Source organism: Serratia sp. szju (assembly GCF_044594185.1).
In the GTDB taxonomy this organism is placed as follows: domain Bacteria; phylum Pseudomonadota; class Gammaproteobacteria; order Enterobacterales; family Enterobacteriaceae; genus Serratia; species Serratia bockelmannii.
In genome coordinates this window covers 4,341,714-4,454,011 of record NZ_CP172576.1, presented here as the reverse complement: position 1 = coordinate 4,454,011, position 112,298 = coordinate 4,341,714, and the positions used below count along the sequence as shown (strand labels likewise).

Annotated in this window: 108 protein-coding genes and 1 pseudogene (2 of these 109 cut by a window edge); 52 read left to right on the top strand and 57 right to left on the bottom strand. The window is 59.8% G+C overall.

The genetic code is table 11. The features are described 5' to 3' along the window. On the bottom strand, positions 1-414 hold the 5' portion of the coding sequence (gene metQ, locus RE418_RS21025; protein ID WP_089180783.1) for a methionine ABC transporter substrate-binding lipoprotein MetQ. The gene continues 402 nt to the left of window position 1, outside the view; only the first 414 of its 816 coding nucleotides appear in the window; it begins with the start codon at positions 412-414; the stop codon falls past the left edge of the window. Positions 415-650: 236 nt separating this feature from the next. Here metQ and RE418_RS21020 point away from each other — a divergent pair, with 236 nt between their 5' ends. Beyond that, on the top strand, positions 651-1,169 hold the full coding sequence (locus RE418_RS21020) for a hypothetical protein (protein ID WP_089180784.1): 519 nt from the start codon (positions 651-653) through the stop codon (positions 1,167-1,169). Positions 1,170-1,315: 146 nt separating this feature from the next. Next, on the top strand, positions 1,316-1,741 hold the full coding sequence (locus RE418_RS21015) for a universal stress protein (protein WP_049209213.1): 426 nt from the start codon (positions 1,316-1,318) through the stop codon (positions 1,739-1,741). Positions 1,742-1,784: 43 nt separating this feature from the next. Here RE418_RS21015 and ygjK read toward each other — a convergent pair whose 3' ends face one another. Together ygjK and ygjJ are read right to left on the bottom strand one after the other, a co-directional pair. Then, positions 1,785-4,148 (bottom strand): alpha-glucosidase, encoded by a 2,364-nt coding sequence (gene ygjK, locus RE418_RS21010; RefSeq protein ID WP_089180785.1) that lies wholly within the window; start codon positions 4,146-4,148, stop codon positions 1,785-1,787. Positions 4,149-4,165: 17 nt separating this feature from the next. Further along, positions 4,166-5,236: a protein YgjJ gene (ygjJ, locus tag RE418_RS21005; protein ID WP_164067605.1), complete on the bottom strand. Its 1,071-nt coding sequence runs from the start codon at positions 5,234-5,236 to the stop codon at positions 4,166-4,168. Positions 5,237-5,573: 337 nt separating this feature from the next. Here ygjJ and ebgR point away from each other — a divergent pair, with 337 nt between their 5' ends. The 8 genes from ebgR (at position 5,574) to RE418_RS20965 (ending at position 15,094) form a co-directional block, all read left to right on the top strand. Then, positions 5,574-6,554 (top strand): transcriptional regulator EbgR, encoded by a 981-nt coding sequence (gene ebgR / locus RE418_RS21000; protein WP_089180787.1) that lies wholly within the window; start codon positions 5,574-5,576, stop codon positions 6,552-6,554. A gap of 167 nt (positions 6,555-6,721) precedes the next feature. Then, a complete protein-coding gene (gene ebgA, locus RE418_RS20995; protein WP_089180788.1) occupies positions 6,722-9,811 on the top strand; it encodes a beta-galactosidase subunit alpha in 3,090 nt (1,029 codons plus the stop codon). Further along, positions 9,808-10,260, top strand: a complete 453-nt coding sequence (locus RE418_RS20990; protein WP_089180789.1) for a beta-galactosidase subunit beta — start codon at positions 9,808-9,810, stop codon at positions 10,258-10,260. Before ebgA ends, RE418_RS20990 begins: the two co-directional genes overlap by 4 nt. Positions 10,261-10,318: 58 nt before the next feature. Next, on the top strand, positions 10,319-11,821 hold the full coding sequence (locus RE418_RS20985; RefSeq protein ID WP_089180790.1) for an amino acid permease: 1,503 nt from the start codon (positions 10,319-10,321) through the stop codon (positions 11,819-11,821). A gap of 104 nt (positions 11,822-11,925) precedes the next feature. Continuing rightward, a complete protein-coding gene (locus RE418_RS20980; protein WP_049295409.1) occupies positions 11,926-12,240 on the top strand; it encodes a helix-turn-helix transcriptional regulator in 315 nt (104 codons plus the stop codon). Continuing rightward, positions 12,237-12,566, top strand: coding sequence for an SRPBCC domain-containing protein (locus RE418_RS20975; RefSeq protein WP_025302474.1), 330 nt, complete (start codon positions 12,237-12,239; stop codon positions 12,564-12,566). The genes RE418_RS20980 and RE418_RS20975 overlap by 4 nt, the downstream gene beginning before the upstream one ends. Positions 12,567-12,611: 45 nt before the next feature. Then, entirely contained in the window at positions 12,612-13,205 is a 594-nt protein-coding gene (locus tag RE418_RS20970) for an ATP-dependent Clp protease proteolytic subunit (protein ID WP_089180791.1), read from the top strand. A 623-nt stretch (positions 13,206-13,828) separates the two neighbouring features. Next, positions 13,829-15,094: an MFS transporter gene (locus tag RE418_RS20965; protein WP_089180792.1), complete on the top strand. Its 1,266-nt coding sequence runs from the start codon at positions 13,829-13,831 to the stop codon at positions 15,092-15,094. A gap of 24 nt (positions 15,095-15,118) precedes the next feature. Here the strand turns inward: RE418_RS20965 and RE418_RS20960 are convergent, their stop codons facing one another. From RE418_RS20960 to RE418_RS20935, 6 genes are read right to left on the bottom strand one after another with little or no spacing between them, the layout of a single operon-like run. Next, a complete protein-coding gene (locus tag RE418_RS20960; RefSeq protein ID WP_089180793.1) occupies positions 15,119-15,985 on the bottom strand; it encodes a hypothetical protein in 867 nt (288 codons plus the stop codon). A gap of 45 nt (positions 15,986-16,030) precedes the next feature. Then, entirely contained in the window at positions 16,031-16,783 is a 753-nt protein-coding gene (locus tag RE418_RS20955; protein ID WP_233494389.1) for a molecular chaperone, read from the bottom strand. Continuing rightward, positions 16,780-18,120 carry a fimbrial protein gene (locus RE418_RS20950; RefSeq protein ID WP_089180794.1) on the bottom strand — a complete coding sequence of 447 codons (1,341 nt, stop codon included), beginning with the start codon at positions 18,118-18,120 and terminating at the stop codon, positions 16,780-16,782. Before RE418_RS20950 ends, RE418_RS20955 begins: the two co-directional genes overlap by 4 nt. A gap of 28 nt (positions 18,121-18,148) precedes the next feature. Beyond that, positions 18,149-20,680 (bottom strand): fimbria/pilus outer membrane usher protein, encoded by a 2,532-nt coding sequence (locus RE418_RS20945; protein ID WP_089180795.1) that lies wholly within the window; start codon positions 20,678-20,680, stop codon positions 18,149-18,151. Positions 20,681-20,700: 20 nt separating this feature from the next. Further along, on the bottom strand, positions 20,701-21,453 hold the full coding sequence (locus RE418_RS20940) for a molecular chaperone (protein WP_225735568.1): 753 nt from the start codon (positions 21,451-21,453) through the stop codon (positions 20,701-20,703). 59 nt (positions 21,454-21,512) lie between these two features. Continuing rightward, positions 21,513-22,046, bottom strand: a complete 534-nt coding sequence (locus RE418_RS20935; RefSeq protein WP_043141548.1) for a fimbrial protein — start codon at positions 22,044-22,046, stop codon at positions 21,513-21,515. A gap of 375 nt (positions 22,047-22,421) precedes the next feature. On the opposite strand from RE418_RS20935, the gene RE418_RS20930 reads away from it, so the two are divergent. Further along, positions 22,422-23,105: a LuxR C-terminal-related transcriptional regulator gene (locus tag RE418_RS20930; protein ID WP_230203365.1), complete on the top strand. Its 684-nt coding sequence runs from the start codon at positions 22,422-22,424 to the stop codon at positions 23,103-23,105. Between the two features lies 1 nt (position 23,106). Here RE418_RS20930 and RE418_RS20925 read toward each other — a convergent pair whose 3' ends face one another. Further along, the gene (locus RE418_RS20925) at positions 23,107-23,607 is read right to left on the bottom strand and encodes a helix-turn-helix domain-containing protein (RefSeq protein ID WP_043141544.1); all 501 of its coding nucleotides are present in this window, start codon (positions 23,605-23,607) and stop codon (positions 23,107-23,109) included. A gap of 155 nt (positions 23,608-23,762) precedes the next feature. On the opposite strand from RE418_RS20925, the gene RE418_RS20920 reads away from it, so the two are divergent. Beyond that, positions 23,763-24,191, top strand: a complete 429-nt coding sequence (locus RE418_RS20920) for a tautomerase family protein (RefSeq protein ID WP_089180796.1) — start codon at positions 23,763-23,765, stop codon at positions 24,189-24,191. Between the two features lie 54 nt (positions 24,192-24,245). Here RE418_RS20920 and RE418_RS20915 read toward each other — a convergent pair whose 3' ends face one another. The 4 genes from RE418_RS20915 to ychF form a co-directional block, all read right to left on the bottom strand. Beyond that, positions 24,246-27,572 (bottom strand): efflux RND transporter permease subunit, encoded by a 3,327-nt coding sequence (locus tag RE418_RS20915; protein ID WP_089180797.1) that lies wholly within the window; start codon positions 27,570-27,572, stop codon positions 24,246-24,248. 10 nt (positions 27,573-27,582) lie between these two features. Continuing rightward, positions 27,583-28,749 (bottom strand): efflux RND transporter periplasmic adaptor subunit, encoded by a 1,167-nt coding sequence (locus RE418_RS20910; RefSeq protein ID WP_233494390.1) that lies wholly within the window; start codon positions 28,747-28,749, stop codon positions 27,583-27,585. A 917-nt stretch (positions 28,750-29,666) separates the two neighbouring features. Beyond that, entirely contained in the window at positions 29,667-30,251 is a 585-nt protein-coding gene (locus tag RE418_RS20905; RefSeq protein WP_025302488.1) for a TetR/AcrR family transcriptional regulator, read from the bottom strand. 297 nt (positions 30,252-30,548) lie between these two features. Then, entirely contained in the window at positions 30,549-31,640 is a 1,092-nt protein-coding gene (gene ychF / locus RE418_RS20900; RefSeq protein ID WP_025302489.1) for a redox-regulated ATPase YchF, read from the bottom strand. Between the two features lie 334 nt (positions 31,641-31,974). Here ychF and RE418_RS20895 point away from each other — a divergent pair, with 334 nt between their 5' ends. Continuing rightward, the gene (locus RE418_RS20895) at positions 31,975-33,504 is read left to right on the top strand and encodes a SulP family inorganic anion transporter (protein WP_060432898.1); all 1,530 of its coding nucleotides are present in this window, start codon (positions 31,975-31,977) and stop codon (positions 33,502-33,504) included. Between the two features lie 37 nt (positions 33,505-33,541). Here the strand turns inward: RE418_RS20895 and pth are convergent, their stop codons facing one another. Next, complete coding sequence (pth, locus tag RE418_RS20890; protein ID WP_004941053.1) at positions 33,542-34,132, bottom strand: aminoacyl-tRNA hydrolase; 591 nt, start codon at positions 34,130-34,132, stop codon at positions 33,542-33,544. A gap of 301 nt (positions 34,133-34,433) precedes the next feature. Here pth and ychH point away from each other — a divergent pair, with 301 nt between their 5' ends. Further along, complete coding sequence (ychH, locus tag RE418_RS20885; RefSeq protein WP_025160276.1) at positions 34,434-34,712, top strand: stress-induced protein YchH; 279 nt, start codon at positions 34,434-34,436, stop codon at positions 34,710-34,712. Positions 34,713-34,897: 185 nt separating this feature from the next. On the opposite strand, the gene prs is transcribed toward ychH, so the two are convergent. The 3 genes from prs to lolB form a co-directional block, all read right to left on the bottom strand. Continuing rightward, entirely contained in the window at positions 34,898-35,845 is a 948-nt protein-coding gene (gene prs / locus RE418_RS20880; RefSeq protein WP_004941061.1) for a ribose-phosphate diphosphokinase, read from the bottom strand. A 174-nt stretch (positions 35,846-36,019) separates the two neighbouring features. Beyond that, entirely contained in the window at positions 36,020-36,886 is an 867-nt protein-coding gene (gene ispE, locus RE418_RS20875; protein ID WP_089180798.1) for a 4-(cytidine 5'-diphospho)-2-C-methyl-D-erythritol kinase, read from the bottom strand. Beyond that, on the bottom strand, positions 36,883-37,506 hold the full coding sequence (gene lolB, locus RE418_RS20870) for a lipoprotein insertase outer membrane protein LolB (protein WP_043141534.1): 624 nt from the start codon (positions 37,504-37,506) through the stop codon (positions 36,883-36,885). Before lolB ends, ispE begins: the two co-directional genes overlap by 4 nt. A 696-nt stretch (positions 37,507-38,202) precedes the next feature. Here lolB and hemA point away from each other — a divergent pair. Genes hemA through kdsA form a run of 6 tightly spaced genes read left to right on the top strand, consistent with a single transcriptional unit; the run spans position 38,203 to position 43,577 of the window. Continuing rightward, positions 38,203-39,465, top strand: a complete 1,263-nt coding sequence (gene hemA / locus RE418_RS20865) for a glutamyl-tRNA reductase (RefSeq protein ID WP_033638164.1) — start codon at positions 38,203-38,205, stop codon at positions 39,463-39,465. Positions 39,466-39,496: 31 nt separating this feature from the next. Continuing rightward, positions 39,497-40,582, top strand: a complete 1,086-nt coding sequence (gene prfA / locus RE418_RS20860; protein ID WP_089180799.1) for a peptide chain release factor 1 — start codon at positions 39,497-39,499, stop codon at positions 40,580-40,582. Next, complete coding sequence (gene prmC / locus RE418_RS20855; protein WP_089180800.1) at positions 40,582-41,415, top strand: peptide chain release factor N(5)-glutamine methyltransferase; 834 nt, start codon at positions 40,582-40,584, stop codon at positions 41,413-41,415. The genes prfA and prmC overlap by 1 nt, the downstream gene beginning before the upstream one ends. A gap of 41 nt (positions 41,416-41,456) precedes the next feature. Next, a complete protein-coding gene (locus RE418_RS20850; RefSeq protein ID WP_171455054.1) occupies positions 41,457-41,858 on the top strand; it encodes a SirB2 family protein in 402 nt (133 codons plus the stop codon). After that, positions 41,855-42,664, top strand: a complete 810-nt coding sequence (gene sirB1, locus RE418_RS20845; RefSeq protein WP_016928096.1) for an invasion regulator SirB1 — start codon at positions 41,855-41,857, stop codon at positions 42,662-42,664. The genes RE418_RS20850 and sirB1 overlap by 4 nt, the downstream gene beginning before the upstream one ends. Before the next feature lie 58 nt (positions 42,665-42,722). Further along, complete coding sequence (kdsA, locus tag RE418_RS20840; RefSeq protein WP_038872048.1) at positions 42,723-43,577, top strand: 3-deoxy-8-phosphooctulonate synthase; 855 nt, start codon at positions 42,723-42,725, stop codon at positions 43,575-43,577. A gap of 47 nt (positions 43,578-43,624) precedes the next feature. Here kdsA and dauA read toward each other — a convergent pair whose 3' ends face one another. Beyond that, entirely contained in the window at positions 43,625-45,313 is a 1,689-nt protein-coding gene (gene dauA, locus RE418_RS20835; protein ID WP_089180801.1) for a C4-dicarboxylic acid transporter DauA, read from the bottom strand. A gap of 232 nt (positions 45,314-45,545) precedes the next feature. Further along, complete coding sequence (locus RE418_RS20830) at positions 45,546-46,031, bottom strand: heme-degrading domain-containing protein (protein WP_025302499.1); 486 nt, start codon at positions 46,029-46,031, stop codon at positions 45,546-45,548. Between the two features lie 198 nt (positions 46,032-46,229). On the opposite strand from RE418_RS20830, the gene RE418_RS20825 reads away from it, so the two are divergent. After that, on the top strand, positions 46,230-47,330 hold the full coding sequence (locus RE418_RS20825; RefSeq protein ID WP_043141520.1) for a GGDEF domain-containing protein: 1,101 nt from the start codon (positions 46,230-46,232) through the stop codon (positions 47,328-47,330). Positions 47,331-47,362: 32 nt separating this feature from the next. On the opposite strand, the gene mfd is transcribed toward RE418_RS20825, so the two are convergent. Then, positions 47,363-50,836, bottom strand: coding sequence for a transcription-repair coupling factor (mfd, locus tag RE418_RS20820; protein WP_089180802.1), 3,474 nt, complete (start codon positions 50,834-50,836; stop codon positions 47,363-47,365). A gap of 10 nt (positions 50,837-50,846) precedes the next feature. Beyond that, positions 50,847-51,107, bottom strand: a complete 261-nt coding sequence (locus RE418_RS20815; protein WP_016928090.1) for a hypothetical protein — start codon at positions 51,105-51,107, stop codon at positions 50,847-50,849. A gap of 38 nt (positions 51,108-51,145) precedes the next feature. Here RE418_RS20815 and lolC point away from each other — a divergent pair, with 38 nt between their 5' ends. The 5 genes from lolC (at position 51,146) to cobB (ending at position 56,191) form a co-directional block, all read left to right on the top strand. Beyond that, on the top strand, positions 51,146-52,348 hold the full coding sequence (lolC, locus tag RE418_RS20810) for a lipoprotein-releasing ABC transporter permease subunit LolC (protein ID WP_089180803.1): 1,203 nt from the start codon (positions 51,146-51,148) through the stop codon (positions 52,346-52,348). After that, a complete protein-coding gene (gene lolD / locus RE418_RS20805; RefSeq protein ID WP_004941120.1) occupies positions 52,341-53,045 on the top strand; it encodes a lipoprotein-releasing ABC transporter ATP-binding protein LolD in 705 nt (234 codons plus the stop codon). Before lolC ends, lolD begins: the two co-directional genes overlap by 8 nt. After that, positions 53,045-54,292 carry a lipoprotein-releasing ABC transporter permease subunit LolE gene (gene lolE / locus RE418_RS20800; RefSeq protein WP_025302503.1) on the top strand — a complete coding sequence of 416 codons (1,248 nt, stop codon included), beginning with the start codon at positions 53,045-53,047 and terminating at the stop codon, positions 54,290-54,292. The genes lolD and lolE overlap by 1 nt, the downstream gene beginning before the upstream one ends. A gap of 53 nt (positions 54,293-54,345) precedes the next feature. Further along, positions 54,346-55,263: an N-acetylglucosamine kinase gene (gene nagK, locus RE418_RS20795; RefSeq protein ID WP_089180804.1), complete on the top strand. Its 918-nt coding sequence runs from the start codon at positions 54,346-54,348 to the stop codon at positions 55,261-55,263. Between the two features lie 91 nt (positions 55,264-55,354). Then, positions 55,355-56,191, top strand: coding sequence for a Sir2 family NAD+-dependent deacetylase (gene cobB / locus RE418_RS20790; protein WP_016928086.1), 837 nt, complete (start codon positions 55,355-55,357; stop codon positions 56,189-56,191). Positions 56,192-56,239: 48 nt separating this feature from the next. Here cobB and potD read toward each other — a convergent pair whose 3' ends face one another. After that, the gene (gene potD / locus RE418_RS20785; RefSeq protein ID WP_049207158.1) at positions 56,240-57,283 is read right to left on the bottom strand and encodes a spermidine/putrescine ABC transporter substrate-binding protein PotD; all 1,044 of its coding nucleotides are present in this window, start codon (positions 57,281-57,283) and stop codon (positions 56,240-56,242) included. A 236-nt stretch (positions 57,284-57,519) separates the two neighbouring features. Between potD and RE418_RS20780 the strand changes: the two genes are divergently transcribed. Further along, the gene (locus RE418_RS20780; protein ID WP_025302506.1) at positions 57,520-58,230 is read left to right on the top strand and encodes a MurR/RpiR family transcriptional regulator; all 711 of its coding nucleotides are present in this window, start codon (positions 57,520-57,522) and stop codon (positions 58,228-58,230) included. 17 nt (positions 58,231-58,247) lie between these two features. On the opposite strand, the gene RE418_RS20775 is transcribed toward RE418_RS20780, so the two are convergent. From RE418_RS20775 to RE418_RS20750, 6 genes are all read right to left on the bottom strand, one after another. Beyond that, a complete protein-coding gene (locus RE418_RS20775) occupies positions 58,248-59,633 on the bottom strand; it encodes a glycoside hydrolase (protein ID WP_089180805.1) in 1,386 nt (461 codons plus the stop codon). A 24-nt stretch (positions 59,634-59,657) separates the two neighbouring features. Then, the gene (locus RE418_RS20770; RefSeq protein WP_025302508.1) at positions 59,658-61,217 is read right to left on the bottom strand and encodes a PTS transporter subunit EIIC; all 1,560 of its coding nucleotides are present in this window, start codon (positions 61,215-61,217) and stop codon (positions 59,658-59,660) included. A 217-nt stretch (positions 61,218-61,434) separates the two neighbouring features. Next, positions 61,435-62,217 carry a spermidine/putrescine ABC transporter permease PotC gene (gene potC / locus RE418_RS20765; protein WP_043141506.1) on the bottom strand — a complete coding sequence of 261 codons (783 nt, stop codon included), beginning with the start codon at positions 62,215-62,217 and terminating at the stop codon, positions 61,435-61,437. After that, positions 62,214-63,074: a spermidine/putrescine ABC transporter permease PotB gene (gene potB / locus RE418_RS20760; RefSeq protein ID WP_025302510.1), complete on the bottom strand. Its 861-nt coding sequence runs from the start codon at positions 63,072-63,074 to the stop codon at positions 62,214-62,216. Before potB ends, potC begins: the two co-directional genes overlap by 4 nt. Beyond that, entirely contained in the window at positions 63,058-64,173 is a 1,116-nt protein-coding gene (gene potA, locus RE418_RS20755) for a spermidine/putrescine ABC transporter ATP-binding protein PotA (RefSeq protein ID WP_089180806.1), read from the bottom strand. Before potA ends, potB begins: the two co-directional genes overlap by 17 nt. Before the next feature lie 25 nt (positions 64,174-64,198). Beyond that, the gene (locus tag RE418_RS20750; RefSeq protein WP_145956978.1) at positions 64,199-64,471 is read right to left on the bottom strand and encodes a hypothetical protein; all 273 of its coding nucleotides are present in this window, start codon (positions 64,469-64,471) and stop codon (positions 64,199-64,201) included. Between the two features lie 57 nt (positions 64,472-64,528). Between RE418_RS20750 and pepT the strand changes: the two genes are divergently transcribed. Both pepT and RE418_RS20740 read left to right on the top strand, forming a co-directional pair. Continuing rightward, the gene (gene pepT / locus RE418_RS20745; protein ID WP_004941154.1) at positions 64,529-65,758 is read left to right on the top strand and encodes a peptidase T; all 1,230 of its coding nucleotides are present in this window, start codon (positions 64,529-64,531) and stop codon (positions 65,756-65,758) included. A 90-nt stretch (positions 65,759-65,848) separates the two neighbouring features. Then, a complete protein-coding gene (locus RE418_RS20740) occupies positions 65,849-66,937 on the top strand; it encodes a malate/lactate/ureidoglycolate dehydrogenase (protein WP_043141499.1) in 1,089 nt (362 codons plus the stop codon). 41 nt (positions 66,938-66,978) lie between these two features. On the opposite strand, the gene RE418_RS20735 is transcribed toward RE418_RS20740, so the two are convergent. From RE418_RS20735 to phoP, 3 genes are all read right to left on the bottom strand, one after another. Further along, entirely contained in the window at positions 66,979-68,100 is a 1,122-nt protein-coding gene (locus RE418_RS20735; protein ID WP_033638200.1) for a cupin domain-containing protein, read from the bottom strand. Between the two features lie 84 nt (positions 68,101-68,184). Continuing rightward, complete coding sequence (gene phoQ, locus RE418_RS20730; protein ID WP_025160271.1) at positions 68,185-69,642, bottom strand: two-component system sensor histidine kinase PhoQ; 1,458 nt, start codon at positions 69,640-69,642, stop codon at positions 68,185-68,187. 5 nt (positions 69,643-69,647) lie between these two features. Further along, a complete protein-coding gene (gene phoP / locus RE418_RS20725) occupies positions 69,648-70,319 on the bottom strand; it encodes a two-component system response regulator PhoP (protein ID WP_025302513.1) in 672 nt (223 codons plus the stop codon). 378 nt (positions 70,320-70,697) lie between these two features. Between phoP and RE418_RS20720 the strand changes: the two genes are divergently transcribed. Then, positions 70,698-71,717 (top strand): ADP-ribosylglycohydrolase family protein, encoded by a 1,020-nt coding sequence (locus RE418_RS20720; protein WP_025302514.1) that lies wholly within the window; start codon positions 70,698-70,700, stop codon positions 71,715-71,717. Between the two features lie 4 nt (positions 71,718-71,721). On the opposite strand, the gene RE418_RS20715 is transcribed toward RE418_RS20720, so the two are convergent. From RE418_RS20715 to RE418_RS20700, 4 genes are all read right to left on the bottom strand, one after another. Next, a complete protein-coding gene (locus RE418_RS20715) occupies positions 71,722-72,486 on the bottom strand; it encodes a GntR family transcriptional regulator (RefSeq protein WP_025302515.1) in 765 nt (254 codons plus the stop codon). A gap of 115 nt (positions 72,487-72,601) precedes the next feature. After that, positions 72,602-73,876 carry a cytochrome c gene (locus tag RE418_RS20710; RefSeq protein WP_089180807.1) on the bottom strand — a complete coding sequence of 425 codons (1,275 nt, stop codon included), beginning with the start codon at positions 73,874-73,876 and terminating at the stop codon, positions 72,602-72,604. Positions 73,877-73,893: 17 nt separating this feature from the next. Then, positions 73,894-75,672, bottom strand: coding sequence for a GMC family oxidoreductase (locus RE418_RS20705; RefSeq protein WP_025302517.1), 1,779 nt, complete (start codon positions 75,670-75,672; stop codon positions 73,894-73,896). Between the two features lie 2 nt (positions 75,673-75,674). After that, positions 75,675-76,391, bottom strand: a complete 717-nt coding sequence (locus RE418_RS20700) for a gluconate 2-dehydrogenase subunit 3 family protein (RefSeq protein WP_025302518.1) — start codon at positions 76,389-76,391, stop codon at positions 75,675-75,677. A gap of 299 nt (positions 76,392-76,690) precedes the next feature. Between RE418_RS20700 and RE418_RS20695 the strand changes: the two genes are divergently transcribed. The 3 genes from RE418_RS20695 (at position 76,691) to RE418_RS20685 (ending at position 79,499) form a co-directional block, all read left to right on the top strand. Then, positions 76,691-78,211: a PLP-dependent aminotransferase family protein gene (locus RE418_RS20695; RefSeq protein WP_089180808.1), complete on the top strand. Its 1,521-nt coding sequence runs from the start codon at positions 76,691-76,693 to the stop codon at positions 78,209-78,211. Positions 78,212-78,326: 115 nt separating this feature from the next. Continuing rightward, positions 78,327-78,779, top strand: coding sequence for a GNAT family N-acetyltransferase (locus RE418_RS20690; RefSeq protein ID WP_089180809.1), 453 nt, complete (start codon positions 78,327-78,329; stop codon positions 78,777-78,779). Between the two features lie 15 nt (positions 78,780-78,794). After that, positions 78,795-79,499 carry a GNAT family N-acetyltransferase gene (locus RE418_RS20685; protein WP_025302521.1) on the top strand — a complete coding sequence of 235 codons (705 nt, stop codon included), beginning with the start codon at positions 78,795-78,797 and terminating at the stop codon, positions 79,497-79,499. Positions 79,500-79,547: 48 nt separating this feature from the next. Here RE418_RS20685 and purB read toward each other — a convergent pair whose 3' ends face one another. Further along, complete coding sequence (purB, locus tag RE418_RS20680; RefSeq protein WP_033652066.1) at positions 79,548-80,918, bottom strand: adenylosuccinate lyase; 1,371 nt, start codon at positions 80,916-80,918, stop codon at positions 79,548-79,550. Between the two features lie 22 nt (positions 80,919-80,940). After that, entirely contained in the window at positions 80,941-81,567 is a 627-nt protein-coding gene (gene hflD, locus RE418_RS20675) for a high frequency lysogenization protein HflD (protein WP_025302523.1), read from the bottom strand. Between the two features lie 331 nt (positions 81,568-81,898). On the opposite strand from hflD, the gene kup reads away from it, so the two are divergent. After that, the gene (gene kup / locus RE418_RS20670) at positions 81,899-83,767 is read left to right on the top strand and encodes a low affinity potassium transporter Kup (protein ID WP_016928067.1); all 1,869 of its coding nucleotides are present in this window, start codon (positions 81,899-81,901) and stop codon (positions 83,765-83,767) included. Positions 83,768-83,816: 49 nt separating this feature from the next. Here kup and mnmA read toward each other — a convergent pair whose 3' ends face one another. The 4 genes from mnmA to rluE all read right to left on the bottom strand — a co-directional run bounded on the left by mnmA (position 83,817) and on the right by rluE (position 86,467). After that, complete coding sequence (gene mnmA, locus RE418_RS20665) at positions 83,817-84,917, bottom strand: tRNA 2-thiouridine(34) synthase MnmA (protein WP_049204195.1); 1,101 nt, start codon at positions 84,915-84,917, stop codon at positions 83,817-83,819. A 106-nt stretch (positions 84,918-85,023) separates the two neighbouring features. Further along, positions 85,024-85,470, bottom strand: a complete 447-nt coding sequence (locus RE418_RS20660) for an NUDIX hydrolase (protein WP_025302526.1) — start codon at positions 85,468-85,470, stop codon at positions 85,024-85,026. Between the two features lie 9 nt (positions 85,471-85,479). After that, on the bottom strand, positions 85,480-85,818 hold the full coding sequence (locus tag RE418_RS20655) for a lysozyme inhibitor LprI family protein (RefSeq protein WP_025302527.1): 339 nt from the start codon (positions 85,816-85,818) through the stop codon (positions 85,480-85,482). 22 nt (positions 85,819-85,840) lie between these two features. Continuing rightward, the gene (rluE, locus tag RE418_RS20650) at positions 85,841-86,467 is read right to left on the bottom strand and encodes a 23S rRNA pseudouridine(2457) synthase RluE (RefSeq protein ID WP_060447273.1); all 627 of its coding nucleotides are present in this window, start codon (positions 86,465-86,467) and stop codon (positions 85,841-85,843) included. A gap of 131 nt (positions 86,468-86,598) precedes the next feature. Between rluE and icd the strand changes: the two genes are divergently transcribed. Next, positions 86,599-87,852 carry an NADP-dependent isocitrate dehydrogenase gene (gene icd, locus RE418_RS20645; protein ID WP_015377612.1) on the top strand — a complete coding sequence of 418 codons (1,254 nt, stop codon included), beginning with the start codon at positions 86,599-86,601 and terminating at the stop codon, positions 87,850-87,852. A gap of 210 nt (positions 87,853-88,062) precedes the next feature. Continuing rightward, positions 88,063-88,962 (top strand): HNH endonuclease, encoded by a 900-nt coding sequence (locus RE418_RS20640; protein WP_025302529.1) that lies wholly within the window; start codon positions 88,063-88,065, stop codon positions 88,960-88,962. Between the two features lie 345 nt (positions 88,963-89,307). Here the strand turns inward: RE418_RS20640 and uspF are convergent, their stop codons facing one another. From uspF to RE418_RS20625, 3 genes are all read right to left on the bottom strand, one after another. After that, positions 89,308-89,757: a universal stress protein UspF gene (uspF, locus tag RE418_RS20635; protein WP_025302530.1), complete on the bottom strand. Its 450-nt coding sequence runs from the start codon at positions 89,755-89,757 to the stop codon at positions 89,308-89,310. Positions 89,758-89,975: 218 nt separating this feature from the next. Beyond that, entirely contained in the window at positions 89,976-90,203 is a 228-nt protein-coding gene (locus RE418_RS20630; protein WP_025302531.1) for a YgdI/YgdR family lipoprotein, read from the bottom strand. 12 nt (positions 90,204-90,215) lie between these two features. Then, positions 90,216-90,449: a YgdI/YgdR family lipoprotein gene (locus RE418_RS20625; RefSeq protein ID WP_019454814.1), complete on the bottom strand. Its 234-nt coding sequence runs from the start codon at positions 90,447-90,449 to the stop codon at positions 90,216-90,218. Between the two features lie 346 nt (positions 90,450-90,795). Between RE418_RS20625 and tolA the strand changes: the two genes are divergently transcribed. Then, positions 90,796-91,236: a cell envelope integrity protein TolA gene (gene tolA, locus RE418_RS20620; RefSeq protein WP_089181673.1), complete on the top strand. Its 441-nt coding sequence runs from the start codon at positions 90,796-90,798 to the stop codon at positions 91,234-91,236. A 116-nt stretch (positions 91,237-91,352) separates the two neighbouring features. Here the strand turns inward: tolA and RE418_RS20615 are convergent, their stop codons facing one another. Together RE418_RS20615 and RE418_RS20610 are read right to left on the bottom strand one after the other, a co-directional pair. After that, positions 91,353-91,889, bottom strand: a complete 537-nt coding sequence (locus RE418_RS20615) for a GNAT family N-acetyltransferase (protein WP_025302533.1) — start codon at positions 91,887-91,889, stop codon at positions 91,353-91,355. Positions 91,890-92,057: 168 nt separating this feature from the next. Beyond that, the gene (locus RE418_RS20610) at positions 92,058-92,348 is read right to left on the bottom strand and encodes a hypothetical protein (protein WP_399675515.1); all 291 of its coding nucleotides are present in this window, start codon (positions 92,346-92,348) and stop codon (positions 92,058-92,060) included. A 145-nt stretch (positions 92,349-92,493) separates the two neighbouring features. Between RE418_RS20610 and RE418_RS20605 the strand changes: the two genes are divergently transcribed. Then, the gene (locus tag RE418_RS20605) at positions 92,494-92,913 is read left to right on the top strand and encodes a GNAT family N-acetyltransferase (protein WP_089180811.1); all 420 of its coding nucleotides are present in this window, start codon (positions 92,494-92,496) and stop codon (positions 92,911-92,913) included. On the opposite strand, the gene RE418_RS20600 is transcribed toward RE418_RS20605, so the two are convergent. Together RE418_RS20600 and RE418_RS20595 are read right to left on the bottom strand one after the other, a co-directional pair. After that, positions 92,910-93,122, bottom strand: coding sequence for a hypothetical protein (locus RE418_RS20600; protein ID WP_025302536.1), 213 nt, complete (start codon positions 93,120-93,122; stop codon positions 92,910-92,912). The genes RE418_RS20605 and RE418_RS20600 overlap by 4 nt on opposite strands. Positions 93,123-93,215: 93 nt before the next feature. Then, positions 93,216-94,334, bottom strand: a complete 1,119-nt coding sequence (locus RE418_RS20595) for an AI-2E family transporter (protein WP_025302537.1) — start codon at positions 94,332-94,334, stop codon at positions 93,216-93,218. Positions 94,335-94,628: 294 nt separating this feature from the next. On the opposite strand from RE418_RS20595, the gene RE418_RS20590 reads away from it, so the two are divergent. Beyond that, the gene (locus RE418_RS20590) at positions 94,629-94,766 is read left to right on the top strand and encodes a hypothetical protein (RefSeq protein ID WP_162837928.1); all 138 of its coding nucleotides are present in this window, start codon (positions 94,629-94,631) and stop codon (positions 94,764-94,766) included. Positions 94,767-94,830: 64 nt separating this feature from the next. Here the strand turns inward: RE418_RS20590 and RE418_RS20585 are convergent, their stop codons facing one another. Beyond that, positions 94,831-96,042 (bottom strand): CynX/NimT family MFS transporter, encoded by a 1,212-nt coding sequence (locus tag RE418_RS20585; protein WP_089180812.1) that lies wholly within the window; start codon positions 96,040-96,042, stop codon positions 94,831-94,833. 232 nt (positions 96,043-96,274) lie between these two features. On the opposite strand from RE418_RS20585, the gene RE418_RS20580 reads away from it, so the two are divergent. From RE418_RS20580 to RE418_RS20560, 5 genes are all read left to right on the top strand, one after another. Further along, on the top strand, positions 96,275-96,733 hold the full coding sequence (locus RE418_RS20580) for a hypothetical protein (RefSeq protein ID WP_043141449.1): 459 nt from the start codon (positions 96,275-96,277) through the stop codon (positions 96,731-96,733). 98 nt (positions 96,734-96,831) lie between these two features. Next, positions 96,832-97,248, top strand: coding sequence for a DUF2000 domain-containing protein (locus tag RE418_RS20575; RefSeq protein WP_004941246.1), 417 nt, complete (start codon positions 96,832-96,834; stop codon positions 97,246-97,248). A gap of 72 nt (positions 97,249-97,320) precedes the next feature. Then, on the top strand, positions 97,321-98,352 hold the full coding sequence (locus RE418_RS20570; protein WP_089180813.1) for a LacI family DNA-binding transcriptional regulator: 1,032 nt from the start codon (positions 97,321-97,323) through the stop codon (positions 98,350-98,352). A 186-nt stretch (positions 98,353-98,538) separates the two neighbouring features. Further along, positions 98,539-99,462 carry a TIM barrel protein gene (locus tag RE418_RS20565; protein WP_089180814.1) on the top strand — a complete coding sequence of 308 codons (924 nt, stop codon included), beginning with the start codon at positions 98,539-98,541 and terminating at the stop codon, positions 99,460-99,462. 14 nt (positions 99,463-99,476) lie between these two features. Then, on the top strand, positions 99,477-100,649 hold the full coding sequence (locus tag RE418_RS20560; protein WP_089180815.1) for a Gfo/Idh/MocA family protein: 1,173 nt from the start codon (positions 99,477-99,479) through the stop codon (positions 100,647-100,649). A 13-nt stretch (positions 100,650-100,662) separates the two neighbouring features. Here the strand turns inward: RE418_RS20560 and RE418_RS20555 are convergent, their stop codons facing one another. Continuing rightward, the gene (locus tag RE418_RS20555) at positions 100,663-101,013 is read right to left on the bottom strand and encodes a GFA family protein (protein ID WP_043141436.1); all 351 of its coding nucleotides are present in this window, start codon (positions 101,011-101,013) and stop codon (positions 100,663-100,665) included. A 141-nt stretch (positions 101,014-101,154) separates the two neighbouring features. Here RE418_RS20555 and RE418_RS20550 point away from each other — a divergent pair, with 141 nt between their 5' ends. The 3 genes from RE418_RS20550 (at position 101,155) to RE418_RS20540 (ending at position 103,310) form a co-directional block, all read left to right on the top strand. Then, entirely contained in the window at positions 101,155-101,364 is a 210-nt protein-coding gene (locus tag RE418_RS20550; protein WP_004941260.1) for a hypothetical protein, read from the top strand. 152 nt (positions 101,365-101,516) lie between these two features. After that, complete coding sequence (locus RE418_RS20545) at positions 101,517-102,590, top strand: SMP-30/gluconolactonase/LRE family protein (protein ID WP_089181674.1); 1,074 nt, start codon at positions 101,517-101,519, stop codon at positions 102,588-102,590. 75 nt (positions 102,591-102,665) lie between these two features. Then, positions 102,666-103,310 (top strand): Qnr family pentapeptide repeat protein, encoded by a 645-nt coding sequence (locus tag RE418_RS20540; protein WP_025302545.1) that lies wholly within the window; start codon positions 102,666-102,668, stop codon positions 103,308-103,310. Here the strand turns inward: RE418_RS20540 and RE418_RS20535 are convergent. Next, positions 103,300-103,917, bottom strand: a complete 618-nt coding sequence (locus tag RE418_RS20535) for a LysE family translocator (protein ID WP_060432916.1) — start codon at positions 103,915-103,917, stop codon at positions 103,300-103,302. The two genes, RE418_RS20540 and RE418_RS20535, sit on opposite strands and share 11 nt — an antisense overlap. A gap of 376 nt (positions 103,918-104,293) precedes the next feature. Here RE418_RS20535 and cspA point away from each other — a divergent pair, with 376 nt between their 5' ends. Together cspA and RE418_RS20525 are read left to right on the top strand one after the other, a co-directional pair. Continuing rightward, positions 104,294-104,506 (top strand): RNA chaperone/antiterminator CspA, encoded by a 213-nt coding sequence (cspA, locus tag RE418_RS20530; RefSeq protein ID WP_025302547.1) that lies wholly within the window; start codon positions 104,294-104,296, stop codon positions 104,504-104,506. A gap of 114 nt (positions 104,507-104,620) precedes the next feature. Beyond that, positions 104,621-104,698, top strand: a pseudogene (locus tag RE418_RS20525). Between the two features lie 213 nt (positions 104,699-104,911). Here RE418_RS20525 and RE418_RS20520 read toward each other — a convergent pair. Further along, complete coding sequence (locus RE418_RS20520; protein ID WP_016928046.1) at positions 104,912-105,589, bottom strand: isochorismatase family protein; 678 nt, start codon at positions 105,587-105,589, stop codon at positions 104,912-104,914. A 253-nt stretch (positions 105,590-105,842) separates the two neighbouring features. Between RE418_RS20520 and RE418_RS20515 the strand changes: the two genes are divergently transcribed. Then, the gene (locus RE418_RS20515; protein ID WP_025302548.1) at positions 105,843-106,271 is read left to right on the top strand and encodes a universal stress protein; all 429 of its coding nucleotides are present in this window, start codon (positions 105,843-105,845) and stop codon (positions 106,269-106,271) included. 321 nt (positions 106,272-106,592) lie between these two features. Continuing rightward, a complete protein-coding gene (locus RE418_RS20510) occupies positions 106,593-107,348 on the top strand; it encodes an SDR family NAD(P)-dependent oxidoreductase (protein ID WP_025302549.1) in 756 nt (251 codons plus the stop codon). A 44-nt stretch (positions 107,349-107,392) separates the two neighbouring features. On the opposite strand, the gene RE418_RS20505 is transcribed toward RE418_RS20510, so the two are convergent. The 4 genes from RE418_RS20505 to puuD are packed head-to-tail and all read right to left on the bottom strand — an operon-like array spanning position 107,393 to position 111,512. Next, positions 107,393-108,673 (bottom strand): FAD-binding oxidoreductase, encoded by a 1,281-nt coding sequence (locus RE418_RS20505; protein ID WP_025302550.1) that lies wholly within the window; start codon positions 108,671-108,673, stop codon positions 107,393-107,395. A gap of 11 nt (positions 108,674-108,684) precedes the next feature. Beyond that, a complete protein-coding gene (gene puuC / locus RE418_RS20500; RefSeq protein WP_025302551.1) occupies positions 108,685-110,181 on the bottom strand; it encodes an aldehyde dehydrogenase PuuC in 1,497 nt (498 codons plus the stop codon). A gap of 15 nt (positions 110,182-110,196) precedes the next feature. After that, a complete protein-coding gene (gene puuR, locus RE418_RS20495) occupies positions 110,197-110,754 on the bottom strand; it encodes an HTH-type transcriptional regulator PuuR (RefSeq protein WP_016928041.1) in 558 nt (185 codons plus the stop codon). After that, positions 110,751-111,512 (bottom strand): gamma-glutamyl-gamma-aminobutyrate hydrolase, encoded by a 762-nt coding sequence (gene puuD / locus RE418_RS20490; RefSeq protein WP_025302552.1) that lies wholly within the window; start codon positions 111,510-111,512, stop codon positions 110,751-110,753. The genes puuR and puuD overlap by 4 nt, the downstream gene beginning before the upstream one ends. Positions 111,513-111,731: 219 nt before the next feature. Here puuD and RE418_RS20485 point away from each other — a divergent pair, with 219 nt between their 5' ends. After that, positions 111,732-112,298 carry the 5' portion of a glutamine synthetase family protein gene (locus tag RE418_RS20485; RefSeq protein WP_025302553.1) on the top strand. The gene runs 852 nt beyond the window's last position, so 567 of the gene's 1,419 nt are visible here — the first part of the coding sequence; it begins with the start codon at positions 111,732-111,734; its stop codon lies beyond the right edge, outside the window.

Genomic DNA, 112,298 nt, shown 5'->3' with positions numbered 1-112,298 from the left:
ATCGTTCGGCACCGCCACCTGCGCGCCGTCCGGCAACTGGCTGAGTGCGGTGATCTTCTTCGAATAGCCGGCGATCGGGTAGACGAAGGTGTTGCCTACCGCCGCCAGCTTGTAGCCGCGCTCCTGCATCTGCTTGTCCAGATACGGCTTGTGCTGGAAGGCGTTGACGTCCAGATCGCCGTTGTTCAGCGCTTCGTTCGGCAGCACGTAATCGTTGAAGGTCACCACCTCCACGTCCAGATCGTATTTCTGCTTGGCCACTTTCTGCACCACCGCCCACAGCGACTGATCGATACCGGCGCTGATGCCGACCTTGATGTGGTGATCGTCCTGTGCGGTCGGGCCGCAGGCGGTTAGCAGCAGCGTGCCGGCGGCGGCCAGCGCCAGGGTGAGGTTTTTCAGCGTAAATGTCATTTTCCCAGGGTCCTTGTCAACATTGCCTGCTAATTTTGGCGGGCAGAATAGTGGCAGTGACTGTAGGTAATCGCTGGGCTAAAACAAAATACTGATTCACTATGACTCATAGCGATTAGCTATGAGCGGCCGCTGCCCGGCACGGTGCGGATTGTTTTGACGGCGAATCGGCGGGCTTATTATGATAGCCGTTGGCCCGCAAGGGCAGACTGGGTACTGAAACGAAGGAATAGACAATGCGATTGAACACTTGGAGCAAGGCGCTGTTGCCGCTGGTGGTGTTGGCCTGCGTCTCGGCGACTCAGGTTCGGGCGGCGGAGAGCGATACCGGGCCGATCCCCAAACAGCTGCTGGGCAACTGGCGCGTCAGTAAAATTGTGCCGACCCAGACCACCGGTTGCTGGGATCAACAGCAGGCGCAGAGCCTGATCGGCGGCAAAATCAGCTACAAAGCGGATGCATTCAGCTGGAACGGCACGGCGCTGAAAAGCGAAGGGGCCACCGTTAGCACCGTAGAAGCGCAGGAGTTTGTCGAAGACAATTCCGGCAGCAGCTCCTACATCGATTTCCCGATGCTGGGCATCAGCACGCCGTCGGTCGAACGCGTGGCCATTCAGCATGCGGATACCACCATCAAAGGCATCACCGATCAGGGCACCGATGGGGTGCCCGGCGATAACGTGCTGGTGAAAGACGCCAACACGCTGATCCTGTCGTTGTGCAACGTCTGGTTTGAGGCGCAGCGCGAGAAGTAATTTTTACCTTCAGCCCCGGCAACGGGGCTTTCCCACCGCATCGCCACCCGTCGTACGCGCCATTTCTGAACTAAAATTAACCATAACGATATGCCCTGACGTGATATCGGAGCCTCGGCTCTACCGAGTCCATGACAGGAGGCGCTATGTGTTACCACCATATTGTCATCGCCACCGATCTGAGCGATGACGGCAAACGGCTGGTCGAAAAGGGGGCGCGGCTGGCGGAGGCGCTGCAGGCCAAACTCTCGCTGATCTATGTGGACGTCCACTACGACACCTACCACGCGGCGATCGGCTTTTCGGAGCGCAGCTATGACGGCGTGCCGTTCGAAGAGAAGATCCGCAAAGAGCTGGAACCTACCACGCAAAACGTCAACTACCCGATCGCGGAAGTGATTATCGGGCGCGGCGGCTTCGTTGACGAACTGCGCACGGCAGTCGTGGACAAGAACATCGATCTGCTGGTGTTCGGCCATCACCACGATCTGTGGAGCAATCTGTTTTCTTCTACCCGCAACGCCATCAACCAGCTGAATATCGACGTGCTGGTGATCCCGATCCGCTCATAAACGCGGGCCACCGCCGGGCAACGATGGCGGTGGCCGCTGCGGCTTATTGCGTGAAGAAGTCGTTATATAGCATGTACAGGTGCGCCGCGCTCCAGGAAAAGTTCGGCGCGCCTTGCTGCTTGCCGGTGAGCGGGTTGTAGTTCTCGCGGATCGGCCCGTCGGCGATCAGACCGTCGGCGTGGCGGAAGAAGGCCTGCGCCATCGCCACCGCGTCATCGCGATAGCCGTAGCGTTCCATGCCCTTGAGACCGAAATACAGCTGATCGACCCACACGCGGCCGCGCCAGTAGATATCCGCGCCGAACGCCGGGTTGGTCAGCGCCGCGGTGCCGAGCGGCACGTAGGTATTGAACTCGCGCGGATCCTTCATCACCCTGACCACCGCATCGGCGTTCGTCTGGCTGGCGGCGCCGTTGAACAGCGGCGACCAGCCCTCCGGCCCTTTGCCGCGCTCGACGATCGGTTTGCCGGCGCAGCCATTGGCCAACGCCCGGCCTTCGATGCGGATGTCATAGAAGAAACCGCTTTGCTTGTCGAACATGCAGGTGTTGATGTAGGCCGCCAGCCGGTCGGCTTTGGCGCGGAAGGCGGCGGCTTCGGCGCCGCGGCCCAGAATATCGGCCATCTCCGCCAGGTAGCGGTTGTCGCTGTACATGTAGCTGGCCTGATCCACCGATTCCTGCAGCAGTGAGTAACCAAGCAGCGTGCCGTCCGGCGCGCGGTTTTCGGCGAATTTCACCTGCCAGTCTTCGCGTTTGCCGCCCTGCGCTACGTAGCGCGCCAATTGATCCGGATCGATAAAGCCGAATACCGCCGCGTCGTCGCGGCCCGATTCCCAGGAGGCGGCGGTCTGAGCCGGGATCTCGATGCTGTCGTACCGCCCCTCGCGCACGATGCGATCGTAATTGTCGAGGCCGGCCAACGTTTGCTCGCGCTGCCCACGCTTGACGGTGAACAACATGCGCCCGTCGGGGGTATTGTGCGCTTTGTCGCGAGTGGCGCCGTACTCCGGCACGCCGTTGCCGTTGTGGTCACGGTTGCGCAGCCACCAGTCATGGTAGGCCACCAGCTTCGGGTACATCTCCGCCAGCCAGCCCTTATCGCCGGTGACGCGATAGACCTCCATCACCGCCCAGGCCGCCAGGCTCGGCTTGGTGTTGCGCTCGTTCCAGTTGCCGCCGTCGCCGCCGCGCTCCGGGCTGGGGTTGTAGGCGATAAGGTCAGGCAGAAAACCGGCATCCCACGGGCGCAGGGCATCGCCCGGCCGGATCTGGTAGGCGAATACTGCGCGAATGTTGTCCTTGGCCACGTCCGGGTTGAAGTGCGCCATGGCGTAGGCCTGTTTCCAGGTGTCCCACGGCCAGGTCTGATTGCCGGAGAACCAGCGCCCGGTGACCGATGGCGTGACCGAGTCGAACTTCATCGCCCCAGCTGCGCCGCGCCAGTTGCCGTTCAGCGTTTCTATCGCTTTGACCGCTACGCGCGTTTGTTCCGCCGTGGCGTGCGGGTTGCTGAGCCCGTCGGCGAGATAGCGTTCCCAGCGCTGCGCCGACGCGGCCATATAGCGCTGCGGGTGAGCGAGGATGTCGGCGATAGTGCGTTGTTCACGCTGCGCCTCTTCGGCGGTGAGCAGGTGCGAGTAGGTGGTATAGAGCGTGGTGGAGCCGGCGATGCGCGCCGTGGCGCGGAAGCGGTGGCCATCGACCGTGGTGCGCTGCGGCAGCGATTTATGGATCTGATACTCGGACTGCCCGGAGGTCATCAGCTGCGACGGCGCACGCACCTTGCCGAAGGTGACGCGCAGGCCGTCCGCCGTCGGCACAATGCGGCGCATGTAGTTCGGGAACGCCTGCTCGACGGTGGCCGGCGGCTGCGGCTTTTGCTCTTTGGCGGCGTAGCGCTCCAGCAATTCGCCGTCCCACACCAGCTCCAGCGGCGCGTCGGTCAGGATCTGGGTTTCCAGCAACGAGGTGCGCGCGGCGGCGAAGCGCAGCGTCAGGTTGACGGTCACGCCCGGCGCGCTGAGCCGCTGCACCAGGGCGCCGGGCAGGCTGTAGGCCGTCATGGTGAAATGCACCGGTTTACCGTCTCGATAGACGCTGAGCCGATCGAAATTGTTGGCCATAAAGTTGATGTACTCTTCGGTCAGCAGCGCCGGGCCGGGGAAGCCACCCATGCCTTCAGGGCCGCTCGGCAACAGGTGGCCGTGCCAGGCGCCGAGATCGAAGAATGGGTTGAAGCGCTGGTGATCGTCGAAGTCGTAGTCGAGCATAGAATGCGGCGCACCGTGGCGATCGATCACGTTTGGGTAGCGCTCGGCCAGCGGGGCGTCGGGCATTTTCGGCGCGCAGCCCGTCAGCATCAGCACGAGGGCAGTGGCCAGCGGGGTCAGGGGAGTCATGTTCATCGTAGGAGCCTCAACGGTTACCAATAGAAATATTGCATCAGAAACACCGAGTTGCTGGCGCCGGTGCTGTCATTGCGCATAAAGAACTTGCTGTCCAGCGCGGTGGCCAGTTTGCCGCCGGCGTATTCGTACCAGACGCCGAACTGGGCGTATGAGGTGGCGGTATCCGCTGCGTTATCAAACCGGTGGCGGGCGTAGCTGTAGGCGGTGGAGAGATACAGCCCTTTGGCGGTTTCCGTCATCGCGCTGAGCATCAGGCCCGACTCGCTGCCGGGGTGGCCACCGCTGTCGCCTTTGCCGGTGTGGTGCCAGATGCGGCCGGCCAGGTGTTTGCCGCGCAGCCCCAGCAAAAACAGCTGCCCCAGGCCGTCCGTCACTTCCAGGCCGTTCAGCAACGTCAGACTGTCCTGCAGATCGTATTGGGTGTAGCCGTTGATCATCGCCCGGTAGGTGTACTTGTCGGAATAGCGATCGTATTTGCCGAAGTGCAACAGCGCCTTGCTCTCGTCGATACGACTTTCCGGCGCCGCCGTCACACTGTAGCGGAAGCGTCCGGTCAGATTTTGCAGCTTGGCGGCGTAGCTGAGATCGCGGGTGTTGGGGATCACGTAGCCGTACTCCGGCGTGAAGTCCCCCCACCATTGCAGATCGTCGAGCGACGAGTCGTTGCGTACGCTAAGCATCATCTCGGTGCCGTCGTCGGTGCGGTAACCGCCGTAAAAGCGGTTTAACCCACCCTCGAAGCCGCCCCAGCCGTGGCCCGGCGTCCAGGCATGGCCCTGGCTGTCCGCCTGCACGGTCCAGCCTTCGCCGTAAATCAGGCCGAACCAGTGGCCCTGTTTGATCTCCAGGCCGCCTTCGATATAGGTGCCGTCGCTGTATTGATGCTGATGTTCGCCGTTCAAATAGACGCTGCCGCCGATGCCTAGCTCGCCGTAAAAGCGCAGGGCGGTCGCGGCGGTTTCGGGCAACGGCGGCGGCGGCAGCTGATTGCGCTCCGCCGGGGTGACAGGTTCTTGCTCCGCCCAGACGGGCGCGCTAACGAGCAGCAACCAGGGCAACAGGGCGTGATGATTTAGTGATTTCATGGGGCATAGGCCTGGTGTTGGATGGAACGGAACGTCAGCCGAGCGGCGGCTCACGCGAGGTCGCTCCCGGATCCCTGGGAGAAGAGAAAAAGTCCGATCGTAGAGAGCGGTAAACGGCAGGTATATTAGTAAAATATTTAGTAAAAAATACGCTTTAATCAGTAAAGCGTTAACTTGATCACAGCGGACGAAATGGGTATCTTTCGCTGCAGGCGCCCGGCAACGGCTGGCATGAGCGTGCTCTGGCCCGATTTGGGAAGGAGAGGGCGCGGGCGGCGCTGTACGCCGCGGCGCTATCCGATTAAGCTACCGTTTTTCGTCTGTGCATTGGGACTCTATGGCCACACTGAAGGAAATTGCTGAAGCCGCTAATGTGTCCGTCGCCACCGTTTCGCGCGTGTTGAATGACGACCCCACCCTGAGCGTGAAGGCGCAAACCCGCCAGAAGATCCTGGAAGCGGCGGAGCGCCTCGAATACAAGATTGCGCCTTCCAAACGGCAGAGCGGGCAACGCCTGCAATTCGCCGCGCTGTTCACCTATACGCAGGGCGTGGAGATCAACGATCCCTATTACCTGGCGATGCGTTACGGCATCGAAACGCAGTGCGAAAAGCTGGGCGTGGCGCTGAGCGCCGGTTACGACTTCAACGGCGACAAGGCGCTGCCGTCGGCCGACGGCCTGCTGGTGATCGGCCGGCCGCAGCCCGCGCTGTATGAGCAGCTCAGGCAGCAGGAAACGCCGGTGGTATTCATCGACGGCGTGGTGGACGACGAGCGTTTCGACTGCGTCAATGTCGACCTGTACAAGATCAGCCGCAAGGTGATCGACTACTTCATCGGCCGCGGCTATCAGCGCATCGGCTTTATCGGCGGGCGCGACGCTCCGGCCGGCATCGACCAGCGCGAGCAGGCGTTCGTCGAGTATGGCCGGCAGCAAAATGTGGTACGGGCGCAGGATATCTACCACGGCGATTTCAGCAGCCAGTCGGGCTATCAGTGCGCGAAAGCGATGTTGCAGAGCAAGAATGGCTATCCGCCGGCGCTGCTGGTGGCGACCGATTCGATCGCGATCGGCGTGCTGCGCGCGCTGCACGAACACGGCATTCAGGTGCCGGGGCAGATCGCGCTCATCAGCGTCAACGACATTCCCACTGCCCGCTTTATTTTCCCCGCCTTGTCCACGGTGCGCATCCCTTCGGAAACCATGGGCGCACAGGCTGTCAACCTGCTGGCGGAGCGGCTGCGCGATGAGCGCGCCGTCCCGCTGTCGATCTTCGTTCCCAGCTCGTTGCAGCTGCGCGACACCACCCTCGCCTGACCGGTCCCCGCCTCGGCGGGGGGCGTTGGCGCCCAAAATTAACGTCATGATAAAAAAAGATATTTGAGATTTATTGTGATCCTGTCGTCATTTGGTAAATATCAACTGTAGTTTTTACTAAATATTTACTATCGTTTCCGCATTGCACAGGTGTCGGGAGACGTGACGTGAATAATTGGGAAAACATTGGAAAACAGTCGGAGCACCGGTTGCCGCCGCGCGCGAGCTTCTTCAGCTATGCGGATGCCGGGCAGGCGCTGAGCTTTGATCGCAACGCCAGTCGACGCTTCCAGCTGCTGAGCGGCCGCTGGCGCTTTCGCTTCTTCGAGCATCCGGCGCAGGTGCCGGCGGCGTTTTACCGCGAGCCGATGAGTGACTGGGGCGATATGGCGGTGCCGGGCATGTGGCAACTGGAAGGGCATGGCCACCTGCAGTACACCGACGAGGGCTTCCCGTTCCCGATCGACGTGCCTTACGTGCCGACCAATAACCCGACCGGCGCCTATCAGCGCCATTTTACGCTCGATGCCGGCTGGCAAGATCAGCAAGTGCTGATCAAATTCGACGGCGTGGAAACCTACTTCGAGGTGTACGTCAACGGCCATTATGTCGGCTTCAGCAAGGGCAGCCGGCTGTGCGCCGAGTTCGATATCAGCCCCTATGTACGGCAGGGCGAGAACTTGCTGTCGGTGCGGGTGATGCAGTGGGCCGATTCCACCTACATCGAAGATCAGGACATGTGGTGGATGGCCGGCATCTTCCGCGACGTCTATCTGATTGGCCAGAGCGCCACCCACATTCACGACCTGACGTTGGTCACCACCTTTGATGAGCGCTATTGCGACGCGCAGTTGGCGATCGATGCCGAACTGCATCATCTCGGATCGCAGGCCGCCGAGGGCTGCCGCCTGCAGGCACAGCTGTTCGACGGCGATCGCTGCGTGGCGGAGCAGTGGCGCGACGATTTGCGCATCGAGCAAGCGCTAAGCTGCCGTTTCGAACTGCCGGTCAGCCGCCCGCAGCAGTGGAATGCGGAAAATCCCTACCTGTATCAACTGCTGCTCAGCCTGTATGACGGCGCCGGCAACCTGTTGGGCGTGGTGCCTCAGCGGGTGGGCTTCCGCGAGATCGCGGTGCGCGATGGGCTGATGTACGTCAACGGGCGCTACTTCAAACTGCACGGCGTCAACCGCCACGATCACGATCACCTTAAAGGGCGCGCCGTCGATATGGCGCGGGTGGAGCGCGATATCGTGCTGATGAAGCAGCACAACATCAACTCGGTGCGCACCGCCCATTACCCCAACGATCCGCGCTTTTACGAGCTGTGCGATCTCTATGGCCTGTTCGTGATGGCGGAGACCGATCTGGAGAGCCACGGCTTCGCTAACGTCGGCGATCTCAGCCGCATCACTGACGATCCGCGCTGGGAGCATGCCTACGTCGAGCGCATCGAGCGCCACGTGGCGGCACAGAAAAACCACCCGTCGATCATCATCTGGTCGCTGGGCAACGAGTCGGGCTATGGCTGCAACATTCGCGCCATGGCCCGGCGCTGCAAGGCGCTCGATCCGACTCGCCTGATCCACTATGAAGAAGATCGCGACGCCGAAGTGACCGACGTGATCAGCACCATGTATTCCCGTGTAGCGATGATGAACGCCTTCGGCGAATACCCGCACCCCAAACCGCGCATCCTGTGCGAATACGCCCATGCCATGGGCAATGGCCCCGGCGGGCTGTTCGAATACCAGTCGGTGTTCAACCGCCACGCCAGTTTGCAGGGGCACTACATCTGGGAATGGTGCGATCATGGCCTGCTGAGCCACGACGAGCAGGGACGCGAGCGCTACCAGTACGGCGGCGATTACGGCGACTACCCGAACAACTACAACTTCTGCATGGACGGCTTGATCTACCCGGATCAGCGCCCCGGCCCCGGCCTGCGTGAATACCAGCAGGTGCTGTGCCCGGTGGAGGTGACGGCGGATGAGGGGGCAGGTGACGTGCTGCGGGTGAGAAACCGCTATTGGTTCAGCTCGCTGGCGGACATCACGCTGAAGGTCAGCGTCAAGACCGACGGCCGCCAGGTGGCAAGTTACGAATTCAAGCTGCCGAATCTGCAGCCGGGCGAGAGCGAAGACATGCACCTGCCGGTGTTGGCGCTGGGGCAAGGGGAAACGCTGATCGACGTGGCGGTGTATAAGGACAGCGCCACCCGTTACGGCGAGAGCGGCCAGCGGCTGGGGCATTATCAGCATCTGCGCCAGACGGCGACGCGGCTGCCGGCTCCACCGTTGGCCGATGCGCCGGCGCTGCAATGCCGCGAGGAGAATCATCAGCTGATCGTCAGCGGCTGCCGGTTCCAGCTGACGTTCTCGCTGCTGAGCGGCGAACTGCTTTCGTGGCGGGTAGACGGTGAAGAGGTGGTGGGGCGCGCGCCGCGCATCACCTTCTTCAAACCGGTGATCGATAACCATAAACAGGAATATGAGGGAATTTGGCTACCGCATCATTTCCCTATCATGCAGCAGCACTTCCGCCGCCTTAGCCGGCAATGGCAGGGCGAAGATCTGCTGCTCGAGGTGCACAGCCTGATTGCGCCGCCGGTATTCGACTTCGGCATGCGCTGCACCTACCGTTGGCGCATCTCCCCGCAGGGCTACGTCAGCCTGGATCTGGCCGGTGAGCCTTACGGCGATTTCCGGCAGATTATCCCGAAAATCGGTCTCGATTTCGGCATCAGCCGCCGCTTCGAGCAGGTGGAATACTACGGCCGTGGACCGGGCGAGAACTACCGCGACAGCTGCCGGACCAACCTTATCGGTCACTACCGGCAGCGCGCCGACGCGCTGTTCGAACACTATCCGTTCCCGCAGGACAACGGCAATCGGCAGGACGTGCGCTGGCTGAGCCTGCAGGATGCGGCGGGTAAGGGGATCTTCATCCAGCCGCGGCGGCCGATTAATTTCAGCCTGTGGCCTTACAGCGCCGAGAGGCTGCACCAGGCCCAACACATCAACGAGCTGGAACCGAGCGACTGCCTGACGCTGAACCTGGACGACCAGATCCTCGGCCTTGGCTCCAACTCCTGGGGCTCCGAAGTGCTGGATACCCACCGGGTTTATCTGGCGCCGTTCAGCTACGGTTTCACGCTGGTGCCGTTCGACGGTCGGCAAACGCAGGGCGCCACGCTCGCTGGTTATGACTTCACGCCCGCTCATCACCACCCGCAGTCTGCGGAGGAAAACGCATGATCATTCTCGAATCCCTGGTGGAATTTCAGCGCATTTATCACAGCGGCAAGAAGTGGCTGCGCTGCATGGAGGCGATCGCCAATGTCGATCGCATCAGTCCGAACGTATGCCATTCGATCGGCGACTCGCTGACGTATCGGCTGAGCGTCGGCGCCGGCCGGCAGCACGGCTGGCTGGAGGGCAACCGCCGTTACTTCGACGTGCACTATTACCTCGACGGGGAAGAGACCGTCGAGGTCGCCGACAAGCGGGAGCTGACGACGGTGGCGCCCTATCAGGACGAAACCGACCGCGAGTTTTTCAGCGGCGAAGGCGAGAGGCGCCGGGTCGGTAAAGGCAACGTGGTGATTTTCGAAAACCACCAGGCTCACCGCTTCACAGAAAGCGGCAAGATAAAAAAAGTCATTTTAAAAGTGACGGTGGAAGACAGCTATTTCGTCAATAAATAGCGCGCCCGCCGAACAATAACAACAAACCGAAGTCCCCTACACCATTCGGAGAATCTCTATGGCTGCGTCGAACAGAAACACCATCGGCAAGTTTGGCTTGCTGTCGATGACGTTTGCGGCAGTGTTCAGTTTCAACAACGTGATTAACAACAATATTCAGCTCGGGGTCGCCTCGTCGCCGGTGTTCCTGGTGGCGACGATCATTTACTTCATTCCCTTTTGCCTGATCATCGCCGAATTCGTCTCGCTCAACCGCAATTCCGAGGCCGGCGTCTATGCCTGGGTGAAAAGTGCGCTCGGCGGGCGCTGGGCGTTTATCACCGCCTACACCTATTGGTTCGTGAACCTGTTCTTTTTCACCGCGCTGCTGCCGCGCGTCATCGCCTACGCCTCTTACGCGTTTTTAGGCTATGACTACGTATTTACGCCGCTGACCACGGCGATCATCAGCATCTTCCTGTTCGCCTTCTCGACCTACATCTCTAACAGCGGCGCAAAACTGCTGGGGCCGATGACCTCGGTGACCTCGTCGCTGATGCTGCTGCTGACGTTTTCCTACATCATCTTGGCGGGCGCGGCGGTGTTGGGCGGCATCGAGCCGGCCGACCCGATCAACGTGCAGGCGATGACCCCGAACTTCAACTGGGCGTTCCTCGGCATTACCGCCTGGATCTTCCAGGCGGCGGGCGGGGCGGAATCCGTGGCGGTGTACGTGAACGATGTGAAAGGCGGCAGCCGCGCTTTTGTTAAGGTGATCATCGTTTCCGGGCTGTTCATCGGCGTGCTGTACTCGGTGTCTTCGCTGCTGATCAACGTGTTCGTGCACCGCACCGACCTGCACTTTACCGGCGGTACGGTACAGGTGTTCGAAGGCCTGTCGGCGCACTTCGGCCTGCCGACGGTGCTGATGAACCGCTTTGTCGGCATTGTTTCCTTCACCGCCATGTTCGGTTCGCTGTTGATGTGGACGGCGGCGCCGGTGAAGATTTTCTTCACCGAAATTCCGAAGGGCATTTTCGGCGAGAAAACCATTCGCCTGAACCGGCACGGCGTGCCGACGCGCGCGGCCTGGATCCAGTTCTTCATCGTTATCCCGCTGATGCTGATCCCGACGTTGGGTTCCAGCAGCGTGCAGGATTTGATGAACACGCTGATCAACATGACCGCTGCCGCCTCGATGTTGCCGCCGCTGTTCATCATGCTGGCCTACCTGAATCTGCGGCTGAAGTACGACCGGGTGGCACGCGATTTCAAAATGGGCTCGCGGCTGCAGGGCATCGCCATCGTCAGCGTGCTGATCGCCATCTTCACCGTCGGTTTCTTCGCCTCGACGTTCCCGACCGGCGCCAGCATCATGACCATCGTGTTCTATAACGTCGGCGGGTTGGTGGTGTTTCTGGGCTACGCCTGGTGGAAGTACAATCGCTACTCGAAGACCCTGAACGCCGAGGCGCGCTACCACGAAGACATGCCGCTGGCGCGCCTCGCGCTGGAAGCGCAGGAAGGGGCGCCGGCCGGGCAACCCACGTTGACCCCGCCCGCTTGCAATAAGCCGCTGTAATCTCTCCTCTATCGGCTCCGCGCTCCGGCGCGGAGTCTCGTTTCACGGAAAAAATTCCTGCCCCGGCGTTTGCATAATACATAAGTGAATACTAATGTGTTTGTATGAACGAAAATGACATCTTCAAGGCGTTGGCCGATCCGACCCGCCGCGGCATCTTCGACAAACTTGCCGCCGGCAGCATGAACGCCAGCGCGCTGCGCGAAGGGCTGACCATCAGCCAGTCGGCGATGTCGCAACACCTGGCGGTGCTGCGCAATGCCGGGCTGATACGTGAGGCGAAGCAGGGGCGCTGCGTTAATTACCAGGTCGACCCGGACGGGCTGGCGCAGATCGCCCAGTGGCTGGCGAAGTACCGCGCCTATTGGCCGGCGCGCATCGACGCGCTGCAAATCTTGCTGAAGGATATGGATCAATGAATAAACGGGTTGAGCCGCCGCCGCGCGATCGGCTGGTATTGGAGTATGCGCTCGAGGCGCCGCCGGAAAAAGTGTGGCGGGCGCTCAGTATTCCCGAACTGCGCGAGCAGTGGCTGCCGCCGGGGGATCTGGCGCAGGCCGAGCCGTTGGCCACCACGCCGGGCGAAGCAGTGAGCTATCGCCTGCGCGACGACCAGCCGCCGTTTCTCGAAAGCGTCGTCACCCTGCAGATCGTGCCGGATGCCGGCGGCGGCAGCCTGTTGCGGGTGATCCACCGGCTCGACGCCGTCAACGACGGCCCGACGATGATGATGCGCGCCGCCTGACGCGTTAAACACATTTCTCTTTGTTGCCAACCCAGGAGTTCACCGATGCGTGAGAAGATGATGCTCGTCCCGATGGTGGTGGAGCAGACCAGCCGGGGAGAACGTTCCTTTGATATTTATTCGCGCCTGCTGCGCGACCGGATCGTGTTCCTTAACGGTGAGGTCAATGACGACGTGGCCGAAATGCTGTGTGCCCAGTTGCTGTTTCTGGAGGCGGAAAACCCGGAAAAACCGATCTACCTGTACATTAACTCGCCGGGTGGGGCGATCACCAGCGGGCTGGCGATTTACGACACCATGCAGTATATCCGCGCGCCGGTGCATACGCTGTGCATGGGCACCGCGCGTTCGATGGGCTCATTCCTGCTGATGGCCGGCGAACCGGGGCACCGCATGGCTCTGCCCAACGCCAGCCTGCACGTGCACCAGCCGCTGGGCGGCTTTCAGGGGCAGGCGTCCGACATCTTGATCCACGCCGAAGAGATGAAGCGCACCAAAGAGCGGGTGATCCGGCTGTATGCCCAACATTGCGGCCTGAGTGATGAAGCGGTGGAGCGGGTGTTGGATCGCGATCGCTTTATGACCGCCGACGAAGCGGCGGCCTGGGGATTGATCGATCGGGTATTGCGGGAAAGGTAAACATTGGTGGCCGATTATTGATTCCTGTCGGCCTTTCCTCAGGATATCCGCAGTCGTGTTAATGAAATAAATAATAAAAATGATCATATCTTATTTGGCGTTATTTAATATTTAACTTGCTTGCTTGCTTGCTTGCTAACTAACTATCTATTTGATTAGTTACCCCTATGCCAAGCCACGCTATTCATCTTTATCGTGACTGATGAACAGCGTGGCAGGTTTCTTCTTTGTATATTTTTACCTATGTTTTTCTTTGTATTTATAACTTCGGTGTATGTATTTTTATTTTTCAGCATCAGTTCTGACCACAAATTTTGGAAAATAATCTTGCCATTGGCTTGTCTATACAACTATATCTATGGCTGAGAAATGACAAAGCTAGACTTTCCGCCATTATGTCATCGTTCTGATATCAGTGACGTCTGGCGGCGGTTATCAGCCGTTCAGACATTTTCAGGTCATTCTCATACGGTGTCGTTTTCGGAATAATGTAATTGGAAATGGCTTGAAACTAGTCTGGGTGCGGCATGTTATGACACACATTTTAAAGAAGGCTGTGCGGAGCCCGATTTTCTAAGCTCGAGCCTTGGCGAACAATGTGTTAATTGTGATGGGAATTCATAATGAAAAAGACAAGGCAGTTTCGCGGTTGGTACATGGTCGGTGCCGTTCATCTTTTGCTGGCGGTTATTTTTGGCGCTGCTTACTCATTTGGGGCATTTTTTACTGCATTACAGGCGAATTTTGGCGCGGGGAGTTTTTCTACCGCCTCAATATTCTCGTTGACGGCGTTAATTTACTACATCGTAGGCGTATTTTCCGGTGCCTGGAGCGATCGTACTTCGGTAAGGACGGTAACCGGCATCGGTATTTTACTGCTTTCTCTGGGCTTTTTGGGCAGTAGCCTGCTGGCGTCGACACTGACGGCGTTTTTGTTCACGTTTTGCCTGTTGGTTGGGGGCGGCGTCGGGTTGGTTTACGTGCCGGCTGTTTCAACCATTCAACGCTGGTTCGTCGTTCATCGAAGTTCGGCTTCCGGCTTAGCGCTGGCCGGCACCGGTTTGGGAACGCTGGTGGGGCCGATGGTGGCTGGTGGGTTGATGCAGCATTTGTCCTGGCAAAGTACCCTACAAGTTTACGCCGTCGCTATCGCTGTGCTGGGGTTATCTGCCGCCTTCGTCTTGCGAGGCAGGCCAGAGGACGTGGGAGAATATCCCGATGGGCTTGGTCCCGCTGAGGTGACATCAATACCGGGTTCCGCGTTTAACGGGAGCGTTACGTTGCGAGAAGCGGCGAGACAAGCCCAGTTTTGGTGGTTCTTTATCGCGATATTTTTCGGCTCTATCGGACTGTTCCTGGCGTTGGTTCATATTAATCCTTATGCACAACAACAGGGGCTAAATGCAACGCAGGCCAATCTGCTCATCGGTTTGATCGGCATGGGCAATATCGGCGGCCGCCTAGTTTTGGGGCGGATAGGCGACCGTATGGGCGCGCGGCGTTTTTTGGTTATCGTTACGTTGAGTTTGGCCCTGTTATGCGGCTTTTGGAGTGTGGCGCACAGCTTTACCGCGCTGGCGATTTTCGCGCTGTTATTCGGCGCGGCCAACGGCGGCTGTATTGCGCTGTATCCGGCAGTGGCCAGTACATGGTTCGGCACTGCTAATCTGGGCGCCATTCTGGGGGCGTTGTATCTCGCCGTGGGGATCGCCGCCGTTGGCGGGGGCAGCGCCGCCGGTTGGCTGTATGACCTGTATCAGAGTTACACGTTGTCTATTGCGTTGGCCGGCATTGCGGCAGTGTTATCCGCCGGGAGTGTCGCCTTGGCCGCCACCTACGGGACGCTTCATGACCGCCGACGAAGCGGCGGCCTGGGGCTTGATCGATAAGGTGCCACGAGCGCGGTGAACGGCTCAACTATGCTCGGTCGCTCGTTGCGTTTGCCAAACCCATTCAAGCCCGCATTCGACCATCGCGAAATAGAGGCTGAAGTAGCGCTCCGCCATGATAAAGAACGAGCTGTTGAGTTCGATCACCACGTTATTGGTGGTGGTCAGCAGGCCGGATTTTTCCGCCGCCTGCAGAATGCGATTCACGTGCGCGCGTGAGACGGAGCACGACTTGGCGATTTTCGCCGAGGAGAGCAGCAGAAAGGGGGAGTCCTGCCGGATGCTTTCGATATGCAGCATCAGCAGCACCATGTGGCCGGCGTCCTTGCTGATAAACAGTCCGGATTGCGGCACCAGATCGATCAGGTAGATCTCCTTGAGCATCAGCTGCCCGTAGGCGGCGAAAAAGGTGGGCAGAAAGTCGGGCGCCGCCAGCAGCGTCGCGATGGGCATCTGTGGCGCCAGCGCCTGATAGGGCAACGCCATTGAGGCGATCAGCGCCTGGGTTTCCGCCAGCGCGTGCGGCGTAGGTTTATAGCGCAGCTGGCGTTTGTCATGTTCGCAGGGTTTGACCTCCAGTCTACGGCCGACCCGCAAAAAAAACAGAAAGGAGTCCAGGGAGTTCTCGCTGATCAAATTTTTCCCTTTAAAAAAGGCTTTGATGTCTTTCAGCCCGGCGGCGGGCTGGTGGTAATAAATGGACAGGATAGTGGAGCAAATGATGAACCGGCTGTTCCTGAAGATGATTTTATAAAACAGCGGATGTTTCTTGTAGGTCTCTTTTAATAACTCCCCGTGTTTGACGATGGCGGCGTGAAACGCCGGTGTTTGCCTGATGATGTTGGCCTGTTTCTCCAGGTGAAACTGTAGCTGGAATCTGCTTAGACTCATTTTCCCTATTTCCTGTACTTAAAAAAAATGTGCTGCTTTTTATCGTTATGGATTTGCTGTGTATGACTTGACGATCTGTTGGCCTTGGTCGTTGATGAGGGTGGCCTGAACGGTGATCTGAGAGGGGAGCCCCGACGCCGCAACGCCGTCGAGGTGATAATCCCGCGTGCTGAATGGCGCGGTCATCATGTCGCTTTCTTGCCGCACCGGGGCATCGCGCCTGTCGGTTTGCACGGCGATGCGAGCGAAGGAGAGATAAAACGCCGACCGGTTGTGACAGCGCAGCAGATAGCCACGCGGTGATTTTTGCAGCGTGAACGAAACGGCCTCGGCCGCGTTGTCGGCGTTTCCCTTCAGCGCTCTGGGGCGGTAGAAGATTTTCATCTGCGTGTTCATCGCCATCGTCACGCGCGACGCCTGCGGCGGCGTGATCGGCCGGCTGGGCGGGATCTCATACAGGTTAAGCCAGAACACCGACTCCCTGTCGGTGGGCAGGCTCGCGCCGGCAAACAGGATCCGCAGCCCTTTCAGCGCGGAAGGCGGCAGGGCGAATACGCTGGGCAGGGTGACAAACGGCGCACGGGACAGTTCGGGGGCGGCGTTGACGTCGCCGTTATCGACCCAGGTTTGCGCTACGATCGGATAGCCGTTGGTGTTGAGCAGCATCAGGGTTTTTTCCGTCTCGCCCTCGTGAAAGATCACCCGCGTGGCGGAGGCGATGATACCCGCCTGCGCGCCCATGGTCGCCAGCGTCAGCAACAGGGCGCATCCCATCGTCAGATATTTCTTTCTCATCATTGCACCTTAACCCAGACGTAGGCCCTGGCGTCCACTTTGCCCGCGGTGACGGTCTGCCCGGGCAGCCGGGCGAGCGTGGCAGTGAGTTGGGTGGTGTAGTGGGTAAACCCCGCCGCGGTGCTGCCCCCGCCGCTGGCGCCGTTAAGCACTGGGTACCAGCCGGCGTCATTACCTTGCGGGCATTGCCCGGCGCTGCAGCGCGCCCAGCCGACGAAGTTCATCGGCGCGCCGTTGCCGGCGTTGGCGAGCGCGATACCCACGCCGGTGGCGACGCTGCTGTCGGTGCCGTAGCCGCTGGAGAGCAGGTAGCTCACGCCGCCGTTGGCGCTGACTAACCCGAGCCGCTGCGCCGCGACATAGCTTTCATACGGCACCTGCAGGCCGAGGGCGGTATTGTTGCTGCTGACGCCGGACACGGCGGCGTTGTCACATTCGATATTGAGGGTGAACTGCGCCTGTGAGGTTTGCCCGGCGGTCAGCTGGCTGACGGAGAGGGTCGGCAGGATCACCAGCGGCGTGACGTTGCGCGCCACGCAGGTGGCGGTATAGGTCAATGAGGAGATCGGTGCGGTGCCCATGCCCATCGCGTTCCAGCGCCCGGTGCCCCAGGTGGCGTAGTTGGTGGCGGAGTCGCTGCCGATAGGATCCGAGGCGATGCCGGGCCCCTGAAAGGTGACATAGCCGTTCGGCTGCGTGCAGGTATAGTTCGAATTGCCGGTGGTCGAGGCCATGCCCACTAGCGGGTTGCCGGCGCTGTAGCCACAGTAGTTGCTGGCGCCCGCACCCGGCAGCGAACTGATGCGGATCAGGTCGGCACGGATGGCGCTGAAGTCTTTCACCCGGATCTGAATTTTGCTGCCGACGGTGGCGTAGCGGGTAATCGGCGCCGACTGCCAGTAGCGGGTAAAAACCTTGCCGGAATCCAGGTGGGTCAGGCGGATGCCGACGTAGGGGAAATAGGTGGCGTAGTAGTTGGGGTTGCCGTCCTGGGTCCCCAGATCGTAATAGCCGCCGACGCGATCGTCGCCGTTGGTAGCGAAGACTTCATAGATCTGCCCCGCATCGCTAGCGTCGCATTCATACAACACCTTGTTGGGATCGGGATAGCGCGTGCCGGACGTAAGATCGAACACGCTGGTGCCGAGCGGCGTACCGACGGGCTGCAGGTAAGTGCTGGTCAGATTGACCCGGCCCAGCGCCGTGCCCACCCCGCAGGGATCGCAACCGGAATCGATCCAGGGGGCGACTCGGGTGCATTGGGCCAGCGCGGCGGGCGCGCCGAACAGCGACAGAGCAAGCAGCGCCAGGGCGGCGATCGGGTAAGCAATACGTTTCATCGTCTCTCCTGAGAATAAGTTTAATGGGCTAGCGACATGGGGCGCTGAGCCGCTGAATCGGGCCGTCTTCCCCGGCGGGCAAGCGGTAATGCAGCATGCACTGTTGGCTGGGCGCGTCGCCCCAGTTCAGCGTCAGCACACCGGCATTCCGGTCGCTGCGCAGATACACCTGATTGGCCTGGCCGACCATGCCCACGCTGTTGCCTGCCGCGTCAAGGACGTTGGCGCCCATCGGGATCGGTGCGTTATCGGGCCGCTGCGCGGTGATCAGCAGCGCCTGGCCGCGCACGGTGTTGAAGCGCAGGCGCACCGTGGCGCCGGCGTACGGGGCGACGCGGCGCTGGCCGTCTTCCAGTTCCGCTTTGTCGTTCATGCCCTCGGGGTTCAGCGCGACGGTGTTGTAGTGATAGGGCACTAGCGACGGCGCCAGGGCGTAGCCGAAGCGATCGACACGCGCCCCTTGGCCGTCCATCACCCGTGCGCCGCTGGCGCCGGGCGCATCGATCAGGGCGAAGGTATCGCCGACATACGGCCCTAATGTCACGCCGCCGCGGTGCGCTACCACGGCGCCCTGCAGTGACAGTGAGCCTTGTCGGTACTGGCGCGCGGTGGAGAACGAGCCGGTGACGTTGGCGTAAGGCAGGCGGGTTTGCAGGTTGCCGCCCCAGATGCTTTGTTGACGATCGTCGTCGGTGGTGAAGTTCAGGCCGTAGCTGACCGGCTGCTCGTCGCCGACGCTTCCCGACAGCGCAGCCTGATAGTTGCCGCCCTGACCCTGGCTGTGGTTGGCCAACAGCGAGACGCTGGGGGCGGATGACGAACGCCCGAGCGGGAAGCTCAGCGACAGGGCGGTGACGGTTTGCGTGTTCTGTGTCAGCGGCGCGCTGTAGACGTTATCCAGTGGCCCGTAGCCGCGGTAGTCGCCGCTGCTGTCGCCCAGGCTGCGGGTGCGCGTGACGGAGAGGTTAAGCGCCACGCCGTTGCCGAAGGTTTTTCCCCAGCCCAGTTGGAGCTGATTGTCGCGGCCGCGCTGATCGCGGTAGTCCTGGGTCGAGCCGGACATCGTCAGGCTGCCGAATGCCCCCATTCCCTGATTGACGGCCACCTCGAAACGCGAACGCTGGCGGTAGGAGTCGGACTGCCAGTTTTGGCCGGTAGTGGCGGCGCGCCGTACGCCGAGCACGTCGCTGAGATCGCGAAAGCCTTCAGTAGAGTAGCGGTAGCCGGCGATGGATAAGGTGGTGTCCGTCGGGCTGAAGGTTCGGCTGTAAGAGAGGTGCAGCATCCAGCCGGAGGCGCCGCCGTCCGGCAGGCTGGCGTGGGAATAGGTGGTATCCATGCCGAAGGCGCCCAGCCAGCTGCTGTACACGCCGCCCAGCATCATCGCCTGGTAGCCGTCCGCCAGCTGGTTGCCGAGGTTGAAGGTCAGGGCGTTGGTCAGGCCGTGCTGCCAGGTCACTTCGCTGAACAGATCGTTGTCGCCGACGTAGCGGGAACGGCCGACGATCGCGGAGTAGCGCGACTGGCCGGGGCGGATGGATTCCGGCACCGCGGCGAACGGCACGGTGAAGGTGCTGACGCTGCTGTCGGCTTCCGTCACCACCACGGTGAGATCGCCGGCGTAGTTGGTGGCGTACAGATCGTTGATGGCGAACGGCCCCGGCGCGACGGTGGTTTCATAGAGCGTGCTTTTGCCCTGCAGCACCGTCACTCGCGCATTACTTTTTGCCACGCCGCGCACCACCGGCGCATAGCCGCGCTGTGAATCCGGCAGCATGCGATCGTCCGAGCTGAGCTGAATGCCGCGAAAGCCCAGGCCGGAGAAGAAGTGCCCGTCGGTAAACCCTTCGCCCAGCAGCATTTCGCTGCGCCAGGGCAAAATTGCGCGCTGCACGTAGCGGCGGCTGGTGTCCAGATGGCCGCCGAACTCCCGATCGTAGCGGTAGCTGGACTGCTGGCGGTAGCGCCATAGCTCGAGGTTGAACCCGCCGTTCAGGTTGGCGTAGGTCGAGTCGAGATCGCGGGTTTGCCCCTGTCGGTAGCTGACGTGGTACTGGTTGAGGTTGTAATTGACGAAGGCCATCGATTCGCCGCTGTCCAGGCTGGCGGGATTGACGCTGCCGCGCGGCTGGCCGTTCAACAGCGCCTGCGGAATGCTCAGATCCAGCCGCAGCCGCGAGATATCGGCGTTCACCGTAATGTCCTTCAAATCCCGGCCGGGTAGCAGGCATGCTGTTTGGGGCATCGGCGGATTTTTCAGCCCGAAGCGCGTCAGCTGCGGCCGATCGAAACAGGGCAGTACCTGCTTGCCTTCACGCACGAAGCGAATTTGATCGCGCTCGAGAAACTGGCCGTTGAGGTACAGATCGATCTGATAGCTGCCGGGGGCGACGGCGTCCTGTTGGTTGAATTGACTCAGGGCGCTGTTGCTCAGCACGCTGCCGCGTAGCAGCGCGGGATCGAAGGTGTAGCCATCGGCGGCGGCGCAGCCCAGCGGCAGCGCCAGCAGCGCGCAATACCAGCGTGCGGGCAGCGGCGTCGCCTTGCGAGCATCGAACATGAAAACCTCCCTGTCTGGTTTCAGCGCGCGACGTTCAGGGTGCGTGTGATTTCCACCCCATAGTCATTGATGACGCGCAGTGCGACCTGGCGCACCTCCCCGTTCACCGGCCAGCTGGCCTGCGAAAACGGCGGGATCAGATCCGCCTGCGGGATCACGGTGCGTTTCGCGCCGCTGAGGATCGCGGCCTGGCTGACGTTGGCGTAGTAGCCGGTCGGGTTGTCGACGTGCAGCGCGTTGCCGGCCTGGCGCAGGCTGAGCCGATCGATAACGTGGTTGGCGTCACCGGCCAGCCCGGCGGGGCGATAGAACACCTTCAGCCGATTGGTGACCACCAGCAGCAGTTTGTTCTTGTCGCTGTCCGTCTGGCGCACCGCGGGCACCTGCAGGAAGTTGAGGTAGAACAGCGATTCGCGATCGCGCGGCAGCGGCTGGCCGACGAACGACAGCCGCACCATCTGCCCGCTGTGCGGATTCATGCGGAAGATTTGCGGCGAGGCGACAAAGGGCGCATCGGCGTTTTCCGGCGTGGATTTGGGGTTATTGATGTCGAGCCAGATTTGCATCAGCGCCGGGGTGCCGTCGTCGTTGGTGAACTGCAGCGTTTTTTCCCGTGCCTCGGCGGGGTAGATCACGCGGTTGCCGAGCAGCGTCACGCTGGCCGACGCGTGGGTAGCGGCAAAACTTATCAGGCAAAGCGACAGGGCGGCCCATCGGCGGGCGGAGCGGGTTATCTGCGGCATAAACGTGAACCGATAAAGGGAGCGAGTCATTCAGCGCCGCCCGGCTAAGGGCGGCGCTGGCATCAACAGGTATGGCGCCTGACGCCGGCTTATTTGTAGCTAATGGCGAACTGTGCGGTGGCGATCACCGAACCGGCCGCCACGCCGGTGTCTTCCGCGTAGTAGCGGGCCACCAGGTTCTGCGAGGTGGAGGTGGCGTCTTTCGCCAGCGTCATCGCAGAGGTAGTGACGGTCGAACCGCTGGCGAACGACAGCGGCGTGGTGGCGTCGCTGTCCAGCAGTTGAATGGACACTTTGGCCGCATCGCCCGCGTTGCCCAGGTTGCCGTTAACTGTCGGGTTGTTGCCCGCCAGCACGGTTTTGATCGCCGTATCGCTGGTTGCCGCCGCACAGCCCGTGACGTTAACGGTAAAGGTGGTGTCGCCGGCGGTGGCGCCTTTGGTGGCGAGCTGGCTGGCGGCGACGGTCGGCAGCAGAACAACCGGGTTGGATTGATTGCCGTTAATATTCACCGAGCAGGTTTGCGTGCTGACTTCGCCTTTAAATTGCACCGTATTGGACGAAGCGGCCGCACAGGCGCCGGAGAGAGCCAGCATGGATAATGCGACTAATTTAACATTCATGTGAAATGCCCTTTAATTTACTTTGGAGAAAAGCTTTCCTGGCAGTAATAAATTACTGTCGTACGGTTGTTGGTTAATCATGTTGCGCAATTGTTTTTTAAACGCGTCGGCAAACATGGATTTTCATCCTAGCAAACTAAGAATTTTCCCTATAGATGTTTTGAATAAGACAATAAGGCGAGGGTGTTGATTGTTACATTTTCTTTCATTTATGCTTATGTCCTGAGAAATAGAAAATAGATCTATATCATTACGTTGCGTTTTTATTGAGTTGTCAGTTTTTGTGAATGAAATAATTTGAAACATTCATGCCTTTTTTGCGTATTAATCAATGCACTGGCTGTTGCGTGATTATTTGAAAAACATGTTATCAAGATGTTTTATATCGGTGTGCTTTGCAGGCGAATTACCCCAAAAAAGAGCAGCGACAAGCCGCCTGAGGTGTGGAAGCATGTTTTCATGCTGATAAGGAGAATTAAAGTGAGAGTGATTTATATCGACGGTTCGTCGTTGTGCCGGTTAGGTATGAAAACTTTATTGGGCGGTGGGGTGATAACCTTATCCTCTCCCAATATTAATATTATTAAAAATATAAGCCCGGCGCCTGATTTAATTATCATGGATTTTCCCCATGAAATTTATCGGTTCGAAGCCTATTTGACGTTTATTCACCTTTGCCGCGCTGAATATAAAAATGTCCGGATATTGTTCTTCGTCGATAAGACTTCGCCGCTGATCCTGGCATTTATCGCGGCGGCGCAGCCGGATGCGATTTTGCACAAACGGGAAGCGTTGCAGGTGGTGCGGGAGACCTGCGCGGCGCTGAGCCGCCGGGAAAAGGCGGGCGAACGGCGCGCGCTGAACAGGCATCAGGCGGCGGCGATCACGCCCGGCGAGGCGGCGGTGCTGTGTGAAACCGCCCGTACGGAAGATATCCGCCTGACCGCGCGGCGACTGAATTTGCACCCGAAAACCGTTTATTCGCACCTCAACAATGCCGGCAAGAAGTTCGGCATCCGCAATCGGGTGGAATTGCTGAAAATGATTGCGCTGCTGTAGATCACAACGAAGGGGCTTGGCCGACGGCCAGCCGCCATTGCGTCATTTCGTCGGCGCCCGGCCCGGCCGCCAGCGCCAGGTTTTGCGCCGGCAGCGATTCGCCGGTCACGGCATCCACCGCGCGCAGGGTGGCGGGGTGGCCGGTTACGCGGTCAATCACGCGCAGCGGCGGCCCGGCCAGCTCGGACAGATTCCATTTGTCGCCAATCTGAATCATCGCCATCACCAGCAGCCCGAGATCTTTTCCCTTCTCCGTCGGCAGATACTCATAACGAGCGGGGCGCGTTTGGTATTGCCGCTTTTCGATAAGGCCGTGGCTTTCCAGGGCCTTGAGCCGGTCGGCCAGCGTATTGTTGGTGATGCCGGTCGAGTGGCGCAGATCGTCATAGCGCGAGAGCCCCAGCAGCAGATCGCGCATGAGAATAGCGCCCCAGCGATCGCCCAATGCCGACAGCACGTGCGCCACCGAGCACGTCATGCCTTCAAACCCTTTTGCTTTCACGTTGATTAACCTCCGCTTGCCGCCTGATTGCCGAGAATGTTATCGCCTCGGCTTGATAACTTCAATAATTGGAGTTATTACTCTTATTATTGGAGTTTATCATTAACAGCGGCTGATGGCCTGAACGCCGGCCGGAAACCCTAGGAGACAACGCGATGCCACTGTGGCAGATTTACCACCCGGAGCCGGCCTTCAGCGCCGCCGATAAACGCGCGATTGCGCAGAAGGTCACCGCCCTGTACCAGGACTTTTTGCCGCGCTTTTACGTCAACGTCTTCTTCCATGCGCTGCCGCCAGGTTCGGCCTATCTCGGCGGCGAACCGGCCGATGATTTCGTACGGGTGACCATCGATCATATCGCGCGCGCCATGGACAACGACGCAGAGCAGCAGCAATTCCTGGCGGCCTGCACCCGCATCCTGCAACCCTACATCGCCGCCCGCGGGTTGCGCTGGGAACTGCACGTGGACGAAACGCCGTTCTCGCTGTGGACGATTGACGGATTAAAACCGCCGGCGCCGGGGACGGCGGCAGGCGAGAAGTGGCGCAGCGAGAATCGGCCTTCGGCGTGGGAGGGAAGTTGATGGGGGAGCGGCGGCGGCAAAACGCTTTTCGCCACCGCGAACCGTTATCAGCGCTTAACCTTTTCGCTTAAAGACCTTCTGCCGTAACCAGTGTTTGATCTGGCCCCAATACTCTTTGCCCAGCAGGGCGATGGCAATGACAAACAAGGTTTCACCGACCACAACAAGCGTAGAGACAACGACAATCTTGTAGGGGATGTCGAGGAACGGAATGACAGGGAAGGCAAGCCAATACAGCAGAACCACGAAAAGCATGGAAAACCCGGCTTTTTTCCTACCACTCAGATTCTTGCTGCGTGCCAGCAGGCTAGGCAACTTGCGCAGCCAGTTTTCAAGATCGTCAATCAGGGTATAAACGACAGGGATAACCAGCAGGCTCAGCACGGTGGATGTAATCAATCCTCCGATGACGGCCACCGCCATCGGGCTGCGGAAGCTGGGGTCGGCACTGCCGAAACCCAGAGCCACAGGCAACATGCCTGCCCCCATCGCTAACGTGGTCATGATGACGGGGCGGGAACGTTTGTGGCAGGCATCAATCAGCGCTTCCGTTCGGCTCATGGGTTTATTGAGCACTTCGCCATTCGGACCGATGTGGCCGCGACGTGACTCGATCGCATAATCGACCAGCAGTATCGAGTTTTTGGTCGCAATCCCCATCAACATGATTAACCCGATCAGGGATGACATCGAGAAAGACTGCCCCGCCAACAGTAACCCAACGAATGCGCCGCCCAATGACAGTGGGAGCGCGGCCAGGATGGTGATCGGTTGGAAGAAGTCTTTGAACAGCAGAACCAGCACGATATAGATGGCCAGGATCCCGGCGACCATAGCCGTGCCGAAACCGGCAAACAGTTCCTTCATCATTTCGTCATCACCCTGCACAACCTGGTGCACGCCGACCGGCAGATTCTGGATTGACGGCAGCTTCGCCACCTGAGCGGCCAGATCCCCGAGTTGGGTGTCCGACAGTTCTACGTCAAGGGTCACGCTGCGCGTGCGATTGATGCGACTGATCTGCGCCGGTCCACTGCCTTGCTCAATGTTGACGATCTGATTGAGCAGCACCGGGCCTCTGGCACCGGGTACGGTCAAACGTTCAAGTAATCCCATATCCTCACGGATGTCTTTTGACAGCTTGACGACGATCGGGATCTGGCGCTGCTCCACGTTGAATTTTGACAGGAACTGATCGTAGTCGCCTACGGTCGCAATACGCAAAGTATCGGCAATCGCGACGCCCGATACCCCAAGATCGGCCGCTTTGGCGAAATTGGGTTGCAGGAGGATTTCGCTGCGCGCCAGCCCGGCACTGGAGGTAATGTTACCGAGGCCGGGGAGCTGCCGCAGGTCACTTAATACTGAATCGGCCGCCTTAGCCAGCAGCTGAGGGTCATCACCGGCCAGCACCAATTGGTATTTTTCACCTGAGCCGCCAAACCCCACTTTGCTGCGCACCCCCGGAAGTGCTGCCATTGCCGTGCGTATCTCGCCTTCGATGACCTGCTTCTTCGGACGCGCTTGACGCGCATCCAACAACACCGTCAGCGTTGCCATGCGAACATCGGTTTTTCCGTCGGAAGCCATGACATCGCCGCCCGTTGCGCCGCCACCGATGGTGGTATAGATGTTGCGGATATGCGGGATGGGCGCCAGGCGATGCCGAGCGAGTTCTGCCATGGCCTGGGTTTGTTCCAGCGTGCTCCCTGGCGGCAGCTCCAACGTCACCTGCGTCTGGGAGTTGTCATCTGCAGGGAAGAAGCCCTGGGGCAGCAGAGGGATAAGCATCAGAGAGCCAATAAAGAACCCGCCGGCCAGCGCCAGGGTGAGCCCGCGGTGCCGCAGCGTCCACCGGCAGGCGCGCAGGTAGAGCGCCATCCAGACAGGATCGCGCTGAGGGCGCACATGCGGTTTCATCAGGTAGGCAGCCATCATTGGCGTCAGCAAGCGCGCCACAACCAGCGAGGCAAACACCGCCAGCGCCGCCGTCCATCCAAACTGCGTGAAGAATCTTCCGGCAACGCCGGACATGAAGGCCGTCGGCAGGAAAACGGCGATCAAGGCAAATGTCGTGGCGACGACGGCCAGGCCGATTTCCGATGCGGCATCCATCGCGGCCTGGTACGGCGGTTTACCCATGCCGATGTGGCGTTCGATGTTCTCCACTTCGACGATGGCATCATCCACCAACAGGCCAATCACCAGCGACAGCGCCAGCAGCGTGACGATACTGAGCGAAAAGCCCATCATGTCCATACCGATGAAGGCCGGTAAAATCGACAGGGGCAACGCCGCCGCCGAGATCAGCGTCGCCCGGATATCGCGCAGAAACATGAAGACCACCAGGATAGCGAGAATGGCGCCTTCATAGATCATGTGCATGGAGGCGTCGAACTCCTCTTGCACAGGCCGTACAAAGTCGAAGACCTGCGTGATGTGCAAATCAGGCCGCTCCGTGCGCAATTGCGCCAGAACTTTCTCCACCTTGTTGCCGACCTCGACTTCACCGGCGCCTTTGGCGCGCGTGATCTCAAAGCCCACCACCTTCTTGCCGTTGAGTAGCGCAAGTGAACTGCGTTCCGCAATGGTGTCTTTCAGCGTCGCCACGTCGTCCAGGCGAAAACGTTGCCCGCCGGGCAACGACAGTTCCAACGCGGCTAGTTCATCCACGTTCTTGACGCGGGCGACCAAACGCAGCGGCTGTTTTCCCCGCCCCAGATCGACTCGCCCGCCCGTCGCGTCCATCTGTACATCGCGCAACTGGCGGGAAACCTCGGCAGCGGTGGCGCCAATCGCCTCCAGTTTGACCGGATCGAGTTCGACTTGGATCTCGCGGTTCACGCCGCCCACACGGGTGACCGACCCTACGCCGGCGACGCCTCTCAGACGCCGCGACAGGGTATTGTCCACGAACCAGGACAGCTCATTCTCATCCATCTTGCTGGCGCTGATGGAAAAGGCCAGGATAGGTTTGCCCGTGATGTTGAGCTTGCGAACGATAGGATCACGTAAATCCGTCGGCAACTCGGTGCGAATGCTTTGCACGGCTGACCGGACTTCATCCACCGCTTCCTGAACGGGTTTTTCCAGACGAAACTCCGCTGAGATATCGACCAGCCCGTCCTGGATCGTGGTACGCAAGTTCTTCAATCCCTGCACCGAAGAGACGGTGTCCTCCAGCTTGCGCGCCACCTCCGTTTCGAGCTGGGGCGGCGCAGCGCCCGGAAGAGAAGCGGACACGGTCACCGTAGGCACATCCATGTCCGGGAAGCTCTGGATCTTCATCAATTTGAAAGAATAAAAGCCGGCAACGCTCAAGATGACAAAGAGCAAGATAGACGGAATGGGGTTGCGAATGGACCAGGTAGAGATATTCATGATGGGCCTCTTAGCGCGGTTCCGATGAATGGGAAGCATCGGTGGTGTTGGCCAATTGGACTTTATCGCCCTCATTGAGGAATACGCCGCCGCTGGCGACGATGCGTTCCGCGCCTTGAAGACCGGACAGGATCTCCTGCTGGTCATTCACCAGACGGCCTACCGCGACTTTAAGCGGATGTGCACGCATCTCGTCATCTACGGTGAACACCAGGTGAAAACCGTCGCGCGCCACGACGGCGGATTGCGGCACGGTCAGCCCTTGCCGATCGCCGACCGTAATCAGACCGCTGGCATACGTGCCGGGCCGAATCGGCGAGGCGTTCTTCGCTGTCGATGGAAGGATGTCCACATAGGCAATCCCACGGCGCGAGGTTGAATTGACGGTGGGGGCGGCCAGGCGTACGACGCCTTCCCAGGTGTTACCGCCAGGTGAAGCGATCTGCGCTTTTTGCCCCGGTTGGATTTGTTCCAGCTGCTGCGCCGACAATTCCGCTCGCCATTCAAATTTTCCCTGGCGGATCAGGCGGAACATTTCAGTGCTTTGCATAGGAACTGAACCGATCGTGGCCGATCGCGCGGAGATGATGCCGTCGTCGGGGGCGCGCAATATCGTCTGGTCCAGTCGCAACTGCTGGGCCGCCATGCGTGCTTTCGCCGACTCCAGACGCGCCTGCGCCGTCTTTTCCTGGGTTAACAGTTTTTGGATATCCTGTTCACTCAGGCTGCCGACACCGCGCAGCAATCGCGCGCGTTTTCCATCCGCTTGCGCATTCAACGCGACTGCTTTCGCTTCGTTGAGATCGGCTTTCGCCAGCAGCCAGTCATTCATCACGGAGTCGCGTGTAAATTCCGCCAGCGGTTGGCCCTGGCGCACCACATCCCCTTCCTGCACCAACAGTTTTTGCACGCGCAGCCCATTGGCTTCCGGGCTGATGATCGCCTCTTGCCAGGCCGCAACAGAGCCATTGGCCGTGACGGTGCGGGAAAGGGACTGTCTTGCCGGCGTTGTCAGGGTCACTGTCAGCGTCGGTTTATCTGCCGGTGGGGCAACCTTGTCCGCCGGCGTATCGCAGGCCGATAAGGCGGCGGCAATCGGCATCGCCAGCACGGCTGCATGCAGGGTCCGCAAAGACCAAAAGCGGGGACGCGTGTTTTTAGCTATCAGTTGTGTCATCGGGAGAACCCATAAGGTGAATGATTTGTCGAACCTGTCGCCAGCGGCGCGGCGATGTATTGCTCTGTATTGAATTTCAAACGAATACGGCGCTGTCCTGCAGCGGTTCAGCCTGGCGTTGAAGCATTGCTCGCTCTGACGAAGTGAACAGACGCCGTATCCACTTCCGCACTGTCGATCGCACGCGGCTATGATGCTCATGCGGTTCAGCCTGCCAACCCGCCACACTTTCACCGGGATCGGTATCCACGCGCGATAGATCCAACGTCCAGGGAACCGAATGCTTGGTTGTGTGGCGGTTGATCCCGCTTCCATCGGCAGCGGTCTTGCCACGATCGGCGACTTCCTTCTGAGCAGATTGAGACGCCCGGCGAGGGGGCGTTTGTATCGCCCATTCGAAGGATTCAGGCAATGGCGCGCTTTGGGTAGAGAACGCGTGTTGTCGCCGGCAGGTACGCGAGGCGTAATAGAGGGCCGCAGCCTCTGTCGCAACCAGTTTGCGGGCGTCATTCCATAACGCTTGAACGCACTCCAAATTGGCGCGCGCAACTGGCGTTTTTGCTGCGCGCTCATTCTCTACGTGACTGGGCTTGCCGGCCGGAGCGCGCAAGCGCCGGGCGCCGGATTCATTTCGGGCGGGGGGCCATGCATTCCACACAGACACGTGCGCTGAGCCAGGCAGGGAGGCCCGCCATGTTGTTGGAACATGCTGGGTTCCTGACAAACGGTCTGATGCAGGTGCGGTTGCGCAAGCGCAGAGGATCAAAGACACGCTGAGAATAAGAGAAACGAATATGAGTCGGCGGAGCCTTGGATAGGCCCGTGTTCGCAGCATTTTTAGTTTTGAAACGGGTGGCATGATTGTCGTGTCTTTTTAATGCGTGAGTACGCACTCATTATATAATTAAAAAAAGAAGCTAGATGGCTGTATGAACGTCAGGAAGCTCAATGGCTCGCATCATGGCTTCATAACCTGCGCGTTTGTAAATATCCAGCAGGTGAGGTTTTTGAACGGCCATATCGATAACGCCATTGGCCATTACCGTGCAGATCATGCCCTGAAACTCGCTCGACTGCGGTAAATCCAGCCCCTGGACCAACGGAATACCCAGTTGGGAAATATCACCGAACCGTACGCTTCTTTCCCTCTGCGCGCTGGATAACTTACCGGAGACCATCAATTTGTTTCCTGTCGCATACGCGGCGGGATTGGCGAGCGCCCAGTCAATGTAGGCATCCCAGGCGGCCTGCATGTGATCTTTACCCGGCAAAACGCCCTGTAAGCTTTGCGTCAGCAGGCACTCCATTTCATCAAGCAGGTAGTCGCAGACTGCGCTCAGCAGTACGTCCTTATTTTCAAAGTAGCGGAACAGCGTACCCTCCGAGACGCCAGCCTTCCTGGCGATGGCCGATGTGGGCGCCGCTAATCCTTGTTCGGCAAAAATGTCGGTGGCGGCCTGCAAGAGCGCCTGCTGCTTTTCTTCACTGCGAGGACGGGCCACTTTGAGGTTCCTTTAATAAGTGAGTAAACACTCATTATAGGGGTGCAATGGAATATGACAAGCCTTTTCCTGTAGGACAAGGGATCAACACGAGAGCTTTTTTCGTGCAGCGATGCGGATAATGCCGTCATGAAGGGCGTAATAAAACGTACGGCGAAGATCGTTCAGTGGGAAAGAACCGGGAGGGTGTGACGGCGTCCAGGTTGCCAAAACGCAGGTCCTGGAGACAAAAAAATCCACGCCGAAGCGTGGATTTTTCCGTTTCCGGCAGCGGAGAAAAGCGCTGCGGAGAGAGGCCTAGACGTTGAACAAGAAGTTCATTACGTCGCCGTCTTTGACGATGTAGTCTTTACCTTCGGAGCGCATTTTGCCGGCTTCTTTGGCACCTTGCTCACCCTTGTAGGTGATGAAGTCGTCATAGGAGATGGTTTGGGCGCGGATAAAGCCTTTCTCGAAGTCGGTGTGGATCTTGCCGGCCGCCTGCGGGGCAGTGGCGCCTACCGGGATGGTCCAGGCGCGCACTTCTTTCACGCCGGCGGTGAAGTAGGTCTGCAGGTTCAGCAGTTCATAACCGGCGCGGATCACGCGGTTCAGACCCGGCTCTTCCAGGCCCAGTTCGGCCATGAACTCGTCGCGCTCTTCGTCTTCCAGCTCGGCGATGTCGGATTCCACGGCGGCGCACACGGCAACCACCACGGAGCCTTCGGCGTCGGCGATTTTACGCACGGTGTCCAGGTACGGGTTGTTCTCGAAGCCGTCTTCGTTGACGTTGGCGATGTACATGGTCGGCTTCAGGGTCAGGAAGCTCAGGTATTTGATCGCCGCCTTGTCTTCATCGGTCAAATCCAGCGCGCGCAGCATGCCGGCGTTTTCCAGGTGCGGCAGGCATTTCTCCAGCGCCGCCAGCTCGGCTTTGGCGTCTTTGTCGCCGCCTTTGGCTTTCTTCTGCACGCGGTGGATGGCGCGCTCGCAGGTGTCCAGGTCAGACAGCGCCAGTTCGGTGTTGATCACGTCGATGTCTTCGGCGGGATCGACCTTGTTGTTGACGTGAATGATGTTGTCGTTCTCGAAGCAGCGCACCACGTGGCCGATGGCTTCGGTTTCGCGGATGTTGGTCAGGAACTGGTTGCCCAGGCCTTCACCTTTGGACGCGCCTTTCACCAGGCCGGCGATGTCGACGAATTCCATGGTGGTCGGCAGAATGCGCTGCGGCTTGACGATCTCGGCCAGCTTATCCAGACGCGGATCGGGCATCGGCACCACACCGGTGTTCGGTTCAATGGTGCAGAACGGGAAGTTGGCTGCTTCAATGCCCGCTTTGGTCAACGCGTTGAACAGGGTGGATTTGCCTACGTTAGGCAGGCCGACGATACCGCATTTGAATCCCATGTTGTAATCACCTTAAATATCTTAACTATCAGTCAGTTATATTTAACCAACTGCATAAAGGGCAAAATAATGCCGCCATTATACACGTAATGGGCGTTTATCTCGATCAGACTTGCTTGGCTGGGGCGAGTGCAGCGCGGGCGACCGGTTTTTGATTGAGATTTGGATCACATTTACCCATACTGGCCGTTCCGATTAACCGACAGGAAACGCGCCGGATGTATTTCTTGCCTACGCCACCCTGAGCTGTGCCCGCCAGCAGTCTGCCGCCCCTTGCGGTACCCCATACCCGCTACGCGGGGAGATGATGTCATCTGTCATAAGTGAATAATGCATGTTTAACCTGAGTAACGTCAGGATCGCGGACGTTAAAAATGAAGTCCTGGCGGGCTTTGTGGTGGCGGTTTCGATGATCCCCGAGGCGGTCGGCTTTTCGCTGGTCGCCGGTCTTTCGCCGATCGTCGGTTTGCATACCGCGTTTATTATCGGCCTGGTCACGGCGCTGTTCGGCGGCAAGCCGGGCATGGTTTCCGGCGCCGCAGGTTCCATTGTGGTGGTGCTGATGAGCCTGGCGGCGCAGTACGGCATGGGTTACGTACTGTGGGCCACGCTGTTTGCCGGGGGGATTCAAATCCTGATCGGCGCCTTTCGGCTGGGCAAGTTCATTCGTCTGGTGCCGCTGCCGGCGATCCACGGCTTCGTCAACGGTCTGGCAATCGTCATCATGCTGGCGCAGTTGAAGATGATCGCCGGGCAGGGCCCGCTGATGTACGGCCTGGTGGCGCTGGCGATTGCGGTGGTGGTGCTGTTCCCGCGCCTGACCAAAGCCATTCCGTCTTCGCTGGCGGCGCTGCTGGTGGTCTCGGCGTTGGCGATCGGCCTCAATCTGCATACGCTGCGGGTGGGCGATCTGGCGGACATTTCCGGCGCGCTGCCGCACTTCAGCCTGCCGACGGTGCCGTTTACCCTGGAGATGGTGCGGGTGGTGCTACCCTATGCGGTAGTGATTGCCCTGGTCGGTTTGATTGAATCGCTGCTGACCATGACGGTGCTGGATGAAATGGGCGGCAAGAAGGGGAACGGCAACCGCGAGAGTATCGCGCAGGGCGCCGGTAACGCGGTGTGCGGCCTGTTCGGCTGCTTCGCCGGTTGTGCGATGATCGGCCAGTCGATCATCAACTTCACCTCGGGCGGGCGCGGGCGCATCTCCGGCACGGTGGGCGCTATCCTGCTGATTTTATTTGTGGTTAGCCTGTCGCGCTATATCGGCCTGCTGCCAGTGGCGGCGCTGGCCGGGGTGATGCTGGTGGTGTGTTACAACACTTTCGAGTGGAGTTCGCTGCGCCGTTTGCGTCGTATGCCGAAGGCGGACGCGCTGGTGATGATCGCCGTCACGTTGATCACCATCTTTACCGATCTGGCGGTGGCGGTGATCAGCGGGGTGATTATCTCGGCGCTGGTGTTCGCCTGGCAGCAGGCACGCATCCGCGTGCGCCAGCGGCAGGTGACGGGCGACGTGGCGGTGTATCGGCTCGATGGTCCGCTGTTCTTCGGCTCGGCCGCGGCTTTTGCCGAGCTGTTCGAGCCGCAAGGCGATCCGCAGAACGTGGTGCTGGACTTTGCCGGCACCCGGGTGATGGATTCCAGCGGCGTAGAAGCGATCGATAAGCTGACGGCGCGTTATCTGGCGGCGGGGAAAAGCATTCGTCTGCGCCACCTGAGCGGTGACTGCGTGCGCCTGCTCAAGCGCGCCGGGCCGTTCTGCAGCCATGAACTGGACGATCCGCAGTATTACGTGGCGGAGGAGGGGTTCGCCGCCGATGACCGCCGCGTGGGCGAGGAGACCTTCAACCCGCGCGGCTAAAAGCCGGCAGCGGGCAGGGCGCCCGCTGCGGTAAGGTTCAGGCCTGCGCCTTGAAGCTGTGCAGGCGCTGAACGGTTTTTTCCAGCCCGTCCTTCATCAGCATCTCGGTGCAGCGCAGCGATTCGTCGATCGCTTCGTCAATCATCTTCTGCTCGCTGGCCGGCGGTTTGCCGAGCACGAAGCCCACCACCTTGTTCTTGTCGCCCGGATGGCCGATGCCGATGCGCAGGCGGTAGAAGTTCGGGTTATTGCCGAACTTGTTCTGGATGTCTTTCAGGCCGTTGTGGCCGCCGTTGCCGCCGCCGAGCTTGATTTTGGCCACGCCGGGCGGCAGATCCAGCTCGTCGTGCGCCACCAGGATCTCGTTGGGTTCGATGCGGTAGAAATTGGCCATCGCCAGCACCGCTTTGCCGCTCAGGTTCATGAAGGTGGTCGGCACCAGCAGGCGCACGTCGTTGCCCGCCAGGTTCAAGCGGGCGGTGTAACCGAAGAACTTGCTCTCTTCTTTCAACTGCTGGTTGTGGCGCTGGGCCAGCAGATCGACGTACCAGGCGCCGGCGTTGTGGCGCGTCTGGGCGTATTCCGCGCCCGGGTTGGCCAAGCCGACTATCAATTTAATACTGCTCACTGGAAGATTCGCTATGATCAGGATAATGGAAAGGGCCTTAGTCTACCTGCCGGGACGGCGAATGACAAAATCCGATCTCCGCCGTCGCCTTAGGTAAGAAAGACGAGTGATTCATTAGCTGAATAATTCAATTTGTCCGCTAATTTTCAGCGGCGCGTTAAGAAGTGTCAATAATTCTTTACCATTTGTGATCGCCTCCGCAATCCCCTTGCCGCCACAAGGACTATACTTAACTTATCAAAGTGGGTTAACAAGTTGCAGCGTTATCCCGGTTGGCACATGGCAATCATGGAGGTGGCATATGAAACGTAGAAACGCGGACAGAATGGGCAACTTTTTTATGGGGCTGGGCCTGGTCGTGATGATCGGTGGCGTCGGATACTCCATTATTGCTGAAGTATCCCAGTTCGATTTACCGCAATTTTTCGCCCACGGCGCCATCATGAGCATCTTCGTCGGCGCGCTGTTGTGGCTGGTAGGCGCGCGTATCGGCGGTCGCGAGCAGGTAGCGGATCGCTACTGGTGGGTAAAACACTTTGATAAACGGTGCCGTAACGACCAACATCGTTCGTCACATTGATTAAAAAATCAGAAGGGAAGCGAGAGCAGGGCAAGGGAATATCTGCCATGCATTAAGGTCTGAGGTCATGTTGGACTACGAGTAGAAAACCCGTTGTTGCTCACGCACCAACGGGTTTTTCTTTTTCTGCTGTCGGGCTCGCTATCTTTCCGGCACGGTGGGCGCCGCACCGGAAAGACGACGAATCAATGCTCGAACATCGCAGAGATCGACTCTTCGTTGCTGATGCGGCGGATGGCTTCAGCCAGCATGCCGGACAGGGTCAGAGTGCGAACGTTTTTCAGTGCCTTGATTTCCGGCGACAGCGGAATGGTGTCGCAGACGATCACTTCATCAATCACCGAGTTCTTGATGTTGTCCACGGCGTTGCCAGAGAAGATCGGGTGCGTCGCGTAGGCGAATACGCGCTTGGCACCGCGTTCCTTCAACGCTTCAGCCGCTTTACACAAGGTACCGCCGGTGTCGATCATGTCGTCGACCAGCACGCAGTCGCGGCCTGCCACGTCACCGATGATATGCATCACCTGAGACACGTTCGCACGCGGGCGGCGTTTGTCGATGATGGCCATATCGGTATCATTCAGCAGTTTAGCGATGGCGCGGGCACGCACGACGCCGCCGATGTCCGGGGAAACCACGATTGGGTTTTCCAGGTTCTGCTGCAGCATGTCTTCCAGCAGGATCGGGCTGCCGAACACGTTGTCTACCGGTACGTCGAAGAAGCCTTGAATCTGTTCAGCATGCAGATCCACCGTCAGAACGCGGTCAACCCCCACGCTGGAGAGGAAATCGGCAACCACCTTGGCAGTGATTGGCACGCGCGCGGAACGCACGCGGCGATCCTGGCGTGCATAGCCGAAGTAAGGGATAACGGCGGTAATACGACCTGCGGAGGCGCGACGCAGGGCGTCGACCATCACAACCAGTTCCATCAGGTTGTCGTTGGTCGGGGCACAGGTGGACTGGATGATGAAAATATCACCGCCGCGTACATTTTCGTTGATTTGCACGCTCACTTCGCCGTCGCTAAAACGACCTACAGCGGCGTCACCAAGGCTGGTGTACAAACGGTTGGCAATACGTTGTGCTAGTTCCGGGGTGGCGTTACCAGCAAAAAGCTTCATATCAGGCACGAGAAGAACCTCAGGCTTGCGTCCAGAGAAGATATTGTCATACGACATCGCCAAGGGGCAGTCGGCGACGCCGGCGCAATATACATACGGGTATGTAAAACTAAAATTGAGACCGCAGGCAGCGCAGGGATAACAGGGCCAGGTGTGCATGACCCTGCGCAGCGAAACGTTGAGCTACGACTCAAACCGCCCGGAACGAATGCGATGTAGTGGGGAGACGTTAACGCCGCGCGCTACAAAACCACACAACCACTCCGGGGCTTGATTTAACACCTGGCGGGCGGCGATTTCTGTGTCGAACTCAGCAAACACACAAGCACCTGTGCCAGTCAGGCGTGACGGGGCGTATTCTAACAGCCATGAAAGAAGCTGTTCAACCTCGCGAAAACGTTTTCTTGCGATCGGTTCGCAATCATTTGCGTACGGCGCCTGCAACAGCTCACTTAAGGAGCAAACCGGGGTGTCTCTTTTCAATTCGGGGTCACCGAAGATAACCGGTGTCGGGATGCCGACGCCGGGATGTGCCACCAGATACCACTTTTCCTGCGGCTCGGCCGGCTGCAGGCGCTCGCCGATGCCTTCGGCGAAGGCGGCGTGGCCGCGCACGAACACCGGCACGTCGGCGCCGAGGCTAAGCCCCAACTCTGCCAGTTGGTCGTCGCCAAGACCGCAGCGCCACAGTTCGTTCAGCGCCACCAGCACGGTGGCGGCGTTGGAGGAGCCGCCGCCCAGGCCGCCGCCCATCGGCAGGCGCTTGTCGATGCTGATGTCGGCGCCGCGCGGCGCGGTTTGCAGGCCGCGTTCATCGCAATAGCGCTGCAGCAGGCGGGCGGCGCGCACGATCAGGTTCTGCTCGTCCGGCACGCCGTCGACCGGCGTCAGCAGATGAATGCGGTCGTCCTGGCGCGGGTCAATGGTCAGGGTGTCGCCGTAGTCCAAAAACTGGAACAGCGTCTGCAACAGGTGATAGCCGTCTTCACGACGGCCGGTGATGTACAAAAACAGGTTGAGTTTCGCGGGGGAGGGCCACTGGCGGATCATTTGAGCGTCCAGTTATCCATCTTCAGCTTGATGCGCTGGTCGCCCTGCTGCAGCTCCAGACGGTTCGGCAGCGTCGGCTGCACGTCGTTGCTGTAGCCCTGGTAATCCACCTTCCAGGTCTGGCCGCCTTGCTGATAGGTCAGCTTGTTCAGGCGATATTGATCGTCCAGCGCAAAATCGTTGGCTTCGCCCGGCAGGCCGAGCATCCACTGGCGCAGGTTGTTCAGCGGGATCGCCATGCCGGTCAGCTTGCGGATCATCTCCTCCGGGTTGTCGCTGACGTAGCGTTTGCCCTGGTTGTCGGTCAGCTGCACCACGTTTTTCTGCACGTTGAGATCCATTTCCGTGCTGCCCAGCGGGTTGGTCAACAGCAGGCGGTAGCGCTCCGGCGAGAACTGCTGCCAGAAGAAGCGGGCGTAGACTTTTTTCTGATCAGACAAGTAGGCGAAGGAGCCGCGGGTCTGATAGGTGCTGAGCTGCTGCACCGCCTGCTCATGGGCGCGCCACTGCGGTGAGGTCGGGCTGGTGGCCGGGCCGGTCGGCTTGGTGGTGGTACAGGCGGCCAGCACCAGGCTGGCCAGCGGGATCAGACGGAGCAAACTAACTTTGCGTATTGGCATAACTTTCTCTTGTCCTTTTGTCCTTGCGGGCATGCGCGACGAAACCCGGATTCAGCGCTCACGCTAACGGGGCGGCGGCGACGCGTCAATTTTTTGCTGCATCGCGTTGAATCTTGCCGCTTTTACCGGCGCAATGCCAACCGGCGCGCGCGTCGGGGTCGGCATTAAGATTAACACAATCGTTTCGTAGCGCTGCCCGGGCGCAACAATTTTCGTTACGGCAGGGGGCCGCCGTTAGCGTTTGGTTGATGTTTGTCTCGGTATGCTGCCGGGGGTTTTTGTTGCGGGAAATAATCGAATGAAGATAGCGGTGCGGATAATCATTTCGCTTCTGTGCTTTGCCGGTGCGGTATTTTTTTATTTTCAGGCCAAGCAGGTTTTTTGCCAGCAGGTCTCTTTTATCCTGGATCCCTCCTACCGTTGCGGCACGCTGGGTTGGTAAACGCGCGGATTATAAGCGGATAACCTGCAGGTTTTACCGAATCCTGCGCGGGATATCACATCTTGCGCTAAAATTCAGTATGTTATGTCGTCAAATTATAAATCATCTCACTGTATTTATTGGTTATTCATCGATTGATGCCGTCTATGGCAACGATTGAACGGAAGATGCGGTTGTTACTTTTATTGATCCTGCGCATCAAGTAGAATGCCGTTCAACGAGAACCCGTACCAACAGAAGTATTACTCGAAGCAATGACCCTGCTGGCGTTAGGTATAAATCACAAAACCGCTCCGGTTTCTCTGCGTGAAAGGGTGACCTTCTCGCCAGAGTCCATCGATGAGGCGCTGACCAGCTTGCTCCAACAACCGTTGGTGCAGGGCGGCGTCGTGTTGTCCACCTGCAACCGCACCGAGCTGTATCTCAGCGTGGAGCAGCAGGAACACATGCACGAGCAGCTGGTCGCCTGGCTGTGCGCGTACCACAACCTGCGCCCGGAAGAGGTGAAGAAAAGCCTGTACTGGCATCAGGGCAACGACGCAGTCAGCCATCTGATGCGGGTGGCCAGCGGGTTGGACTCACTGGTACTGGGCGAACCGCAGATCCTCGGCCAGGTGAAAAAGGCCTTCGCCGAGTCGCAACGCGGCCAGTCGCTGTCCGGCGAGCTGGAGCGCCTGTTCCAGAAATCCTTCTCCGTCGCCAAGCGCGTGCGCACCGAAACCGACATCGGCGCCAGCGCGGTCTCCGTGGCGTTTGCCGCCTGCACCCTGGCGCGGCAGATCTTCGAATCGCTGGCCGATCTCAACGTCTTGCTGGTGGGCGCCGGTGAAACCATCGAGCTGGTGGCGCGCCACCTGCGCGAGCACAAAGTGCGGCACATGATCATCGCCAACCGCACCCGCGAGCGCGCGCAGCTGCTGGCGGACGAGGTGGGCGCGGAAGTGATCACCCTGCCGGAGATCGACGAACGCCTGGCGGACGCCGACATCATCATCAGTTCCACCGCCAGCCCGCTGCCGATCATCGGCAAGGGGATGGTGGAACGCGCGCTGAAGGCGCGCCGCAACCAGCCGATGCTGCTGGTGGATATCGCCGTACCGCGCGATATCGAGCCGGAAGTCGGCAAACTGGCCAACGCCTATCTGTACAGCGTGGACGATCTGCACGCCATCATTCAAAGCAACCTGGCGCAGCGCAAAGCGGCGGCGGTGCAGGCGGAGTCGATCGTGCAGCAGGAAAGCACCAACTTCATGGCCTGGCTGCGCTCGCAGGGCGCGGTGGAAACCATCCGCGACTACCGTTCGCAGGCCGACCAAATTCGCGCAGAGATGGAGGCCAAAGCGCTGGCCGCCATCGCGCAGGGTGCCAACGTGGAGCAGGTTATTCACGAGCTGGCCCATAAACTGACCAACCGTCTTATTCATGCCCCCACCAAATCCCTCCAGCAGGCCGCCGGCGACGGCGACGTGGAGCGGTTGCAGTTATTACGCGACAGCCTCGGGCTGGATCAGCATTAGTTTTCTCTATTAACAGGGTTTATTACCACGCATGAAGCCTTCTATTGTTGCCAAACTGGAAGCGTTACAAGAGCGCCATGAAGAAGTGCAGGCGCTGCTCGGCGATGCCGGCGTCATCGCCGACCAAGACCGGTTCCGCGCGCTGTCGCGAGAATACGCGCAGCTGACCGACGTCAGCCGCTGCTTCCTGGAATGGCGTCAGGTGCAGGAGGATCTGGAGACGGCGGAAATGATGCTGGACGATCCGGAAATGCGCGAGATGGCGCAGGAAGAGCTAAAACAGGCGCGGGCGGCCAGCGAAGAGCTGGAACAGCAGCTTCAGGTGTTGCTGCTGCCGAAAGATCCGGACGATGAGCGCAGCTGCTTCCTCGAAGTGCGCGCCGGCACCGGCGGCGATGAGGCGGCGATCTTCGCCGGCGATCTGTTCCGCATGTACAGCCGCTATGCGGAAAGCCGCCGCTGGCGCGTCGAGATGATGAGCGCCAACGAAGGTGAACACGGCGGCTTCAAAGAAGTGATTGCCAAAGTTTCCGGCGACGGTGTGTACGGTCAGCTGAAGTTTGAATCCGGCGGCCACCGCGTGCAGCGCGTGCCGGAAACCGAATCCCAGGGGCGCATCCACACCTCCGCCTGCACCGTGGCGGTGATGCCGGAAGTGCCGGAAGCCGAGCTGCCGGACATCAACCCGGGCGACCTGAAAATCGACACCTTCCGCTCCTCCGGCGCCGGTGGCCAGCACGTTAACACCACCGACTCGGCGATCCGTATCACCCACCTGCCGACCGGCATCGTGGTGGAGTGCCAGGACGAACGTTCGCAGCACAAAAACAAAGCCAAGGCGATGTCGGTGCTGGGCGCGCGCATTCGCGCCGCCGAGATGGCCAAGCGCCAGCAGGCCGAGGCGTCCACTCGCCGCAACCTGCTGGGCAGCGGCGACCGTTCCGACCGCAACCGCACTTACAACTTCCCGCAGGGGCGGGTAACCGACCACCGCATCAACCTGACGCTCTACCGTCTGGACGAAGTGATGGAAGGCAAACTGGACATGCTGATCCAGCCGATCGTGCAGGAGTATCAGGCCGATCAGCTGGCTGCGCTGTCCGCCGAGCAAGAGTGATGGACTATCAACACTGGCTGAAAACCGCCGCCGCGCGTTTGATCCATAGCGACAGCGCCCGGCGCGACGCGGAAATCCTGTTGGGTTTCGTGACCGGCAAGGCCAGAACCTTCCTGATGGCGTTCGGCGAAACCCTGCTGACGCCGCCGCAGCAACAGCAGCTGGAGACGCTGCTGGCGCGCCGCGAACGCGGTGAGCCGGTGGCCTATCTGGTGGGCGAGCGCGAGTTTTGGTCGCTGCCGCTGTCGGTTTCACCCGCGACGCTGATCCCACGCCCGGATACCGAATGCCTGGTGGAACTGGCGCTGGCGCGCCTGCCGCCGCAACCCTGCCATTTCCTCGATCTTGGCACCGGCACCGGCGCCATCGCGCTGGCGCTGGCCAGTGAGCGCCCGGATTGTTCGGCTATCGGCATCGATGTGCAGCCAGAGGCGGTTGCGCTGGCGCAGCACAATGCGCGCAAGCTGAAGATCGACAACGTCCGATTTCTACAGGGCAGCTGGTTTGCGCCGGTGGCGGGGCAACGCTTCGCACTGATCGCCAGTAATCCACCTTATATCGACGCCGCCGATCCGCATTTGTCGCAGGGCGACGTGCGCTTCGAGCCCGGCAGTGCGCTGGTCGCCGCCGATCATGGGCTGGCGGATCTGGCCGCCATCGTGCGCCAGGCGCCGCACTATTTGCAGCCGCAGGGCTGGCTGCTGTTGGAACATGGTTGGCAGCAGGGCGAGAGCGTGCGCACGCTGCTGCAGGCCGCCGGATTTTCCGCTGTCGCCACCCACCGTGATTACGGCGACAACGACCGCGTGACGCTCGGCCAATGGCCGGGGTAAGCGCCTCTCATAATAACGACGCCCGAGCCATTTAAGGGAGCATCATGACTGCATACACCGCGTTGAAACATTTCCATTTGCTGACGGTCGCCATCAGTATTACCTTGTTTGTGCTGCGTTTCTTTTGGCAGTGGCGCCGCTCGCCGATCATGGGCCGCCGCTGGGTCAAGATAGCGCCGCACCTGAACGATACGCTGCTGTTCGTCAGCGGCATCGCGCTGGTGGTGACGTTCGGGTTTTATCCGCTGCTGGGTATGGACTCATGGCTGACCGAGAAGCTGTTTGGCGTTATTATCTATATCCTGCTTGGCTACGTCGCATTGGGCAAGAAGACCAAAAGTCAGCGGCTGCGAACCGTGGCGTTCGTGCTGGCGTTGGGCTGTCTGTATCTGATAATTAAACTTGCCACGACGAAAATACCGTTTCTGATGGGATACCTATGAGTAGCATTGCTGATTTTGAATTTAACACCTCGCCGCTGAGCGAAGGGGTGATCCTGGTGTCGCAGTCGGTGCGGCGCGATTTTCCCGCTGCCGACGTGGAGCGCAAGCTGCAACAGCTGGTGGATGAAGCGCGCGCGGCGGTGCCGGTCGATATCACTCAGGAGCAGCAACTGGATGCGCTCATCGAACTGTTCTACAAGACCTGGGGGTTCGGCGGCGCCAGCGGCGTTTACCGCCTGTCGGACGCCATCTGGCTGGACAAGGTGCTGGAAGGGCGGCAGGGCACGCCGGTTTCGCTGGGCACCATTTTCCTGCACATCGCCAACGCGCTGGATCTGCCGCTGTTGCCGGTGATTTTCCCCACTCAGCTGATCCTGCGTGCCGATTGGCTGGACGAAGAGCTGTGGCTGATCAACCCGCTGAACGGTGAAACCCTGAGTGAGCACCAGCTGGAAGTGTGGATCAAGGGCAACCTGGGGCTGGGCGCCGAACTGGAAGACGACGACCTCGACGAGTCGGAGAACATCATGGTGGTGCGCAAGATGCTGGATACGCTGAAGGCTGCCCTGATGGAAGAAAAACAGCTGGAAATGGCGCTGCGCACCAGCGAAACGGTGCTGTGCTTCGATCCGGAAGATCCGTACGAGATCCGCGACCGTGGGCTGATTTACGCCCAGTTGGAGTGCAACCATATCGCGATTTCCGATCTCAACTATTTTGTCGAGCAGTGTCCTGAAGACCCGGTCAGCGAAGTGATCAAAGTACAGATCCACTCGATTGAGCCGAAACAGGTGACGCTGCATTAATTCAATGACTCCGTGCAGTTTGCAAGGCGACGGTTACAACCTTAACAAAGGCGAAAGCATGAAACAGAAAGTGGTTAGCATTGGCGATATCGACGTAGCAAACGATCTGCCGTTTGTGCTGTTTGGCGGTATGAACGTGCTGGAATCGCGCGATCTGGCGATGAGCATCTGCGAGCACTACGTTACCGTGACGCAAAAACTGGGCATTCCTTACGTATTCAAAGCCTCTTTCGACAAAGCCAACCGTTCTTCCATCCACTCGTACCGCGGTCCGGGCCTGGAAGAAGGGATGAAGATCTTCGAAGAGCTGAAAAAAACCTTCGGCGTGAAAATCATCACCGACGTGCATGAAGCGGCACAGGCGCAGCCGGTTTCCGAAGTGGTGGACGTGATCCAGCTGCCGGCCTTCCTGGCGCGTCAGACCGATCTGGTGGAAGCGATGGCGAAAACCGGCGCGGTGATCAACGTCAAGAAGCCACAGTTCGTCAGCCCGGGGCAGATGGGCAATATCGTCGACAAGTTCAAAGAAGGCGGCAACGACCAGGTGATCCTGTGCGATCGCGGCAGCAACTTTGGCTATGACAACCTGGTGGTCGACATGCTGGGCATCAACGTGATGAAAAACGTGACCGGTGGTCATCCAGTGATCTTCGACGTAACCCACGCACTGCAGACCCGCGATCCGTTCGGCGCCGCGTCCGGCGGCCGTCGTGCTCAGGTGGCCGAGCTGGCGCGCGCCGGTATGGCGGTTGGCCTGGCCGGCCTGTTCCTCGAAGCGCACCCGGATCCGAAAAACGCCAAGTGCGACGGCCCGTCCGCGCTGCCGTTGGACAAGCTGGAGCCGTTCCTGGCGCAGATGAAAGCCATCGACGACCTGGTGAAGAGCTTCCCGGAGCTGGATACCAGCAACTAAGCGCTCGTCGCCATAAAAAAAGCCCGACTCGTCGGGCTTTTTTACGTTTAAGCGCCGGTGGCCGCCAGCGCTTCCGGCAGCGTCGGGTAGAACTGCAAGCGGCCCTCGATCGGCTGCACCCGCGCACGCGCCAGGGTTTTCAGCGGCTGGAACGGCACGTCGGTGATCACCAGTTTCTTGTCCGCCGGCAGCACGTCGATAAAGCGACGCAGGGCGCTCAGACCGCCGGCGTCGAGCACCGGCACCGCATCCCATTGCAGCACGATCGTGCGGTAACCTTCGCTGCGCGCCAGCAGTTCGGTAAAGATGCGCTCGGCGGCGGCGAAGAACAGCGGGCCGTTCACCCGCAGCACCAGGCGGCCGTCGCCGGCACTCAGCTCGCTCAGCCGCGTCATGCGGGCGATGCGGCGCATAAACAGCAGCGACGCCAACACGATGCCCACGGTAATGGCGATCACCATGTCGAACAGCACCGTCAGCGACATGCACAGCAGCAGCACCAGAATGTCGTCCTTCGGCGCCCGGCGCAGCAGGTAAACCACCTTGTGGGCCTCACTCATGTTCCAGGCGACCATCAACAGCAGCGCCGCCATCGCCGCCAGCGGCAGATAAGAGAGCCACGGCGCCAGCACCAGCAGCGCCAACAGCACCAGCAGCGCGTGGATGATGGCGGATACCGGTGAGGTGGCACCGGCGCGCACGTTGGCCGCCGAACGGGCAATCGCGGCGGTAGCGGTGATGCCGCCGAAGAACGGCGCGATGATGTTGCCCGCGCCCTGGCCGATCAGTTCGCTGTTCGAGTTATGCTTCTTGCCGGTCATGCCGTCGAGCACCACGGCGCACAGCAGTGACTCGATCGCGCCGAGCATTGCCATCGAAAACGCCGCCGGCAGCAGGGCGGAGACGGTTTGCCAACTCAGAGTGAACGGCTGCCCGCCGCCGCCCGGCAGATCCCAGGGCAGCAGCAGCTGCGGCAGGATCGGCGGAATGCCCTGGCCGCTGCTGCCATCGGCCAGCAGGTAGCTGAAGCGGGAACCGATGGTCGCCACCGGGTGGTCAAACAGCGTCAGCAGCCCCATCAGCGCGGTGCCCGCCAGCAGCGCCGGCAGGTGGCCGGGCACCCGCAGGCCGAGCTTGGGCCAGAAGATCAGGATCAGCAGCGTCACGGCGCCGATCAGGGTATCGCCGAGATCCAGCGTTGGCAGCGCCTGCAGCAGGGCGTACAGCTTGCCAACGTAATTTTCCGGCGTGTGCGCCAGCTGCAGGCCGAAAAAGTCCTTGATCTGCATGGTGGCGATGGTGATGGCAATGCCGGAGGTAAAGCCCAGCGTCACCGGCAGCGGAATGTATTCGATCAGCCGGCCAAAGCGCGCCAGCCCCATCAGCAGCAGAAATACCCCGGAGATCAGCGTGGCGACCAGCAGGCCGGCCAGGCCGAACTGCTGCGAGACCGGATAGAGGATCACCACGAAGGCGGCGGTGGGGCCGGAGACGCTGTAGCGCGAACCGCCGCTGACGGCGATGACGATGCCGGCGATGGCGGCGGTATACAGGCCGTACTGCGGCGGCACGCCGCTGGCGATCGCCAGCGCCATCGCCAGCGGAATGGCGATAATGCCGACCGTCACCCCGGCGATAGCGTCTTTCAGCAACCGCGCCAGACTATAAGGTTCCCGCCAGCAGGCGTCTATCAGCGCGCTGAAGGGGCGAATTTTGTTTATTTCATGCGTTTTCATCTACGGTGCGTACCAAATCTTCAAAAGTGAAAGGAATGGCGGGCCCGATGAGGTCCGTCTTGTCACGTGACAGATACCATACGCCTTTTGTTCAGCGGATTACCAGACCTGCGTCAATTTGGCACAGGAAATCAGAGAGTCGTCGTTTTATCCGGCGCTAAATGCCGTTAACAGGTAAGTAAGCCGCAGATTCTGCGGCTTAAAAAGAAAGGAATAATCAAGGTTTTGGCGGTTAGTGCAGAGCGGGTAGGGATAAGCCGAGAAAGTGGGCTAAAGTGCTTACCAACAGCTGGTGATCTTCCTTCTGCGGCGCGCCGGAAATGCTGATGCTGCCGACGCAGCCGAGGCCGGTCAGGGTGAGCGGGAAGGCGCCGCCGTGCACCGAATAGTCGCGCACGCTCAGCCCGTAACGCTCCTCCAGCGACGTTTGCCGCTGCTGCAGGCGCAGGCCGATGGCGTAAGAACTTTTGTGAAAATGGTTCACCAGATTGCGCTTGCGCCGCACCCAGTCGGCGATGTCCGGCGTGGCGCCCGGCATGGCGTAATAAAACAGCGTCTGCCCGGCCAGTTGGATTTCGATGGCGATGCTCAGGCCGCGTCGCTCGGCGGCGGTTTTCAGCGCCGCGCCCAGCTCCCAGGCGGTGGTGGCGTCAAAATGGGTAAAGGCCAGCGTCGCTTCCTGTTCGCTGAGCGCCTGCAGTTCATCGTCGATATTCATGCGTTTCTCCCCCGATATACAAAGGACAGAGTAGCCTGAAGCGTGCGTCGTGAGATAGACGGCTTGGCGATAAGATAGAACTGCTACTCTATTAATAGACTGTGTAAAATGGCCGCCGCCGAAGCGGAGACGACAGGGATGCGTTATTCAACGTCTTTACATTACCCCTGGCGATCCCGAGGAGCGCGCTGACTATTTATGACTTACATTGCGTCCATTTCCACCCTTTACAGCGACGCTTGCATCACCTATGCCACGCTGTCGGTAAGCTATTTCGTTCTCAGCAAGAATGCCCCGTTTTCCTACCGTTCCGCACTGTGGAAGCGCGTCGTGTTCGGCCTGCTGGCCGGGGTGGCGGTGCTGTATTTGAGTCAGGATCGGCTGGTGTTGACCGATAAGGTACATTACAGCTTTGCGATGATCCCGATGATACTGGTGACGTTCTTCGGCGGCGGCGTCAGCGGACTGGTGAGTTTTCTGTTCGCCATGGCGCTTACCGGCGGTTTCACCGTCGATAACCTGTTCATCGCCTCGATCATCGCGCCGCTGCTGCTGTCGCAGGTGTGGCTGAAAAAATCCCACCGGACGTTTTACCTGACGATCGGCATTATCGCGCTGTATCGCATCGCGGTGGTGTGGCTGCTGGTGGACATGAGCGGGCTGTGGCCGGATGTGTTGCTGTACCAGGCGGTTTCCGCGCTCTGTCTGGCGATTTGCTATCATGCGCTGAATTTCAAAGAGCGCCACATCTACGCCTATTTCGCGATGCGTGCGCGTGCCACGACCGACAGTGTGACCCACATCAACAACCGCGCCAGCGTCGATTATCAGCTGATGCTGCAGCGTGCCGAGCGCCGCCCGTGCGGGCTGATGATCCTCGATTTGGATAACTTTAAAAGCATCAACGATACCTACGGTCATCCGGCCGGTGACGTGCTGCTGGCCAGCGTCGGCCGGCTGCTGCAAAACAGCGTGCGTAACGAGGACTTCGTCGGGCGCTACGGTGGCGAGGAGTTTATGGTGATCACCGCCAGCTACGATCCGCAGGTCATCGGCGGGGTGGCGGAGCGCATTCGCAGCGCGGTGGAAAGTTCGACGTTCTTGCTGAATGCACACGACGAAGCGCACATCACGATGTCCATCGGCGTGTCGCTGTATCTGCCTGGCATGACGTTGGACAAGGCGATCGCCATGACCGACGAAGCGTTGTACGAGGCGAAGCGCAGCGGCAAAAACCGGGTGGTGACCAGCCGCGTGATGCAGCTGGCGCCACTGGGCGCCGGTTTTCCGCGCGGATAAGCCGCCCCCGTCGTAGCGACGGGGGCGTTGCCTTAGGCCGCCAGCGTGTGTTCGCGGAAGGCGTTCAGCAGCTCTTCGGTGAACGTCAGGCGTTTCTGGCGATCGGCCAGATCGAGCGTGAACTTCAGCTTACTCGGGCCGTCCAGGCGGTAAACCTGCGGATTGCCCTGCAACAGGCCGATCAGATAACCCGGGTCAACGCGGTTGTTGTCGCCGAACTCGATAAAGCCGCCGCGCTCGTTGCTCTCGATGCGTTTGATCCCCAGCCTCTGCGCATGCAGGCGCAGCGCCGCGCATTGCAACAGGTTGCGCGCCGCATCCGGCAGCTGGCCGAAGCGGTCGATCAGTTCGACCTTCAACTCGTCAAGCTCACCGTCGTTCTTCGCGCTGGCGATACGCTTATACAGTGACAGGCGGGTATTGACGTCGGGAATGAAGTCTTCCGGCAGCAGCGTCGGCATGCGCAGTTCTACCTCGGTCTGGCTGCTGGTGAGATCTTCCAACGACGGTTCGCGACCGTTTTTCAACGCGTCGACGGCGCTTTCCAGCAGTTCCATATAGAGCGAGAAACCGACGGTGGTCATTTGGCCGCTCTGGTCTTCACCCAGCAGCTCACCGGCGCCGCGGATCTCCAGATCGTGGGTTGCCAGCGCGAACCCGGCGCCGAGATCTTCCAGCGACGCGATGGCCTCGAGCCGTTTATGGGCGTCGGTGCCCATGGCTTTCGGGTTTGGCGTCAGCAGATAGGCGTAAGCCTGGTGGTGCGAACGCCCGACGCGGCCGCGCAATTGATGCAGCTGCGCCAGGCCGAAGCGATCGGCCCGCTCGATGATGATGGTGTTGGCGCTGGGGATATCGATGCCGGTTTCGATGATGGTGGTGCACACCAGCACGTTGAAGCGCTGGTGGTGGAAATCGTTCATCACCCGCTCCAGATCGCGTTCACGCATCTGGCCGTGGCCGATGGCGATGCGCGCTTCAGGCACCAGTTCAGCCAGGCGCTGCGCCGCTTTCTCGATGTTTTCCACGTCGTTGTAAAGGTAGTAAACCTGGCCGCCGCGCAGCACTTCGCGCAGGATCGCCTCGCGCACCACCAGGCTGTCGTATTCGCGCACGAAGGTCTTCACCGCCAAGCGGCGCGCCGGCGGAGTGGCGATGATCGACAGATCGCGCATGCCGCTCATCGCCATGTTCAGCGTCCGCGGGATTGGCGTGGCGGTCAGCGTCAGGATATCGACATCGGCGCGCATCGCCTTGATGCGCTCCTTGTGGCGCACGCCAAAGCGGTGCTCTTCATCGACGATCAGCAGCCCCAAATCCTTCCAGCGCAGATCGCTCTGCAGCAGTTTGTGGGTGCCGATGATGATGTCCACTTTGCCTTCGGCCGCGTCGTCCAGCACCTGTTGCTGCTCTTTGGCGCTGCGGAAGCGCGACATCATCTCGATGCGGATCGGCCAGGTGGCGAAGCGATCGCGGAAGTTGTCGAAGTGCTGCTGCGCCAGCAGCGTCGTCGGCACCAGCACCGCCACCTGCTTGCCGTTTTCCACCGCCAGGAAGGCGGCGCGCATCGCCACTTCGGTTTTGCCGAAGCCGACGTCGCCGCACACCAGGCGGTCCATCGCCAGCGGCTGGCACATGTCGCTCAGCACCGCGTTGATCGCCTGTTCCTGATCCGGCGTGGTTTCGAACGGGAAGCTCTGGCAGAACAGCTGGTACTGCTCGCGGTTGTGTTTGAAGGCGAAACCGGCCTTGGCGGCGCGCTGGGCGTAAATATCCAGCAGCTCGGCCGCCACGTCGCGCACCCGCTCGGCGGCTTTCTGCCGCGCGCGCGTCCAGGCGTCGCCGCCCAGTTTGTGCAGCGGGGCGTTTTCGTCCGCGCCGCCGGCGTAGCGGCTGATCAGATGCAGCGATGACACCGGCACGTACAGCTTGTCCTCACCGGCGTAGGAGAGGATCAGGTACTCGGCCTTGATGCCGCCGGCCTCCAGCGTGGTCAGGCCGACGTAGCGGCCGACGCCGTGTTCCAGGTGCACCACCGGCTGGCCGGGATGCAGCTCCGCCAGGTTGCGGATCAGGGTATCGGTGTTGATGGTGCGCCGGTTGTCCTGCCGGCGGCGGCTGACGCGCTCACCGAGCAGATCGCTTTCGCAGATCAGCGCCCGCCGGCGCAGGCCGTCGAGGAAGCCGTGTTCGGCGGCGCCGACCATCATGTAACGGCCCGCCGTTTCCGCCTGATCGAGGCGCTGAATCAGCGCCGGCGCCAGCTTGATGCGGCCGAGCAGATCCTGCAGCGTTTCACGCCGCCCCTCGCTCTCGACGGAGAAAATCACGCTGCCGTCGAAGCCTTCGATAAAGCGCCGCAGATTATCCAGCGGGGATTTATGCTGCGCCTGCACCGCCAGATCGGGCAGGGTATGGTAGTCCAGATTGGTATTGCCGGCCTTGGCCGGCAGCTCATCGGTTTTCAGCGCGATGCGCTGCCAGGCCTTCAGCTCGCCGAACAGTGCGTCGACGCGCAGCCACAGCGTATCCGGCGCCAGCAGCGGGCGCATCGGATCGACGCGGCGGCTTTCGTAACGCTGGTTGACGTCCTGCCAGAAGCGCTCGGCGGCGCCCTCCAGATCGCCGGTGTTGACGATCAGCGTATTGCCTGGCAGGTAGCTGAACAGCGACGGCAGCGGCTGGCTGAAGAACAGCGGCTGCCAGTATTCGATACCGGCGGGCCAGGCGCTTTTGCTGACCTGCTGATAGATGTGTTCGGCGTCGCGACGCACCTCAAACTGCTCGCGCCACTGGCTGCGGAACAGCTCGATGGCGTTCTTGTCGGTGGGGAACTCGTGGGCCGGCAACAGATTGATGGCCTCGACTTCGCTCAGCGTACGCTGGGTATCGACGTCGAAGATACGCAGACTGTCGATTTCGTCATCGAAAAAGTCGATGCGGTAAGGCTCATCGCTGCCCATCGGGTAAAGATCGAGCAGCGCGCCGCGGGTGGCGAATTCGCCGTGCTCCATCACCTGATCGACGCTGCGGTAGCCGGCCTGTTCCAACTGCGCGCGCAGCTTGTCGCGCGACAGGCGCTGGCCTTTCTTCATCACCAGCGCGTGGCCGTGCAGGAATTCGTGCGGGCAGACGCGCTGCATCAGGGTGTTGACCGGCAGAATGATCACACCACGCGCCATGGTCGGCAGGTGATACAGGCTCGACAAACGATCTGAGATGATTTCCTGGTGCGGCGAGAAGCTGTCGTACGGCAGGGTTTCCCAGTCGGACAGCGTAGTCACCATCTGGTCAGTGAACTGCTGGATCTCGTCGCGCAGCCGCAGGGCGTTTTGCATATCCGGCGCGATCAGCATCACCGGGCCAGGGTGGCGTTCTACGATCTCGGCGCATTCCACGGCACAGGCCGCGCCGGTCAGTTGCCCCAGTTGGCGCAGATCGCCCGCGCGATCGGGCAGAGAATAACGAGGGGATGAAGAACGGTTACGGCTATCGGAAGTGCTCATTCAGGTATCTTTAATCAATGTGTTGGATGGCGTCCCGGCACGGATAACCCAGCGCCTTTATGCTGTTTATAGTAGCCCAGCGGCCGGCAAACTGACACAGCAAAAAGCGCTGCTCATCAATTTTCTGCCGGTTATTTAACCGGTTAATGCCGTCTGTTTTTTGCGGCTGAGGATAAATAACGCGCGAAGCTGCCGCCGTCTCCCTCTTCGCCGCCACGCAATAAAAGGCCGTCGGGTGTTCCCTAAACGAGGGAGAGCCTTTATTATCCATGATCACTTTGCTTAAGCCACGGCTATCAAACGGATTTCATGTATCAACCTGTCGCGTTATTCATTGGCCTGCGCTACATGCGCGGGCGAGCCTCAGACCGCTTCGGGCGGTTTGTTTCCTGGCTTTCCACCATCGGCATTACGCTGGGGGTGATGGCGTTGGTCACCGTGCTGTCGGTGATGAACGGTTTCGAAAAGGATCTGGAGAACAACATCCTCGGCCTGATGCCGCAGGCGTTGGTCACCAGTCCACAGGGATCGGTCAACCCGCAGCTGCTGCCGGCCTCCGAGGTGCAGAAGCTGCAGGGCGTCACGCGCGTTGCGCCGCTGACCACCGGTGATGTGGTGCTGCAAAGCGCCCGCAGCGTGGCGGTTGGGGTAATGCTTGGCGTCAATCCCGACGAGGCCGATCCGCTAACCCCCTATCTGGTCAACGTCAAGCAGCAACAGCTGCAGCCGGGCCAATACAACATCATCATCGGCGAACAGCTGGCGGGGCAACTGGGCGTCAAGCGCGGCGATTCGCTGCGCGTGATGGTGCCGAGCGCCAGCCAGTTCACACCGATGGGCCGCATCCCCAGCCAGCGCCTGTTCACCCTCATCGGCACCTTCCATGCCAATAGCGAGGTGGACGGCTATCAGCTGTTGGTCAACCAACAGGACGCCTCGCGCCTGATGCGTTACCCGGCCGGCAACATCACCGGCTGGCGCCTGTTCCTGCAACAGCCGCTGACGGTCGATACCCTCAGCCAACAGGCGCTGCCGGCGGGCACCGTCTGGAAAGACTGGCGCGATCGCAAGGGCGAGCTGTTCCAGGCGGTGCGCATGGAGAAGAACATGATGGGGCTGCTGCTCAGCCTGATCGTGGCGGTGGCGGCGTTTAACATCATTACGTCGCTCGGCCTGCTGGTGATGGAGAAGCAGGGCGAGGTTGCCATTCTGCAGACCCAGGGGCTGACCCGCCGCCAGATCATGTCGGTATTCATGGTGCAGGGCGCCAGCGCCGGCATCATCGGTTCGCTGCTCGGCACGCTGCTCGGCGTGCTGCTGGCCACCAACCTGAATAACCTGATGCCGATCCTCGGCGCCTTGATCGACGGCGCTTCGCTGCCGGTGGCGGTCGATCCGCTGCAGGTGACGATCATCGCCGTGGTGGCGATGGCGGTTTCCCTGTTGTCCACGCTTTATCCTTCATGGCGCGCTGCCGCCGTACAACCCGCTGAGGCTTTACGTTATGAGTAACCATCTTTTGTTGCAGTGTGACAACCTGTGCAAGACCTATCAGGAAGGCAACCTGCACACCGACGTGCTGCGCAACGTCAGCTTTGCTATGCAGCAGGGCGAGATGATGGCGATCGTCGGCAGCTCGGGTTCCGGCAAGAGCACCCTGTTGCACCTGCTGGGCGGGTTGGACTCACCGACCTCCGGCGAGGTGATTTTCAAGGGCGAATCGCTGAACGCCATGTCTTCGGCGGCCAAGGCTGAGCTGCGCAACCGCCAGTTGGGCTTCATCTATCAGTTCCACCACCTGTTGCCGGACTTCACCGCGCTGGAAAACGCCGCCATGCCGCTGCTGATCGGCGGCGCCAAACCGGCGCAGGCGCAGGAGAAAGCGCGGGAGATGCTGGCGGCGGTCGGGCTGGAAAAGCGCAGCAAACACCGTCCGTCCGAGCTTTCCGGCGGCGAGCGTCAGCGCGTAGCGATCGCCCGCGCGCTGGTCAACAACCCGGCGCTGGTGCTGGCGGACGAACCGACCGGTAACCTGGATAAACGCACCGCGGACAGCATCTTCGATCTGCTGGGCGAGCTGAACGTGCGTCAGGGCACCGCGTTCCTGGTGGTGACGCACGATCTGCAGCTGGCCAAGCGTCTGAGCCGCCAGCTGGAAATGGCCGACGGCCACCTGCAGGCGCAGCTGACCCTGATGGGGGCCGAGTAATGGCGGGAGCCTCACTGTCCTTCCTGACGGCCCTGCGTTTCAGCCGCGGCCGTAAACGCGGCGGCATGGTGTCGCTGATCTCGGTTATCTCCACCATTGGCATTGCGTTGGGGGTGGCGGTGCTGATCGTCGGCCTGAGCGCGATGAACGGCTTTGAGCGCGAGCTGAAGAACCGCATTCTGGCGGTGGTGCCGCATGGCGAACTCGAACCGGTCAATCAGCCGTTCAGCGGCTGGCCGTCGATTCTGCAACGGGTGGAAAAGGTGCCGGGCATTGTGGCCGCCGCACCGTACATCAACTTTACCGGCCTGATGGAAAACGGCGCGCAGCTGCGCGCGGTGGAAGTCAAAGGCGTTGATCCGCAGCAGGAGAGCCGGCTGAGCGCGCTGCCGCAGTATGTGCAGGGCGACGCCTGGGCCAACTTCAAGCCCGGCGAGCAGCAGGTGATCCTCGGCAAGGGCGTGGCCGACGCGCTGGGCGTCAAGCAGGGCGCCTATGTCACGGTGATGATCCCCAACAGCGACCCGGAAATGAAGCTGCTGCAGCCGAAGCGCATTCGCCTGCATGTGACCGGCATTTTGCAGCTCAGCGGCCAGCTCGATCACAGCCTGGCGCTGGTGCCGTTGGCCGATGCGCAGCAGTATCTCGACATGGGTGACAGCGTCACGGGCATCGCCCTCAAGATGAACGACGTGTTCGCCGCCAACAAACTGGTGCGCGACGCCGGCGAAGTGACCAATTCTTATATCTACATCAAAAGCTGGATCGGCAAGTACGGCTATATGTATCGCGACATCCAGATGATCCGCGCCATCATGTACCTGGCGATGGTGCTGGTGATCGGCGTAGCCTGCTTCAACATTGTCTCTACGCTGGTGATGGCGGTGAAAGACAAAAGCGCCGACATCGCAGTGCTGCGTACCCTGGGCGCCAAAGACGGTTTTATCCGCGCCATCTTCATCTGGTACGGGCTGCTGGCCGGGCTGCTGGGCAGCCTGAGCGGCGTGGTGATCGGGGTGATCGCCTCGCTGCAGCTGACCAACATCATCCGGGGCATCGAGAAACTGGTCGGCCATTCCTTCCTGTCGGGCGATATCTACTTCATCGACTTCCTGCCTTCCGAGCTGCACTGGCTGGATGTGCTGATCGTGCTGGCGACCGCCATCGTGCTGAGCCTGCTGGCCAGTTGGTATCCGGCGAGGCGCGCCAGCCGCATCGATCCGGCGCGGGTGCTGAGCGGACAATAAAACCCACGGGGAGGCAGCGATGCCGCCCCGTTTTTTTAGCCTGGGGATGGGTTATGTACTACGGTTTCGATATGGGCGGCACCAAGATTGAGCTGGGGGTGTTCGACGACAACCTGCGGCGCATTTGGCAAAAGCGGGTGCCGACGCCGCGCGACGATTATCGGCAACTGCTGGCCACGCTGTGCGATCTGACCCTGGAGGCGGATGCGTTTTGCGGCCGGCGCGGCAGCGTCGGCATCGGTATTCCGGGCCTGCCCAACGACGATGACGGCACGCTGTTTACCGCCAACGTGCCGGCGGCGATGGGGCGTCCGCTGCCGCGCGATCTGGCGGCGCTGATCGGGCGCGAGGTGCGGGTCGATAACGACGCCAACTGCTTTACGCTGTCGGAAGCCTGGGACGACGAGTTCCGCCGCTACCCGACGGTGCTGGGCATCATCCTCGGCACCGGCGTAGGCGGCGGCCTGATCGTCGACGGCAAGACGGTGCCTGGGCGCAACTATATCGCCGGCGAGTTCGGCCATTTGCGCCTGCCGGTGGACGCGCTCGAGGTGCTGGGGCGTGATGTGCCTCGCGTTGCCTGCGGGTGCGGCCATCAGGGTTGCATCGAAAATTACATATCGGGCCGCGGTTTCGAATGGATGTACGCCCATTTCTATGGCCGGCGCTTGCCTGCCACCGAGATCATTGCGCATTATCAGGCGGGTGAGCCGCAGGCGGTGGCCCACGTCGACCGCTTTATGGACGTGCTGGCGATCTGCCTGGGCAACCTGCTGACGGTGCTGGATCCGCATTTGGTGGTGATCGGCGGCGGGTTGTCGAACTTCGACGCCATTTATCAGGCGTTGCCGCAGCGGCTGCCGGCTCACCTGCTGCGGGTGGCCCGGCTACCGCGCATCGAGAAAGCGCGCTATGGCGACGCCGGCGGCGTGCGCGGCGCAGCGTTTCTCAATTTGGCTCGCCCAACGTAATGGGCGTTGCGGCCAGGCGTGAATATATGCAGCCAACAACGCCGCAACGTCCAGTAAGAAGGGTAAACAGGGAAAAGTAAGGAGAGAGTTAATGCACACTCGCCATCGGCTGTGTCAGTTTCGCAAGAGTAAGCATGTGCTGCATCAGCGCTTTCGTTCACGTATTTTTCACCGTGACACCATGGCGGCGGCCGAGCTGAAAAAGCCGTTTGTGGTGGTGTTGACCGGGGCCGGCATTTCGGCCGAGTCGGGCATTCGCACCTTCCGCGCCGCGGATGGGCTGTGGGAAGAGCACCGGGTGGAGGACGTCGCCACGCCGGAAGGTTTCCAGCGCGATCCGGCGCTGGTGCAGGCGTTTTACAACGAACGCCGCCGTCAGCTGCAGACGGAGGAGATCGTCCCGAACGCCGCGCACCGCGCGCTGGCGGATCTGGAAGAGTGGCTGGGGGACAACTTCCTGCTGGTCACGCAAAACATCGATAACCTGCATGAGCGCGCCGGCAGCAAGCGGGTGTTGCATATGCACGGCGAATTGCTGAAGGTGCGCTGCACCCAGTCGGGGCAGGTGTTCGAATGGCCCGGCGATCTCAGCGTCGACGATCGTTGCCATTGCTGCCAGTTCCCGGCGCCGCTGCGGCCGCACGTGGTGTGGTTCGGCGAGATGCCGCTGGGCATGGACGACATCTACCAGGCGCTGAGCAAGGCCGATTTCTTCGTCGCCATCGGCACTTCCGGCCACGTCTATCCGGCGGCCGGGTTCGTGCATGAGGCGCGGCTGGGCGGCGCCTATGCGATGGAGCTGAACCTGGAGCCGAGTCAGGTGGAAAGCCAGTTCGACGAGAAACACTACGGTCTGGCCAGTGAAGTGGTGCCGCGTTTTGTGCACAAGTTTCTGGTGGGCAAGGTGGCGCGGGCCGACAGGCCCTGAGAAAGGCATCAGGGCGCACTGCGCGCCCTGATGGGATGGCGGGGCGTATTAGCGCCCGGCTTTCAACTTTTGGAAGTAGCTTTCGTACAGCGTGCTGGCGTCGCCGACGTCGTTTTGCCACTCGCCGTGCTCAATCACCGTCTTATCCGGGTAGAGAGACGGATCGTTGGCGATCTCCGGCGACAGCAGCTTCTTCGCCGCCAGGTTCGGCGTCGGGTAACCGATGGTCTCCGCCACCTGCACCGCGATTTCCGGCCGCAGCAGGAAGTCGATCAGCTTCAGCGCCCCTTCGACGTTGCGCGCGTTGGCCGGAATGGCCAGGCTGTCCATCCAGAAGATCCCGCCTTCCTTCGGCCAGACGATCTCCAGCGGCGTGCCGGCCTGGCGCGCCACAAAGGCCGAACCGTTCCACACCATGCCGACGTTGACTTCCCCTTCCATAAACGGGTTGCCCGGGTTGTCGGAGTTGAAGGCCAGCACGTTTGGCATCAATTTTTGCAGTTCGTGGTAGGCAGCTTCGATCTCCTTCGGATCGGTGGTGTTACCGGAATAGCCCAGCTTGAGCAGCGCCATTTGGAACACTTCGCGTGCGTCGTCAGTCAACAGCAGGCGGCCCTTGTACTGCGGTTGCCACAGATCGGCCCAGGCGGTAACGGTAGAGGGATCTTGCGCGTCGCTGTTAACGCCGATGGCAGTAGCGCCCCAGATGTAAGGAATGGAATAGTCGTTGTTGGGATCGAACGGCTTGTTCAGCAGGGTGGGATCGAGATCCTTGAAGTGGCTGAGCTTGCTCTTGTCGATTTTTTGCAGCATGCCTTCCTTGCTCATCTTGGCGATGAAGTAAGTGGAAGGCACCACCAGATCGTACGCGCCGTCTTTGTAGGTTTTCAGCTTGGCGTACATGCTTTCGTTGGATTCATAGGTGGAATAGATCACCTTGATGCCGGTTTCCTTGGTGAACTGCTCCAGCAGCCCCGGCGGGACGTATTCAGTCCAGTTATAGAAGTACAGTGTCTTGCCGTCAGAGGCGTTTGCAGAGCAGAAACTCAGCGCCATCATCCCGGCTGCGAGCAGATGTGACCACTTTTTCATGCAGCGTATCCTTCAGCAGTAGTGAGCCGAACCCGTATGGGCTGCCGTTTTCGGCCGCGCCATACCCCAGAAAGGGGCCATTATAGGGGCCGGGGCGGGGTGGGTAAAGGCGGTTATCCCGTTGGCAAATCAAGGGGTTCGGCGGCTTAAAGCGCATCACAATTTGTGTGTCTCGCGCTGGACAGGCGGTGAAGCGCGTGCGAAACAATAATTTTGGCGAATAAACGAGGGCGGCGATGAATTTCAAACAGGTCTTCAGCCAGGCGGAGCTCAGCAAGACGGATCTGACGATTTTGCACTGCATTCTCGACAACCCGGACGCCTGCATCGACGACGGCATCCGCGCGGTGTCCGCACGCTGCTACAGTTCCCCCTCGACGCTGGTGCGGCTGGCTAAAAAGCTGGGCTTTCGCGGCTATCTCGAACTGGTCTATTTCATCAAGTTCAACCTGACGATGGCGCCGGCCTACCAGGTGGAACGCCCTACGTCGGCGGCACCGCCGGCCCAGCAGGCGCAGTTTCTCGATCTGCTCGACAGCGGCAAGATCCTGATCCACGGCAGCGGTTTTTCACAGCTGGTGGCGCAGTATATGTACAACAAGTTTATGACGCTGGGCGTAGACAGTTACCTGTCGCTGTGGCCGGATTTCGACATTCTTGACCGCGAGACGCGCTTTCGCTTCGACATGGTGATCGTGATTTCAAAGTCGGGCAACAGCGGCTCGGCGCTGAGCTGGAGCGAGGCGGTGAAGCGTAATCACATTCTGCTGGCGGCCTTCTGCGGCGACGGCGACAGCCCGCTGGCGCAGCAGGCCGATATGACCTTTCTGTTTGAGGATCGGCAAAAATACGATCACGATATCTACTATCCCAACCCATTTTTCGGCCACTGTCTGTTGGGATTCGAGAATGTGATCACCGCCTGGTTTGAACGACGCGGCCGCTGACGGCCGCATCGCACCGTTTAGCGCCAGTGCCTGGCATACTGACGGTGGGCCAGCAGGTACTCCTCCACCAGCGTTTTCGCCAGCGAGTAGGAGTTGACCAGCGGGTGCACCATCAGCGCCTTGATGGCCAGTTGGCGGTTGCCGGTCAGGATCGCCGCCACCGCCAGCCGTTCGTACTCTTTCACCTGCGAAATCAGGTTTTTCTGGGTGTCGGGAATATCGCGCATTTTTACCGGCTGAATACCGGCGCTGCTCAATTCGCAGCTGATTTCGATCACGTCTTCCGGGTGCAGAAAATCGAGCGAGTCGCGGTTTTGCATCGATACCACCACGCGTTTTTGCCGGCCGCTGTTGACCGCCTCCAGAATGTCGATCGCCACCCCGGCATAGCCGCCGCTGTCCGGCTGCTCGATAAACTGTTGCAGCGTCAGCATCTCACGTTTTTTCACCTTGCCCTGGTTGGACTCGCGCTGCATGTAGGAGTTTTCGCGCTGCAGATAATGGTTGAAGTAGACAGAGAAGGCGTGTTCCAACTGGTGGGGGATGTCCAGCTCGCCTAACTCTGACAGCATTTGGCGGTTGATCGCCGCGATTTGTTCGCCGCGGGTCTCGCCGCCCGCGACGATGGCGGCGATCGCCTGCTCACGGTAGTAGTAATAGTAGAGATACTCGTTGAGCATCAAATTGTCCGACAGCGCCACCAGCTCCGGCGAGAAGTATTTCATGCAGGTATCGCGATACAGGCGCGGATCCGCCAGCAACTGTTCCGTGACCGGCTCGCCGTTGACGCGCGCATTGCGGAACCAGGAAAGATGGTTGAGGCCGAAGCAGTCGACGCTCAGTTGGTCTTCGCGGCAGTCCAGCAGCTCGGCCAGTTCGCGGATAAACTCGCTGGGGGCGTCGCAGATGCCGTAGACCCGGCGCTGGAAGCCGGATTTGATGATCGCCTCGGTCACCATGCCGGAAGGATTGGTGAAGTTGAACAAGACCGCCGCCGGCGAGGAAACCTGCTCGATCAGGCGGCAATAGTCGAGGATCGCCGGAATTGAACGCATCGCCATGGCGAAGCCGCCGGCGCCGGTGGTTTCTTGCCCGAGCAACTGGTGATTGAGCGCGATGCGCTCGTCATGGATGCGGCCTTCCTCGCCGCCGATGCGCAGGGTGGTGATGATGTAATCGGCGTCTTGCAGCGCCTGGCGCGGATCGCTGCTGAGGCTGAAAGCAATGTCGCCGCGAATGCGCTGGAATACGCCCTGCGCGAGGGCGCCGTAGATCGCCAGATGGCGCTCATCGGTATCCATAAACACCACTTCGGTAATGCCGATGCGATGGGCGTTATAGGCGATGGATTTGGCGAGGAACGGGGAACGCACGCCGCCGCCGCCGAGAACGGTTAATTTCATTCGATATCTCCCATTAATAAAGCGTTAGAGTGCCGCTAAATATTTCTCTACCTGATTTTTGACCTTGCCGACCGTGACGCCGTAAATCACCTGCACTTCACGGCGATTCTTCACCACGCCTTTGGCGCCGGTACTTTTCAACGCGGCCTCATCCACCCGCGCCATATCCTTTAATTCCACCCGCAGCCGGGTAAAGCAGTTATCGACGGAAATAATGTTTTCCTTGCCACCCAACGCGCGAATAATGATGCCGCTTGGCTCGTCCGGGGTATTTTTGCGGTTCCGGTAATCCTGTTTGGAATAGAGTTTGACGTCCTGATCATCTTCACGGCCCGGCGTCTTCAGATTGAGCTTCAGCACCAGCGTTTTGAACACCAGGTAATACACCGCAAACTGCACCAGCCCGATGACCACATACAGCGGCCAGCGGGTGAGGGAGACCGGCAGCGGCAGGTTGTAGGCCAGGAACTCGACCAGCCCGCTGGCGCCCCAGGGGCGCACTTGGAACAGGTTGCAGGCTACCTGCGAGAGCGCGGTCAACACGGCGTGTATCACCCACAGCAGCGGAGAGATAAACAGGAAGGTGAACTCTATCGGCTCGGTGATGCCGACCAGGATCGAGGTGGTGATGGCCGGGATCAGAATCGCCTTGGCCAGCATTTTCTTTTCCGGTTTGGCGGTGTGATAGAAAGCCAATGCCGCGCCCGACAGGCCGAAGATGGTCACCATCCCTTGCTGCGAGAAACGCAGCGCCTCGTTCATCAGCGGCGAGATGCTTGGGTCGCGCATGTAGGCCAGGAAAATCGCCTGCGAGCCGGAGACGGTCTGGCCGTCTTGTACGATCGAACCGCCGATACTGGTGAGCTGGAACGGCGACCAGATAAAGTGGTGCAGCCCGGTGGGGATCAGAAATTTCTCGAAGAAGCCGTAGACGAATACCCCGAGCGAGCCGGCGCTTTTCATAAAGCCGGTAAGCGCGATCAGGCCCTGTGAGATAGCCGGCCACAGGTAGCTGAAGGCGACGGCGTACAGCATGATGATCGGCGTCATGGCAATCAGCACCAGCTTGGCGCCGCCGTAGACCGAGAACACGCCGTTGAGTTCGACGTTGCACAGGCGGTTATGCACCCAGGCAATCGTGACGCCGAGGATAAGACCGAGGAAAATGCCCATATCTACCACGGTAAATCCCAGCAGTTCCGTTTGCCCGGTGCCGTAATACTCACCGTTGATCTTGGCCGCGACGTGGCCGCTGAATTGCAGATAAGACGAATTGGCGCCGAGGAACATGATAAAGCACATCACCGCGACCAGCGCCGCTTCGCTTTTCTTGTCTTTGGCCAGGCCGTAGGTAATACCGATACAGAAAATCAGCCCGAGATTGCCGAATAACGGCCAGAAGGTATCGCCGATCATTTTACCGATAGAGAAGACGGCGGAATGTTCATTGATTAATGTGGCATTGGTAAGAATAGAACTGAGCGCCAGAATCAGACCGATTACCGGCAGGAAAAATATCGGCCCCATCATGGCTTTGGAGAAAAGCTGCAGCTTGTTTAAGATATTATCGATAATACCTTTCATGGCAGTTCCTTTTTATATTTTAATGGATGACGACGTTGCTGAATAAACTCCCTGAAAGCGAGAAAAATAAGGCACCTTGCCTGGATTCAGTTATAGGGGGAAGTTTTCGCCGCTGCAATCGGCGGGGCGGAAATAGGCACCGATGGTCACTGAGTGACAACCGGTGCCGGTTGTGAAGGGGATCACAACCGGGCGCGGCAGCGCCCGGCGGGAAGGATTATTCTGCCTTGGGCGAGCGATCGCGCATCACCCACTGGCTGGCGATCACCAGCACCAGCGACAGCAGCAGCAAAATGGTGGCCAGCGCGTTGACCTCCGGCGAGACGCCGACTTTCACCATCGAGTAGATCTTCAGCGGCAAAATCTCGTAGCTCGGCCCGGTGACAAAGGAGGAGACGACCACGTCGTCCATCGACAGGGTAAAGCTCAGCAGCCAACCTGCCGCCACCGCCGGCATCGCCAGCGGCAGGATGATTTTGCGCAGGATGGTGAACTCGCTTGCGCCGAGATCGCGCGCGGCTTCCAGCATCTTCACGTCGAAGCCTTTCAGGCGCGCGTAGACGGTCACTACCACGAACGGCAGGCAGAAGGTGATGTGCGAGAACAGCAGCGACCAGAAGCCGAGCGAAATGCCCAGCAGCATGAACAGCACCAGCAGCGAGATGGCCATTACGATGTCCGGTGACATCATCACCACGAACAGCATGCCGCCGACGAACGGCTTGCCGCGGAAGCGGTAGCGGTACAGCGCCACCGCGGTCAGCGAGCCGATCAGGGTGGCGAAGGTAGCGGAAAGCACCGCCATGGTCAGCGAGTGCCCCGCGGCCTGCAGCAGGCTGTCGTTATTCAGCAGCGTGGCGTACCACTTGGTGGTGAATCCTTGCCAGTTGATGCCAAAGCGCGAAGCGTTGAAGGAGTTGACGATCAGGATGACGATCGGGATATACAGATAGGCGTATACCAGCGTCATAAAGCCGCCGCGTAGCAGACGTCCGATCATGCCAGATCCTCCTTCTTGTTCAGCAGGCGGGCGGCCCGGTAATAGACCAGCAGCAACAGCCCCATCACCAGCGTCAGGCAGATGCTGGTGGCCGCGCCGAACGGCCAGTCGCGGATATTGAGGAACTGGCTTTTAATCACGTTGCCGATCAATAGATTCTTGGCGCCGCCCATCAGATCGGCGACGAAGAACAGCCCCATCGCCGGCAGCACCACCAGCAGGCAGCCGGCGATAATGCCCGGCATGGTCAGTGGCACGATGATGCGGATAAAGGTCTGCAGCTTGCTGGCGCCGAGATCGCGCGCCGCCTCCAGGCAGGATTTATCGAGCTTTTCGATGCTGGAGTAGAGCGGCATCACCATAAACGGCAGCAGAATATACACCAGGCCGAGGATCACCGCTTCCGAGGTGTACATGATGCGCAGCGGCTTGTCGATGACGCCGATCCACAGCAGCGCGTCGTTGAGATAGCCGCGGGTGCTGAGAAACAGCTTCAGGCCGTAGATGCGGATCAGCGAGTTGGTCCAGAAGGGCACGATCAGCAGAAACAGCAGCAGTGGCCGCACCTTCTGCGGCAAGCGCGCCAGGATAAAGGCGAACGGATAGCCGATCACCAGGCAGCACAGGGTGGCGATCAGCGCCATGTTCAGCGAGTGCAGCAGCACCTGGGCGTACAACGGGTCGAACAAGCGCCGGTAGTTATCCAGCGTGAACACCATCTGCACCAGGTTGGCGTCGTCGCGGGTCAGGAAGCTGGTGCCGATGATCATCAGGTTCGGCATGAACACGAACAACAGCAGCCAGGCGACGACGCCGACGATCACCACATTCTGGAAGACTTTACGCGATTTCTTCATCGGCCAGCACCACCTCCCAGCTTTCGACCCAGGTCACCGCCATCTTCTGGTTGAGCGAGTGATCGACGTCCGGATCGTCTTCGTTGAAGAACTCGCTGACCATCACCGTTTTGCCGTTCTCCAGCTCGACCACCGACTCCAGCGTCATGCCTTTGTAGTTGCGCTCACGCACGTAACCGATCAACCCGTCGTGCTGCGCGCTGTCGTTCACTTCTTCCACCCGCAGATCTTCCGGGCGCAGCAGCACCTTCAGCTTTTGGCCCGGCTCCACCGGCAGATCGGCATAGATGTCGCACTCGCGGCCTTCGACGTTGGCGCGCACCCGCTGTGAATCGAGGCGCTCCAAAACCACCGCGTCGAAGATGTTAATCTCGCCGATGAAGCTGGCGACGAACAGATTCTTCGGCTCTTCGTAGATCTCACGCGGCGTGCCGTCCTGCTCGATGCGGCCTTCGCGCATCACCACGATGCGGTCCGACATGGTCAGCGCTTCTTCCTGATCGTGGGTGACGAACACGAAGGTGATGCCCAGCTTGCGCTGCAGCGCCTTCAGCTCGTTCTGCATCTGCTTGCGCAGCTTGTAGTCCAGCGCCGACAGCGATTCGTCCAGCAGCAGCACTTTCGGCTTGTTGACCACCGCGCGGGCGATGGCTACGCGCTGCTGTTGGCCACCGGAGAGCTGGCCCGGCCGCCGCTTGGCGAAGTCGTCCAACTGCACCATGCGCAGTGCCTCTTCGACGCGCGGCGTCAGTTCGGCCGCCGGCACCTTTTGCATGCGCAGGCCGAAGGCGACGTTGTCGAACACCGACATGTGCGGAAACAGAGCGTAGCTCTGAAACACGGTGTTGACGTGGCGATGCTCGGCCGCAATGGCGGTGATGTCCTGGCCGTCGAGCGCGATGCGGCCCCGATCGGCGTCTTCCAGACCGGCGATCAGGCGCAGCACCGTGGTTTTGCCACAGCCGGAGGGGCCGAGAATGGTGAGGAATTCGCCGTGATTAATCGTCAGATCCAGATCGGCAATGATGGTTTTGCCATCGAACGCTTTGCTCAGGGCATGCAGTTCAACAAGGGGAGTCGGAGAGGATGTCTCAGTCATTTATCGTATTACTCTATCCCGTGGGCTAATGCAGATAGAACCGCAACTGGAAAAGACTGCCGGAGCTTGCGGGATGCCCGCTGATCAAATGAAGCTCAAACCAGTTACGCCAATGGAAATTTTTCGAGCGCGCATGATAGACGCTGAATGCCGGAATTGAAAGCCGATCCGGCCCAGATGCCGCGTTTTTCATCATGATAGCGACAAATGACCCTGTGATGACAGCATTATTCCTCTCAGAAATCATCACAAAGATTAATGATATTGGCGAATTATGGTTAAAAATGACCTGACGCAATATTTGATCCTGATCGGTTCAGCATAATGAAACGCGATATTCTGAGGGGCCGCTACCATGGACAAATTACTTGACCGCTTTTTCAACTACGTCTCTTTCGACACCCAGTCCAAAGCGAACGTAAAGCATGTGCCGAGCACCGACGGGCAGTTGAAGCTGGCGCGTGCGTTGCAGCAGGAAATGATCGCGCTCGGCTTCGAGCGGGTGTCGCTCAGCGAACACGGCTGCGTGATGGGCACCTGGCCGGGTAACGTCGCCTGGCCGGTGCCGGCGGTCGGTTTTATCGCCCATCTGGATACTTCGCCGGATTTCAGCGGCAAACACGTCAATCCGCAGATCGTCGAGAACTATCGCGGCGGCGACATTGCGCTCGGCATCGGTGATGAAGTGCTGTCGCCGGTGATGTTCCCGATCCTGCACCAGATGCTGGGGCAGACGCTGATCACCACCGATGGCAAAACGCTGCTGGGCGCCGACGACAAGGCCGGCATCGCCGAGATCCTCACCGCCATGGTGCGCCTGCGCGCGCGCAAAATCCCGCACGGCGACATCCGTGTGGCCTTCACCCCGGACGAGGAGGTGGGCAAAGGGGCGCAGCTGTTCGACGTGGCGGCCTTCAATGCCGAATGGGCTTATACCGTGGACGGCGGCGGCGTCGGCGAGTTGGAGTGCGAGAACTTCAACGCCGCCTCGGTGACGATCAAAATCCTCGGTAACAGCGTGCACCCCGGCAGCGCCAAGGGCGTGATGGTCAACGCGCTGTCGCTGGCGACCCGCATTCATCAGGCACTGCCGGCGGACGAAGCGCCGGAGACCACCGAAGGCTACCAGGGCTTTTATCACCTCAGCAGCATCAAGGGCAGCGTGGAGCGCGCCGAAATGCACTATATCTTGCGCGACTTCGAGCGTGAAGGGTTTGAGGCGCGTAAGCGCAAGATGGTGGACATCGCTCGCGAGGTCGGCAAAGGCCTGCCCCGCGATTGCTATATCGAAGTGAGCATCGAAGACAGCTATTACAACATGCGCGAACAGGTGGCGGAGCACCCGCACGTGATTGCGCTGGCGCAGCAGGCGATGCGCGACTGCGACATCGAACCGGTGATGAAACCGATCCGCGGCGGCACCGACGGCGCGCAGCTGTCGTTTCGCGGCCTGCCGTGCCCGAACCTGTTCACCGGTGGCTACAACTACCACGGCAAGCACGAGTTCGTGACGCTGGAGGGCATGGAGCAAGCGGTGGCGGTGATCATGCGCATCGCGGCGCTGGCCGCCGAGCGGGCGCGGTAAACGGGACGCTTGCGATCGGCATAATCGCTTGCCGCAACAAGGCGTTGCTCATAGTGTGGAGGTACATTCCCCACGCATAAGGACCGCATGATGAGCACCGAATACCGTATCGCCAGCCCGCATTTGGCGCAGTTCGTTCAGGCGATTTGGCGCCAGGCCGGCAGTACGGCGCGCGAAGCCGAGCTGGTGGCCGATCATCTGGTGCAGGCCAATCTGGCCGGGCACGATTCGCACGGCGTCGGCATGATCCCCAGCTACATGGCGTCGTTGGCGCAGGGGCAATTACAGCTCAATCAGCACGCCGAAGTGGTGCGCGACGCTGGCGCGGTGCTGACGCTCGACGGCGCGCGCGGCTTCGGTCAGGTGGTGGCCAGCGAAGCGATGGCGCTGGGCATTGAACGCGCCGGCAAGCTGGGCCTGGCGGCGGTGGCGCTGCACAATGCGCACCATATCGGCCGCATCGGCCATTGGGCGGAACAGTGTGCCCGCGCCGGTTTTATCTCGATTCACTTCGTCAACGTGGTGGGCGATCCGATGGTGGCGCCGTTCGGCGGCAGCGATCGCCGCTTCGGCACCAACCCGTTCTGCGCCATTTTCCCGCGGCCGGGCCGAACGCCGCTGCTGTTGGATTTCGCCACCAGCGGCATCGCCTTCGGCAAGACCCGGGTGGCCTATAACAAAGGGCTGTCGGTGGCGCCGGGCTATCTGATCGACGAACACGGGCAACCCACCACCGAACCGAAGGTGATGCACGAAGCGCCGTTCGGGTCACTGTTGCCGTTCGGCTTGCACAAAGGCTATGCGCTGGCGGCGATGTGCGAGATCCTCGGCGGCGCGCTCTCCGGCGGCCGCACCACCCACGACGCTACGCTGAAAGCCGACAGCGACGCCATCTTCAACTGCATGACGACCCTGATCCTCGATCCTCAGGCCTTCGACGCCCCGCAAATGCAGGCCGAGGCCGAAGCGTTTATCGGCTGGGTGAAGGCGTCGCCGCCGAGCGGCGAACAGCCGATCGCGGTGCCGGGAGAATGGGAAGAGGCCAACCGCGCGACGCGGCTGGAGCAGGGCATACCGATAGACGCCAATACCTGGCGGCAGATTTGCGCGGCGGCGGAGCAGGCGGGCATGGCGAATGAAGCGCTGGCCGGCTTTCGCGCGCAGGCGCGGCAGGCATAAAAAAAGCCACCCGGCAGGGTGGCTTGTTCGCGTACTCGCAATCAGTCGTTAAAGTACCAATAGCCGCTGTTGACCAGCGCGGTCAGCAGCGCCAGGAATGACGGATCGTCCACCGCGTCGCCGAGCAGGGCGGCGTCGACGCTGAAGTTTTGGCACAGGGCGTCTGCGGCCTGCAGTTGGTCGGTGTCGATCAGTTCGCCGTTGACGAAGCAGCGATCGCCGACCCGCAGCACGCGCAACCCGCCCAGGCGCTGCAGCGCTTCACCCTGTTGCAGCAGTTCGTAGATTTCCCCGGCCTGATACGGCGGCTCCGGCGGCGCCAGATCCAGCTCGTGGCGAGATTGGGAGATAAACTCGCCGAACCAGTGCTGGAAGTGTTCCGGCTGTTGCACCAGATCCAGCATCATCTGCCGTAAGGCGTCCACTTCCTGCGGCAGGATCTCCGCCGGGTGTTCGCGCAGTTTAACGTCCGGATCGCCGTAGCGTTTGCTGCCCAGCTCGCGCGCCAGCACGTAATCGGCGAAGCCGCTCACCAGCTCGCGGCCGTTCGGCGCGCGGAAGCCCACCGAGTAATTGAGCGCGTTTTCCAGCGCGTAGCCTTCATGCGGGAAGCCCGGCGGAATGTAGAGAATGTCGCCCGGCTCCATCTCTTCGTCGATGATGGCGTCGAACGGTTCGACCTGCAGCAGATCCGGGTGCGGGCAGTGCTGTTTCAGCGGCGTTTTTTCCCCGACGCGCCAGCGGCGGCGGCCGGTGCCCTGAATGATGAACACGTCGTACTGATCGAGATGCGGGCCGACGCCGCCACCCGGCACCGAGAAGGAGATCATCAGGTCATCCATCCGCCAGTCCGGCAGCTGGCGGAACGGGCGCATCAGCGCGGCGGAAGGCTCATGCCAGTGGTCCACCGCCTGCACCAGCAGCGACCAGTTGTTTTCGCTCAGGTGATCGAAGCTCTCGAAGGGGCCGTGCGCAACCTGCCAACGGCCGTCCTGGTGGCTGACCAGGCGGCTGTCCACTTCGTTTTCCATCGCCAGCCCGGCCAGCTCATCCGGGGAGATCGGATCGATAAAGTTTTTGAAGCCGCGCTTCAGAATCACCGGACGCTTTTGCCAATAGCGTTGCAAAAAATCGTTCCAGTCCAGATCTAATTGATAATCCATGTTCTATTCCAGGATAGAGGAGTGAGCCTGAGTGCGATTATAACGGAAGTTTGGCCCCGTGGATCGGGGCCGCAGCGGCATAATTTACTCGTTGTGGTGGGTGTCGTGCTGGCGGGCGAAGGTGACCTGCATGCGCGCGCCGCCGAGCGGACTGTCGCTGATGACGATTTCGCCGTCGTATTGCTCGATGATCTCCGCCGCCACCGACAGGCCAAGGCCCTGGCCGGGGCGCAGGGTATCCACCCGCTGGCCGCGCTGGAAGATCAGCTGGCGCTTGCTTTCCGGGATGCCCGGGCCGTCGTCGTCGATGACGATGGTGAGATTTTTCTCTGAGTGCAGCGAGGTGATTTCCACGAACTCCAGGCAGTATTTGCAGGCGTTTTCCAACACGTTGCCCATCACTTCCATAAAGTCGTTCTTCTCGCCCATAAAGGTCACTTCCGGCGAGATATCCAGCGTGATCACCACCCCTTTGCGCTGGTAAACCTTGTTCAGCGCCACCACCAGGCTGTCGAGCAGCGCCGGCACCGAGTGGATCTCGCGCGTCAGCACCGTCTGGCCGGAGTTGATGCTGGCCCGGTGCAGGTAGTAACCGATTTGCTGAGAGATGCGCCCGATCTGATCCAGCATGATCGGCTCGGCTTCTTCGATGGTGGTCTGCTTGCCGCTGCGCAGCGAGCGCAGGGTGCTTTGCAGCACCGCCAGCGGCGTTTTCAGGCTGTGGGTCAGATCCGACAGGGTGGTGCGATATTTGGTGTAGCGCTGGCGCTCGTTGCGCACCAGAATGTTCAGATTGCGCACCAGCCCGCGCAGCTCGCTGGGCGGATTCTCATCCAACTGATCGCGCTCGCCGTTCTCCAGTTCGCCCACCTGATTGACCAGCGCCTTGATCGGCCGTAGGCTCCAGTAGGCCGCCAGCCACAGCAGTGGCACCACCAGCAGCAGGTTGGCCAGCAGCACGTAGCTGAACCACTCCCACACCACGTCTGAGCGCTGCAGCTCCTGCGGAATGCTGTCGACCACCACGATGGTCAACGCCGGCAGCCGCGCCGTGGCGGCATAGGTGTTGACCGCCACCGAGTGCGTCAGCGCGTTCTGATCGGTATCGTCATAATTCTTCAGCTGATCCTGCGCTTTGGGGTTATCCCCCAGCACTTCGCTACTGATGCGGGTATCGGTGTCAATTTCGTAGAAGCCGGACTCTTCCAGCCATTCCTTGTTGATCAGCTTCTCCAGCTCCGGCACTTTGCGCTGGCTCCAGAGCAGGTTGCCCTTATCGTCGTAGATAAAGACCAGCGTCGGGAAGTTGAGATCGATATCGGGGGGGATGGCGATGGTGAGCTTGTTGTCTTTCCACTGAGCCAGGCTGAAGAACAGGTTGCTCTCGCCGCGCAGCAGGCGGAAGGCGGTCTTGTCGAAGCTGACGATGTAGCCGACGACCGCCACCAAACCGTAAGAGAGCGACAGCGCCAGGATCACCCCGGCGGTCGCCATCAGGAAGCGGGCGCGCAGCGAAAACGGTTTTTTATTCTTGTTGAACATCATGTTCACTTCGCGTCAAAACGATAACCCTGGCCACGTACCGTGGTGATCACTTCATGCGGGTATTCCGCCTGCACCTTTTTACGCAAACGTCCCATCAGCACGTCGATGGTGTGGCTTTCGCGCAGTTCGGCGTCCGGGTAGAGCTGCAGCATCAACGAATCCTTGCTCACCACCTTGCCGGCGTTGCGGATCAGGGTCTCGATGATGGTGTATTCAAAAGCGGTCAGCTTGATCTGCCGATCGTTGACGCTCAGTTCGCGGCGCGACAGATCGATCTGGAACGGGGGCAGCACGATCACCTGCGAAGCCAGGCCGCTGTTGCGGCGCATCAGCGCCTGCATGCGGGCGATCACTTCTTCCAGGTGGAACGGCTTGGTGACATAGTCGTCGGCGCCGGCTTCCAGCACCGCCACTTTGTCCTGCCAGCTTTCGCGGGCGGTCAGCACCAGGATCGGCAGTTTGGTCTGGTGCGCGCGCCAACGGCGGATCAGGCTCAGGCCGTCTTCGCCCGGCAGGCCGAGATCGACGATGGCAATATCCGGCGCGTGTTCCTGCAGGAAATAATCGGCTTCCTTGGCGTCTTCGGCCGCGTCGACCTGATGGCCCATCTCGCGCATCTGAACGGAAAGGTGGTGGCGCAGCAAACCATTATCTTCAACAACCAGTACTCGCATGGCGAACTCCTGTGACTGTGCGGGTGAACGTCCTGTCACCCACGCGATAAAAGGGAACACGCTCTGCGGCGTGTCAGGGGATAACGCGGCCACCTGAACCATTTTGACAAAAAGTGCTGAGGCTATGGTAGGTATAACCCGCCCGGCTCGCAAGAGAACCGAAGCAATGTATTAAAATAAGCGTTATCAATTTGTTCGCCGACATTATCGACAACTTCTGATAAACGTCGGATAAACAGCGACGGGGCAACGTTAAACGCAACTTAAACGCGCCAGGCATTGTCGCGAAAGCAAAATGTGAACCGGGGCGCTTGATAAGCTTTAAAGGTACTAATAAGGTATTATCGAGGTATCGGCATATTTTCTCAGGAGCGACGGATGAAGCAGTTAACCCAGGCAGAACGCATAGCGGGCGCACTTTACGGACAGATGCTGGGCGACGCGCTCGGCATGCCTTCCGAGCTGTGGCCGCGCGAGCGGGTTAAGCGCCATTTCGGTTGGATAGACGGTTTCCTTGATGGGCCGGCGGAGAACTCGGCCGCCTGCTACTTCAAGGCCGGGCAATATACCGACGATACCGCGATGGCGTTAGCGCTGGCCGATGCGCTGCGGGAAGCGAAAGGCGAGGTGGTGCCAGAGTTGATCGCCCGCAATGTGATCCGCTGGGTGGACAGTTTTGACGCCTTCAACAAGAACATTCTCGGCCCCAGTTCCAAACTGGCGCTGAGCGAGCAGAAAGCGGGAACGCCGATCGCCGAGTTGGAAAACAACGGCATCACCAACGGTGCGGCGATGCGCATTTCGCCTTTAGGCTGCGTGCTGCCGTCTGCGCCGCTGGAGGAGTTCTGTCAGCAGGTGTGGCTGGCCTCCAGCCCGACGCACAAATCTGACATCGCCGTCGCCGGGGCCGTCGCGATCGCTTGGGCGGTTGCGCGGGCGGTGGAGGGCGCGGACTGGGCCTCGATTCGCCTGGCGCTGCCGGGCGTGGCGGAGTATGCCCAGCGCCGTCAGGAGACGACATTCAGCCCCTCGTTGGCGGCGCGTATCGAGCTGGCGTTTCAGGTGGTGGATGAAGCCAGCGATCCCGAGCAGGCCTCCGAGCGGGTGTATCAACTGATCGGCGCCGGGGTCAGCACCATCGAGTCGGTGCCGGCGGCGCTGGCGATGGTGCAGCTGGCGCAAACCGACCCTACCCGGTGCGCCGTGCTGTGCGCCAACCTGGGCGGCGATACCGACACCATCGGTGCGATGGCCACTGCGATTTGCGGCGCGCTGCATGGCGCTGAAGCGATCGAAGCCGGGTTGCTGGCGGAGTTAAAACGGATGAATCCGCTGGATATCGAGGCTTACGTTCAGGCGTTCGTGCGCTTTCGCCGCCGCCGGCAGGGCGAGGCATAACGGATCAGCTTTCGCTGGTAAACTCGTACATGTCGCTGCGGCAGAAGCTTTCGCTGTATTCGATCGGCTTCTTGCTGTGGTCGAACAGCGTTTGACGCACGATCAGCAGCGGCATCGGTTCTGATAATTGCAGCGCCCGGCGGATGTCGTCGTCGGCCATCGCCGCGCTGACCTGGCTGCGCAGCGATCCCATTTCGACGTTATTGCGCCGGAAGTAGTCGTACAGCGAGATGCCGATCTCGTCGACGTTGGCAATCGCCGCCACCACCACGTAGGACACCGCCACCGACATCGGCCGCCGATCGATCAAGTGAATGCGTTTGAGTGTGTAGATCGGCGTTCCGGCCGCCAGCTGCAGCTTTTCAGCCAGTTCGGCGCTGGCGGGTACCCGCTCGCGGCTGATCCATTGCGTATCTGGCCGGCGCCCCTGCTGTAACACCTCGCTCGAGAATCCTTTGACGTCTGCCAAAGAATAGAACAGCTTCGGTTCGGGCCGTTGCAGTTGGATAAAGGTGCCGTAACCGCGTGAACGGCCGATGAGGCCGTCCTGCTCGAGGCAGGCCAACGCTTTGCGTACCGTGATGCGCGAGATGCCGAGCCGTTCGGTGAACAGGCGCTCGCTGGGCAAAAAATCCCCCGCATTCAGCAATCCTTGATCGATAGCCTGGCGCACCGAGGCGTTGAAGCGCAAATACAGCGGCATCGCGCCCGCGCTGGCCAGATCCTGCTGCAGTTTGTCCAGCAGACGCTGGTTGGTCTCCTTGCTCATAGCCGACGGAAATCCTGTAGCCGCATTGCGATGGCTTATTTAAGGGGATTTCGCCGGGCAGCGCAACTGCCGCCGCCCGGCGATAACGATGGGTGGGCATAGGATGCCCACTGGTTCATGGCTGAGACGGGTTATCGCCGGAGCGAATGTTTTTCACCTGATCGGCGCTGACCGCCGGGGCGCTGTTACCCCAACTGGTGCGCACGAAGGTCGCGAGCTGAGCGACCTGTTCATCGCTCAACCGCCAACCGAAGTCCGGCATGGTCAGGCCGGTAGGTGCACCGATGGTTACCGGCGTCCGTGAGCCGTAGAGGATGATGCTGATCAGCGACGACGGATCTTCGCTCAGCAACGCCGGATTGCGTGCCAGCTGAGGAAACGTGTTGCGATACCCCTGGCCGTCGCTACGGTGGCAGGCAGCGCAGTTGTCCAGGTAGGTTTGTGCGCCGGGCGTGTTGACCTTACCGGTGAACAACGCCTGGGCGATGCTGTCGTTGCGCGGCGGCGATGACTTCTCATCACCGGCAGGCAGCGATTTCAGGTAGACCGCGATCGCTTTCAGATCGTCATCGTTCAGATGTTGCGTGCTGTCCTGTACCACCTCCACCATTGAGCCGAAGGCGGCGAAACGTTGGGTATGGCCGGTTTTCAGAAAGCGCGTGATCTCCTGCGCACTCCAGTCCCCTAAGCCGCTGGCGGTATCGGCGCGCAGGTTAGCGGCATGCCAGCCCTCCAACGTCCCGCCGCTCAGATAGGCTGTATCGCTTTGGCTGAGCGCCTTTTCCTGGAAGCCGATACCGCGCGGCGTGTGACATGTGCCGCAGTGACCGAGCCCCTGAACCAGATAGGCACCGCGATTCCACTCGGCGCCGCGCTGCGCATCCGGCTGATAAACACCGTCTTCGCGAAAGATCAGATCCCACAATGCCAGCGGCCAACGCATGCTGAGCGGCCAGGGAATGTCGCTTTCCCGATTCGGCTGCGCCACTGCGCTGACCTTTTGCGTGAAATACAGATAAAGATCGCGGATATCGTCATCGCTGATTTTGGCAAACGACGGGTAGGGCATGGCCGGGTACAGCCGCCTGCCGTCGCGCGCGATGCCTTTGCGAAGCGCATCGGCGAACTCGGGCAGGCTGTACCCGCCGATACCGGTTTGGCGATCGGGCGTGATGTTGGTGGAGTAAATAGCGCCGATCGGCGTGGTCATCTTCAGGCCACCTGCGAAGAGGGCGCCGCCGGGCGCGGTGTGGCAGGCCGCGCAATCCCCTGCGCGCGCCAGATATTCACCGTGTTCAATTCGCGCCGTGGAAGGGAGGGCGTCGGCCGCCTTAACCGCACCTGCGGCGAGCAACAGCAGCACCGGCAATGTGGGTGTAAATCCTTTCATCTTGAGCTCCTTAGGCGTTATGCCTGCACCAGCGGGCCAGGGTTTTTCAGGTATTGCTCGCGGATCGCTTCGGCAGAGTGATAAGCCAGCGCGCCGACGATGCCGGTTGGGTTGTAGGCCAGGTTCTGCGGGAATGCACAGGCGCCAGTGACGAATACATTGGGCACGTCCCAGCATTGCAGGTATTTGTTCACCACGCTGGTGACCGGATTGTCGCCGATGATGGCACCGCCGGTAGTGTGAGTGGATTGGTAGGGGCGCACGTCATAATGATCGCCGGTTTTTCTTACCGAGATAGCCATCTGCTTTGGTTTCATAGCGTTGGCGATGTCCGCCATTTTAGCGGTGATATGCTGGGTCATTTTGATCTCATTCGATTTCCAGTCGAAGGTCATACGCAGCAGAGGCTGACCGTAGGCGTCTTTATAGGTGGGATCCAAATCCAGATAGCAATCGCGGTATGGCATCACCGATCCTTCCGAGCCGATGCTCATTGAGTGCGGGTAATTGTCGCGGATGCCTTGTTTCCAGCCGCTGCCCCAGTTCGGCGTGCCCGGCGGCAGCATCATTTGCTGGATAGGCCGACCGCCGGTGCGGGTGGCGGAGATGTAGGCGCCGCCGATAAAACCGAGATCGGCGTGGTCGAAGTTTTCCCCGTTAAGATCGTCGATCACCGTTCCGGCGGCACCGGCGCCGATAAAGGGATTGAAATGGGTATCGCGATCGTAAAAGAGAGAAATGCCGCTGTTCATTTGATAGGCGTAGTTCTTGCCGACCACGCCCTCACCAGTGACCGGATCATAGGGTTTTCCGATGCCGGAAAGCAGCAGCAGGCGAACATTATGGAGTTGGAAAGCGCTGAGGATCACCAGATCGGCGGGTTGCTCTACTTCACGCCCTTGCTCGTCGATGTAGGTGACGCCGGTGGCCTTTTTGCCGCTGCTGTCCAGATTGACCTTGATCACCTGCGCCTGGGTGCGCAGCTCAAAGTTTTTACGCTGTGTCAGTACCGGCAGGATGGTCGACTGCGGCGAGGCCTTGGAGTACATGAAGCAGCCGAAACGTTCGCAGTAACCGCAGAAGTTACAGGGGCCAAGCTGCACGCCGTACGGGTTGGTATAGGGTTCGGAACAGTTGGCGGCGGGGATAGCAAACGGATGGTAGCCTAGCGATTCGGCGGCTTTGCCAAACAGTGAGCCCGAGTAGAGCTGTTTAAGCGGCGGCGTCGGGTAGTCATTGCTACGCGGCCCTTCGAACGGATTGCCGCCCTTGATGAGCTCACCCTGCAGATTACCGGCCTTACCGGCGGTGCCGCACACCTTCTCGAACTTGTCGAAGTAAGGCTCCAACTCCTGGTAGCTGAGGGGGTAGTCCTGTAACGTCATGCCTTCCGGGATCCAGTTGGCGCCGTATTTTTCAGTGAGGGTGGTGTGCAGTTTGAGATCGGAAGGCAGGGCGCGCCAGTGCATGCCGTTCCAGTGTACGCCGGCTCCGCCGACGCCGTTGCCCGGCAAAAAAGAGCCGAGCTGGCGATAAGGCACCGCGAAATCCGCCGGCGTATGGCGCACGGTGACGGTTTCATGCGCCATTTCCTGCGCCAGCTTGAGGCGAATGCCGTAAGTCAGTTCATCGGCGATACGCGGATAAGCGAAATCAGGGTAGGTATCGCGCCGTTCACCGCGTTCCAGCGCCAGCACCTGCAGGCCGCTGTCGGTCAATTCCATTCCCATAATGGCGCCGGTCCAGCCAAAGCCGACGATCACCACATCTACCGGTGGTTTTTTTATTGTGCTCATGATTATGCATTCCTTTTGCTGGAGATACTGACCGGGTGAAGAGGATAGGGTTGGTTGGGTTTGTTGACCCAATCGGCGAAGTCCGCGCGCGCACCGGGGAAGCCTATCAATTTCCATGATGCCAGCGTTTGGTTGCCGCCGTGGATCGGATCGGCCAGATAACCTTCTTTGGTGTTTTGCAGCAGCTGTTCGAAGAAAGCTTTACCCGGCAAGGTATCCGCATCGAGTTGGCCGCTTTCCAACGCGGTCAACAGCTGTTCTTGCTCGCCATGAGACAGCTCGGCGAAAACTTTGCCGAACTGACGTTGACAGAGCTCATTGAACGCGAGGATACCGTTGCGATAGGTCTCGCGCGGCGTCAGTTTGGACTGATAGCCCAACTCCGGCGCCGATGGCACGAACGGCGGGTGCATGTACCACAGGCCGCCATGGCCGTAGGGTGTTTCCATTTGGCGATCGATGAATACCGGGACCCCCTGATCGACGGCTCCGGGGCCGTTCTCGTCGCTGGGGATCAGCCGATCGCAGGCCGCCAGCAAGAATCGCCACTCTTCGTTGTTGAAATAAACCGGAACGTAATTCGGCGAGATGCCCGCAGCCGGCGCTGCCTGGGCGTTTACCATCATGAGACCGTTACCGGCAGCGGCTAACGGGATCAGCGCCAGCGTTTTTTTCAAAAATTCACGCCGGGGCGGCGTAGGGATATGCTGTTGCGACATAATTCCACCTTGAACATGCTTCACAGTAATGCCCGCGCAGGTTTTGCATCACCTGCGCCGTCGCTCTCCAGCGACGGTAAACAGGCGGGGAAAGGAGAGGTCGTCTATCACCATATATAGTTAGCAAGCTACTTGTATGGTAATTAAGTCTAAGATCGAGAAGTGTGAAGAAACAATAAATGATCTGTTTCAAAACGTTTTTTTTACATTTCAGTTGATCGGGATCAATTTGTTAACATTCACGGTGAGCCGGCGAAGTGCAATAAGGTCGTGTTCCGCTTAACTCACATTGGAGTGCCATGGAAAACTGCATCAACGAGCCGTATGCCATAGAAGAGGCGATCGCGGCGGCTTTTTCGCCAGGTCTGCAACAAGGCCTGACCCGGCGTTCGGCGCTGCATCAGGCCCTGTTGCAGCTGATTGCCGCCGGAGAACTGCCCTGGCGGGCGAAGCTGCCGCCGAGCCGTGCGTTGGCGGCCCGGCTGACGGTGGCGCGCGACACGGTGGAACAGACCTACGCGCGGCTGGAGGCTGAGGGGTTCATCAGCCGAACGGTGGGGCGCGGCAGCTTTGTGCGTTATCGTAGTGACACGCTGCTCGGCCGTGAACTGCTGACGACGGCGACGGGGCAAGAGGCGCGGCTGGCGGAGCGCGAGCTGAGCGATCGCGGCCGGGCGCTGCTGGCGGTCAGCCATACGCCGCACACCTGCCGCCAGGCTTCGCTGACGCCTTCGCTGGCGGACCTGCGGGCGTTCCCCATCGAGCAATGGCTGCAGCAGGAAAAGCAGGCGCTGCGGCGGCACGGCGAGCGATTATTGGGGTATGCCGATCCGCAAGGGCTGCCGGAGCTGCGCGCGGAGATCGCGCACTATCTGCAGCGGGAGCGGGGCGTCAAGGCGACGGCGGAACAGGTGATCGTGGTCACCAGCTCTCAGCAGGCGTTGGCGCTGTGTACGCAGGTGCTGTTCGATCCCGGCGATGCGGTATTCGTCGAAGAGCCGGGTTACCAGGGGGCAAAAAAACTGGTGCAGTCGGCGGGGCTGCAGGCGCGGCCGATCGGCATCGATGAACAAGGGCTGGACGTCGGGCAGTTCATGCAGGCTTCGGGCGGCGGGCGGGGCGTTTACATCACGCCGTCCCATCATTACCCGCTGGGGTATTCGCTGAGCCTCGAGCGGCGGCTGGCGCTGTTGCAGTGGGCGCAGCGCTGCCGGGCCTGGATCATCGAAGACGACTACGACGCCGAGTTCAACTACGACCGGCAAACCAAGGCGGCGCTGCAGGGACTGGACAGCGGCGGGCGTACGCTGTACATCGGCACCTTCAGCAAGACGCTGTTTCCGGGGCTGCGCATCGGTTTCATGATCGCGCCGCCTCAGTTGGTGCGGCCCTTGGTCGCCGCCAGGCAGTTTCAGGACGGCTACACGTCGGCGCTGGCGCAGATGACGCTGTTCCACTTCCTGCACGAGGGCGGCTACGCTGAGCATCTGCGCAATATGCGCACGCTGTACAAAGCGCGGCTGGACGTGCTGTACGACGCGGTGCATCGTCACCTTACTGCCTGGACGCGTCCGGCGCTGCCGCAGGGCGGGCTGCAGCTGGTTTGCCCGTTGGCGGATGCGGCGACGGAGCGGCGGCTGGTGGTGGCGGCCGCCGAAAGGGGGATACGGCTGTACGGCCTGGCGGACTTCTACACCGGCACACCGCAGCGCGGGGCGTTGGTGCTCGGCTTCTCGGCCTATACGCCGGATGAGATCGTGCGCTTTATCGCCACGCTGGCGCAGGTGTTCAACGCGCTGCCGGTGGAAAGCGATGGCTAAAATTGGTCTGCTCGGTGTTTCAGATTGGTCCGTATTGTACCGCCGCCATGCGGTGTATTCTGCCGCTATCCGATTATTTCCCTAATGGAAATAATATCTTACACCGTGAGGCGTTATGAACCCATCAAACCCTGAAGTGACTATCCGCAGAATCAATGGCGACGACAAAGCGCAATGGCTGGCGCTCTGGCAGGGCTATCTCGACTTTTACCGCGCCGATGTGGCGCCGCAGGTGACCGATCGCACCTTCGAACGCCTGGGGCAGGATGAACAGGTGTACGGGCTGGTGGCGGAGGATGCCGACGGCCAGCTACTGGGGCTGATGAACCTGGTGTTCCACCCGTCCACCTGGAGCGCAGTCGGCTATTGTTATATCGAAGATCTCTATGTGTCGCCGCAGGCGCGCGGCCATAAGGTGTCGGAAAAGCTGTTCGAACAGGCGTACCGATTGGCAGAGAGGCGCGGCAGCGATCGGGTCTACTGGATGACCCAGGAGTACAACGCGCCGGCGCGCTCGCTGTACGACAAAATCGGCAGAAGAAGCTCGTTTATCGTTTATACCCGTTAACCGCAGGAGGCGTGTATGGCAATGAATCGTTATGGTCAGCCGATTGGCGAACCGATGCCGGATTGGCAGCCGGCTCGCCGTCCGGGCGGCGCGACGCTCGGCGGGCGTTTCTGCTCGCTGGCGCCGCTCGAGCCGCAGCGGGATTACGCCGCGCTGTTCGAGGCGTTTCAACTGGCGCCGGACGGCCGCGACTGGACCTATCTGTCTATCGAGCGGCCCGATACGCCGGCGGCGATGCTGCAGCATCTGGAAACGCTGCAGGCCAACCCGACGCTGGTTAATCTGACGGTGTTCGACGCCGCCAGCGACGCGCCGGTGGGCACGGTGGCGCTGATGCGCATCGACGAGGCCAATGGCGTGCTGGAGATCGGCCACGTCAGCTGGTCGCCGTTGATGAAACAGCGCTCCAGCGCCACCGAGGCTATCGCGCTGCTGCTGCGTTATGCCTTCGACACGCTGGGCTACCGCCGCTGCGAGTGGAAGTGCGACAGCCATAACGCACCCTCCCGCCAGGCTGCGCTGCGCTTTGGCTTTCGCTACGAGGGTAACTTCCGCTATGCGGTGATCGTCAAGGGGCGCAGCCGGGATACCGACTGGTTCGCCATCACCGCCGACCGGTGGCCGACGGTACGACAGGCGCTGGCGCGCTGGCTTAGCGCGGACAACTTCGATGCGCAGGGGCGGCAGATAGCTCGGCTGCAGGTGTTGCGCGGCGAATAATAAGCAAAAAGGCGGCCCGCGGGCCGCCTTTTTATCGGGCTAAAGCGCTTACTTCAGCTCGTCGACCAGGGTGGTGGCGCGGCCGATGTAGTTGGCAGGGGTCATCGCCTTCAGACGGGTTTTCTCTTCTTCCGGCAGCGCCAGGCCATCGATGAACGCCTGCATGCCGGCGGCGTCCACGCGCTTGCCGCGAGTCAGCTCTTTCAGCTTCTCGTAAGGCTTCTCGATGCCGTAACGGCGCATCACGGTCTGGATCGGCTCGGCCAGCACTTCCCAGTTGTGATCCAGTTCGTCCAGCAGGTGCGCCTGGTTCACTTCCAGCTTGCTGATGCCCTTCAGGGTGGCCTGGTAGGCGATCAGCGCATAGCCCAGGCCCACGCCCAGGTTACGCAGCACGGTGGAATCGGTCAGGTCGCGCTGCCAACGGGAGACCGGCAGTTTGCCCGCCAGGTGGCCCAGCACGGCGTTGGCCAGGCCCAGGTTGCCTTCGGAGTTTTCGAAGTCGATCGGGTTGACCTTGTGCGGCATGGTGGAAGAACCGATTTCGCCGGCGATGGTCTTCTGCTTGAAGTGGTTCAGGGCGATGTAGCCCCAGATGTCGCGGTCGAAGTCGATCAGAATGGTGTTGAAACGCGCTACGCAGTCGAACAGCTCGGCGATGTAGTCATGCGGCTCGATCTGGGTGGTGTACGGGTTCCAGGTGATGCCGAGCGAGGTCACGAACGCTTCGCTGAACTGATGCCAGTCCACTTCCGGGTAAGCGACGATGTGGGCGTTGTAGTTGCCGACCGCGCCGTTGATTTTACCCATGATCTCCACGCGCTCCAGCTGGCGGTATTGGCGCTCCATGCGGTAAGCCACGTTGGCGAACTCTTTGCCGACGGTCGACGGGGTCGCCGGCTGGCCATGGGTGCGCGACAGCAGCGGGATATCGCGGTATTCCAGCGCCAGCCCTTTCAGCGCATCGATGATTTTACGCCAGTAAGGCAGCACCACGTCCTGACGGGCGCTTTGCAGCATCAGCGCGTGCGACAGGTTGTTGATGTCTTCGGAGGTGCAGGCGAAGTGGATGAACTCGGACACCGCGTGCAGCGCAGGCACCGCCGCCACTTTTTCCTTCAGGAAATACTCGACCGCTTTCACGTCGTGGTTGGTGGTGCGCTCGATGGTTTTGATACGCTGAGCGTCTTCTTCGTTGAATTCAGCGACGATTTTGTCGAGGAAAGCGTTTGCGTCGGCGTCAAAAGCGGGAACTTCCTTGATTTCTGCGCAGGCGGCCAGTTTTTGCAGCCAACGTACTTCAACCTGTACGCGGAATTTCAGCAGACCGTATTCGCTGAAAATGGGGCGCAGTGCGCTGACTTTATCACCGTAGCGTCCATCAACGGGGGAAACGGCGGTCAGTGAGGATAATTCCATCGGTAGCAACTCCTGGGATCGATTAACAATGAGCAACGATATTTTGCGCCTGCTTGAACAGACGATTACGGGAAAACATTAACTGCAGGCGGCTGCCGCCAACCTGTTGCCACAGCACGGCGGCGCGAATGCCAGCCAGCAGCGTGGCGCGAACCTTGGCCTGCACCTGCGGGTTCTGCAAGATAGCCGGCGAGCCGGTTACCTGGATACGCGGCCCGAGCGGGCTGACCACGTCGACGTAAATGCCGGCCAGCGCGCTGATGATGGTGTCTGACTCAAGATCGAAGTGCGCCAGCTGGCGTTCGAGTTGGCCGAGGCGTTCACCGAGCGTGTTCATCGCCTGTTTGTTGGCGTTGAGCTTGCGCTCCAGCACCATCAGGCTGATGGTGTAGCGGGTCAGTTCCGCGCCCGGCCCTTTGTTGTTGGCGTTAAGCACGCCCATCAGGGTTTCGAGGCCGACCATCAAATTGCGCTCCTCGCCGCCGAACACCGCCAGCGTGGAGGGCGGGTCCATCTGCAGCAGGCTTTTCAGCGAGGTCTGAAAGGCTTCGCGATTGCATTGCCCTTCGTGGGCCAGCTGCTGAACCAAACGCGCCGCCTGGCTGATGCCCGCCATGGCTAGCGTGATGTCATAATAATTCTTCGCCACGAATACTCCTGTAAACGCTGTGAACGGTACATGGCTTACTGCATAAGGTTGTGTGTATCGCCAGGGTAACGGCGGCGGCCGCGAACGGGAACGATCGGGCGTGGCTGTAACAACGATGACAACGAATGCCGCGGATCATGCCACAAAATCGAGGGTAAACCCAGCGTCTAATACGCCTGCGGCAAGGCGGATGCGCCGTGCGGCGCAGAACTGCGCAAATAGGCGGCGAAAATCGCCGGCGCGGCGGTGCGAACTTATTGTTGCGGCGACAAATAAAGTGCGGTGGCTGCATCTATACTGCCAACGTGGCCCCTCAAATAAAGACCTCTATATGCACGTAAAAAACAAGCAGCCACTGCCGGCGGTAACGCTGGCGGCCATCGGCGTGGTGTACGGCGATATCGGTACCAGCCCGCTGTATACCTTGCGCGAATGCCTGACGGCGGAGGAGGGCATCACCCTGACGCCGGCCTCGATTTACGGCTTTTTGTCGCTGATTTTCTGGCTGCTGACGCTGGTGGTGTCAATTAAGTACATTTGTTTTGTGATGCGTGCCGACAACGACGGCGAGGGAGGCATTCTGACCCTGATGTCGCTGGCGATCCGCAAGCTGGATGCACGCTGGGTACCGGCGGCGGTGCTGATCGGGCTGGTGGGCGGCAGCTTCTTTTACGGCGACGGGGTGATCACTCCGGCCATTTCGGTGCTCTCGGCCATCGAGGGGCTGCAGATTATCGCCCCCGAGCTGGACAGCTTTATCGTGCCGCTGTCGCTGCTGGTGCTGACCGCGTTGTTCGCGATCCAAAAACGCGGCACCGGCAGCGTCGGCAAATTGTTCGCCCCGGCGATGGTTATCTGGTTCCTGACGCTGGCGCTGCTGGGCATCGGCGGTATTCTGCATCACCCCGGCGTGCTGCGGGCACTGAACCCTTACTGGGCGGTGAATTTCTTCCTCGAATACAAGGCGGTGTCATTCTTTGCGTTGGGCATGGTGGTGCTGTCGGTCACCGGTGCCGAAGCGCTGTACGCCGATATGGGCCACTTCGGTAAAAAGCCGATCCGTTTGGCGTGGTTTACGCTGGTGGCACCGGCGCTGGTGTTGAATTATTTCGGCCAGGGGGCGCTGTTGCTGGCCAATCCGGCGGCGATCAACAACCCGTTCTTCCTGCTGGCGCCGACCTGGGCGCTGATCCCGCTGCTGGTGATCGCCACGCTGGCGACGGTGATCGCCTCGCAGGCGGTGATCTCCGGCGTGTTCTCGCTGACGCGCCAGGCGGTGCGGCTGGGCTACCTGCCGCCGATGCGTATCATCTATACCTCCGATCAGGAATCCGGGCAGATTTACATTCCGGTGGTGAACTGGCTGCTGTTCGCAGCGGTGCTGATCGTGATTATCAGTTTCAAACACTCCAGCAACCTGGCGTCGGCTTACGGCATCGTGGTGACCGGCACCATGCTGCTGTCGTCGATTTTGCTGAGCATTGTGGCGGTGAAAAACTGGGGCTGGCCGCGCGCGTTGGGCGGGCTGATGCTGCTGGTCATGCTGTGCATCGACGTACCGCTGTTCGGTGCCAACCTGATCAAGCTGGCGACCGGCGGTTGGCTGCCGGTGGCGCTTGGGCTGACGATTCTGCTGATCATGCTGACCTGGAAGACCGAGCGTTCGCGCCTGATCCGCCGGTTGCGCGACAATCAGGAAGGGCTGAGCGCGCTGATCGAGTCGCTGGAGAAAGCGCCGCCGAAGCGGGTGCCGGGCACCGCGGTGTTTATGGAGCGCACACCGCATGCGGTGCCGCTGGTATTGTTGCACAACCTGAAGCACAACAAGGTGTTGCATGAGCGTGTGGTGCTGCTGACCATCGTCACCACCGACATGCCGTACGTGCATAACGTGCAGCGGGTGGCGATTGAACAGCTGTCGGCGAGCTTTTGGCGGGTGGTGGCAAGCTACGGCTGGCGCGAGACGCCCAACGTGACGGACATCCTTTATCGCTGCGGGCTGGAGGGGATGAGCTTCACCATGAACGAGACCTCGTTCTTCATGTCGCGCGATACGCTGGTATTGGGCAAGCGCCCCTGGTATCTGCGCGTGCGTGGCAAGGTATTTCAGCTGTTGCAGCGCAACGCGCTGAGGGCGCCGGATCTGTTCGAAATCCCGCCGAATCGGGTGATTGAACTGGGGGCACAGGTGGAATTTTGAATAAAAAAAACGCTGCGGTAAACGCAGCGTTTTTCTTGCAACAGACGAATTATGCCAGGCGCTGTTCGATAATGCCGCCGCCGAGGCAGATTTCGCCCTGATAGAACACCGCCGACTGGCCGGGGGTGACGGCGGAGACCGGCTCGTCGAAACGCACTTCGATGCGCTCGCCGTCGAGTGGGGTCACGGTGCAAGGGATGTCCTGCTGGCGATAGCGGGTCTTCACCGTACAGCGGAACGGGCCGGTCAGCGGCAGACGATCAACCCAGTGCAGCTGCTGCGCGATAAGGCCGACGGACATCAGACGCGGGTGATCGTGCCCCTGCGCGACCACCAGCACGTTGTTGGCCACGTCTTTATCCACCACGTACCACGGATCTTCGCTGCTGTCTTTCATGCCGCCGATGCCCAGCCCTTTGCGCTGGCCCAGGGTGTGATACATCAGGCCCTGGTGTTCGCCGACGGTCTGGCCGTCGACGCTGACGATCGGGCCCGGCTGCGCCGGCAGGTAGCGGCCGAGGAAGTCGCGGAATTTACGTTCGCCGATAAAGCAGATACCGGTGGAGTCTTTCTTCTTGGCGGTGACCAGCTCCAGTTGTTCGGCGATGCGGCGCACCTCCGGCTTCTCCAACTCCCCGACCGGGAACAGGCTTTGCGCCACCTGCTCGTGGCTCAGGGTATAGAGGAAGTAGCTCTGATCTTTGTTGCCGTCGACGCCGCGCAGCAGGCGGCTCTTGCCGTCCACGTCCTGGCGACGCACGTAGTGGCCGGTGGCGATAAAATCGGCCCCCAGATCTTCGGCGGCAAACTCCAGGAAGGCTTTGAATTTGATCTCTTTATTGCACAGGATGTCCGGGTTCGGCGTGCGGCCGGCCTTGTACTCTTCCAGGAACAGCTCAAACACGTTGTCCCAGTATTCCGCCGCGAAGTTCACCGTGTGCAGTTCGATGCCCAGCTTGTCGCAGACCGCTTGCGCGTCGGCCAGATCGGTCGCGGCGGAGCAGTACTCTTCGTCGTCGTCTTCTTCCCAGTTTTTCATGAACAGCCCAGCGACCTGATAGCCCTGTTGCTGTAACAGATAGGCGGTAACGGAGGAGTCGACGCCGCCGGACATACCGACGATTACTTTTTTCTGGCTGTTGTCTGACATGGGGATCTCACGAACTTGAACACGAACCGTGCTGATAAAAACAAGCGCAGGATTTTACCACGTTGGCCGCGCCGGCGCACTGGTCATCTTGTGCTGCTCGGCGCCCTTAAAACGGCCAGGCGAAGCTGCCGACCAGCGACAGCGGATAGCGCTCCGGCTGCTGGTAGCTGCGAATGCTCTCCGCCACCAGCGCGGAACGCAGGTTGGGCGCCTGCAAAATCTCGTCGGCGCTCAGCCACAGGCAGCGATCGATGTCGCTGTCGTGCGGCTCGGTCGGCAGCGGCTGTTCCAGCTCGATAACGAAGCAAAAACGCAGAAACGGCGTGCGATCCGGCGCTATCCACTGGTGCAGGCGCAGGAACGCCTGCGGCGTGGCGCGGATACCGGTCTCTTCCCACAGCTCGCGCTCGGCGGCCTGCACCAGCGTCTCGTCGGCCTCCAGGTGGCCGGCCGGCTGGTTCCATAGCGCTTTGCCGTTGATGGTCTCTTCGACCACCAAAAATTTGCCGGCGGCGTGTACCACGCAGGCCACAGTGACGTGCGGTTTGAACATGCGGTCTCCTTACAGCGGTTTGTCGATGCGCCGGTAGATGTCGTCCAGCTCGGCGATGCGGGTGCGATAACTTTGCAGCAGGCAGGCGGTATCGCCGCCGCACCGCTGGCGTTTTGCCAGCCAGGCCTGCTGGCTGTCCTGCATCGCGCCACGCGCGCCCATGGCGAACAGGCCGCGCAGGAATTGGTACTTGGTGGCCATTTGCACATCCAAATCGTTCAGCGTGCGGTTGGCGCAGATGGCTTGCTCATCGCGGTTTGCTGCCTTGGCGCAGTCGAAGCTGGCGGCCTGGGCCGCGAACGGGGCCGCCAGAGCGGCGAGCAGCAGCGCGATCGGCGTGGATTTCATGGCGCCTCCATCAGTTATCGGTCTACAGGGAATCGATGCTTTTCCATTCACCAGGCTGCAGTGAACCCAGCGAAAGATTACCCATACTGTAGCGAATCAGGCGCAGGGTAGGGAACCCGATATGCGCCGTCATGCGACGCACCTGGCGGTTTCGCCCTTCGAACAGGGTGATTTTCAGCCAACTGGTGGGGATGGATTTACGCTCGCGGATCGGCGGGTTGCGCGGCCATAGCCACTGAGGCTCGGCCACCAACTCAACACCGGCGGGTAGCGTCGGGCCGTCTTTCAGCGTGACGCCGCTGCGCAATGGCGCCAGATCGCTCTCCTGCGGCGCGCCCTCGACCTGCACATAATAGATTTTGCCGGTGCGCTTGCCCGGCTGGGTGAGCTGCGCCTGCAGCTGTCCGTCGTTGGTCAGCACCAGCAGCCCTTCGCTATCGCGATCCAGACGCCCGGCGGCGTAAACGTCGGGGAAGGGGATGTACTCTTTCAGCGTGGCGCGGCCGGCTTCATCGGTGAACTGCGGCAGCACGTCGAAGGGCTTGTTGAATAACACAATTCGACGCGGCCCCTTCGGCGCGGCGGGTTTGGCGGTATTCGGCTTGCTGAATCGTTTAACGTTGTGATTTCTAACAGAGAATTTTTTCATAACAGTTGAGATTACGGATGATAAGCGCATTATAACCGAATCCGTTTCGGATTGGCGCGGACCGAATATTCAAGTAGTATCTACACGCATCTTACAAAGCATTAACAAAATTGCGCTTGAAGGAGAGGTTGATGGAAAGCAAAGTAGTTGTTCCGGCAGAAGGTAAAAAAATCACGGTTGACGCCCAGGGTAAACTGGTTGTTCCTCATAACCCGATCATCCCGTTCATCGAAGGCGACGGCATTGGCGTTGACGTGACTCCTGCCATGATCCACGTGGTTGATGCGGCCGTTAAAAAGGCTTACCACGGCGAACGTAAAATCTCCTGGATGGAAATCTACACCGGCGAAAAATCTACCCACGTTTACGGTAAAGACGTGTGGCTGCCGGACGAAACTCTGGACCTGATCCGCGACTACCGCGTCGCCATCAAAGGCCCCCTGACCACCCCGGTCGGCGGCGGCATCCGTTCTCTGAACGTGGCCCTGCGCCAGCAGCTGGACCTGTACGTGTGCCTGCGCCCGGTGCGTTACTACCAGGGCACTCCAAGCCCGGTGAAACAGCCTGAGCTGACCGACATGGTGATCTTCCGCGAAAACGCCGAAGACATCTACGCCGGCATCGAGTGGAAAGCCGGCTCCGCCGAAGCGGACAAAGTGATCAAATTCCTGCGCGACGAAATGGGCGTGAAGAAAATCCGCTTCCCAGAGCAGTGCGGTATCGGCGTGAAGCCATGCTCCGAAGAAGGGACCAAGCGTCTGGTGCGTGCGGCGATCGAATACGCCATCACCAACGACCGCGACTCCGTGACCCTGGTTCACAAAGGCAACATCATGAAGTTCACCGAAGGTGCCTTCAAGGATTGGGGCTATGAGCTGGCGCGCGAAGAGTTCGGCGGCGAGCTGATCGACGGCGGCCCATGGCTGAAGATCAAGAACCCGAACACCGGCAAAGAGATCGTGGTTAAAGACGTGATCGCCGACGCCTTCCTGCAGCAAATCCTGCTGCGCCCGGCGGAATACGACGTGATCGCCTGTATGAACCTGAACGGCGACTACATCTCCGACGCCCTGGCGGCCCAGGTTGGCGGCATCGGTATCGCGCCGGGCGCCAACATCGGCTCCGACTGCGCGCTGTTCGAAGCGACTCACGGCACCGCGCCGAAGTACGCCGGCCAGGACAAAGTGAACCCAGGCTCCATCATCCTGTCCGCAGAGATGATGTTGCGTCACATGGGCTGGTTCGAAGCGGCTGACCTGATTGTTAAAGGCATGGAAGGCGCTATCGCAGCTAAGACCGTGACCTACGACTTCGAACGCCTGATGGAAGGCGCTAAACTGCTGAAATGTTCAGAGTTTGGCGACGCTATCGTTAAACACATGTAATGGTGTTTTAGCGTTAAATGATAACGGGAGCCTGATGGTTCCCGTTTTTTATTATTCAAACTGCAACGGTTATCAAAACTCGGCCATTTTGGCGCTTTAGAGCGTATAGATCTAAAGGTTGAGCTGCGTCTAAACTTTGCAATGAAATGGACGATAAACTACCTGCAGCCGCATTTTTTTGCATGAGATAAAATTCTACAAGGAGTGTTAATGAGCTTTTTCTGGGTGAATATTGGTAGCAGTTTTAATGAGGTTAAAGAACAAAATTTCCTCTGGGCTCCACAATATGGCATGAATAAGCACGGGAAAAAGTTTAGTAATGCCTCCTGGGAGACAGTGAAGGATGTAAAAGCAGGTGACGTCATCTTTTGTAATAAGGATCGAGAGATTGTCTATGTAGCGACTGCTACAGCCGATGCTGATGATGCACCGCGGCCACCTAATCGATCTTTTGATAAGTGGGAGCGTGAAGGTACCCGAGTAGAAGTAGATTTGACCGTTTTAGAGCACCCGATCGATGTTTTGCAGTTCAGTGACATATTTCTGACTGTGTTTAATGAGTTAAGTCGGCCAACAGTTTTTGCTGAAAACGGGTTTTGTACGCAGACTTACATGTGCGAAATACCCGAGGCTGCAGCAAAAATGATAGCAAGTTTTATTAACGATAACGTTTCAATAGACTTCAATAAACAGACGGCCACGGTAAAAGAGGCGAGAGGAAGCACTAAAGCAGCCGTCATTCAGGCTCGCGTTGGTCACGGCCCCTACCGCGATAAATTATTTAAGAAGTGGGGCGGAAAATGTGCGGTCACCGGCATTGCGCTTGAGTCAATGCTAACCGCTTCTCATATTGTTTCGTGGTCTATCTCAAATGACAAAGAGAAAGTTGACCCTTACAACGGATTCCCCCTGATTCCTAACCTGGACAGATTGTTCGACCGGGGCATGATCAGTTTTGATGATAATGGACGCTTATTGCACAAGAAAGAATATGCAGGTTTGCTTCATGATTTAAAAATTCCCTTGGACTCAAAAATTGATGGGCTGTTTGGGGAGAATAAAAAATACTTAAAACGGCACCGCGTGACGTTTGGGTTCGAGAAAGAGTAAAAGCTTGAGGGGGACCCTCAAGTGTATTAGTTCAGACCTGATACGGTACAGAACCAATCCCAATCTGATGGGCAGTTCTCTGCCAGAAGCGGACTTTCGTTAGAGTGCGAACTGTATTAATCCATGGGGGCATGTCACTGTGATTATGGCCGATAGTATCGCATTGACCATGTATCGATGTTGTTATCAGTAATGTTGAAAATCGCTGGTCATACACTCTAGATTCAAACGCTGCCTAGTAATCTTGCGATGCTATCATTAAACACATGTAAGCGTGTTTGGCGCTTGAATGGGAGCGGGAGCCTTAGGGCTCCCGTTTTTTATTGTTCAAATGAGTAAGAGATATCAAGCGTTAGCCGATTCACGCACGACCAGCACCGGGCAATTGGCGTGGCGGACGACGGCGGTGGCATTCGAGCCGAGGAGGTAAGTCATTGCAGAAGGGCGGTTGGAACCCATCACAATAATCTCCGCGTTAAGCGCATCAGCGAGTTCCAGGATCTGATCTTTGGGATCGCCGACGGCCACATGGGTGGTCACTCTATCCTCGGGAACGCTGAATTGTTTCGCCGCTTTTGCCAGCCCCTCGGTCGCTACCGCAATAGTTTCATCTTTGGTTTCCACCGCCGCGGTGGCGGCAAAGCCGAAGGCCGCGTAGGTGGCGCGAGACGGGATCACCGCCAGGAAATGGACGTGGGAGTCTTCGAGCCTGGCGAGCGCATTGACATGCGGGATGACCTGCTGTGTTAATTCCGGCTCGGTAATATCCACGGGAACCAAAATAGTTTTGTACATACTCCCTCCTTATCGTTATCAAATAACTCCACTTCTTGGATTATAGCCGTTCGACGCCGGGAAAGGGGAGATCCGTATGGCAAACCTGAGAACGTTGTCTGCTGAAATGTCAGGTGGTTATCGACGTTCTCATTAAACGCGGGCAGGCACGGTTGGTGTTTGAGTTGGGAGGGAGCCATGGGCTCCCTAGGTTTTAGCGGGCTAAGATTATCGGAACCTTAATGAGGGATCTCTGAAACCTCTTTGACTTCCGTCTTGTTGATTTGCTGTTTAACGCCATTGGCATCGGTATAACCGAGCAAACCGGCAGAGGTTTCTTTCGGTTTACCGTCACTGATGAGCGTTCGGCCATCGTGGGTATGAATAGCGTAGCTGGTGCGTGTGCAGCCTGACAGTGTGGCGATAGCAACCAGGGCGATCGCGGGAAGAACAAGCGCTTTTTTCATTTGAAGCTCCTTTTAGTTATCCAACTCACTCATGTTTGCAATCTGGTCTCGATTGATCTGTTCCGTTTTGCCCGTTTCTGCATTTCGGTAGGAGACTAACCCGGTATCTTTATCGACTTGAGGCTTGCCGTCGGTGACAATAGTCTTGCCATCCGTTGTTTTAATCGCCTGATTGGAAGCGCAGCCCGCCATGAACATCACCGTGGTCGCAGTAAGAAGCGCGGCAAAGAGTCGTTTACTTTTCATACTTACCATCCTGGTTACTTAAATGAATTTAATGGCAGGAAAGTAAGTATAGGCAGAATCTCCAGATTGCTAGCGTTAAAAGTGCTTTTAATGCGATAAAAAATTAAGAATTTCTTAATTTATTGATGGAGTGATTGCCCATTCGAGGGGTGTCGATAAGTCATGGCCTTCAGGCGTACGGCCCGCCGATGGGGTTAGAGTTTCATATCATCATCTACTCACGATTTTCCGCGCGCCAGAGCTTGATGTCATTGGCGGTTTTACGTGAATTCTGTATAAGTATTGACCGGGGGTCTTGTCAAATACCACGTTGATTTGGCTGATAATCATCCATAAGGACAGGGATATGAAAATTACGCATTCAGGCTACAAAACCGGCGCCGCCATATTATTGGCGGGAATGTTCGCACTGGCATTAACGGGGTGTGCCAAGAGTACAGCCCCCAGCCAAAGCAATCCGGAAAATAAAAAGGTTGACGATCTTTTCGCCAATCTTGGCGACCCAAAGGCGCCGGCACCGGGAAAAGAGAAAGAACGCTATATCGCCCAGTTGCAGGCCGTGATTCAAAGCCATTTGAAAGATGCCGAAGCCTACTCGGGCAAGCGTTGCATATTGCGTATCACGCTGGCGCCGGACGGTATGCCAATCGGTGTTCGAACTGAAGGAGGCGATCCGGATCTTTGCCGCGCCGCCATGAAGGCAATTGCCGATTCGCGCTTCCCTAAGCCGCCGACGGCAGAGGCCCATAATGCGTTCCAAATTATCACGTTGCAACTGCGTCCTTAAGCAGCTAGATGAAATAAGGGGTTGGGATAACGCAGTGTTTTGCAGCGGGATCTTTTAGTAAAAAATTTAGGTGTTCACGTGACTTCCACCAGCCTGTGCGGCTGGTGGATTTAGATTTAAGTCTTTATTGTCCGTCTTAGTTTTAAGCAAGATGCTCCTTTGTATTCGCATTGGCCAAATATTTGGTAACCCAGATGTTGAGCTATTTTAACGGAAGGCCGATTGTTTTCACCGATAAGGCAAACTGTTTGAGCGGGTGATAACGTGCTGTCAATCCATTGATGCGCTGCGGCAGCCGCTTCTTGCGCGACTCCCTGACCTTGGGCCTCCCGGGCAATAATCCATGCGGCTTCAGGGCTCCCATCGAAGTCATTGCCCAGACCCCGATGAAAATCCGCCAACCCGGTCTCGCCCAGGAACTGTCCGTCCACTTTGCGAAATATGGCGAACAGCCCATAGCCGAAAACCGACCAGTGGCCAATATAGCGCAGTAGTCTATTCCAACCGTCTTCAGGTGAAAGATTGGGGGCGCTGATAAATTTGAACAGTTCCTTATCTGTAAACATGGCATACCAGGCATCGAAATCGGCCAGGTTGTGAGGACGTAATATCAACCGTTCGGTTTCGATGTGCACGGCAGGGAGTAAAGGCATAACGGTTCCTTTTCTGCGTTGCAGCGTATCGTAATGTTACCCTGAGAGAACGAGCGATAATTTCCCGTCTTGGCGCGCAGATGACAAGGTTACGGCTAAGGTGCGGGCAAGCTCTTTGTCGCAAATCACTTTATCATTGGGTTTAACGCGCCGGCTACTTGTTTGGTATTACCGATACATCATCGCGCTCACGCGCTCGGCCCGATCTTTAAAACCGTTGCTGCGCATCGTTACCACATAGTAGCGACAGTGATGTTTCTGTGCGTATTCGCGCACCAGATTTTCGGCGAACAGGCCGCTGAAGGTGACGGTGGTGACGAATGTCAGCCCTTTCACTTCGTAGGTGCTGATCTCTTGCGGGGTGCCGATATACGGCGGCGGGAACACGGTTTTGTGGAACTGGCAGCCCGCCAGCAGCAGGGTAAACAGCAGGGCGGCGGAGATTTGCGGTATTCTCATCGGGAAATGCTTTCCTTCCTTGGCGTGTGTTTTAGTAACTCTATAATAGGATTACAAAATTCGGCGGGGATGTAAAAGTTATCCCGCTTCGGTTGCCGTTTCGTTGAAGCGGTGTCGCCGTCACCCATCAGAATGAGGGGTAAACATGTGTGTTCGTCTTGCCACTAAAACCGATGCCGCAGCCCTGATCGCCCTCGACAGCGTCGCCGAAGGCGAGCCGCAGCGCGCGGCGCAGATCCGCACCTGGTGCGCACAGAGTGTCTGCTATCTTGCCGAAGAACGGGGCGTGGTGATGGGCTACGCTGTGCTGCACTATCACTTCTTCGGCTGCGGCTTTGTCGAGATGCTGATGGTCGGCGAGCGCTATCGCCGCCGGGGCGTCGGGCAGGCGCTGATTGCGGCGTTGAAATCCCATTGCCGACATCCGAAGCTGTTCACCTCCACCAATCGTTCCAACCTGCCGATGCAGCGGCTGCTGTTGAACGCCGGGTTTGTCGCCAGCGGCCAAATTGACAATCTCGATGACGGCGACCCGGAGCAGGTCTTTTTCATCCCGCTGCGCTAATACAGCCGGACATCGACCGCCTGCTGTTGCAGCCAGGTGCTGACGTAACCATAAGCGGCATAGAAGGCCAGCAGCGCGAAGAGCAGCACGGAAAGCGAGGCCAAAAACTTGACGTCGCCGTGCTTTGACAGCTGATAGGCGCAATAGATAAAGGCTAACAGGCACAGCAGAGTGAAGGCGATAGCCAGCGTGGCGTAAAAAATAAGCATAACGAAACCCGTTCTTCCTTGTAAGCGCGGCAAGGATACCACAGACAAAAAAAGGGGCCCAATTGGGCCCCTGTGTGATTTGCTGCGAGAGGGTTACTCCGCCGCCGCGTCGGGATGATTTTTGCCTTCCTCGATGAATTCTTCGTCGATCTCTTCGATGTTCTCCTCGCTGTCGCGGCCGGACAGGATGTTCCAGCAGGCGATGAACAGCGCGGCGATCAAGGGCCCGATGACGAAGCCGTTGATGCCGTAAATCTCCATGCCGCCCAGGGTGGAGATCAGGATCAGGTAGTCCGGCATTTTGGTGTCTTTGCCTACCAGCAGTGGGCGCAGAATGTTGTCCACCAGGCCGATCACCACCACGAAGAATACCACCAGGAAAATGGCTTTCCACAGCATGCCGGTGGCGAAGAAGTAGATCACCGCCGGTACCCAGATGATGGCGGAGCCCACGGCCGGGATGATCGACAGGAACGCCATCAGCGCGCCCCACAGCAGGCTGCCGTCGATGCCGGTAAAGTAAAATGCCAGCCCGCCGAGCGCACCTTGCACCACGGCGACCACCACCGTGCCCTTGACGGTGGCGCGGGAGACGGCGGCGAACTTCACGAACAGGTGGTGCTTCACGTGCTGGGAGAGCGGCAGCGCTTCGAGCGCCAGGTTCACCAGATAGGGGCCGTCTTTCAGCAGGAAGAACAGCAGGTAGAGCATCACGCCGAAGCCGACGACGAAGTTGAAGGTGCCTTTGCCGATCAGGAAGACGCTGCCCGCCAGATATTGCCCGCCCTTGAGCGCCACGTCGGAAAGCTGCTTTTGGATCTCGGCGGCGCTGTTGAGGTTATGCTCCGCCAGGAAGCGCTGCGCCCAGCCGGGCAGGTGACGCATAAAGTCCGCCAGCATGGTCGGCAATTGGCTGTTGTTGGTTTGCAGCTTGGTGTAGATCACGTTGAATTCCATCGCCAGCGATGAGGCGATGATCGCCAACGGCGTGAACACGATCAGACAGATCAGCGCCACCGTCAGCAGCGACACTACGCCGTTGCGTTCGCCGACGTACTGCTTCAACTTCTTTTTCACCGGATGGAAAATCACCGCCAGAATAACCGCCCACAGCACTGAGGAGTAATAAGGCCCCAGCACGTCGAGAAAGGCGGCGGTAACGATGAACAGGATCAGAATAAAGAATCCCTTGGAAATGCCTTTAGACATCATAGTCGTCCCTCAAAAGATGAATTTTCAGCATAGATGAACTGAATGAAAACAACACTATCATCACCTTTGCTTAACCGGTAGGGGATTTTTAACGGCGTATACCATAGGGTTACTAAGGGAAAGGCGGGCGCTGCAGGGTGAACAGGCGGCGGCGCGAGAAAAGAAAGAGGGCTAAATAATTAACAAAATTTATCGATTGTGTTTCATTTTGTGAGCCGCGCTTGCCGCCTGCGCCAGGCTTTCCTAGTTTTTAGGAGGGCGGCCTTTCGTCCGATATCACGAAGGAGTATGCAAATGACTGAACACAAACGACTCGGTGTCATCGAGAAAACGCTACTGATCGCCTTTGCCGGCCTGCTGGTGTATTTCGCGGCCACTGGCGCATTGTCATTGTCGGGTCTCGATCATCATTGGCCTTATCCTTCGCGATAGGCAGGCACCTGCACCAGGGAAAATTCAGCACCGCTTATAACAAACAGAACGACTTTTCTGCTTATCACCCTGCATTATGCCGCCTGCTGAGAAAAGCCAGCGCTAACAGCGCCCCTAACAGGGCCGCCGCCAGCACCAGCCACGCCGGCGCCACCCAACCGGCTGCGGCCACGATGGCGCTCAGCGCGACCGGGCCGATCACCTGGCCGAGATAGTTCCCTTGCATCACCAGCCCCAGGCTCAGCGGCAACAGCGTGGGCTCCGGCGTCGCCGCCGGCGTGGCGGCCAGAATGGTGGCGGGCAGCATGCCAGCGATGGCGCAGAACAGGAAACACAGTGGGATCAGCAGGCCGTTGGGCGTCATCGGCAGGAAAATGCCGATGCCGAAGATGCCGATGACCAGGCTGGTGGCCGCGAGCAGGCTACCGGCCCGCAGACCGCGCGACAGCAAGAACCCGGCGGCGAGGTTGCCGATGATGTTCGCCGCCACCGCCGCTGCGCTGATGCCGCCGGCGGCCGCCAGCGACAGGCCGATGCGCTGCATCAGGAAGATCGGCAGAAAGGTCATCACCGAGAAAAACTGCAGGTTGTAAGTGGTGAACATCAGCGCCAGCAACAGCGGTTGGCGTGCCCGCAGCATCGCGCCCAGCGCATGCCGCAGCTGCAACGGCGGAACGTGCGTCTTGGCGGCGCGTCGGGGCGTGGTCAGCGGCAGCAGCAGGGCGGCCAGCAGCGTCAACGCCGCACCGGCCTGCCAACTCTGTTGCCAGCCGGCGAGATGGGGGCCGAAAAACAATGAAATGGCGATGCCTGCCGGCATGAAGGTGCTCCAGATGCCGAACACCAGGCTGCGCTGCGCCGGGGCGACGATGCGGTTCAGCACCGCCGGCGAGGCGACCACCACGATCACGAAGCCGAGGCCTTCGACAAAGCGGCTGACGATCAATCCGTTGAAGTCGTGCAGCGTGGCGCCGGTAAAGCTGGCGGTGCTGACGATCAGTAACCCCGCCGCCAGCAGGCGCCGATCGCCCCAGCGGCGCACCAGCAGCCCGGCGGCGATGCCGCCGAACACCCCGACGAAAGGAAAGGCTGAGATGACCCAGCTCAGCGTTTCGAGCGAACGGCCGAATTCGGCCTGCAGCGCCGGTAGCGCGATGGTGGCCTTACCTACGTGCAGCGCCGCGGCGATGCCGGCGAACAGCACGTTGATGACGGCTAGCCAGGGCGTAGCGGCGGGAAGGACGCGGTCGATGGCGTCCGGTTTAATCGCGGTCATAACACTCTCCAGAGGCGGTAACGCCCTCACTATGCGTCTGCGCTACAACAGAAGTCGTTCAAATGCTGCGCTGTCACGCGGGGAAATTATTCATTTCGAGCTTTATTTTGCGCACCTCGTTGTTTGGTTCGCCAGCGTACCACCCGGCGTGGACGCGGGTGTCCGTTCAGCGGTTTACTGTTCCGGCACGCAGCGAGCGTGCCCGATCAATTTTATTTATAAGGAGCAGTGTATGTCAGAGATGATGAATGAAAATGGAGCGCCGGTGATGGAGTGGAGCTATGGCGGCCGGGGTGATGATATCAGCAGCAGCCTGAGCCTCGACACGGTTGAGGAGCAACCGCAGGGTTTCTTGATGACGGTCGATCGGCCGGTGCAGATCTTTAAAGAAGCGCTGTCGCCGATGATGGCCTTTGTCACGCTGCTGCGCCCGCTATACGCCAAGACGGGCGAGGGCTTCCAGTACGTGCCGGTTTCCAACCCCTGGACCGACGTGCAGCGCCTGCCGGCCAGCGCAGGCTATCTGGGCGTGCAGGTTAACGCTGGCCTGTTCTTCCACGGCGCCAAACCGACGCACTATAAAGATCGCGACGGCCAGATGAAACCGATTGACGGCGGCACTATCCTGCAGAACATCACCGTGCTGCATCAGGTGGCGCAGCCGCTGGGCCCGGGCGAAGGCGGGATCTGAGGCTGAAACGTCATCACGGGGCCGGACGCGGCCCTTATCTCGCCTTGAAAACCGCCCTTGGCTTGGGTAAAAAGGGTTGTCTATTCAAGGAGAAGAGTATGTACAGCGATAACGAGAAAAAATTCTACATCATCCTCAACCGCAACCACGAACCGGCCACTCTGTTTAACGCCTCCTGCCATCTGACGGCGGGCATCACCGATCTTATCGAGCAGCGCGAGTTTCACCACTACCCGAGCAGCCTCGACGGCGTCAGCGCCAATATGAGCCACTACCCGATCGTCATCCTGCAGGCCAAGAACAGCAGCCAGCTCAGCAACCTGATCCTCAAGTGCAAGGAGGAGGGCGTGCTGTCCAACTTCTTCACCACCACCATGCTGTCGCACTCCGCCGAGCAGCAGATCGCCGACACCGCCAATACCCCCTACGAGCAGTTGGACTTCGTGGCGGTGGCGCTCTACGGCGACACTGAACAGCTTAAACCGCTTACCAAGAAGTTCTCCGTCTACCGTTAATCGCGAACGGCATCACATCAGGGGCGGCAACGTCTATGATATTTTTCCATCAAATCGTTGATGGAGATGAACATGAGCGGCAAGAAAACCACCATGGCGGCGATCGCCAGAGAGGCGCGGGTCGGCATCGCCACCGTCGATCGGGTGATCAACCAACGCGCGTCGGTGCGGCCCGCCACCCAGCGCCGGGTGATTGAGGCGGCGAAAAAGTTGGGGTTCGCGTTGGAAAAGTCCCACTGCCTGTCGGCGGTGCTGGGCAGGCCGGAACGCCGCCTGAGAATGGGGTTCATCCTGCTGCGGCGCGAACACTCTTTCTATGCGCAACTGGCTGATGAACTGATGGTGCAAGCGGCGCCGTATCATGAGCCGGGGCAGCCGCCGCAGTTCATCTTCCACTCTCTCAATGCCATCGGCGATACCGCCGCCGCCATTAGCCAATTGAGCCGCCAGGTGGACGCGATCGGCGTGTTGGCGCTGGATCACCCCCTGATCCACTATGCCGTAGAAGAAGCCGCGCAGGCGGGCATCAACGTTTTCGCGCTGCTGTCGGATTTATCGGTGCCCAGCCGCGCCGGCTACATCGGTCTGGATAATCAAAAAGCGGGCCGCACCGCCGGTTGGGCGGTGGACCGTCTGTGCCGGCGTCAGGGAGATGTTGGCGTGATCATCGGCGACAACCGTTTTACTTGCCAGGAAGCCTGCGAGATCGGTTTTCGCTCCTACCTGCGCGAGCAGATGAGCGGCCAGCGTGTGCTGGAACCGGTGCGCAGCCTCGAGGACGCGGAAACGGCGCGCCGGGTCACGCGTGAACTGCTGGCGAACCACCCGGAGCTGGCGGCGCTGTACGCGCCGAGCGGCGGTGTAGAGGGCATTATTCAGGCGTTACGAGAGAGCGGCCGGCAGCGCGACATCACGCTGGTGTGCCACGGCCCGGTGCAGGGCGGTGAAATGGCGCTGCTCGACGGCACGGTAGATCTGTTGCTGTGTCACCGCATTTCTGAGTTGGCCGCCACGATTGTCGAGACGCTGCTCGCTGCCGATGAACAACCGGGATTACGCCACATCATTAATCGCTTCGATGTGATCACCAAAGAAAACCTCTGACGGCCGCTGAGTGGTGTTTGCCGAGGTCATGGCGCAGTCAGGCGTCGCCTCAATTTGATTAAAAACTATCAAATAATTCATCAAAAATAGCGCGATCTCTATCAAAAAATAAAATTTTCATTATTGATGGTTTTGGAATTTTTGTTTGATACTGCCGGCATTCCCCGCAAGAAAGGAGCCGTCGCCATGACTTTGCCTATCGCCAATGCGCCCTGCAGTTGGGGCGTGGATGACCCAAACAATCCCCATTTGCCGCCCTACGCCACGGTTCTGCAAGAAGCGTCGTCGGCCGGCTACCGCAGCATCGAGCTGGGGCCGTGGGGCTATTTGCCGACGCAGAGCGAGGCGCTGTGCGCCGCGCTGGAGCAGCATCGTCTGTCGCTGGTGGCCGGCACGATTTTTGACGATCTGGTCAGCGAGGCGAACATTGAGCGCCTGCTGGCCCTGACTCATCGGATATGCCGCAACCTCTCGCGGGCGCCTAGGGCGGAGCCGACCGAGGGCGATCGCGCCGCGCCGCCGTTCTTGGTGATTATCGATTTCGGCAATCCGCAACGCGCCAGGTTCGCCGGGCGTTCAGATTTAGCGCCGCGTTTGTCGCAGGCAGAGTGGCAGAGGATGATCGGGCACATTACGCGCATCAGCGAATTGGCCTGGCGGGAATACGGCGTGCGGCCGGTGGTGCATCCGCACGCCGGCGGCTGCATCGAGTTCGCCGACGAAATCGACCGGTTGGCGGCGGACATTCCGCATCACACCGCCGGATTGTGCCTGGATACCGGCCATCTGTATTACGCCGGGCTGGACCCGGCTGCCTGGTTGAGCAAGCACTTTGAACGTCTCGATTATCTGCACTTCAAAGACGTCGATCCGCAGGTGTTCCGCGAGGTGCTGGCGCGCGGCGTCGATTTTTTCACCGCCTGCGCCGAGGGCGTCATGTGCCCGTTGGGCAGCGGGGCGATCGATTATCCGCAGCTGCGCGCGCTGTTGGCCGAGCGCGGATACCGGGGCTGGATCACTATCGAGCAGGAACGCGATCCGCGCAATGTGCAGGGCAGCCTGCAGGACGTCACCGCCAGCTTGCGCTACTTGCGCGGCCTCGGCTTTTAATCAGGAGAAACACGATGATCAACGGCAGCAAACCTTTGGCGAGATCGTTGCGCTGGGGCATGGTCGGCGGCGGCGGCACCAGCCAGATCGGTTACATCCATCGTTCGGCGGCCTTGCGCGACGGTGCGTTTACTCTGTTGGCCGGCGCGTTCGACATTGACGCCGAACGCGGGCGTGATTTTGGCCGGAGTCTGGGCGTGGCGGCGGAGCGCTGTTATGCGGATTATGCCGAAATGTTCCGCGCCGAAGCCGCGCGGGCGGACGGCATCGAAGCGGTCTCGATCGCCACGCCGAACAACACCCATTACGCCATTTGCCGGGCGGCGCTGGAGGCGGGATTGCACGTGGTGTGCGAGAAGCCGCTGTGTTTCAGCGTCGATGAGGCGCAGGCGCTGGCGGCGTTGTGCGAGCGGCAGCGCAAAGTCATCGGCGTGACCTACGGCTATGCCGGGCACCAGATGATTTTACAGGCCCGGCAGATGATTGCCGATGGCCGTCTGGGGGAAATCCGGCTGGTGAATATGCAGTTCGCTCACGGCTTTCACGCCGCGCCGGTGGAGCAGGATAATCCCAGCACTCGCTGGCGGGTCGATCCGCGCTTTGTCGGCCCCAGCTATGTGCTGGGCGATCTGGCGACCCACACGCTGTTTCTGGCGGAAACCATGGCGCCGCAGCTGAAGATCCGGCGGTTGATCTGCAGCCGGCAAAGCTTTGTGCCGTCGCGCGCGCCGTTGGAGGACAACGCCTATGTGCTGATGGAGTATCACAACGGCGCCGTCGGCTCCGTGTGGTGTTCGGCGGTCAACTGCGGTTCGATGCACGGTCAAAAGGTGCGCATCGTCGGTGAAAAGGCTAGCCTGGAGTGGTGGGATGAACAACCCAATCAGCTACGCTTCGAAGTGCAGGGCGAGCCGGTGCGGATCCTGGAGCGCGGCATGCCCTATCTCGATGCGCCGGCGTTGGCGGACGATCGCATCGGCGGCGGTCATGCGGAGGGGGTGTTTGAAGCCTGGTCGAATCTCTACCGCCGCTTCGCGCTGGCGATGGACGCCACCGATCGGCGCGACGCGGCCTTCCTGGCCGACTTCTGGTACCCGGACGTGCAGGCTGGCGCACTGGGCGTGAAGTGGGTGGCGCGCTGCGTACAATCCGCTGAAACCGACGCCGGCTGGGTTGCCTTCGACTGAGTGCGCGATTCGCTCAGACGCTGGCCCCGTCGTAGCTGTGGATCTGTAACGCATCCAGCGCGACGTCAGGCACGCAGCGCAGGTTAACGGCGCACATCGCGGCGCCGTCCGGCGCGGTTCCGTAGGCGAAGGGCTGGGCACCGCAGGTCCGGCAGAACTGATGGCGGATCCTGTGGTGATTGAAAGTGTAAGTGCTGAGCTGGTCCTGACCGCTGTTGAGCGTGAAAGCGCTGATGGGGAAGAACGACAGCAGCAGCCCTTTGCGGCGGCAAATAGAACAGTTGCAGCTGAGGGCTTCGGTGGGCAGTTCGGCGTCTACGGAGAAGGTGACGGCGCCACAGTGGCAGCTTCCCTGGAATGACATGGCGATGATCCTGTATCAGGGGGGAGTGTTTGCCCAGTATAGTGCAATTTATCGTCACTCGGCCGCGCCCGGCTTGGTTTCCTTAGTAAATGCGCGGTTTTCTGGTAGGTTAGAGGTTAACGTCATCAAAAGGAGATCGCGATGTTAGAACATTACTATCCGGCCAATATGGGCGCCGAACCGGTCACGGACGAACAGCACAAACGGCTGGTGGCGGTGCAGGCGGCGCTGGAACTGATCAAGGCCACGCTGTCGGATACCAACGACGGCAACGGCGTGGACTTCCAGCTGAAAGCGGCGGAAAAGCACATCGGCCCGATGGCCGACGCCATTCAGGAAGCTCTGAAGTAACGGTTCGCCGTCACCTCAACCGCCCGCATCGGGCGGTTTTTTTTGCGCTGATTACTGCGATTTTTTTAGTGGCGCATTGCCTTTTTCCCCGCTGGTGCCGTGAGCGGCGCGATCCTACTCTAGCGATCCGAGTCCTCATCAGGGTCATGCTCATGTTCCGCTTCAGTCTCTTGTCTTTCTTATTGTTGCGCCGCCGGCGCGTCACCCAGCTGGCCGGCGCCACACTGCTTCTCGGCGTCGTTATGCAGGCGCAGGCCACGCAACGCATCGATTTTTCGCCGGATCCCGCCGGCGCCTACCCTGAGGGCATCGCCTGGGAGCCGCGCGCCGGTGCGTTCCTGATCTCCTCCCTGCGCGGTGGCCAGCTGGGCCTGGTCTACCCGGATGGCCGCTATCGGCGGTTTTCCACCGACAAGGGACTGATTACCACCTCCGGCATGCTGGTGGACACCGAGCGCAACCGGGTGCTGGTATGCAACGAAGACGTGGGCGTCTCCCTCCATTCAGCCCCTGGCACGCGCAATCGCGTGGCGCAGGTGCTGGAGTTCAATCTCGATACCGGCGCGCTGCAGCAGACGTACGATCTCTCATCGTTAAGCCGTGGGCCGACGCTGGCCAACGATCTGACGCTCGATGCGCAGGGAAATATCTACGTAACCGACAGCTTCCAGCCGCAGATTTACAAGATCGACCGGGCAACGCGCCACGTGTCGATCCTGGTGCGCTCATCGCTTCTGCTGCCCGCCGACGCACCCGCCGCTGCGCAGGGCACACAGCCTTATCTCAACGGCATCGTGTATCACCCGGATGGCTACCTGATTGCGTCGGACTACACCCGCGGGCTGCTGTGGAAGGTGACGCTGGATAACACGCCTGCGATAAGTGAAATCAGGCTGCCGCATCGGCTGAAAGGGCCGGACGGGCTGCGGCTCAAAAACGCCAACGAATTGGTGATCGTACAGTCTTTTCCTGCTGAAAAGGGGAGCATGTCCGGCGACGTGACGCTGCTCGCCTCGGCCGACGGCTGGGCCAGCGCCCATGTCGCCGCGGTCGCCACGCCGCCGGGATTGGATGGGCCGACCGGCGCCGCGTTGCGCGATGGCGAGGTGTGGGTGGTCAACTCCCGTTACCCCAAACTGTTTGCTGACGTCGCTCAGGCGGAGAGCATCAGGACGTTCAGCATCGTCAAGGTGGCGTTAGCACGGCCTGCGGCTGAGGCACGCTGATTGACGACGGTTGCCAACCCTGTCGGAATAGGATTAAATGCTGCCCTGGCTGTATAAATAAACAGGGGTATTGCAATGAGCCTGGCGCTGAAGGGTGAGAAGATCGAACGTAACCGCTTTACCGGCGAGAAGATTGAAAATGGCAGCTTTATGCTGTGTGATTTTTCGGGTGCCGATCTGACCGGCACCGAATTTATCGGCTGCCAATTCTACGATCGCGACAGCCGACAGGGCGGCAACTTCAGCCGCGCGATACTGAAAGACGCGAGTTTTAAAAGCTGTGATTTATCGATGGCCGATTTTCGTCATGCCAACGCGTTGGGCATCGAGATCCGCGAATGCCGCGCGCAGGGCGCCGATTTTCGCGGCACCAGCTTTATGAACATGATCACCAGCCGCACCTGGTTTTGCAGCGCCTATATCACCAAAAGCAACCTGAGCTATGCCAACTTCGCCAAGGTGGTGCTGGAGAAATGCGAGCTGTGGGAAAACCGCTGGCACGGCGCACAGGTGCTCGGCGCCAGCTTCAGCGGCTCCGATCTGTCCGGCGGCGAATTCTCCGGTTTCGACTGGCGTGCCGCCGACGTCACCCAGTGTGATTTGAGCAACGCGGAACTGGGCGAGTTGGATTTGCGCACTACCGATCTGCAGGGCGTCAAAATGGACAGCCACCAGGCCGCGCAGCTGTTGGAGCGGCTCGGGATCGCGATCATCGGCTGAGCAGCTGCCGCAGCCCCAGTACGATGATCAACGTGCCGCAGGCACGATCGATCCAAGCCTTGCTGCGGCGGTAGGCGCCGGCGACAGGGGCGTGCGACAACACCAGCGCCACCAACCCGTACCACAAGCTGGCTATCACCGCGACTTCCAACAGCATGGCGAGGAAGGTCGGCGTAGAAACATGGGCGGGCGCCGCTGATGAGAAGACGGCGGCGTAAAACGCAATGGATTTGGGATTGGCGATGTTGGTGGCGATGCCCTGCAGAAAGGCGACGCGAAAACCGCTTTTCCCGGTCACCGTGGAGGGGCCGGAAGAAGGCGCCGCCTGGGCGATAAGCCGATAGCCGAACCACAGTAAATAGCCGGCGCCGGCCACTTTTACCGCTAGCGCCAACCAGGGGAACAAGGCGAAAATTATACCGACGCCGAGCAGGGCGCTGCTCGCCCAGAACAGGTTGACCAAGACAATGCCCGCCACCAGAGCGAAAGCCTCGCTGCGGCGCGCGGAAACGGCTTTGTGGGCGACGGCGACAAAATTGGGGCCGGGGATCACCACGCCAACGATATAGACGGTGAAAACGGCGAGCACGGCTGGCATATCGATCATCGGTTAACGGCCTGTAAGCAGCGAGTTAGCCTTAGTTTTATAATGAATCGCCGATATGATCCAGCAGGGTGAAACCTTTTTTTACCTGCCCGTAGCGACAGGCGTCAGCGGCCTTTTGCGATAATAAATTTATGAGCCATATGAATATAATTTAAAATATATCTTGCTTAAATAAATTAGCTGTGTGTAAATAGCGTCATCGGTTTGTCATACAGACCTTATGAAAGCAGTTTTAGTAAAGCAGTTCTCAGTGTTAGTGATATCCCCCAGATACCTCTTCTTCCGCGAATTTTCTTCTCTAGTGCCCCATAAGTTTCCAATAAAAACAGGCCTCTATCGCCCTATGGCGTCGCAAAAATAGAAAGGAAATATCTCTATGTCTACTAAAATGACGGGTTTGGTAAAATGGTTTGATGCAGGGAAAGGCTTCGGCTTTATCACCCCGGCAGACGGCGGCAAAGACGTGTTCGTACACTTCTCTGCTATCCAGAGCAACGATTTCAAAACGCTGGACGAAGGCCAACAGGTTGAGTTCACTATCGAAAAGGGTATGAAGGGTCCTTCTGCCGGCAACGTGGTCGCGTTGTAATTTTCGGTCGAGGTGCGGTTTCTTACGACAGCGATGAGGGTTTAAGCCGGAGCAGTTAAGAAATAACACCTTTAGCCTGAATAAACTCCGGGTTCGCCCGGAGTCTTTATCGATACGTCATTAGCTCAGCAGGAAGAGCGGCAGCGAAATATTCGTTGGCGGACTGGGGTTCGATTCCTCGATGACGTTCCAATAATTAATTATTATTGGCAACAGAAAAACAGATTATCGCATAAATAATAATGCCACTTTTCAGTCTTTTTTTCTGTTGTGAAAAAGTTGTGCTTAGGCTGCGTAATGTTGGAGTGTTGGATGGACGCTTACGCCATAACATGACAGCCGGGAAAGCCACCGGCACATGATCAATAGCCCCGGCCTTAGCCGGGGTTTTTTATGCCCGCGATTTTAACGCTGCGAGTCCAGCAGTTCGTTGTTTTTCACCACGTCCTGCGCCTTGAGGTAGCTCTCGATCAACAGCTGATAGGCCGGGAAGATTTTGGTGTAAACCTCGGCCCATTGCTGAGCGTCGGCGCGGTTCCAGCTGCCCTGCAGCTCGGAGGCGACGCCGGCGGTGTCGATCGGCACCACGCCGGCCTGCACCACGCGCGCCAGGGTGATTTCCTGCGCCATTTTCGAGTAGGTGCCGGAGGCGTCGATCACCGCAAAGACCTTATAGCCTTCGGCCACCGCGCTGATGGACGGAAAGGCCATGCAGACGCTGGTGATGGTGCCGGCGATGATCAGGGTCTTGCGGCCGGTGGCCTTGACCGCCGCTACGAAGTCAGGGTTGTCCCAGGCGTTGATTTCCCCTTTACGGGCGACGTACTGCGCGTGCGGCGCATTCTGGTGAATTTCCGGGATCAGCGGGCCGTTGGGGCCCTGCGGCACCGAGGCGGTGGTGATCACCGGCAGTTTGCTGAGGGTAGCGATGCTGGCGAGGGCGGCGGCGCGGGCGCGCAGCTCGGTCATCGGCATATCGGCGACGGTCTGGAACAGGCCGCTCTGGTGGTCGATCAGGAGCATGACCGCGTCATTGGCATCAATAACAGGACGCTGGCCGTTGAAGTTGGCTGGAGTGCTCATGGTGTTTTCCTTTTCTCGTCGTGAGGTCAGTGGGTATCTTCTTTGATTGATAAGGCTGAAACTCAGCACTTGCCTATAGTGTAGGGAGAAGAGAGAAATCCGGTAGAGCCTGAAGTCGGGATACATCGTTCCATAAATGGAACGATTTTGACGCAGGCGAAGGGCTCGGCGCTGGGCTAAACTTAAGGTGCATAAGAAACATGCGGCAAGGAACGCCATCCTGTTCATGGGTTTGACGCGGAGGGCCACCGTCATGGCTTATCAGCATATCGTTGTCGCCACGGATCTCAGTGAAGACGCCGAGTTTCTGCTGGGCAAGGGCGCCAGGCTGGCTGCCGCGCTCCATGCCAAACTTTCCCTGATCTATATCGACATCCACCGCGCCGGCTATTACGTCGATCTGGGCGTGGGAGATTACAACTACACCGATCGCACCTTTTCGGAGCGGGTGAAGAATATGCTCAATGCGATCAAAGGGCAGTCGTCGTATCCGGTCGAAGAGGTGATCGTCAGCCGTGGCGCGTTGACGGAAGAGCTGAACCGGGTTGCGAAAGAGAAAGGGTTCGATCTGGTGATCTTCGGCCATCACCACGATGTCTGGAGCCGGCTGGTTTCTTCGGCGCGTCAGGCGATCAATGAGTTGAACGTCGATCTGCTGGTTGTCCCCATCGAGAAAAAATAGTCGCCGCCGCCTGCGGGCGGCTGCCTTTGCCTTTTTTCATTCGTATCGCTTATCTCTGAGCGGCCATAACCGCCTACCCGCAATAATCCCGCTAGCTGACAATCCGCCTGACAAATAGTGACTGACCGCAATTTTATTTTCTCCATCAATATGTTGGCCAAAATCCGATAAAGGTTAATCCAGCGCATTGAAATCACTGACATACCTCCTTTTGATTAATAAACCGCACGTTTTGACTGGCTCTCTGGGGAGGGGCGTCTTATCCTCGGGGTAATGAGATTTGTATGACTTATATAAATACGTTCACATGGAGGAGGTCTCATGCGTTTTGACAATAAAGTCGTGGTTATCACCGGTGCGGGCAATGGTATGGGGGAAGCGGCGGCGCGGCGTTTCTCCGCCGAGGGCGCCATCGTGGTGCTGGCCGACTGGGCCAAGGAAGCGGTAGACAAGGTCGCCGCTTCGCTGCCGAAGGGCCGCGCGATGGCGGTGCATATCGATGTTTCCGATCACGTCGCGGTTGAAAAAATGATGAACGAGGTGGCGGAAAAACTGGGCCGCATCGACGTCCTGCTGAACAACGCCGGCGTACACGTGGCGGGCAGCGTGCTGGAAACCAGCGTCGACGACTGGCGCCGCATCGCCGGGGTCGATATCGATGGCGTGGTGTTCTGTTCCAAATTTGCCTTGCCGCACCTGCTGAAAACCAAGGGCTGTATCGTCAATACCGCGTCGGTGTCCGGCCTGGGTGGCGACTGGGGTGCGGCCTATTACTGCGCGGCGAAAGGCGCGGTGGTCAACCTGACGCGCGCCATGGCGCTGGATCACGGCGGTGACGGCGTGCGCATCAACTCGGTCTGCCCGAGCCTGGTCAAAACCAACATGACCAACGGCTGGCCGCAGGAGATCCGCGACAAGTTCAATGAGCGCATCGCGCTGGGGCGTGCGGCGGAGCCGGAAGAAGTGGCGGCGGTGATGGCGTTTCTGGCCAGCGACGACGCCAGCTTTATCAATGGCGCCAACATTCCGGTCGATGGCGGGGCGACCGCCTCGGACGGCCAACCGAAGATCGTCTAAGCGTTAACCTACCGGCCCGGCCAGGATGACCGGGCCTGTTGTTTTTAGACGCCGATGCGGTCGCGCAGCGTGTAGTAGGCCGCGCCGATGGCGGTGAACGGGATCTGCAGATTGCGTCCACCGAAGAACGGCAGGTGCGGCAGCTTGGCGAAGGCGTCGAAGCGTTCGGCGTCGCCGCGCATCAACTCGGCGATCAGCTTGCCCGCCAGATGGGTGCAGGTCACGCCGTGGCCGCTGTAGCCCTGCATGTAGTACACGTTATTCTCCAGCCGGCCAAACTGCGGCATGCGCGACAGCGTCAGCAGGAAGTTGCCGGTCCAACGATAGTCGATGCGCACCCCTTTCAGCTGTGGGAAGGTCTTCAGCAGCTTCGGCCGGATCAGGTTATCGATATCGTCCGGATCGCGCGCGCCGTATACCACGCCGCCGCCGTACAGCAGACGATGATCGGCGGTGATGCGGTAGTAATCCAGCAGGTAGTTGCAGTCCTCCACGCAGTAATTCTGCGGGATCAGCGCCTGCGCGATCTCCGGCGCTAGCGGTTCGGTGGTCACCACCTGAGTGCCGCACGGCATGCTGCGCTTGGCCAGCCGCGGCTCCAGCTTATCGCCCAGGTAGGCGTTGCCGGCGACGATGACGAAGCGCGCCTTCACCTGGCCGTTGGCGGTGCTGATGAGCGCCGGTTCACCGTGGCGAATGTTCGTCACCGCCGATTGCTCGAAGATGCGCCCACCCTGCAGGCGGATCGCCTCGGCCTCGCCCAGCGCCAGATTGAGCGGATGGATGTGGCCGCCGCTGTGATCGAGCAGCGCGCCGACGTAGCGATCGCTGGCGACCTCCTGACGCACCCGATCCGCATCGAGCAGCTCGAGCTGGGTATTGCCGTAGCGCTCCCAGTTGCGCTTTTGCTCGATCAGCGCATGGAACTGCTTGTTGTTCAGGGCGGCGAAGATGCCGCCGGGGCGGTAGTCGCAGTCGATGGCGTAGCGGCTGATGCGGCTGCGAATGATCTCCGCGCCTTCGAACATCATGCTGCCTAGCAGGCGGGCGCTTTCCGCGCCGTAACGCTCTTCAATCACATCGATGTCGCGGCTGTAAGAGTTGACCAACTGGCCGCCGTTGCGGCCGCTGGCGCCGAAACCGATGCGCGCCGCTTCCAGCACCACCACGTTATAGCCGGCTTCCACCAGGAACAGCGCGGAGGAGAGGCCGGTATAGCCGCCGCCGATCACGCAGACGTCGCATTCGATCGATTCATTCAGTTGCGGATAGGGCTGATGTGCGTTGGCCGTGGCCGCATAGTAGCTTTTTACGTGTTCAGTCATGAGATAAGCCCTTATTCCAGCGAGATCCAGGTGGTTTTCAATTCGGTGAATTTGTCCAGCGCGTGCAGCGATTTGTCGCGGCCGTTGCCGCTCTGCTTGTAGCCGCCGAACGGCACGGTCATGTCGCCGTCGTTGTAGTTGTTGACGAACACCGTGCCGGCCTTCAGTTGGCGCGCCATGCGGTGCGCGCGCGCCAGATCGCGGGTCCAGACCGCGGCGCCGAGGCCGTAGTCGCTGTCGTTGGCCAGCTGCAGCGCCTGTTGCTCGTCGTCGAAGGTGGTCACCGCCAGCACCGGGCCGAAGATTTCATCGCGCGCCACGCTCATGGCGTTGTTCACCTGGGTGAGGATGGTCGGCCCCAGATAGCCGGCGTGGTCGCCCTGCGGATGGTCGCGCCCGTCGAGGAACAACGCGGCGCCCTGGCTCAGCCCCCGATCGATATAGCCGGCCACTTTCTCGCAGTGGCCGCTGTCGATCAGCGTGCCCATCACCGTGTCGGGATCGAGCGGATCACCGGGGACGAAGGCCGCCGCGTGTTTGCGCAGCGCCTGCAGGAACGCTTGCTCAATGCTCGCTTCGACCAGCAGGCGAGTGCCGGCGATGCACACCTGCCCCTGATTGTAGAAGATGCCAGCGGCGGCGCTGCGGGCAGCCTGATCCAGATCCGGGCAGTCGGCAAAGACGATGTTGGCGCTTTTGCCACCGGCCTCGAGCCAGACACGCTTCATATTCGATTCGCCGGCGTAAATCATCAGCTGTTTCGCCACCAGGGTGGAGCCGGTGAAGGTGAGGGCATCGACGTCGCGGTGCAGCGCCAGCGCCTTGCCGGCGTCGTGGCCATAGCCGGGCACCACGTTCAGCACGCCGTCCGGCAACCCGGCCTGCTGCGCCAATTTGCCGAGCAGGATGGCGCTCAGCGGCGATTTTTCGGAGGGTTTGAGTACCACGCTGTTGCCGGCGGCCAGCGCCGGACCGAGTTTCCAGCAGGCCAGCAGCAGCGGGAAGTTCCAGGGCACGATGGCGCCGACCACGCCGATCGGCTCGCGCTCGATCAGCGCCAGCGCCTCGCGGCCGGTGGGGGCGATTTCGCCGTAGACCTTATCGATCGCTTCGGCGTACCAGCGGATGCAGCGGATGGCGCCCGGCACGTCGTCGCGCAGGCTGTGGCGGATGGGTTTGCCGGTGTCCAGCGTTTCCAGCAGCGCCAGCTCTTCGTGATGCTGCTCCATCAGATCGGCGAAACGCAGCAGCGTGGCTTTGCGCTGCGCCGGGGCGGCCTGCGCCCAGTCGCCACGCTCAAAGGCGGCGCGCGCCGCGCTGACTGCCCGATCGATGTCGGCGGCTTCGCCACGCGCGACCTGCGCCAGCTCACGGCGGCCGGCGGGATCTTCCACGGCGAAACATTTCCCCGCGGCGGCCGGCTGGTAGCGGCCGTCGATAAACAGCTGGTGCTCAATCTTCAGGGCCTGCGCCCGTTGTTGCCAATACTGCAAGTGGTGAAAGTTCATGCCTGGCTCCGTTGATCAGAATGTCGTCGGCGTATGGGCGCTGATAATCCGGCAAATGCGCGCCGACGTGTTGCTGAAACTGTGGGGGATGCCGGTATTGATGGCGTAGCTCTGCCCGGCCAGCAGGTGATAGCTCTGGCCGTTGACCTGCAGCACCACTTCGCCTTCCAGCAGCGTGCCAATCTCTTCCCCTTGGTGTTTGATGCGCTCGCCGGTGGTGGTGCCCGGTTCGTAGGTCTCGATCATCATTGCCAACGTACGATTCGGGTCGCCGTTGTGGATCAGCTTCATCGAAACGCCCTGGCTGCCGATTTCGATCAGGTCGTCGCTGTCTATCACGATCTGCGGCTCAGCCGGTTTTTCCGGCTCGGCGAAAAACGCCGACAGCGACAGACCGTACACCGTCAGCAACTTTTGCAGCGTGCTGATGGCCGGGCTGACCTTATCTTGCTCGATAGTACTGATGGCGCTGTGGGTTAACCCCGACAGTTCGGCGACCCGGCGCTGCGACAACCCCAATTGTTGACGGATCTGCGACAGACGTTTTCCCGGTGCCAAGCTGACGTCGCTCATGGGCGTTTTTCCTTTTGATAGTTCCGACAGGCGGTGATGAAACCATCAAACAACAGGCGCGACAGGGCATACTCGTCGCTGTTCCACTCCGGGTGCCACTGCACGCCGAGCGCGAAGGGCTGATCTCGCACGCTGATCGCCTCCACCAGCCCGTCGGCGGCGTGCGCCTCGATGCGAACGCTCGCGCCCAGGGTTTTGGCACCCTGGCCGTGCAGCGAGTTCACCCAGAATCTGTTGCAATCCGGTATCAGTTGCGAAAGCAGCCCCCCTTCCTGAACGATGACTTCGTGGGCGGGGGCGTATTGCTGTTCCAGCGGCAGATCGTGATCTTCACGATGCTCCAGCAGCTCGGGCAGTTCGTACAGGCGGCGATGCAGGGTGCCTTGAGTGGCGACCACCATTTCCTGCATGCCGCGGCAAATGGCGAAAAGGGGAATGCGCCTGTCGAATGCCTGGCGGATCAGCGCCAGGCTCAACGCGTCTCGGCCAGGATCGGCGTCAGGCTCATCGCCGTTTTCACCATAAAGGTGCGGCTGCACATTACTGGGGCTGCCCGGCAGCAAAATGCCGTCGAGGCGCGGCAGCAGCTCCGCCAGCATTTCCGGCTCCGCCAGCGCGTGCGGCAGGGCGATCGGCAAGCCGCCGGCGGTGATAACGGCATTCAGGTACTTTTCTTGCAAGGTCTGTGTGAGGTGCCCGTTTAACCTATACCTGCACATGACGACGCCAATGACTGGTCTGTTAAATATATTGTCCATGCTATCCCCTTGGTACGTTCGAAATTATGAACGATAAACTTCTCCACCGCCGATTTCGTTCAATATTCTATAAATCTAGCAGTCGATTGGGCAATATTCAAACCAAAAGTAACACTTGCAAAACAAATTTGTTTCATCTACGTTTCATTTGTGGGCATTATATTGAACAAGACGGTCAATAAACATCGACGACAGCAAAACACAAACGGCGGGTGAACCATGCAGACCAACATCGTAGAAGTGGAAAACTTTGTTCAGCACAGTGAAGAGAGACGAAGTAGCGCGTTCCAGCGCGAAGTGAAGAAGTATCTGGAACGTTATCCGTTAACCCAACATGTCGACGTACTGTTGACCGACCTGAACGGCAGCTTCCGCGGCAAACGCATCCCGGTCGGCGGCCTGAACAAACTGGAGAAGGGCTGTTACTTCCCGGCGTCGGTATTTGCGATGGATATTCTCGGCAACGTGGTGGAAGAGGCCGGGTTGGGGCAGGAGTTGGGCGAGCCGGATCACGTGTGCGTGCCGGTACCGGGCACGCTGACGCCGTCGGCGGCGGACCCGCAATATATCGCGCAGGTGCTGCTCACCATGTTGGATGAAGATGGCACTCCCTTTGACGTTGAACCGCGCAATGTGCTGAACCGAGTGTGGCAGCGTTTGCGTCAGCGCGGGCTTTCCCCCGTGGTAGCGGTAGAGTTGGAGTTCTATCTCATCGATCGTCAACGTGACGCGGAAGGCTATCTGCAGCCGCCGTGCGCGCCGGGCACGCAAGAACGCAACACCCAA

What these genes read in the sequence shown, in the direction of transcription:
- RE418_RS21020 (WP_089180784.1), top strand. Translation starts at nt 651, where the DNA reads ATGCGATTGAACACTTGGAGCAAGGCGCTGTTGCCGCTGGTGGTGTTG.
- RE418_RS21015 (WP_049209213.1), top strand. Translation starts at nt 1,316, where the DNA reads ATGTGTTACCACCATATTGTCATCGCCACCGATCTGAGCGATGACGGC.
- ygjK (WP_089180785.1), bottom strand. Translation starts at nt 4,148, where the DNA reads ATGAACATGACTCCCCTGACCCCGCTGGCCACTGCCCTCGTGCTGATG.
- ygjJ (WP_164067605.1), bottom strand. Translation starts at nt 5,236, where the DNA reads ATGAAATCACTAAATCATCACGCCCTGTTGCCCTGGTTGCTGCTCGTT.
- ebgR (WP_089180787.1), top strand. Translation starts at nt 5,574, where the DNA reads ATGGCCACACTGAAGGAAATTGCTGAAGCCGCTAATGTGTCCGTCGCC.
- RE418_RS20990 (WP_089180789.1), top strand. Translation starts at nt 9,808, where the DNA reads ATGATCATTCTCGAATCCCTGGTGGAATTTCAGCGCATTTATCACAGC.
- RE418_RS20985 (WP_089180790.1), top strand. Translation starts at nt 10,319, where the DNA reads ATGGCTGCGTCGAACAGAAACACCATCGGCAAGTTTGGCTTGCTGTCG.
- RE418_RS20980 (WP_049295409.1), top strand. Translation starts at nt 11,926, where the DNA reads ATGAACGAAAATGACATCTTCAAGGCGTTGGCCGATCCGACCCGCCGC.
- RE418_RS20975 (WP_025302474.1), top strand. Translation starts at nt 12,237, where the DNA reads ATGAATAAACGGGTTGAGCCGCCGCCGCGCGATCGGCTGGTATTGGAG.
- RE418_RS20970 (WP_089180791.1), top strand. Translation starts at nt 12,612, where the DNA reads ATGCGTGAGAAGATGATGCTCGTCCCGATGGTGGTGGAGCAGACCAGC.
- RE418_RS20965 (WP_089180792.1), top strand. Translation starts at nt 13,829, where the DNA reads ATGAAAAAGACAAGGCAGTTTCGCGGTTGGTACATGGTCGGTGCCGTT.
- RE418_RS20960 (WP_089180793.1), bottom strand. Translation starts at nt 15,985, where the DNA reads ATGAGTCTAAGCAGATTCCAGCTACAGTTTCACCTGGAGAAACAGGCC.
- RE418_RS20955 (WP_233494389.1), bottom strand. Translation starts at nt 16,783, where the DNA reads ATGATGAGAAAGAAATATCTGACGATGGGATGCGCCCTGTTGCTGACG.
- RE418_RS20950 (WP_089180794.1), bottom strand. Translation starts at nt 18,120, where the DNA reads ATGAAACGTATTGCTTACCCGATCGCCGCCCTGGCGCTGCTTGCTCTG.
- RE418_RS20945 (WP_089180795.1), bottom strand. Translation starts at nt 20,680, where the DNA reads ATGTTCGATGCTCGCAAGGCGACGCCGCTGCCCGCACGCTGGTATTGC.
- RE418_RS20940 (WP_225735568.1), bottom strand. Translation starts at nt 21,453, where the DNA reads ATGACTCGCTCCCTTTATCGGTTCACGTTTATGCCGCAGATAACCCGC.
- RE418_RS20935 (WP_043141548.1), bottom strand. Translation starts at nt 22,046, where the DNA reads ATGAATGTTAAATTAGTCGCATTATCCATGCTGGCTCTCTCCGGCGCC.
- RE418_RS20930 (WP_230203365.1), top strand. Translation starts at nt 22,422, where the DNA reads ATGTTTTATATCGGTGTGCTTTGCAGGCGAATTACCCCAAAAAAGAGC.
- RE418_RS20920 (WP_089180796.1), top strand. Translation starts at nt 23,763, where the DNA reads ATGCCACTGTGGCAGATTTACCACCCGGAGCCGGCCTTCAGCGCCGCC.
- RE418_RS20915 (WP_089180797.1), bottom strand. Translation starts at nt 27,572, where the DNA reads ATGAATATCTCTACCTGGTCCATTCGCAACCCCATTCCGTCTATCTTG.
- RE418_RS20910 (WP_233494390.1), bottom strand. Translation starts at nt 28,749, where the DNA reads ATGACACAACTGATAGCTAAAAACACGCGTCCCCGCTTTTGGTCTTTG.
- ychF (WP_025302489.1), bottom strand. Translation starts at nt 31,640, where the DNA reads ATGGGATTCAAATGCGGTATCGTCGGCCTGCCTAACGTAGGCAAATCC.
- RE418_RS20895 (WP_060432898.1), top strand. Translation starts at nt 31,975, where the DNA reads ATGTTTAACCTGAGTAACGTCAGGATCGCGGACGTTAAAAATGAAGTC.
- ychH (WP_025160276.1), top strand. Translation starts at nt 34,434, where the DNA reads ATGAAACGTAGAAACGCGGACAGAATGGGCAACTTTTTTATGGGGCTG.
- ispE (WP_089180798.1), bottom strand. Translation starts at nt 36,886, where the DNA reads ATGATCCGCCAGTGGCCCTCCCCCGCGAAACTCAACCTGTTTTTGTAC.
- lolB (WP_043141534.1), bottom strand. Translation starts at nt 37,506, where the DNA reads ATGCCAATACGCAAAGTTAGTTTGCTCCGTCTGATCCCGCTGGCCAGC.
- hemA (WP_033638164.1), top strand. Translation starts at nt 38,203, where the DNA reads ATGACCCTGCTGGCGTTAGGTATAAATCACAAAACCGCTCCGGTTTCT.
- prfA (WP_089180799.1), top strand. Translation starts at nt 39,497, where the DNA reads ATGAAGCCTTCTATTGTTGCCAAACTGGAAGCGTTACAAGAGCGCCAT.
- prmC (WP_089180800.1), top strand. Translation starts at nt 40,582, where the DNA reads ATGGACTATCAACACTGGCTGAAAACCGCCGCCGCGCGTTTGATCCAT.
- sirB1 (WP_016928096.1), top strand. Translation starts at nt 41,855, where the DNA reads ATGAGTAGCATTGCTGATTTTGAATTTAACACCTCGCCGCTGAGCGAA.
- kdsA (WP_038872048.1), top strand. Translation starts at nt 42,723, where the DNA reads ATGAAACAGAAAGTGGTTAGCATTGGCGATATCGACGTAGCAAACGAT.
- dauA (WP_089180801.1), bottom strand. Translation starts at nt 45,313, where the DNA reads ATGAAAACGCATGAAATAAACAAAATTCGCCCCTTCAGCGCGCTGATA.
- RE418_RS20830 (WP_025302499.1), bottom strand. Translation starts at nt 46,031, where the DNA reads ATGAATATCGACGATGAACTGCAGGCGCTCAGCGAACAGGAAGCGACG.
- RE418_RS20825 (WP_043141520.1), top strand. Translation starts at nt 46,230, where the DNA reads ATGACTTACATTGCGTCCATTTCCACCCTTTACAGCGACGCTTGCATC.
- mfd (WP_089180802.1), bottom strand. Translation starts at nt 50,836, where the DNA reads ATGAGCACTTCCGATAGCCGTAACCGTTCTTCATCCCCTCGTTATTCT.
- RE418_RS20815 (WP_016928090.1), bottom strand. Translation starts at nt 51,107, where the DNA reads ATGGATAATAAAGGCTCTCCCTCGTTTAGGGAACACCCGACGGCCTTT.
- lolC (WP_089180803.1), top strand. Translation starts at nt 51,146, where the DNA reads ATGTATCAACCTGTCGCGTTATTCATTGGCCTGCGCTACATGCGCGGG.
- lolD (WP_004941120.1), top strand. Translation starts at nt 52,341, where the DNA reads ATGAGTAACCATCTTTTGTTGCAGTGTGACAACCTGTGCAAGACCTAT.
- lolE (WP_025302503.1), top strand. Translation starts at nt 53,045, where the DNA reads ATGGCGGGAGCCTCACTGTCCTTCCTGACGGCCCTGCGTTTCAGCCGC.
- nagK (WP_089180804.1), top strand. Translation starts at nt 54,346, where the DNA reads ATGTACTACGGTTTCGATATGGGCGGCACCAAGATTGAGCTGGGGGTG.
- cobB (WP_016928086.1), top strand. Translation starts at nt 55,355, where the DNA reads ATGCACACTCGCCATCGGCTGTGTCAGTTTCGCAAGAGTAAGCATGTG.
- potD (WP_049207158.1), bottom strand. Translation starts at nt 57,283, where the DNA reads ATGAAAAAGTGGTCACATCTGCTCGCAGCCGGGATGATGGCGCTGAGT.
- RE418_RS20780 (WP_025302506.1), top strand. Translation starts at nt 57,520, where the DNA reads ATGAATTTCAAACAGGTCTTCAGCCAGGCGGAGCTCAGCAAGACGGAT.
- RE418_RS20775 (WP_089180805.1), bottom strand. Translation starts at nt 59,633, where the DNA reads ATGAAATTAACCGTTCTCGGCGGCGGCGGCGTGCGTTCCCCGTTCCTC.
- RE418_RS20770 (WP_025302508.1), bottom strand. Translation starts at nt 61,217, where the DNA reads ATGAAAGGTATTATCGATAATATCTTAAACAAGCTGCAGCTTTTCTCC.
- potC (WP_043141506.1), bottom strand. Translation starts at nt 62,217, where the DNA reads ATGATCGGACGTCTGCTACGCGGCGGCTTTATGACGCTGGTATACGCC.
- potB (WP_025302510.1), bottom strand. Translation starts at nt 63,074, where the DNA reads ATGAAGAAATCGCGTAAAGTCTTCCAGAATGTGGTGATCGTCGGCGTC.
- potA (WP_089180806.1), bottom strand. Translation starts at nt 64,173, where the DNA reads ATGACTGAGACATCCTCTCCGACTCCCCTTGTTGAACTGCATGCCCTG.
- pepT (WP_004941154.1), top strand. Translation starts at nt 64,529, where the DNA reads ATGGACAAATTACTTGACCGCTTTTTCAACTACGTCTCTTTCGACACC.
- RE418_RS20740 (WP_043141499.1), top strand. Translation starts at nt 65,849, where the DNA reads ATGAGCACCGAATACCGTATCGCCAGCCCGCATTTGGCGCAGTTCGTT.
- RE418_RS20735 (WP_033638200.1), bottom strand. Translation starts at nt 68,100, where the DNA reads ATGGATTATCAATTAGATCTGGACTGGAACGATTTTTTGCAACGCTAT.
- phoQ (WP_025160271.1), bottom strand. Translation starts at nt 69,642, where the DNA reads ATGTTCAACAAGAATAAAAAACCGTTTTCGCTGCGCGCCCGCTTCCTG.
- phoP (WP_025302513.1), bottom strand. Translation starts at nt 70,319, where the DNA reads ATGCGAGTACTGGTTGTTGAAGATAATGGTTTGCTGCGCCACCACCTT.
- RE418_RS20720 (WP_025302514.1), top strand. Translation starts at nt 70,698, where the DNA reads ATGAAGCAGTTAACCCAGGCAGAACGCATAGCGGGCGCACTTTACGGA.
- RE418_RS20715 (WP_025302515.1), bottom strand. Translation starts at nt 72,486, where the DNA reads ATGAGCAAGGAGACCAACCAGCGTCTGCTGGACAAACTGCAGCAGGAT.
- RE418_RS20710 (WP_089180807.1), bottom strand. Translation starts at nt 73,876, where the DNA reads ATGAAAGGATTTACACCCACATTGCCGGTGCTGCTGTTGCTCGCCGCA.
- RE418_RS20705 (WP_025302517.1), bottom strand. Translation starts at nt 75,672, where the DNA reads ATGAGCACAATAAAAAAACCACCGGTAGATGTGGTGATCGTCGGCTTT.
- RE418_RS20700 (WP_025302518.1), bottom strand. Translation starts at nt 76,391, where the DNA reads ATGTCGCAACAGCATATCCCTACGCCGCCCCGGCGTGAATTTTTGAAA.
- RE418_RS20695 (WP_089180808.1), top strand. Translation starts at nt 76,691, where the DNA reads ATGGAAAACTGCATCAACGAGCCGTATGCCATAGAAGAGGCGATCGCG.
- RE418_RS20690 (WP_089180809.1), top strand. Translation starts at nt 78,327, where the DNA reads ATGAACCCATCAAACCCTGAAGTGACTATCCGCAGAATCAATGGCGAC.
- RE418_RS20685 (WP_025302521.1), top strand. Translation starts at nt 78,795, where the DNA reads ATGGCAATGAATCGTTATGGTCAGCCGATTGGCGAACCGATGCCGGAT.
- purB (WP_033652066.1), bottom strand. Translation starts at nt 80,918, where the DNA reads ATGGAATTATCCTCACTGACCGCCGTTTCCCCCGTTGATGGACGCTAC.
- kup (WP_016928067.1), top strand. Translation starts at nt 81,899, where the DNA reads ATGCACGTAAAAAACAAGCAGCCACTGCCGGCGGTAACGCTGGCGGCC.
- mnmA (WP_049204195.1), bottom strand. Translation starts at nt 84,917, where the DNA reads ATGTCAGACAACAGCCAGAAAAAAGTAATCGTCGGTATGTCCGGCGGC.
- RE418_RS20660 (WP_025302526.1), bottom strand. Translation starts at nt 85,470, where the DNA reads ATGTTCAAACCGCACGTCACTGTGGCCTGCGTGGTACACGCCGCCGGC.
- RE418_RS20655 (WP_025302527.1), bottom strand. Translation starts at nt 85,818, where the DNA reads ATGAAATCCACGCCGATCGCGCTGCTGCTCGCCGCTCTGGCGGCCCCG.
- rluE (WP_060447273.1), bottom strand. Translation starts at nt 86,467, where the DNA reads ATGAAAAAATTCTCTGTTAGAAATCACAACGTTAAACGATTCAGCAAG.
- icd (WP_015377612.1), top strand. Translation starts at nt 86,599, where the DNA reads ATGGAAAGCAAAGTAGTTGTTCCGGCAGAAGGTAAAAAAATCACGGTT.
- RE418_RS20640 (WP_025302529.1), top strand. Translation starts at nt 88,063, where the DNA reads ATGAGCTTTTTCTGGGTGAATATTGGTAGCAGTTTTAATGAGGTTAAA.
- uspF (WP_025302530.1), bottom strand. Translation starts at nt 89,757, where the DNA reads ATGTACAAAACTATTTTGGTTCCCGTGGATATTACCGAGCCGGAATTA.
- RE418_RS20630 (WP_025302531.1), bottom strand. Translation starts at nt 90,203, where the DNA reads ATGAAAAAAGCGCTTGTTCTTCCCGCGATCGCCCTGGTTGCTATCGCC.
- RE418_RS20625 (WP_019454814.1), bottom strand. Translation starts at nt 90,449, where the DNA reads ATGAAAAGTAAACGACTCTTTGCCGCGCTTCTTACTGCGACCACGGTG.
- tolA (WP_089181673.1), top strand. Translation starts at nt 90,796, where the DNA reads ATGAAAATTACGCATTCAGGCTACAAAACCGGCGCCGCCATATTATTG.
- RE418_RS20615 (WP_025302533.1), bottom strand. Translation starts at nt 91,889, where the DNA reads ATGCCTTTACTCCCTGCCGTGCACATCGAAACCGAACGGTTGATATTA.
- RE418_RS20610 (WP_399675515.1), bottom strand. Translation starts at nt 92,348, where the DNA reads ATGAGAATACCGCAAATCTCCGCCGCCCTGCTGTTTACCCTGCTGCTG.
- RE418_RS20605 (WP_089180811.1), top strand. Translation starts at nt 92,494, where the DNA reads ATGTGTGTTCGTCTTGCCACTAAAACCGATGCCGCAGCCCTGATCGCC.
- RE418_RS20600 (WP_025302536.1), bottom strand. Translation starts at nt 93,122, where the DNA reads ATGCTTATTTTTTACGCCACGCTGGCTATCGCCTTCACTCTGCTGTGC.
- RE418_RS20595 (WP_025302537.1), bottom strand. Translation starts at nt 94,334, where the DNA reads ATGATGTCTAAAGGCATTTCCAAGGGATTCTTTATTCTGATCCTGTTC.
- RE418_RS20590 (WP_162837928.1), top strand. Translation starts at nt 94,629, where the DNA reads ATGACTGAACACAAACGACTCGGTGTCATCGAGAAAACGCTACTGATC.
- RE418_RS20585 (WP_089180812.1), bottom strand. Translation starts at nt 96,042, where the DNA reads ATGACCGCGATTAAACCGGACGCCATCGACCGCGTCCTTCCCGCCGCT.
- RE418_RS20580 (WP_043141449.1), top strand. Translation starts at nt 96,275, where the DNA reads ATGTCAGAGATGATGAATGAAAATGGAGCGCCGGTGATGGAGTGGAGC.
- RE418_RS20575 (WP_004941246.1), top strand. Translation starts at nt 96,832, where the DNA reads ATGTACAGCGATAACGAGAAAAAATTCTACATCATCCTCAACCGCAAC.
- RE418_RS20570 (WP_089180813.1), top strand. Translation starts at nt 97,321, where the DNA reads ATGAGCGGCAAGAAAACCACCATGGCGGCGATCGCCAGAGAGGCGCGG.
- RE418_RS20565 (WP_089180814.1), top strand. Translation starts at nt 98,539, where the DNA reads ATGACTTTGCCTATCGCCAATGCGCCCTGCAGTTGGGGCGTGGATGAC.
- RE418_RS20560 (WP_089180815.1), top strand. Translation starts at nt 99,477, where the DNA reads ATGATCAACGGCAGCAAACCTTTGGCGAGATCGTTGCGCTGGGGCATG.
- RE418_RS20555 (WP_043141436.1), bottom strand. Translation starts at nt 101,013, where the DNA reads ATGTCATTCCAGGGAAGCTGCCACTGTGGCGCCGTCACCTTCTCCGTA.
- RE418_RS20550 (WP_004941260.1), top strand. Translation starts at nt 101,155, where the DNA reads ATGTTAGAACATTACTATCCGGCCAATATGGGCGCCGAACCGGTCACG.
- RE418_RS20545 (WP_089181674.1), top strand. Translation starts at nt 101,517, where the DNA reads ATGTTCCGCTTCAGTCTCTTGTCTTTCTTATTGTTGCGCCGCCGGCGC.
- RE418_RS20540 (WP_025302545.1), top strand. Translation starts at nt 102,666, where the DNA reads ATGAGCCTGGCGCTGAAGGGTGAGAAGATCGAACGTAACCGCTTTACC.
- RE418_RS20535 (WP_060432916.1), bottom strand. Translation starts at nt 103,917, where the DNA reads ATGATCGATATGCCAGCCGTGCTCGCCGTTTTCACCGTCTATATCGTT.
- cspA (WP_025302547.1), top strand. Translation starts at nt 104,294, where the DNA reads ATGTCTACTAAAATGACGGGTTTGGTAAAATGGTTTGATGCAGGGAAA.
- RE418_RS20520 (WP_016928046.1), bottom strand. Translation starts at nt 105,589, where the DNA reads ATGAGCACTCCAGCCAACTTCAACGGCCAGCGTCCTGTTATTGATGCC.
- RE418_RS20515 (WP_025302548.1), top strand. Translation starts at nt 105,843, where the DNA reads ATGGCTTATCAGCATATCGTTGTCGCCACGGATCTCAGTGAAGACGCC.
- RE418_RS20510 (WP_025302549.1), top strand. Translation starts at nt 106,593, where the DNA reads ATGCGTTTTGACAATAAAGTCGTGGTTATCACCGGTGCGGGCAATGGT.
- RE418_RS20505 (WP_025302550.1), bottom strand. Translation starts at nt 108,673, where the DNA reads ATGACTGAACACGTAAAAAGCTACTATGCGGCCACGGCCAACGCACAT.
- puuC (WP_025302551.1), bottom strand. Translation starts at nt 110,181, where the DNA reads ATGAACTTTCACCACTTGCAGTATTGGCAACAACGGGCGCAGGCCCTG.
- puuR (WP_016928041.1), bottom strand. Translation starts at nt 110,754, where the DNA reads ATGAGCGACGTCAGCTTGGCACCGGGAAAACGTCTGTCGCAGATCCGT.
- puuD (WP_025302552.1), bottom strand. Translation starts at nt 111,512, where the DNA reads ATGGACAATATATTTAACAGACCAGTCATTGGCGTCGTCATGTGCAGG.